The sequence below is a fragment of the Paenibacillus sp. HGH0039 genome, assembly GCF_000411255.1.
Taxonomy (GTDB): domain Bacteria; phylum Bacillota; class Bacilli; order Paenibacillales; family NBRC-103111; genus Paenibacillus_F.
Genome location: NZ_KE150413.1, coordinates 1868744 through 1984086, shown reverse-complemented (window position 1 = coordinate 1984086; position 115343 = coordinate 1868744). Strand labels below are relative to the sequence as shown.

Below are 115343 nucleotides of genomic sequence, written 5' to 3'. Positions count from 1 at the left end.
AAACCATACAAAAGAAGCGGAGGATTTATATGAGTTTGATATCCGAAATTCTCAATTACAATGAATCGTTTGTGGAATCCAAAGAGTACGAACAGTATTTGACAACCAAGTTTCCCGACAAACGGATGGTTATCCTGACCTGTATGGACACCCGTCTGGTGGAACTGCTTCCCAAGGCGATGAACCTGCGCAACGGCGATTCCAAGATTATTAAAAACGCCGGCGCTCTTGTCTCCCACCCTTTCGGAAGTATTATGCGGAGCATTATCGTGGCCGTATATGAACTGGACGCCGATGAAGTACTCGTAATCGGACACCGCGACTGCGGCATGACCGGCTTGAACTCGGAGAAGGTTCTGAGCAAGGCGCGGGAACGCGGCGTGCAAACCGAAGTGCTGGACACCCTGCATAACTCCGGCATCAACCTCGACAAGTGGCTGACGGGTTTCGAGCATATCGACGAAGCGGTCATCGGAAGCGTGAACATTATCCGCAATCACCCGCTCCTGCCGAAAAACCTTCCGGTACACGGCCTGGTCATGAACCCGCAGACGGGTAAACTCGACCTGCTTACGGAAGGATACGACGCCACCCCCGTAAAAACGAATCCGGAAGAGTATCCGTTCATTTAATTGCCCGGAACGTCACTCGTCCCACCTGTCTACATACAAAAAAACCGCCTTTTGGCGGCAGGCGCTGCAAACGCATCGCGCCCGCCCGAAGGCGGTTTTTTTATTGAAATACCCGTGGTCGTTAGCGGCCGGACCCGCTGCTTTAGGAAGCTGGCGAGGAAGGGTCCGATCTCCGCGTTTTTTTGTAGACCGCCTCGATGACAGCAAGACCGAGCAGATAGAAAACGGCGAAGCCGACCGTCATCCAGAGCGCCCGGGAAGTGCCCGCCTGATCCATGACATATCCGATCAACGCCGGGAAAACGGCTCCCCCGAGACCCGCCAGTCCGGTAATCAGACTTGTCACAAGCCGGGCAAGACCCGGAAACGTATGATTGGCATACACCATCGTAATCGAATACACGCCGGACAGCAGCAATCCGAGCGCAACAATCAGCACATACCCGGTCCAAATGTTTTGCAGCACGATGAAAGCGGCCAGCACAATCAGGCTGCTTGCCATACTGATAAACAGAAACCGGCTGTAAGTGATTTTGCGGATAATCCAGCCCGTGGCGAGACGTCCCAGTACCATCGCGCCCCAGAACAGACCGACGCTGAGTGCCGCAAGGAAAGGCGCCGCATCCAGGTACGAGATAAAGATGGAAGACAGGAAATTGTTCATGCTTCCTTCGATGCCGCAGTACATAAAAATCATAAACCCGAAGAAAACGAGCAGCAGCCATTTCAGACGGGCCGAAATGTTTTCGGGCGGCGCCATGTTGCTCGCATCCTTCGCGGCGTTGTCGTCGAGATCCGTTTTGGAGTAGGTAATAAAGACCCACACTCCCGTCATCGCAAGGGCCATGACTCCCGTAACCACGAACGAGTATCTCCACAGATCCATCGAGATCAGCAGGCTGGAGATGACGGGCATCAGCAGAGCCCCCAGGCCGAACGAGACTTCCAGGTAGCTCATCACAACCGCCCGGCGCCCCACAAAAACCTCCATCATGAGCGTCGCCACAATCGTTTCGACGGCAGCCGTTCCGAGACAATTCATAAAATTGATAACCAGCATGGCCGAAAACGGCGGCAGCGACCACATCATAAACTGGGAACCGGCAATAATCAGACACGCCAGCGCCAAAATCTGCTTTTCGCTAAAACGGTTTAACAAAAGAGTCGCCACCGGCACCCCCACCAGAAATCCGATGGAGCCCCAGAAAACAAGCTGGCCTCCCATTGTGTAAGTAACTTCGTAATGCCGTAAAATTTGCGGCAGCACGGAACCGATCGTGGTGATAACCAGTCCCGCCAGAAAATACATGACATAGGATGCCTGCGCAAAACGTTTCAACTCCGACTCACTCCTCTATCGACAGGGCTGTTCTATCCCCTAAGCGCCCGATCGCATTCTGTATAAGCGCCCTCATCCCTACTTCCGGATTAATGCGTCCTCTCTATGCTAGTAAAGGAAGCGGAATTTTACAACGAAATATTTTTCCCAAAATTATACAATAGGAGAAAACCTTTATTATATCACTGTGTGAAGTTTTTTTCCTTGAAAAAAACGCCGCTTGTCGGCGGCGTTTTGTCGTGATTTCAGTTATAACGGTCAGCCCTGAATCGTTTTGATCAGGCGTCTAACGGGACCGTTCGGAGTTTCAATCACTTCGTAGATATTAAAATGGGCGCCGGAGCTGAACTGCTCCGATTTGACATCATTGAAGAAAAACGTCTGCTTGCCGGATACGAGTCGGCCGGTGCCCAGGAACGGAACCGTCTGGCTGGCCAGAGAGCGGTTGTCGGGATCAAGCAGTTCGATCTCCATTTTGGAGAAGTTCGAATCCACGATCACCTGCTCTTTGCGCGTAATCGTCATGTCCAGAATCAGCTTATACGTGTACTGGGCATCGGTCTTCGTGCTGTAAGTCCAGCCGACCGTGGAATCGTTAAACGCAACCTCGAACGGATAGAACGACACCGGTCCGCTCCCCGCCTCCGCCTGGAAGGCGACCTTGTAGGAACCGAGCGACATTTTGTTGGCATCCGTGATCGTCATGGCAAGCGTTTCGGTCTTGTCCGACGGCGGGATCATGTAGGAGTAGCTGACCACCGCGGCGGTGCCCGGAAGAATGCTTGCGGCTGCCGACGACTGGCGTGTGCCCGCATAGACGAGCCCGTCCGGCGTGGTCAGTTCCATGCCGAGCTGCGGCAGATCCAGCGTTTTGCCGGACGTGTTGGTGAACTTGTATTTGGCGACGGCTGTCTGATAGCCGATCTCTTCGTTCTCGTGCTTGTGGAATTCCACAAGCGAAACGCCGAGCCCCGCTTCCAATGCTCCGTTCGGAAGCGGGAGCTTCTCGCCAAGGGTATACGGCTGGGCGGCCGCATAATCGCCGCCTTTGCCGGAATCCGCCTTAGCGAGGGACAGCGCAGCCGCCGGCACGTAGCCGGTTGAGCCGGCGGCCGTGCTCTTGCCGGAGCCGGACGACGCTGCGGCTGCGGAGGAAGAACCCCCCGAGGCGGTCGCTTTGGCCGCGGAAGAGGCCCCGCTGCCTGCGGTCGTCCCGGCGGACGAAGCGGACGCCTTCGCGCCCGAGGCGGTCGCGCCGGAGGCACCGGCCGCATCGGCCGAGCCGTTTGATCCGCCGCCGCTCTCGGCCGTAGTCTCCGCCGCCGATTCCTTCGCGAGCAGAAGAAGCTCGATCGCGTCTTTGGAGACGCCCGTCGGCAGAGACGCGGTATAGCGGTACGACGCGGATTCGCCCGGGGCGAGAAAAGCCGAGGACGGCTTCGCGTCGATCACGCCGTCGACGGTTGCGCGGCTGCCGAACTGGTACACCGCGGACAAATCCGGCAGCCGGACGTGTTCCTTGGCCGTATTGCGGAATTCGACTACGGTCTGCACGGTCGTCCCGTCAGTTTTGGCGTTGACCACCGCGCTGCGGTACGTCAGTTCAAGCCCGTCCCCGTAAACGTATGGGATGGCTTCTCCCACGCTCACGGCAGTCGTTTCATCGGGAACCGGCACAGTCCCGATCGTGAAGGTGCCTCCGCTGTTTTTCGCGCTGAGTACGAGCTTCAAGGCCGTTCCGGGCGATGCGCTGCCCGCCGCGGATGTTTTCACCGTCAGGACGGCCGGCTCCTGCGGTTCCAGGAGGGTATCCGCTCCGCTTACGACCGCAGCCGTGTAGGTGCGGCCCTTGGCGTCCTGCACGGACAGCAGGACGTTGTCATTCCACTTGAGGGCTGTCGATCCCTCATTGACAACCGTCAAGTGGGTGTACAGCTCCTGCCCGCTGTCGCGGTTCCAGCGGATGGAGTCCTGCGCCCGAATCGTCAGCACAGCGTCCTCGGGCAGCGACGCATCCGCTTCGCTCAGCTGAACCCGGACCGGCTTATCCGGAGCGGGAGCCGCGTCGGCCGCAAGCGGCAGGCTGCCGATGCCCGCACCCTTCGAGACTCCGTCCGAAGCCCAGCGGTTCAGCGAAAGCTTCAAGGTATCGAGCGAAGCCTGCGAGGAAACCTCGGCCGTGTATATGTAGCGTCCCGTCGAATCCGGCCACACCCGGGCGGAGGAAGTTCCGCTGAGCTTAGGGGTGTATCTGCTTCCGTCCGGCGCGTTCACGCTGACCGCAAACGCGTTCAGATCGACGGTTCCGCTTCCTTCATTGTGAAGCAGCAGTGTGAAGTGCAGAGAGCTTTTGCCGGTCCCTTTGGCCAAAGATACGTCTTCGACGGTAAAGTAAACTTTCGGCGATACGAAAATCCCTGCCGCTCCGGCGGAAGCCTTGCCGGTGAAAGGGCCGGACCAGCCCGCGGAAGAGATGGCGACAGCGGCTGTGAGTGTGACGAGCAGTTTAGGGAGCTTGTTGCGTTTGTCTTTTTCCACTTCATTACCTCCTGAGATGAATTCGGGCGGGTTTAATCGGAACGCAGCGCGTCGATCGGATGCAGCTTGGAAGCTTTGTTCGCCGGATAAAGGCCGAATACGACGCCGACCAGCACCGAGAACGCGAACGCGTACAGACAAACGTCCAGCGACAGGCGCAAGGTCTGCTCTTTGGAAAAGAGCGGCCAGCCGTACACGATGCCGATGCCGAGCAGCAGACCGAACAGGCCGCCCAGCCCGCTGATGACGGTTGCCTCCACGAGAAACTGCAGCAGAATGCTCCGGCGCTTGGCTCCGATCGACTTGCGGATTCCGATTTCGCGGGTCCTTTCGCTTACGGTGACCAGCATGATGTTCATAATGCCGATGCCCCCTACAAGCAGAGAAATCGCGGCCACGCTGACAAGCTGTTTGGTAAGCGTATCGGTCGCTTTCGTGCTCGCGGCCAGCAGCTCATCCTGATTGATCAGGGTAAATCCTGTATCGGATTTGAATTTGTAAGTGAGATACGACTTCATCGTGTTTTGCGCTTTGTAAATATCGTCACGCGTCGGGGCTTCGATATAGGTCGTCCGGATCGTTCCGAGCTGGAACTGGCGGCGCGCCGTCTCCAGCGGCACGAGAATGGAGCTGTCCACGGAGGTGCCGCCGATATTCGAGCCTTTTTCTTTCAACTGCCCGATGACCGTAAAAGGAATGCCTTCAATGCGGATCGTCTCTCCTACCGGATCGAGCGTCCCGAAATACGTTTTGGCAACCTCGCTGCCGATTACCGCCACTTTGCTCCGGAACTCCAGATCCGACGGGCTTAAGAACCGGCCCGAAGCCACATCGGCTTTGACGATGCTCTGGTAACGGTCGTTCGTCCCGATCACATTGGACGTATCCTGCGTGCGGTCCGCTTTGATATGGGCTCCGTTCTTGGTCATCGTGGGCGCGATCGCGCTAATTTCGGGGAAGCCCTCGAACTGCATCAGCTCGTTGTAATCCAGTTGAGTGGCGCGGCCCATGCCGTTTACGTTCACGACGAGCAGATTCGTGCCCAGGTTCTCATACTGGGCCTTGATCTTGTCGGTCGTTCCGTTGCCCAGCGCCACGAGCGCGATGACGGAACAGACGCCGATGATCACGCCCAGCATCGTAAGAAACGTGCGGAGCGGGCTTCCGGTCACCGTCTTCATCGCCATCCGGATCAGCTCGGTGAATTTCATGAGGGCACCCCCTGTGCCGCCTGCGCCAGGCTGAGCCGGTCTCCCACGATTTCCCCGTCCCGGATCGACACGATACGTTTCGCGCAGTCCGCGATATGCAGATCGTGCGTGATCAGCGCGATGGTATGCCCCTGCCCGTTCAGCTCGAGAATGAGCTCCAGCACTTCCTGCCCGGTCCGCGTGTCCAGCGCGCCCGTCGGTTCGTCGGCCAGCAGCAGAGGCGGCGATAAGGTAAGCGAGCGGGCAATGGCCACACGCTGCTGCTGGCCTCCCGACAGCTCGCTGGGCTTGTGGTGCTCCCGCCCCTTCATGCCGAGCTTCTCCAGCACGGCTCGCGCTTTCTCCGCCCGCTGCTTGGCGGGTATGCCCGCGTAGATCATCGGCAGCTCCACATTCTCGAAAGCCGACAAGCGGGGAAGCAGGTTAAACTGCTGAAAAATAAATCCGATCTTGCGGTTGCGCAGTTCCGACAACTGATTGTCCGATAAGCGCTCGGTCTGGACACCGTCGAGAAAGTAGCTGCCGGTCGTCGGAACGTCCAGGAGACCCAGCGTATTCATCAACGTGGATTTTCCGGAACCGCTCGGACCTACGATGGCCACAAATTCACCGGCGGCGACCGATAAATCCAGCTTCTTCAGAATCGTCAGCTCCTGGGCGCCTTGGCGGTACACTTTCGTAATGCCCTGAAGTTCAATCATATTCATGCCAATCACCTCCTTGACCGACCTGCCTTATCTCGTCTGGTTCGCACGCTGGCCTCCGCCGCCTTGACCGCTCTGGCCTCCCTGGGTTCCGCCCGGGAATCCGCCTCCGCCTTGGAAGCCTCCTCCGCCCTGACCGCCTTGGCCTCCTTGATACTGCTGCCTGAGCCGGTCGATCTCCTGCTGGGTCATTTTCGTCTGCTGGGTTTTCTGAGGCACCACGACCTTGTCGCCTTCCTTCAGCCCTTCCGTGATTTCCACCTGGGTCGTACTGCGGATGCCGATCTTCACCTCGTGCTGCGCCTCCGTCGTACCGTCCGCTTTCTTGAGGGTGACGTACCGCTTGCCCTGGCGTGACTGAAGGGCTTCTGGAGACAGGTACAGGACACCCGTTTTGTTTTCGATCAGAATATTCGCGGTCGCCGTCATGCCGTATTTCAGCTCGTTTGTATTTTTGACGGCCAAAATCACGTCGTAGAACGTCACCCCGTTAGTCGTCGTGCCCATGCTGGAGATTTGCGTCACTTCGCCTTCGAACTTTTTCCCCTGCAAGGAGTCGACCGATACTTCGGCTTTCATGCCGGTTTTAATCGCATTCAGGTCGAGTTCATCCACCTGGATCGGCAGCTGCATCAGATCCATATTCGCCACGGCGCCGAATTCGAACGCGTTTTTGACTTTGGCTCCGGGCGTCAGACTCGCGAGAATGTTTTCTTTCGTATTAACAAAATCAGTCGAGAACACGCCGTCAAAAGGAGCCTTTACAACCAGATCGGCCACTTTGTCCCGGGCCTCCTGCACGGCCAGCTTTTGCTGCTCCAGCGCCGCTTCCTTATCGGAAATGTCGCTCTGGATCGTATCGTTCTCCAGCACCGCCACGCTGGCCCCCGCCTTGACCAGAGTTCCCGACTTGTTCGGAAGTGAAGAAACGGTGCCCTGCACACCCGCTACGACCGGCGCCGATTTGGCATATTCCAGCGAGCTCTCGGCCACCGCATCCACAGAAACGCTCCCGATCCTTGCGGATGCCTTCACTTTCAGGCCGGCATCGAGCGTGCCGTCGTTTTGGATACGGATCTGCACTTCAAGCGCTTTTCCGCCTTTCCCGTCGGACTTGGCTGTCTTGTTCACAGCGTCCACCCTGCCTGTTTTGGTTAGCGAAAACCCGTCGACGGTCAGGTCGATTTCTTCTCCGCTGCGGAGCTGCAAAGCTTCCTCGTACGGAAAAAGCGCCGAAGCCAGCAGATTGGTCGTATCGTTGACCGTCGCGATCTTTGTATTTTTATTGACGTTTGAGCCGACTTCAATATTGGGAGCGAGCACAAGCTGTCCGCCAATTGGAGCGGAAGTTCCCATGTTGGCCTGCTGCTGCCGCAGCTCGGCGATCTGTTTCTCGATGTCCGCCTGGGTCATCAGCGCTTTTTGTAAATTATTTTCCAGTGTCGGACTGCCCAGCTCTACAAGCACGTCCCCCGCTTTAACGGGCATATTCCGCGTAAGATGCATCACTTTAATCGTGGCGTCCGCAGGAGAGACGATCGTCTGTTTTTCTTTCGGCTCGAATTGGGCCGTCCCCGAAACCGTGGAGCGGATATCCCCTTTCTTGACGGCAACCACGACCTCTTGAGCGGCGGCGCCCGCCATCGGCTTTTTAACGGCTCCGAAAGCAAAATAGCCTCCGGCTCCGACCAGCAGAACGCCGGCCAAGCTCATTCCGATTACTTTACCTGACCATTTCATCGTCTATTTGTTCCTCCCTGTGATGGCCGCCGATTTTTGGCGGTTCAACATATGCAGTGTCTGCTGCTCCAGATTTAGTTCCGGCTCGTCCTTAAGCGGCCCGCATTCCGCAGGCCGGAAAGCCGAAGATTCCTGGGCCGGATCTGTTCCTCCGTGAGGAACGCTGTCGTAAAAATAGGGAGCCGTATCGCCGCAGTGTTCCCGGTTTCCTCCTGTTTCGCGGGCGCGCCCCTGTAAACTTCGTTTGGCATCATCCGCAAAGACCTTCTCAAACATATCCCTCTGCTTCCCCGTAAGCAGGCGCTTGGCTTCCTCACTCTCCTCCTGCGTCATTTCACCGCGGCCGATGCTGCGCTGAAGGATCCCGGCAAGCTGTTCCGCCTGCGCGGGGGTAAGTGAAAAGCCCGGTTCTTTCCCGACCTCGAGCAGCGTTGCGCAAAACAAGACCAGAAGGCGTTCCCTGCTCGTCTGTATGGCAGGTTCCGTATTCTCCGGGCGGTTCCCGGTTTGAAAGGCGGCAGCCCCGTTTGCTTCATAAGCGGGCTGTGAAGCGGATAATGCTGCCGCCGGTTCAAGCGTACCCGTATGAGGAGACCGGCTGCCCCCAAACGCAAACGTGAACGTAAACGCAAGAGGCAGCAGGCAGGCCGCTCCTATCCAGCGCGAATAAAGCTTCCGGCGAAAATTCATGGCCCCTCCCCCAACGCAAAAAATCCTGCCCCGAAGGGCAGGATTGGTCTAACGACGGTCTGGCACTTGCTTTGCCTTGCCGCCATCTCAACCTGTCCCTATGAACAGGATAAGAAACGGCTTTGATGAAAAGATGCTCGATTTGTAAAAGAAATGTGAAAATCATCCAGCGGAGGAATCCGAATCGCCCGGTTTTGCGCCCGGATGCCCGCCGTTTCCGCTTACATGCGCAAACTCCACGTAAAAAGCGGTTCCTTCACCGGGTCGGCTCTGTACGGTAATCCGGCCGTTCATGGCCTCGACCAGATGCTTCACAATTGTCAGGCCGAGTCCGACGCCTTCTGTCGTCCCCCCGCGGGTCCGGTCGACTTTGTGGAACTTCTCCCAGATCCGCTGGGTTTCCTCCGCCGTCATCCCGATCCCCGTATCGCTCACGGTGAGAACCGCTTTGTCCGCTTTCCGCTCCAGCCGGACCTTAACCGTCCCGCCTTCGGGCGTGAATTGTACCGCGTTGTACAGCAAATTGTGCACAATTTGCGCATAGCGGTCGGCGTCGAGGCGGGCGAACAGTCCTTCCCCGGCGGGCACGTCGACCCGCTCGGCCAGCTCCAGCCGCTTGCGGGCGAAAATCTCCCGCATCACGTCCAGCACTTCCCCGGTCTGGGCCACCATGTCCACCGGCTTCAGCTCGCGCAGTCCGGCTCCGTTCTGGATGCGGGCCAGATCGAGCAGTTCCTGGACGAGCCGCTCCAGACGGCGGACCTCCGACTCGCAGATCCGGAAGTAGTGGCCGTACTTGTCCGGCTCGATTATCCCGTCCCGCATGGCGGAGATCAGCCCTCTGAGCGAGGTCAGCGGGGAGCGCAGCTCGTGGGAGACCTGGGCCAGGAACTCCTGGCGCGTGCCTTCCCACTCCTGGAGCCGGTCGACCACGCGGTTGAAGCTCTCCGCCAGCTCGCCTACCTCGTCCTTCGAGGTGACAGGCACACGCAGGGACAAGTCTCCCTGCTCGATGGCCGAGGCGAGCTCGTTCATCTGCTTGAGCGGGGCCGTCATCCGGCGCGAAATGAAATAAAGCAGCAGTCCGACGGCCAGCAGCGAGAACAGGAGCGGCAGCAGGATGATCAGCCGGATGACCGAGATCGTCTGCCGTATTTCCGCCACCGGCACCTGCAGGAAGACGACGATCGTTTCGCCGCCGATCTGGGCCGGCGCATAGTACGTCAGCAGCGTGTCCATCGGGCGCTTGTCGCCCGGCCGCCTCTCGCTAGGCGGCTCGTCGAAGAAGAAGCCCGACTTACCTTCCAGGCCGCTGCCCAGCGATTTTTCCAGGGTCGGCGGCAGCTTGAACGTCTCGTATTCGGTGGACCCGTTCAGAATAACTCCTTTGCCGTCCACGAGAAAAATCCGCCCGTTCACTCCGCGTGCGACGATGCGTGTCGCCATCCGCAGCTCCCGGGTGGATAGGGTTCCTTCCTGGAATGGAGCCAGCAGCTTGGTTACCTCCACGTAGCCCTTCTTCAGAAATTCCTGCTTGTCTTTGTAAAAGAAATTTTGGAAATACATGTTCCAGAACAAGGCCAGTCCCACGAAAAACAGTACGCACACGGCAAGGAACAACAGAAAGACCCGCAGGTACAAACTGCCGAACCGCCCCCGCCAAAACTCCAGAAGGCGCTCAGCCCTTCTCATGCGCCGTCACCTCGAACGAATAGCCGATTCCCCAAAGCGTTTCGATCCGCCATTCGGGCTGGCTGCCCAGCTTTTTACGCAAATTTTTGACGTGGGCATCCACCGTTCTCGTGCCGCCCGGAAAATCGAACGCCCAGACGCCGGCGAGCAGATCGTCCCGTGAAAACACCCTCCCCGCCCTGCTGGCGAGGAAATAGAGAAGCTCCGTCTCCTTCGGCGTCAAATCGATCCGGCTCCCCTCCAGCTCGACCCGGTAACGGGCGAAGTCGATGGTCAGGGTGCCGATGCGGATCGGCTGGGGCAGCGACGGATCGGCGGGCGCGGCGGCCGTTTCTTCCGGTTTGCTGCGCCGGAGAACCGCTTTGACCCGCGCGATCAGCTCGCTGGGATCGAAGGGCTTCACGAGATAGTCGTCCGCTCCGACATTGAAGCCCTCCAGCTTGTCGAACGCTTCGCCGCGCGCGGTCAGCATAATGACCGGGACGTCGCAGAGCGGCTTGCTCATGGAGCGGATCGAGCGGCACACGTCGAAGCCGGAGCCGTCCGGCAGCATCACGTCGAGGATCACGAGCGACGGATTGTGCTCGCGCAGCAGAGGGAGCACCTCCGCCGCGTGATCCACGATCAGCGGCTGGTACCCGGCATGCTCCAGATAGAGGCGGGCCACTTCGGCAATGTACGGCTCGTCGTCGACGACCGCGATTTTGTCCTTCATCGGTCCTCGACTCCCTTCCGGCGCAGCTTCCTGGCTTCCAGTTGGCGCGCTCTTTCCTCCACGACATCGCTGCGGTCCCGCAGCTTGTGGCGGTCGATCAGCATGAGATTGCCCGCGTCGCTCGCCGCTCCCCAACCGAATCCGCGCAGAGCGCACTCACGCTTGCACGCTTCCAGCAAGGAAGGATCTTCTACGGGAAGGTCCAGATCTGCGTACGGCACCGCATCAAGCTCCGCTTCCCGCACTCTTTGCCGCACCCGGGCAACCAGGTCTTCCCCCGCCATGCCGAGACCTTTCAAATCTTCCACTTTCAGATAAGCAAGAGAACTGCCCAGCATTTTAACGGCCCCCGCCTTGTTCCCTCTCCGTTGATGGTAGAGGCCGACGGCCACCTGGATCAAACCGACCAAAGTTTCCGCATACGGATGGCCCGGATTTTCCTTCCAGTATTCTTCCAAAATCTCGTGACATTCAAAAAAATCACGGTCCCCGTGAAAATGAACCAAATAATCCAGTACCTCTTTCGGATAACGCTCCATAGTCCGTTTCCCCTCATCCCAAGTAATCGCCGACATCATGCCTTCAATTCCATGTTAACCAAAATACGCGGCATCGTCCAACGTCGCTTTAGACGGATATCCTCAGAGACCGGAACATCGCTTAAAAAACTTGCCGGATGCCCGCAAAATTTAAAATTTTCTTGGCCAGGCACGTATAAAACCATGCCGAATACGCCCACCCTAATAAAGCTGGAAAAGGGAGGTGAATCAACATGGCTAAAGATGTACTGTGTGAAGTGAATTCCTGCAGACACTGGTCCAACGGAAACAAGTGCGCTGCCGAATCGATTTATGTCGTGAGCCACCACGACGGTAACCAGGCCCGTCATTCCGAAGAAACCGACTGCAAAACCTTCGAATCGAAACTGTCCTGATGCTTTCCGGAAAAGAGAGGCCATTCACGGGCCTCTTTTTTTGTTTTCCTAAAGCCATTGTAACCAATAATGATAATTATTATCAGTGATTGTCGAAATTTCGAGCCTTCCTATAAAATTTTTATAAAAAAGTGAAACCGTCTACCGCTCCGGCACGTATAGCATGTTTGCAGACGAACATCGTTCGCATAATTATTTAAGGGGGACATATATTTTGAAGAAATGGTTGCTTTTAGTTATGGCCTGCATGCTTACGTTTTCGGTGACTATGCCTGGAACCGTCGAGGCCAAGAAGTCGTACAGCTCCACCAAAAAATCGTATACACCGTCCACAACCAATAAATCTAACGATTCAAGCGTGAACAAATCGACACCAAGTAATTCGTCCAAAACGACGTCTACCGCTCCGACTCAAAAACGCGGATTTTTCAGCGGTGGTCTGATGAAGGGCCTTCTGATCGGCGGTCTGGCCGGCATGCTCTTCGGAGGATTGTTCGGCGGCATGGGAATGCTCGGCAACGTACTCGGCTTCATGGTCAACATGCTTGCGATCCTGCTCATCGTAATGGTGATCCGCCGCATTGTCGTCTACTTCATGGACAAGCGTAAAGCCGATAAGCTGAAGGAGAAGCACAACCTGACATGAAACTGACCGAACAGGAAATCACGAACGCGTTATGCGTCAACATGGCGCAGCGCAAACAGCTCCACCCTTCCCAAGTCGAGGTTGTCCTCATGTGGGACGAGGATCTCGGATTCTCGGCGGAAGTATTCGCGGAAGGCCGCAATCAGATTCTGATCGAGGCTAACATTTATGAGGCCATCATGCAGTATCTGAGCCAGCAGCAAATCCGCGTTTTCCGCGATCAGATCCAGCTCGATCTCGAAGACGAAATCGTCGCTTATATCCACGAATAGACGAAGAGATTGGAAAAAGCCTTTTCCGGCAGAAGCCGGGGAGGCTTTTTCTTTTTTTATCCCGAAAAACGCAACTAAACGGCCCGGCCGAACGTCAAATAGTAGGAAGATTGATAGAAAGAGGCGTGATAAATGAAAGCAGTGCATTGGATACTAACAGGAGCCGTCGTCGTCAGTCTTTGCTCCCCCCTGCAGGCTCAGGCGGCGGACAAAACCACGAAATACCGGGTTTACCAGAACAACAAAATCGTAACGGAGCTCTCCGACTACAGTCAAGCCGAGGCCTATGCCAAGCAGTTCAAAAATTCCCACGTCGAAGAAATCTCCACACGCAAGTGGGTTTGGAACAACTTTCCCCGTTATCAGGTGTTTCAATATGATTTTACACAGCCTCAGTGGACGTTTCCTACCCTGGACGCGGCCGTTGCCGAAGCTAAGCGCTGGGGGCATGCAAGCGTAAGAGATTTGCAGAGCGGCGGCTGGGTTTGGAACAACTATCCCAGATACCGTGTTTATCAAGGGGACAGCACGCAGACATCGTGGGAATTCACGACGCTGGCCGACGCGACCGCCGAAGCCCGTAAGTGGAGGCACGCCCACATCATCGACCTGGGCACGAACAAGTGGGTCTGGGACAACATCAGTGCCGCCGACAAAAGCTCGCTCCGTTCCGGAACGCCAGTCTACCGGGTCTATCAGGATGCATATTCGGCACCTGCCTGGAGCTTCGCTTATTTGGAAGACGCGGTCAACGAATCTCTCAAATGGGGAGGTTCCAAAGTCGTCAGAACGACCGACAATGCGGTTGTGCATACGAACGAGGCTTCCTACAAAGTGTATCAGAGCGACAATTTTCTGAGTGAATTCCAATCGCTGGACGCGGCTGCGGCATACGCTTCCCGCTGGGCACACAGCGAAATCTCTTACAACGGCAAAATTATCTGGAGCAATTATCCGTATTATCAGGTTTTGCAGAACAATACGTTGATCGGAGATTTTAACACCATTCCCCAGGCGTTGGAGTACGCATCCAAATATTCGAACAGCACGATCCGAACTCTGGACCGCAACGTCATCTGGGATAATCTCCGCAAAATGCAGTACTGGGGCTGGACGGGCTCTTCCGCGGCCTCGACCATTCAAGCGCAAGCATCCGGCACCGTCGGCCTTGATGTGGTATCGCCTACCTACTTCCAGCTCGCGGACGCGAGCGGCAAAGTCGACGACAAATCCGAAGCGGCTACGGTCGACTGGCTCAAAAAGCAGGGATTTACCGTGTATCCCCTGATCAACAATCAATTTAATGCGGAAATGACCTCGGCTTTCCTGGCGAATCCCGCTGCGCAGACCGCCTTCATCCGCCAGATCGTCGACAAAGCCGCCGCTTTGAAAGTGGACGGGCTCAATCTCGACTTTGAAAGCCTGAGCGCCAAAGACCGGGCGAGCTACACTGCCTTTGTCAAGCAGTTTACAGATGCCGCCCACGCGAAAAAATTAAGCGTTTCGATCGATCTGCCGCGCGGAAGCATCAAGTGGAACGACAAAACCGCGTATGACCATGAGAAGCTCGCTTCATACGTGGATTACATTGCCATCATGGCCTACGACCAATACTGGAAAGGCAGCACGGAGCCGGGCTCCGTATCCGGTCTTCCTTGGGCCGAGCAGGGCGTGATCGAATTCCTGAGCTACGGGATTCCGCGCGACAAGCTGATCATGGGCATCCCCTACTATGTCCGTGACTGGACCCTGGATGCCGCAGGCAAGCCAGTAGAAAACAAGGCGATCCTGCTCAAGGACATCCCCGCGCTCATCACGGCCAAGAAAGCCGTTAAAACGTGGGACAACGAGTTCAAGCAGTACCGGGTCGACTATACCGAAGACGGCAAAAAGCACGTGTTCTGGCTGGAAGACAACGACACGGTCAAGCAGCGCCTGGCAATCGCGCGCAAGTACGACCTGGCCGGCGTCGCCGCCTGGCGTCTCGGCTACGACACCCCGCAGCTGTGGGAAATGATGCTGCAGGAGAAATAGAAAAAGCTGGCACCGTTGGGTGCCAGCTTTTTTTCGTGAAATCTATGAATTCTAGGTAGAATATCATTCATCATTCAGTTAGTTACGAAAACTACCGTCAAACATATTTTGAGCCTAAACTATAATTACACAAACATCTTACCAATAACAGGTACGTGTGAATCAACAACTAACTATACCCATTAGATAAGAAGACACCCTTTGTTATCGCGTTTAGCGATTCAATAACTTCTTCGGACCAAGGGAACCAGTTCACTGGGTTAAGTGAATACCCAATAGCTTACCTGATTGCTTTGTAGAATCACATTGTAGCCTCTGGTAGATATTAACCGCATCCTTTTCCTCTGTCACATCCAGCAACATGTTGTTTGTGCTGCGAAACTTTCCAATGTAACTTTTTATCGCTATCAAATTGCCCCCAGAAACTTTTTTACTATTATATAAAAAAGTAATAGAAATCGCTTGCCGTAACTTCCCCTTACAAAATAATCACTGTACCCGTCGCAGGGTCTCATTTCACACAAGCACCAAGACTCTCCGCAACAAAACGAACTGGCACCGAGGTGCTACCTTTGATGATTGTAGCCGGAGCATCCAAATTAACCGTTTTGCCGTTTATGTAATCTCGCTTTTGATTAATGGTTAATTTAACCGTAGTTTCCCTTTTTAAGCCAGTAACGGTCTGTGTCTCCCCATCCCATTAATCTCTGCACCAAGCGCTTAAAAGATTTCTCAGGAGCCTTCAGATAACGAGCTTGTATCTACGAACCAGAGCGGCTTGAAGCAACGTGACCAGGTCGGACGGACTTAGCCTCGCAGGGTTGTGAGCTGAGTTCACTTCTCTGCCTACCTCATCTGGCGAACCAAAGGCCGAACGGTCCGCAGCGTAGATACGATGTTAATATGAATGAACTGGCAATACTGATATACTGTACGGATTATATTACTTTAATTGTTTTAAATATTTTATTAATTCCTTCAAAGTGAAAAATTTAACATCATCTTCTATATCTGAAATTCTAAAATCTATGGGTTTGTTACTTACTATAATTAATTCGTCAGCCATTAATCTCTGTTTTGCTAATACAAACTTACTAACCATTCTCTTTACCATAGGAATATTAGGCTTAATTAACCAGTACTTAACTTCAATAATTATCTTTTTTGATGGATGATTAATAATTAAATCCACGTCTTTATTTGAGTCACTGTAATCCAACTTGTTGTCAGGGATAACTTTCCTAATGTTCTTAATCACTTCATCCTCAAATTGTAGTCCCAATAATGCAGGATGACTTTCTCGTTCAATTGGAGTATCTTTAAGTTTAAAAACTGTAAATATACCAGCAATTATAACTAAGCTAATAATAAACACAACAATTGCTGGGAAATAAGAATTAAACTTAGAAATTAACCCATCTACATTACCTAATCCTGGAAAAACAGCTACTATTACACCGGAAATTGAAGCAGTTAAAGCAATAACGATCTGAATTAAAGAACTAACGCCAATTGCTGATTTCTTACTATCTGTCTCGATTTGAGTAGTTACTGAATCTTCTTCTATAGTATCGGACAATTTTTCCAACTTACGTAAAATATTACTCCTATGCTCCGCTGTTATAAAGTCATTCTCCATAATCCTTGTAAAGAGAGAATTAATAATTTGGATTTCTGAAAATAACTGATTTGTTCTAACCTGATTACTTATTGCTATACCCTCTATAACTTTGTTTAAATTCAATGCGTTTATGTCAAAATTTTTAAAGTAAAACTCGTTTTAAAAGTAAAGATTCAATTTCTTTATTAGCATTGCGTTGTCTTTCTTTTGCGGCACCAATTGTCTGTCTGTAACCAATAACTGATAGCAAAACAGAAACAGCAATTCCGATAAATGTTTGAATGTATGCTTCCAAATAAAATCATCTCCTTAAATCATTCCGGTTCTTTCATATAACGTAATATTCACGAAGTTCGGCAATCTACAGAATACAATTAAATAATCGGACTACCGAGACTCAAATTGTACCTATAGACTATGCTCTATTATACAATAAAATGGAAAAATATAACGAACGATATTCTTTACTTCAAAAGAAAAAAGCCTCCGCCAAATCCAACGGCAAAAGCATTTTAAAATTGATTTACACGAACATTTCATCAATGACGGGTAAGTGAGAATCACCTATCCTTTAACCATATTGTCCCTTTAAAAGGTTAATAATAACTTCGTACAATTAAAAATATTTTTCTATCAATTATATTTATCAAGAAAGTAAACAGATCCCTTTAAGTTCTTTGGTATTTTATGAATAACCTTTTCTTTAGCATTTTCAGTAAACAAGCCGCTAATTACAACATAAACAGCTAATGTATTGATCTTCAGCAGACCCGGAATTCTGTATGGTATCATAAATGAATCCAATAGATAGGAATACGGACCTGTTATCGCGCTTTTGTGATTTCAAAGCCCACTACGACCAAGGTAACCAATTTACGAGTCTATCAAGAAAATATGTTAAACAAGTTCTTATAGCATGGATTCTGCTCCAAAATAAGGTTCAGCTTCTAAGTTCAATTTTGAAAGTTTTTTGTGGAGCATCTTTATCAACTCCACTTCTTTTGTTAAAGCTACCCTTAAATCATAGCCGCTCATCAATAAGATGGACTTATCGGGATTCTGTTTTATTAGGTCTATAACATGAGACGACCAACCATTTATCGAAATAAATACTCCCATTGTCTGTTTTCCAGAACGAGATACCTTACCATACAATGAATCTAGTTCTCTAATGCCAGAAACTTGACTTGTCCATTTCATTTCAACAATATAATGCCAGCCATCAAGTTTAAATGCCCCATCAATTTGTTCTCCATTAGCATTGCGTCTAAAAGCTTGTACCACTGTTAACTGTTCCATTAAATCATACGCGTTAAACAGCCTATTTACGATGTCTTCAAGTGTGGTGCCTCTCAATTGAGGATTTTCACTCTTTCCTGAGATACTATCGTACGTTAAAAGGAGAAGTTGAAGCTGCTTAATTAAATCTTTTTCTTTTTGTGCTTTCTTCTCCTTTTCAGCTTTTTTCCTCTCGTGTTCCCTCTCCTTTGCTTCTTTCTCTCCCCAAAGATCCAGTACCCCCAGCACCTCTCTTGCTTTTTGAACGGTAGCACGTGCTACGTACTCATCATCTGCTAAATGAAACTGATTCCACTCAGAAGCTGTTTTGATAATGGAACGCATTATCTTTTTATAGTTCGCATGATTTTCAATTGCAGTAATTATTTTAGATGCTATTTCTCTCTTAGTGAGCCATTTCCCAGAACCGTTCTTTTGCTTTGTTAGCGACTGAAAGTAGTTCTTGTTAATACCCGCAGGTTTAAGGATTAGTTCATACATAGTGCTTTTTATATGAACAAGCGTTGCAATTATTTCAGTCACAAGTTTTTTTGTATCGGTTGACTGATACATTATAAGTTTCACCCACGTCCCACATTAAAAATAATAGTGACCCCGTAAAATGAGTCACTACAGAAGCAATTATGAAATAAAACTTAATAATTCATTTATCTCATGGGAAACTTCTTCAAAGTCTTCTTCTTGAAGAAAATGATACTTTTCATTTAACTCTATTATTTCCCCTTCGAATTGTCGGTCCCCAAACTCTACTGTACCTAAGATAAGTTGAGAATTCAACGGCTGCTTTGTAATAATAAAATCCTTAATCATATCCCAATGTGACCTATCTTGCTCTTGTTGATTTGGTGAGTCTAGAATGATTGGACAGAACGTAGAAGTTGAGTATTTATTAATAACACCCAACAGACTATAATAATACGCAAGATAAGCTCTAGGCGCACCACTTCCAGTGTCAGTAACTTTTGAAATTATCGTTTTATATGATTTTTCTGGAACGGTTTCCACACCCAAATCATCTAAATAATCACTCATTAATTCACGATAATACTTTTCAATTTTAGTTTTATGCTTTCTATCCTCATATGATTTCATTTCCTTTTTAAGTTCATTAATGCTTACTTCATTCATTGCGATCTGACTACGAAGTTCATCAAGCTCTTCCTGAACAATAGATTTCAAATTTTTCTTACCTTCATTCTGTATTATGTCTTTTAAATGCACTTCTCCTTGTTTATTTTCCATGAGGCTAAGAATGCGTTCAGACTCGACTGCGTGTTCTTCATACAATTCATACTCAATTTTAATCTTGGACTCTAGTTCACGTAATCCCATTTTCAATTCCTCTAACAAATCATGGCACCGGTCTTCATCTTTTGCAATAGAGAATCGTTCTACAAATGAATTGGAATACACAGCACCACATGTCGGACAATCAATTTTTTCATCTGGAATGGAAAGAGCAAACTTATAGTCATCATTCAGTTCATGTATTGATTTCTCTAACAGCTTAATATGTTTTTGAAAATGTATTTTCTCATTATTGAGGTCAACGATATTTCGTTTCAATACTTCTCCCTTTACTTTTAATTGCTCATACTGTTCCAATAACTCGTCAACTTCTTTTTTAAAATTATTCAAGTCAGCATCCAATATCATTTGTCCCATCTGTTCATTTAATTTGCTCATAACGTTTATGGATACCTTCATTTGTGATTCTAATTGACGATTGCTATCCTTAATGATTTCAATTTGCCCTTTTGCATGATAGTATTCATTGGGCTTGATACCTGTATGAAAATGTAACATGCTTGCTTTCCATTGCCCTTTTAGCTGTGTTAGACGAGCAAAAGAGGAAAGTGGATTATACCAACTATCCTGGTCCAAGTAGAACGGTAAAAAGAAATAAGCTGGTGGAGGCGTAATAAGTCTATTCTCTTTATTTGCCAGCTCAATATTATATTTCAATAAATTGGATAGGAATGGACCCAAACCGTCAGTAATTTTATCAAATGTCCCAATACATTCTTTTACACTGTTGTATACTGCAAAAAAGGTCTTTCTACGTAATATGAAATATTCAATATCATCAACAGAAAAAGTCAATAAACAAATTGGCTCAGCCCCCATCCATTTAGGATGCATCACATTGGGTGTAGCGCCTAATGTATAATAAATACTTTTGATCAACGATGATTTACCGACATGGTTCTCACCCTTGATGAGATTCATTTTGGGATGAAATTTTATTATTCTTGCTCTTTGCTCGTTTCTTGAGAGTATTTTGATTTCCTTGAAGATTAATCTTTGCATAGTTCTGTTCCCTCAAATTCCGAATTAGTTTTTTATACTCTTTCATGAGCGGCAATACTCCAGTAATGTTATGGCTTTAATTAGATATTCATCTAACATACTTTTTGGTTCTCGCTGTTTATACTCGGCATACACAGACTCCACTAAATCTTGATATAATTGTATTGTAGGTAGTTCTTCTTTTACTTTTAGGACCTCTCGTATGACAAGCTGTTGAGATTGAAAGTATTCATTGGTTACATCCATCTGAACGATTTCAAGTTCTTTCCATGCAGCTTTCAATTTCATTATCTTTTTAAAATCAACTTTATCAGCGTTTAGCCGTTTCGAAATTTCTTCCCACGTTTGTTCAAGTTCATCATCAATGTCGAAATAGTTCAACATTTCTTGAAATTGAGAACGACTAATCCCTTTATGCTTCTTTACTTCATCGAAGTCTGAAACGCTCCACTCATAATCATTTTTTCGTTTTACTTCCCCAAAAATTGTATTATAAATTAAACTCAATCGAAACTTACCGTTCTTGGGATTCATAGACTCTAAGAATTCGTGAAGTTTACCTTTCATGTAAGTTTCTCGGTCTTTAATATTTAAATCAGTAACTTCTAGAAATGTGATTTCCACGAAATCAGGTTCTTCTTGCAAAGAGTGTTCCGTTTTAATTGCCGTAATGATTTTGTTCAAGTCTTTCTGCTCAATGTCCGTAAAACATATTGATTTTTTGTCTGTGCTTTTTCCAACATGATTCTGCAAGCTTATCTCGAAACAAGCATTAGAAACCAAAGTGAGTGACAAAGTATGATTGGGGAAGGTCAATTTACAGTCATATAATTTACCTATAATCGATGGTAATAGGCCTTTCTTCCCTTTTTTCGTCTTTACGATATCATTTAGCTTCCAAACCCCGTTATCTTTCGTTTTTAATTGAAAGAAAGCTGCTGATTGGGGATCACGCTCTGAATCCAAAACCATTACATCGTCATGATAGTCTAGAACAAGAAGATAATCGTCCTTACATTGATGCAATTCGAAAAGCTTTAATATTGCCCAATCCTTCTGAAAATCAAAGCGGTTAGCAGAACGTGAACCACTCGTTTCTCTTGGCTTCTTCTGTACGACTAAATCTCTTAGCAACAATGCATCATCCTCTTCAGATTCTATATAAAATGAGTTCTCATTATTTGAGTATTGATTAAACTTAATAAAATTATATACAAACCCCAAATTATTGAATGCTTCTTAAGCTCTTTCGTACCAGTTCAATAGGATTATGTATTAAATCCTTCCTTATTATTTTATATGATGAAAGTCAATAACCATATATGGGACTCCAGCATCAATAGTATGATCATATGTATACAAATGGTCACTGTTATTTACACACTTCCCGAGCTTTCTTTTAAACTTCTCGTCATTATAAATATAAACTCTACCATCACAGATGGGAAAAATTCCATATTTTCTCACTTTGTAGACTTCGCCCCTTTATACTTCAAACAAAATCGGTTTTTTGTCTCTATATACGATCCCATTTTTCCTTAGTTCTTTAAACTTTTCTCGGGAGTCAAAAGCATATGCAAATAATCCTAGCGTACTCATTAATAAAAGTACTGTATAGTTTGACTTAGTAAGCAGATAGTCTGTAATTGTTACAACCGCTGATACAACTGACAAAATTCCACAAATTTCAAATTTTTGTTTGAATCCATTAACCCCTCCAATAACCTTTCTATCCAATTGTTCAGTACATTCAACAATTAATTCGTCAGTTGATCTATTAACATTAAAATTATCAATATAAATTTGTTGTTTGCTATTGTTTCCTAAACCAATATTAATATTGTTTTTTCCGGCGTTAATTGAATTGTTTTCAAAACTTCGATTATTATTAGGCTCAGCGCAAAATGGGCAGTAAAGATGCTCTTGTTCAACATTTTGATTACATTTAACACATTTCATAAAATCACCTCAAAGTAAATATCTGAATCTACATTCCTAATTCAAAGTTGCATGTACTATACGGATTGCATTAATACAGACACATTACTCATTTATCTTCGTTAAAGGCAATCCTTCAAGGAAATCATACCACATAGCTATTGATAATTTGTAGAATATTGTAAAATTCAAGTTTGTAATCTGTTCTTATAAAAACCATCCCCGAAGCGAGACATTCATTACTGAAACAAGATAAATACTTTTATTTACTACTGCCATATTGCTTAAATCCTTCAATGCTTTTTCCAATTTCTGAATCTACCTTGAATGTAATGATTTCCTCCCCAAACACTTGTTTCGTGATCATATCCTCTCATTCGATTCATGTAATTTGTCCAGTGCCCGCTGTCCTTGATGATCGCTTGAGTATCATTTGTGCCTACTACCATGCAACTCAATCTCATGTAAAATGTTTGGGTCTCATAGTTAATCAGATCCAGAACATTGAAAAAATCAACGTCTATTGCTTTGTCACATTTTCTCCATCTTTACCCATTTTTTAATGGTAATAACATAATGCACTCTAATACTATATGAACCCCTAACCTCCTTTTCATAAAAACCAAAAAAGAACGCAAACCTCGGAAATACATCCGAAAATTCACGTTCTTCAAAAAAAAATCATCTCAGTTCAATCATCATTAACTTTCACCACTAATCAGTCAACGTCGCCTGATATTGGCTCCAAAGCGTGTTCACGTCTGTTCCGGTAATCACTTTAAATTGGCGTTCTTTCCACAACTGAATTTCATTGGCATTCCCGATGATGTTGTAAGGGATCGGAGCCGCGTTCAGTTCGCGGATGAAGCCGCGTTTCTTCGTGTCTTCAATCCAGCGAAGGAAGTTCGCCGTGCCTTTCGTCTGCCAGGTTCCACCCTTGGTGGCGCTATACCGGTCATGGTAGCCTGCTTCAAAGCGCAAGCTGTCGGCTATCGCTTCCACATCAAAGTTGCTGTACTGATAAACATGACCTATCTCATGATAAAGGATGCCGATGATTTCTTCGCGAAGCGATTTGGAAGGGCTGGCTACGAATTTTTTCAGATACTGGGAACTGAAACCGACCGTTTTCTGCGTAGAGTCTCCCGATGTCCAAGCCACTCCGGGAACATCTTCAATGGTCACTAAGATTTTTTTGACGTCAACAGGGGCATCTGCGGGATTACTGTATAACAGTTCGTGTACCTTACGTGCGACCGCTAATATTTCTTTCTCGGCATTAGGAAGGGCTTTGGTGAATAAGCTGCCGTTGCCTGATGAATCCAGGTTGTTTACTTCGATGACCGGGTTGACGGCATGCCCGATATCATTGGTACGCGAAAAATCTACCTCACCCAATTGTATGGAGTTTCCGCTGTGATTTTTTATATTGTTGAGCCTATAATATTGAAAGGCCTTGGTATTGTTCGTTAGAAGGTAATGCTTGCGCTGATGCCGAACGTTGAAGTTCTCATCGCTTTTCGTGTCTATACCGGTCCAGGTCTTGTCATCGTTGGAGCCTTGAAGAACCCAGCTTTTGGGATCGCGTTCGGGTCTGTCATTAGCTGCCGTAAGCGCATAGCCATCAAGCGTCACCTGTTCGCCGAAGTCGAACTTAAGCCATGCGGTATCGTCTTTAATCAGCCACTTGGTCACGCTTGTTCCATCCACCAGGTGCTCTTTGATGTTGGTAGGCGTATGTTCTCCGCTGGCCGTAACGGTGGGTTTGGTCGTACTCCATGTCTTTGCGCAGCCGTCGAATAATTTGATTTCAGACAGCTGCAGAATACCGCTTCCGTTCTGATTATTAAAGTCATCGAATTTCACGAATTTATAAGCGGTCTGATTGGTAAATGAGTAAGTTTTGGTTTGGTGCCGGGAGGTAAAGTTTTGATTCTGCCGTGTGTCCAGTTGAGTCCAGTTAGATCCGTCATTAGAGCCTTTTAACACCCAGCTTTTCGGGTCTCTGTAAGGTTCGTCCTCCGCGGAAGTAATGGTGTATGAGGTCACGACTTTTGCAGCGGGAAATTCATATTGCAGCCAGGCCGGACTGCTGAATGTCAACCATTTTGAAAAAACATCCTGGTCGAACGCTTTATCTTTCCCTTGGTGCGGCGCATATTCTCCGCTGGCCGTTACTTTGCCGCCTAAAGCCAAATTGGTCGGTATAGCGATCGAAGTCGGTTGTGCTGCTGCCGCAGATGGAAGGTGTACACTGCTGCTGAAGGCTATCCCTACGGCGGCCGCGAAAATAAGAGCTTTAAATTTCCTCACGTTTCGTCCTCTCCTCTATCCTTTTATTTGGTATTTACTAACAAAATATACTATAAAAGGATATACTTCTCACATAGCAAGAATTAAGGAAAGTTTTAAGAGGATATAAAAAAGTTCCTATTATCACTCTTCAGGCGGCTTATTATATCCCCTGTCCCCATAAGGCTCCAGCTTCTCCAGCCACCGCTTTTTCAGTTGCTTCCGCTCCCAGCGTATATCTGTAATTTCTGAAGCCTCTTTCTGCTCCAGCACCTCGAAAGCGAAGTTTTCCGCCCCCAGTTCCTTCCAGTCCTTCTGAAGCTGCAAATTGGCAAACCTGCCCATGTCCAGCTGGGCCTGCAGCGTGATCCATTTGTTTTTCAGATTGGGATAGGTGTCTACGTATATTTTACCGTTGGTCTTGTTGAGAATTTGAATAGCGCCCATGTAGGTCTTCACCTGCTTATACTCTTCCAAAAGCTCCTTGCGCTTGGTTTTATCCATGTCTTGCTCTCCTTTCGCCTCTATCTAATCAATACACCTTTACAAATACCGGGCGATAATCCGGACTAGCTTAGCCGGCAAATCTGGCAGATTCGTGATATCCAAAAATCTCTCGCTGCCATAGATCTGATGAATGACATCCTTGTCCTGGCCTATCGCGGCTGCTAGGAAGGTGATTCCTTTACGTTCATATTCGGCCATGGTCTGCTGCATGTCCCGGATGGCGTAGGTTCCGGTATAATTCTCCATGGCTTTGGGCTGCCCGTCGCTTATGCTGATGAGCAATTTGGTCTGCTGCGGGGAGGCGGCTAACCGGTCTGCCATTATACGAAGAGCCATCCCATCGCGGTTGTTGCTTCTGGCGCGAATTCCCGTCAGTCTGTACCGGTCGTTGGGATCGGTTTTGTCCAAATCGGTATAGGCGTAAATCGACATTTGTTCCAGCCTGGAAGCATCCGCCGTATCCCCGTAGATCAAGACGGGTATCCGGCAGATTTGGCAGAACTCATAGACGGCTATCACCGCACGCTTTGCGGCTTCCAGCCTCCCGAAAGCGGACATGGATGCCGATTCGTCCACCCTTAGACCGACCACAAGAGAAGGAGAATCGGTTGGAGGAAGTTTTTTGGCAAAATTCCTGAAATCCCGGTACGCAATGCTGTCCGCCTGAAATTTGCTGCCGTAATATTGATGCCTCGCAAATTCCGAAGAAGTCTCATGTTCCAGCAGCGGAAGTGTTTTTCTGGCAATCTCCCGGACGACAGGCATAAGTTCCTCACTTAAACGGGCATATTCCCGTTCGGAATCGTTATCGTAATCCGGACGGTGAACGATAAGCTTCACTTTGTTATGAATGGAACCGGACACGACCTCCCGGGCGTCGCGATTCAGCTTTTTGCGGTAATCCCGTTCCTTTTGCCTGGCTTCCTTAGACTTTGTTTCAAGATTGGCCTGATGATACTTCGGAGCCCCATCCTCTTCCCTGTCTGAAAATTCCGTGGTGGTGGAGTCATCTGAAACCTCGGACGTATTTTCGTCACTATCGGCAGATTTTTTTAAAACGATCCCTGGTTCTTCAAGCTCATCGTCCCGTTCAAATTCCGTGCTGCCAATCGTTCCCTCTGTTTTTAGCTCCGCTTCGTCCGTTATTCTTTTTTTTTTGCTTCGGCATCGACTTGGTCCAGCCCGTTCAGCAGCCCCCGGCTTTTCAACGCTTCTTCCAATAGGTGGATCTCTTCGGAATCGGTGGTTATCTTGTAGATGACTTTGTGGTATAGGGATTCTTTAGCCGAAGCGCCGTCGGCCACAGCATCCGCCCAGTAGAAGAAGGAACGCATGCCCGCCACACCTTTAATCGCGTTGACCCGGGCCGTTTTGTCCAGTAGGATAATGATCTCCGCTAAAATATCCAGTACCTTCTCATTCTTGTAACCGGTCTTAGACATGGCCCGTTCTACCATGATTTCTTTGGTCGGCAGGTCCATCTTTTCCGAATGCTGCACTCTGTCGCGCAGGGCTTCGTTTAACGGTCTTGTTCCCGCATAACTACGGTTGGTTGTGATGACCGCGACGAAATCCGGGTGTCTGCGAATGATTTCCGTAGGAAGGTTAATGCTGCCATCCAGCTCTAAGGCGGAGTTGAGCGCCATGAGCACCGCGGCGTCCCGGATAACGGTCGGTTCCTGAATTTCGAGAAGATAGCCGCTTCGATAGGCTCTGACGATTTCGGAAGGGTAAAACCGGTACTCCACCACATCGTTAGGGGAGTTTTGCTCCATCTTGTTCAGCAACTGCTTCATCGTTACGGCAGCCTGTTCCCGGGTAACTCCCAGCACGTTCATTACGAGTTCAGCCGCGCTTTGAAAACCGTCGCTGTCATATAAGGCCTTCAAAACGGTTTGCTCCGCCGGCTCCATGTTCTCAACTCGATCCGGTGTAATAACCGGCAATATGGCCCCGATAATATCGGATTTATCCATATCGGCAAAACAGGTCACTTTCGTATAAGGCAGCCCCAAATCAGCCGACAAGGCTTTGGCAAGCTGGGTTTTGCCGGAACCTGCGTCTCCCTCAAGCAGAACATTCGCGATTTTCATTTCCCCGCGATTCCAGTTGCGCTTGATTTCTTTGCAAATACGAATTTCCTCTTCGCTGACCTTGTGAGAGGCCGGCTTTTTCCAAACCAGTGCTTGTTCCGCATCCGTCAGCTGCCTGTCGGGAGACACGTAATAATCCTGGTTGACGTTCATCGCTTTTCACCTCTTTAAAGGGGGTCAATACCCCATTTCCTCCAACAGCCGGGATAACACGCGAAGCCGTTCCCCGATCATTTCGCCATCCTCGCTGAGAGCCTGGGCAAACAGCTTAATATCTTGATCCAGCATGGGGTTGTCTTCGCAAACGGACACACTCATCGCATCCCCCTGCAGCCCGATACGGTCGATCATGGGGTTCTCGGGATCGTACAATTTCGGAAACCGGTAGGCATCCTGAAAATATAAGCTGCTTCTGCAAATCATAATGGCAAGGTCAAGAACACGGTGCATAGGAAGCTCCTCTGACTGTCTGGACCACTTCTCCCCCGTGTGTCTCCATACTTTGGCCGATATATCGACTTTTCCTCTATCGTTCCATTGGGCCAGCCCCAGGGACAATCCTTTGGCGTCCGTGTTCCGGGCGAGGCGTCCGTCGACCTGCTCGTAATTTTCCGATACGATGACCGGCTTATGTTTTAACGTTGTCGGGATTTTCATGGTTAACACGCTCCAATTAAGTTTCGTTAAATTGTGGATTTACTGATTTACTAATTTACTGATTTACTAATTTACTGATTTACTAATTTACTAAATATAAAGTCATCATACTCCTCTTTCCAAGGTCTGTCAATCGGGGCTAATTGTTCACAAACAAAGGACCACTAAACCTGTCGGTTCAGCGGTCCTATAGGATTTGGATTAAAGTGAGCAATCTTTCCTTACAAAAACGCCCCGAAATAAAACTCCAACGCTTCCCGCGAATAACGGTCATCCCCCTGCCAGCCCGCCACGGAATTAAAGTCATGATCTCCGCCGCGACGCCTGCGCGGTGTGTCCCCTTGCACCAGCAATCCGGCATATCCCCATATTTCCATCGCCACATCCCGTTCATTTTTGCTCGAAGGGAGTACATCCTTCCAACGCTTCTCCAGCTTTCGGGCACTATCGTGATCCTCACATTCCTGAATCGCTTCGGTCATTTTGTGAAGGATAGCCCTATCCTCCGGGGTTACGTCGAAGGCTTCCTCTTTGCTGAACAATTCGAGGTCCAGCCAGCAGTAAAGAAGCCAGTTCAAACGAATCCCTCCCCATTTGATCCGCTCGAAATTCAGCACGTTCAGATCCGCATTTGCATATTCGCGGTCCGACATTAGCCCGTGGTGGTTGCAGTCCCCGCAGCTGCTGTAATTAGCCCGCACTGCCCTGCGCTCTCCATACGTATGGAGGGGCAGCTTAGCTGTCAACGCCCAACTGGAAAGGGCGCTTCGCAAATGAACTTTTTTTGTGGAAAGACTGTGCAGAAAAGCGGCGGCTACTTGTTCCTTCGTTATGGTTTGATGAAGATCGTGAAGGCGCTTGATCAGCTCATCATGCTTAACGCTAAGGGGATCGAACATGAGCCCTTTGCTTTTGGCATATTCGAAATCTTCACCGGCAAAGTCTTCCGGCCTGTATTTCCAACCGGTGGCAGACCAAAAAGTGGTGGTCAATATTTTTTTCGCTTTTTTATCTATCGGATTCACGTCCTTTTCCGTTTCTCCATTGCCCCATTCATTTCCTTACATCATACCATGACCTTAAACTACCAGGAAGAAAGAGACACAAAAACCAAGCTGACTCCGCTCTATTAAACGAAGTCAGCTTGGTTCTCTGTTCAACTACATGTGAGAATATAAGCGAACGGATACCTTCTTGTCCGGGCTTCCTTCTCTACTACTTGTCAAATTCGGCTTTGACAATTTTAATAAAAGTTTCATGTTCGATCGCAGCCCCTAAATAGTTGGTACTGACGGCTAACGTATGTTTGCCTCCAAGCGTACCGCCCCCAAAGGTTGCAAATCCGGGGATACCTCCGGTATGTCCCCACACCGTATCCCCGTTTTTCAGGGTGAACGCGTAGATTCCGAGACCGTATCCCGCGAAATCTTTGCGGCCTGTTTCCACGGGGGTGAGCATTTGTTTCAGCTGTTCTTCTTTCAGGAGTTGACCGCCAAGCAGGGCGGAAAAGAACTTGTTCAAGTCTTCGGCGGAAGAAATAATATCCCCGGCCGAGCTGGCGACGCTTGGATTATAGTACGTGACCTCTATCGGCTCTTTTCCAAGCTCGGGCTGGAAATACCCGCGCGCATGTTTGCTGCCCGGGATAACCGTCGAATTGCCCGGAAGGAACGTATCGGTCAGTTCAAGCGGTTCGATGATCCGCTTCTCGATCTCCTCCGCATAGCTTGTACCGGTTACTTTTTCAATAAGCATGCCCAGCAGCACGTACCCCGTATTGGAATACGACCAGCCCTTTCCGGGAGCGAAGTCCGCAGGCATAGCCAGGCCGATTTTGACGATTTCTTCAGGGGTGTAAGACTTTCTGGTTTCCATTAAGTTGATTTTGTCGGATTTCAAGTAATCGGCGATCCCGCTCGTATGGTTCAGGAGCTGCCGCACCGTGATCTGCTTGCCGTCGTAGCCATTTCCCTGGATAACGCCGGGCAGCCATTTGTCAATGGAGTCGTCCAGATTCAGGCGGTTCTCTCCGGCCAGTTGAAGGACGGCCGCAGCGGTGAACGTCTTCGTTACACTGCCGATGCGAAAGCGGTAATTGGTTTCCATCTGCTGCTCGGTTGCCAAATCGGCGATTCCGGCCGAATAGGCCCACCTTTTCCCGTTCTCGTTAGTTTTGACGAGTATACCCGGCAATCCGGTCTTCAGCGCCTCCCGCAAGGCTTTCTTAACGGCACTATGGTTCCCTTTTGCCTGTGCTTCCATAGAAGAAGTTACAGACGCGGCGGCTTCCGCTTTTACGGTTGAGCCCGGCGCAGCGTACATTAGGGAAGTTCCCGTCACGAAGAGAGCCAAGCTGGCGGACACAATCTTATAAGGCATTTTCATACATAAATCAGCTCCCGGATAAGTAATGTCAGGTTTTTCCTGCCCCTTCATCCTATCCGCAGCGCTGTCACACCGGCCACTTACAAGTTGTCATGATTTAGGAGATGACATGGTAAACAGTAGTCTTTTTGTCATGATGATTTCCATAGGTTCGTTTTCCAGCAGCAGACATCCCGCGTCCCGGTACCCCAGCTTTCGGTAAAAATGCTGTGCTTCTTCATTGGCCAAGGTAGATGTCATAACCAGCTTGAACCCGCGTTTTGTCATTTCTTTTTCCCAGAAAAGAACGACTTCCTTTCCGAAACCTCCGCCCCGATACGGTTCGTCGATCCAGAGCATGTTCATAAACGGAGTGTTATCCCAAAAGTATCCGTATCTCATCCAACCGATGTTAACGTTCTCTTCATTCCGCAAGATATAAATTTCCTTGTTTCTAATTTTAGGCAGAATCAGATCCTCTTCAATATGAGGATCGCGATCAAGCAGGTAATCAAAATCCGTTATGGCTGCCGAAACAATTTGCATGGTGTTCTCCTTTGTTATTAATAAGGTATACTTTACCTATCATATAACATACGAGTGTGAAAGAAAGAGGTGCCCAGCCTATGAAAAACAATACTTTGAAAAAAATCGAGCAGCACTATGAAATCGTCTTCCCATCCGATTATTTGAGCTTTCTGCAAAACGCGGAGAAGCAGGGATATAACTTCGTTGAAAACGGCGACGTTACCGATTGGGAAGTCCGATTTTCCGAGCTGGATGAACGCTTTATCGAAACAAACCGGAATCTTGTGGATGATGTGAATCCCGATCCCAAACGGCTTATTCCTTTTGCATGGAGCGTAAGCAGCGGCAACAATTACTTGTTTGATTACCGCACGAACCCTTCCTCCCCTTCCGTTGTTCTAATGGATCACGAGGAAGCGATGGTGCGGGAGGACGCGGAAAGCGAGTCGGAAACGCCCGAAGAGGCGCAGGAGCTGATGGAGCAGAATGTCAGGGAGGCAGCCGGCAGTTTTGCCGAATTCGCTTCCCGCCTGCAAGCTTATACAGCCGAGTAACGCTATTTGTATATCTTTCATGGATTCATTTGATCAATTTTTTAAAATCAAACAACCGCTTCCGGGTGGATACCGGAAACGGCTGCGGCTTAAACTATTAAATAAAGGGTTCTTTATTTAATACGCCAGATCAATACTCATCGACATTGAAGGTCAATATCTTATCGAAAATAATATACTCCGTCCGATTTTTAAAAGGTCCTTTATTCCATGTTTTGACGAATTTATACTTAGCTGGGCCAACTCCTAAATCCTTTCCATCGTACCAGCTTATAAATGCATTGACTTCTAGCATGGATAAGTCATATTCTTTCTCTGTTCCGTTGGTAAGGTATATGGTAAGTATTGCTCTTTCGCCTGATGGGTTTGGATTTGGTTTTTCGTCGGCTTGAGGCGTAGCGGAAGCTTCATTCGAATAACTAGACTCAACGCCATTTAACGTGGCCGTTACTACAAAGTAATAGGTAGTTCCATTTACTAAGTTCGGGATAACATAATGCCCATAAACATCTTTAGTCACGATAACGGTTTGTGTATAATTTCCAGAATTAGTTCCATATCGTATCGTGTATGAATCTGAGTTTCCAACGGCATTCCAACTTAATGTTACCTGACTGTCTCCACCTGTCGCATTTAAATGTAAGGGAGCATTGATATCAACTAACTTGCCGCTGCCATACAAATCAATAGCATCAACTTCTAGTTCTTTTCCTGCGTCATTGTTAATAATTTCGATGTCATGTTTTCCATCTTCCAAAGCAGATTCGTAAACGATAGCTTGATGGACTAATTTCGTCGCAGAATAAGTAGAATATTTGTCAACTACTACGCCGTCAACTTTTACAGTAATGTCAGACGACTGTAATTTATATATGGGGGCAATAAGCCGAAACTTAGTGCCGGTAAATGAAAATGAAATTTTGGCACCTTGGTCCCTACTATAATAATAACCCCCCTGATAAGTTTGCGTTGGTTCCATCGAAGGGACAAATCCCCACGTACCATTGCTTCTTTTTACTAATGGATCTTTATCATCAAACCTAATCCAACCTGTTTCAGGCGTTATCAACTTATCACCCACAGCAGCTGCATAAACACTACTTTGAAAACCAAAAAATAATATCACCGCGCTGAATAATAAAAACCACTTGCCGATTAAAGTGCTCCATCTCATCGTTAAACTCACTCCTTGAAATTGATTCTTTGATTATAATTGTTAAATTTTAGAATTGGCAGTCTTATTATTTATATTTTTCTGTATTATTGTTAAGGATTAAGGGAAAATATTTTTCTATTATATGTATTTTTATTTAATTATTGGTCTTTATCCAACAATTACTTGTTCGATTACCGCACGAACCCTTCCACCCCTTCCGTTGTTCTAATGGATCACGAGGAAGCGATGATGCGCGAGGACGCGGAAAGCGAGTCGGAAACGCCCGAAGAGGCGCAGGAGCTGATGGAGCAGAATGTCAGGGAGGCAGCCGGCAGTTTTGCCGAATTCGCTTCCCGCCTGCAAGCTTATACAGCCGAGTAACTCTATTCCGGGGATAGCCGGCGCATTTCTGTCGCAAAACTCGGCACATTCAGTATTCCGATCAGGTATTGCCGCAATAGGCCACGGAACTTTCCTGGCCTTTTTGGGTTTCCCTGCAACTCCCTCTAAACGCGGGTCCCATCAGCTGATAGACTAGTATTGAACGGTTCTAATTCACATGCCGTCAGGCTGTTCCTTTCAAGCGTAAAGGACACCTGACCGGACGTTCTTTCATTACCAACACAACTTACAGTGACAGGGGGCGAGAACATGTCTCTCCTTATCGGTTCGCATGTCTCCATGAGCGGGACAACGATGCTGCTGCGGGCAAGCGAAGAAGCGGCATCCTACGGCGCAACGACTTTTCTGATTTATACGGGTGCCCCGCAAAATACACGCCGTAAACCTATTGAAGCGTTCAACCTTGAAGCGGGGAAAGCGCATATGAAAGCCCATGGCATTTCGAATATCGTGGTTCACGCCCCTTTTCTCATTAATTTGGGAAATACCGTGAATACGCGGACTTTCGAGCACAGCATCGAGTTTCTGCGTTCTGAGATTCAGCGGACGGAAGCGTTGGGATCGAATCAAATCGTCCTTCACCCGGGTGCACATAGGGGAGCCGGAGCCAAAGCCGGGATTCGGAGAATAATCGAGGGGTTGAATGAGGTTCTGACGGAAAAAAGGGACGTCCAAGTTTCACTCGAAACGATGGCGGGCAAAGGAACGGAATGCGGCCGAACGTTCGAAGAGCTTGCTGAGATCATCGACGGAGTCACCCATAATGAGCGGCTATCCGTCTGCCTCGATACGTGTCATATCCACGATGCCGGATACAATATCGCCGAGGATTTCGACGGAGTTCTGCATGAATTCGATCAAATCGTCGGGCTGGACCGCATTCAGGTCATTCATGTCAATGATTCCAAAAATGAACGGGGCTCCCGCAAGGACCGGCATGAGAACATCGGACACGGTTTCATCGGGCTTAAAGCCCTTGATTATATCGTCCATCACCCCCAGTTCGATCAAGTGCCTAAACTGTTGGAGACACCCTCCATCGGTCCCGTTAAATATAAAAACGCTCCGTACAAACATGAGATCGCTCTGCTGCGCAGAGAGGTTACGGAGCCGATCGTCAAGTAATCAAGACATACGGAAAAGGCGGTACTCTAAAAACGACTTTGTTTCCCTATAGGAAATACCACAGCCTGTACGGGCTGTGGTTTTCTTGTCTGTAAGCAAGATCGGCAAATCCTAATCGCGGACCGTTTGCGTATTCAGTTTACCTGCTTTTCCCCCTTCGCCAGCAGGTTTTCCATAACAAAATCCAACTGCTTGTCCAGCGAATAAATGTCGTTGTAGTACGACAAACCGAAACTCATCTCGGTTAGCCGCCCTTCCTTCACCGCGGGAATTTGATTCCAGACAGGATTTTGGGACAAATCCTCCATCCCTTCGTACGACGAACGGAACACATAATCGCCCGAATATTGATTGAGCACTTCCAACGAAACGTTCTTCGAGCTCGCCGCTTTGCTCACGGCATCGATTTCTTTTTGAAGGACAGCAGGTGCTTTCATGCCTAAATATTCATAGATGACCTGGGAACCGCGGCCGTAGTTTCGTGATGAAATGACGGTCATGCTGCTTTTCCCGCCTTCCATGATGGTAACGGTTTTATCATAAATCCCCGCCTGTTTCAGCTTTTGTTTGCTTTGTTCCACCTTCTTATGGAAGTTGTCCAGCAGTTTGGCGGATTCCTTCTCCTTACCCAGCGCTTCCGCAAGCTTATTCAACCGTTCCTCCATCGTCATCTGTTCATAAGGGAGGTAGACGGTAGGCGCAATTTTGTTCAACATTCCGTAGGTCTCTTCCGAAGGGGCGATAATCAGATCGGGTTCCAGGGCAAGCACGGCTTCCGGACTTGGTTTGAACCATTCGCCGAGCGACCGGACTCCCGACAGTTCCTTTTCAAACGCCGCTCCTTTGTAAACGTCCGATATCCCCACGGGCATCACATCGAAAGCCAGTACATCGCCCAATAAATACAAAACGACGACCCGTTTGGGATTCACGGGAATTTCGACATCGCCTTTGGCGGTGGAAATCATCTTAGTCGCAGGCTTGCTTGGCACAGTCTGACTGCTGTCGGTATTGGCGGCAACAGGAGGCGGACTTGGCGAAGGAAGCGAGTTGCTGTTCGCGGATCCGCTCGTCTTTCCAGTCGAACAGGCACTGAGCAGGATCATCAAGCAAAGCAGCAAAGTGATTGCCGCGGAAGGTCTTCTGCTGTATAACATGGGGAAGTTTAGCTCCTTTTTATATTGAGAATGATTATCATATTCAATATAATTCAGCCTATCTTTTCCCGCAATGTCAAATACGGCCGTATCCGATGGCAAATCGGGACAACTTCTCCTGTTTCTTTTTTCCGTCCGGTAGCGGATCGGCGCAATTCCTACCTGTTTTTTGAACATTTTAGCCAACGAATAACTGTCGGGATACCCGATGCTTTCGGCAATTTCCTGCAATGTCATATCCGTCGCCAGCAGCATTTCCTTCGCTTTGTCCAAGCGGAGCCGGATCATATAATCAATCGGGCTTGTGCCGGTTTTGCGTTTGAACAATCTGGTTAAATGCCGGGGGCTGCTGTCCAGCAGTTCCGCTAATTTCTCTAGGGTAATAGGCTCCGTGTAATTTTCCTGCAGATAGCGGCGGGCTTGCTCCGCGACATCCGCTTTTGCTGCCGGAATGTTGCGTGCGTGAACCTGGGCCAACAATTCATGCACGAACTGGTAAAACAGCGCTTTTACATGAAGCCGCTCCAGATTTCCCTGCGTCACCCATTCCTGATGCATAAGCCGGATTTTGCTCATCAGAGAAAGAGGATGATGCGGCGTAAGGCCATACTGCAGCTGAAACGGATTACAGCCGTCCGCCATCTCAGCCGCTTCTTTTCGTAAAGGGACAGGAAAATACGCTTTGTAATAGAGCAGATAATAGCTGAACGGTTCTTCAACCGCATAAATATCTACGCGGCTGCCTTTGCCCCCATGCAGAACATGAAAACCGCTTATCTGAAAAAGCTCGCCATCCATTCGTACACACGCTCTCCCGCTCACCGTGTACATAAAACAACAGGCCGGCATTATCCATGACCGAAAATCCCCGTCCGAAATCAACGCTATGCAGCGGACGTCCAAGATTTTAACGGAAGCCTGATTCCAAAGGAATAAATGGTTGTCTGCCCGCATCGATTTCACCAACTCCTCGGAACAATGCTGGTTTCATTTTCCGTTTATTATAATTGATAACGGTTCTCATTATCAATTATAAATTTTCCATAAGGCTCGGTCTTCCGGAAGCTTTTGTTGGTATTTCGCAAATGAGGAGGCTTTTTGCCCGGTTTGGCTTTCTGTCGGACAAATGTAAAGCACACTCATTCCTTTACAGGAATTTGCGTGCTTTGTTGTTTGCTCGTCAAGTAGGTGGCTATTCCAACCGCGAATGAGATTATTTTATTTACCTTTACTGCTTACGATGACGTGTACGCCAAATATGCAGCCGCTTCGTCGTAAACGGCGTACTTTCCGCCGCGAGTCACAATAACCCCGCTTTTGCGCGTGGATGCTATCATTCTGGCATCTATCGTCTCGTGTCTCGTCCACTTCTTTTCCCTGGCCGCAATCAGCCAGGACGGAGCATCGATCACCACGATATAGTCGGGACCGTCGGCACTCGTCGAGAGCAGAGAGTCGATCTTTTGGAATGCAGGGTCCTTATAATCCGCGAATAAAATCCTCGTCACGCTTCGCTGCCTGCTCGAAAGTCGTTTGATTTCTCCGATCAATGCGGTTACTTCGTCACGCTCTTTTCGCTTTTGAATGAACAAGAGCAGCACACAAGCCAGAAACCATACCAGATTACATAGGAACAGCAGATTGCTCACGGCGCTTCCTCCTCTTCCTATGGTTCCATGCGGATTGAAGCAGCCCGATTGAAATCGACAGAGCCATTACAAAAAGAAGCGAATTGATCCTGGCGTATCCATCCTGTTCGGGAGCAGGCAGCAGCAAACCCGCCGCCAGCAATCCGATTAGAACGGCATTGCGGTAAACCGGGGATCGATTCAGAAATGCGATCTCTCCGTAACAGGCACAAGTATCGACGCCCGTAAGTTTTGTTTTCCGCCATGAAAAGAAGGCAAACGCGGCAAGCAGAACGATTGCGGCAAGCTCCCTCCACCCTCCGAACAATCCTATGGCAAACGAAAGAAACAGGACGAACTCCACTGACAACACGACCAAAGCCGCTATCGAAACGAGAGAACGGGGAAGTATGCCGTAGGAGTACAACTCGATTCGGAAATTGCGGAACCGGATGGCTTTTATGTAAAACGGCATGAAAAACAGAACCGACATAGTCATATCCAGAACATAGCCTAACCACTGAACCAATGTATGATCACCCATTTCTCTATAGCGCGGCAACTGTAACCGGCATTCAAGAGACTTTTTGTTCTTGCAGACGAATCGTTAACGGGTACCAGGCCGCTTCTTCTCCGTTTATGATACACCGGATGTAAATAATCCCCGGTTCCGTCACGATCAAGTGGAGGGATACATCCTGATCGACTCCGGGAACCTGATCTTCCCCTCTGTAATTACGCAGAACGGTAGCCGGAGTACGATCAATCATTTCGCCCGACGAGTTTGTAATGATTAAAGCGGTATCGACAAATTCATCACGCGGCAAATCAAACAATTTGATCAGGACATGCATTTCTATCACATAGGGCAGCGCCGGAATAGACACTTGATTCAATACCGTGCCTAAGACATGGCCTCCCAGTAAAGTATTGTTCGTAATCTGATCGCAGACGAGTATTTGAGCGTTCAATACACGCAACCCCTTTGAAATGGAATAAAAGAGAAGGGACAATCGCCCTTCTCCTTTGTAGTGCTTAGTAGCAGCAGCCAGCATTGAACGTGCAAACTACTGTTTCCCAGGTGCCGCTAGTGCAGCCAATCGTTTTGGTAGAAGTCAAAATTTTAGGGTATTGAGTACCGTTAGCCGTGCAGTAACCAGTCAAGCAAGCTCTGGACTCAGCCAGAACTTCTCCATCCGGACATTTACAAGCCATTGTATTCACCTCCTTTCATAGGTGGATTGTATCGTCAAGGTGACAGGCACCGTGATACCGCTTTTAAGTCAAATGAATTCCGCTGGTTCGCAGGATCTGTTCAAAATCATCGGCATTGTAGATGACACCTTTGGCCGCTATAATGTCCGACTTGTCGATAAGCATCATAAAAGGCAGCGCAGTAACTTGGAAATAAGCTTCCATATCGCTTTGATCCATCGTGCTCACAGGAAAATCCCAGCCGAAATACTCCTTCATGCTGCGATGGTCCTCTTCGTCTCCGGTAGTGAAGAGACCGAAAGAAAAAGTGGGATGATTCTCCGCGATCGTTTGGAGATGAGGCAGCAGATCTATGCAATGCGTGCAATAAACGGAGGCGAACAGCAGGACTCGAATAGTGCACGATTGATTCCGGGCAGCCCCCATGCCTTCCTTCAAGTAGTCCGGAAGTTCGGGCAGCGAGGCGCCTAAAGGCAGACCGGTATCCGACAAGCGGGACGGTTTGGCAGATGACGTCATGGATATTTCCCTCCTTGTAAGTTCGTTACACATACCACTGTTTCTGCTGATTCCATATCTCGCTGTAGAGACCTTGACGTTCCAGCAGTTCTTCGTGATTTCCGGTCTCGGCAATTCGTCCGCGCTCCATCACGATAATGCGGTCCGCATTACGTGCGACTCCGACCCGATGGGAAATGAGGAGAACGGTTTTGCCTTTAAAGTGGCTCAGAAGTTCATTCATCAAGCGGACTTCGCTAAGCGGGTCCAAGGCGGCGGTCGGTTCATCGAACACGACAAGGTCATCGTCGTCCCGTACGAAAACGCGGGATAAAGCGAGTCTTTGCCATTGTCCTCCCGACAGATTGACGGCACCGTCATCCAGAAACCCCAACCGGCTGTTCAGACCGTGTTTGAAGGCATCGGCCAAACCGACTCTGGCAAGCATCTGTTCGAGTTTCTCCGAATCTTGGATTTCGCCTATATTGCCGGCAGCCACATTTTCTCTTACGTCCGTCATGTACCGGATAAAGTCCTGGAATACAGCACTGCTTTTTTGCCACATCTGAAATCGGTCCAACTTCTTCAAACTGACATCGTCGTAAAAGATCGAGTCTTCTTCCGTTTGATACAGCCCGAGAAGCAGCTTAATGAGCGTCGATTTGCCGGAGCCGTTCTCGCCCAGAATGGCGACAACTTCTCCTTTCTTGATTTCAGCGCTGATCCCGTTTAGAGCGGGCTGATCCTGGTTCGGATACCGGAAAGATAAGTCTTGAATCCGGATGTCCTTTTCGAAAACAAACGGTTTGCTCCGGACGTTTTTCTCGGCACCGACGGCCACCTCGTTGTTCTCTTCAATCACCTTCAGCTTCTCGATGTGCGTGCAGTATTCTTTTAATCTCGAGTAAGAAGTGAACAAGGAACTGATATTGTTTTCCGTCATGCTGAGCGCCATCGTTATGGCCACGTAATCACCGATGCTCAAAGAACCTTTATAAATCAAGTAAGCGGTTATGACCGTAACTGCCGCAGTGTTTAAGATCGAGAGAAGTTCGCCGCGAAAAGTCCGTTGATGATTCAGCTTCTCAAGCTTGATTTGCAGCTCCGCTGACTCCATTTTCTTTTCCAGCCAGCGCTTTCTAAAGTAAGGGAACAACCGGAACAGCATCATTTCTTTCTGGGTCTCGGAATTTGTAAGGAGATCGTAATAATAATGATGGCTCCGCGTGTTCCTCATAAGCTGCTCATCGATTTCAACCCGCCGGCGTACGGCCAGCAGATCGTAAATCCCTCTCCACGTACCGACCAGTAGAGCGAGAATTCCCGTAAGCCAATAAGAATGAAGAAGAAAGAACAAGCTCAAGGATGCGAGTATGATTTGTTTGATCAGGCCGATAGCGATTAGGTATGTATCGTAATATTTATTGTTGCTGTAAGACCAGTAAGAAAAATCGCCTTTGAATCGCGGGTGCTCTTTCTCGATCAAGTCCGTCTTCTCTACAAGGTCGATGAGCTTGCCCTCGCACTGGATGGCAAACATCAGGCTCATCTTACGGCTCTTCAGCTGAGCGTACGCATCCAAAGCCACCCGCGTCAGTTGAAATAAGATTAAAAGCACAATACCGCCCATCAGCAGATAGAAGTTTTTAATCGTCAGCTGATCTACGATTAACTTGCTGAGATAAACGCTTACATTCGCTTGAACAGCCGAGAAGACGTAAGCGAACAAGGAGAAAAGAACGATGATTTTGTTAAACGCGTACACCCTGGAAAAAGCGCTCCATGTCGTCCGAATCGTCATTGCAAGCGATTTCATTTGTCCGGATTCAGATTGTTATAGACCCGGATCAAGGGGGCAGCCGCGCGGTTCAAGTTTGCCATCTTGTCAAAAATATCCGCCCCGACAGCCTGTCCGACTTTGTTGAGCACAATCGCGTAAGGGACCGCATTTACCTGGAGCTGGGTTTGCAGTTTAGCCGTTTCGCACCGGTGAATCCGTACCTCCGGATCGAGCTCCTTGCGCAGATCCTCCACCGACTCCTGGTTTCCTTCGAAAAGGATGCAGTAGTTAAATCCGGGGTGACTGCTCATAAAGGAAATCACGAGATCCATGTTGCAGGCAGAACAGGAGGCGCTCATCAAGAAAACGATCGTCCCGTGTTCGGTATGCCTCATCCAATCAAAGCTTACAGGATTAGATTTGGCCATAAGAATCAGCTTTTCTGGAAAATATTTCCCTAGTTTGTAATGCTCGATCGTTTGTTTTAAGAATCTTCTATGATCTTTTTCCTCTTGTATCGAATGCACTTTCTTCCCTCCCGGTAGAACGGAATGTGGATTCAACTTTTTAGTTCTTTTTACTTTATTTGCTTTACTTGTTTAAATCTTACCTTTTACCCAATTTGAATGTAAGTAGGTTTTGATTGCTTTTTATGGTAATATGATTACTTTTTAATCCTATTCTATATAAATAATCAATTTTATAGGAGATTTCACATAAAAAAGACACTGAACAAATTCAGTGTCTTTTTACTGCCAACTTTCTTCACTCCGTTTAGTTGACTCTCGCGTTATAAACTTCCTGCCCCGCAGCAATCTCCTTACCTTCGAGCATCCGCGGATTGAAGTATTCCAGCAGATGCAAACCCGGCGTATTGAACTCTTCAAAAGTGATGGTGTATTGTTTATACGGAACGGCCGGGTTGTCCGCAAAGGTAACGGAATAAGGATTTCCGGTCAGATCGGTCGTATGCTCCGGCTTTCTCCATCCGAAGTCCAGAATGGTTCGGGTGTTGCGGATGTTCAAATCCCGCATGATTTTGCCGATACCTTCCTTTTTTTGCGCAAGCTTTAAATTGATCGGCAGAGGGATAAAATCGGGATACATCACCGCGATGTTCTGGGAAACGACAAGGCCGCTTTTTTCCGTGCGAAGAAGCGATTCTCTAAGTACCGCATCCCGCGTCCCTTCTTTCACCGCCAATAAGGGTGCCTGAGTGGCCGTTGACTGCTTCAGAACCGAAGGAATCATGGTCTCTCCCGTAATCAGTTCGAGAAAATCCGTCGTCCGGTTCTCCGTCGTTAATAAGAGTTGAAAAACGAGCCGTTTCAACCGTTCCAGTTCCGCTTCCATTCCCATCGTTCCTTCCCTCGCGCTTATTTGTACAAGGAGCCGGTCCGGGTGATTTCAATCTCAAAGGAAGTGCGTCCTGACCGGTTCGGTAAACTGTTCTAAGCTGTACCGTTTGCGGCTCATCGTAAACTAAAAAGCCTGCTATCGTCATTATAAGAAGGAATCCATGATTATTAAAGGGATTTCATTAAAATATTAGATTGTTTTTATATTTTTTCCTTTTTTTGATCTACTTTTGTCATCGTGTTATTGAATAGAAAAAAAAGGCATCCTCCTAGGAGGATACCTTCTACGGTTGGTTAAAACGAGCCGTCCCGTACAGCCGCATCGGCTGAGGACCTGGCCAAAGCTGCACGGAGCGGAGAACCGCCCTACAACGCCTTTCGCATGACGGCGAATTGTTTCACGGTTTTGAAGCCCGCCTTCTCGTAAATTCGGATGGCCGGGTTGGTGCTTCCCGTATACAGGGACATGTACTCCGTCCCTATGCCCTTAAAGGCTTCGCACAGCCTGAAGAAAAGAAGGCTGCCCAGCCCGTGCCCTTCATGATCGGGATGAACGCCGATGCCGGCAAAATAGCCGCGGCCGCTTGCCTGCCGGATAACGGGGCCGGCGAAGCCGATCGCTTGTCCCCGGTGGGCCGCGATAACGACGGGCACGCCGTTTGCCGTGCCGGCGGCAATTTCTTTCTGCCACAGCGGGTTGTCGAAGCCCTGCAGCATGGCCTCTATGCCCTCATGCCGGGCGGGATCGAAAAGTCCGACCGTATATCCGTCGGCGGCGGTCCGCTCTTCCTTGGCCCGGATCTCGTCCGGAATAGAAAATCCCGACAGATTCAGGTACATGGCGCATTCCCTGGCACGTTCGATATACCCCTCACCGAGCAGAAATCCGTACAAACGGCTGTCCGCCGGAACCCCCGGAGCATTGTTGTGTTCGTGCCCCGGCGTATCCGGGATGTACCACGGCAGCATCATCGGATTGAAGAAAAGAACGTCGGCCTGCTTTTTGCCGAGCTGCCGGAACCGCCCTTCAAGCGCTTCCAGCAGCAGGCGGTAATTCGCATCTGTCTGACGGTCCTCAGACAACACGATGCAGGTGATATAGCCGGCGACGGCGCCCAAAGGCAGGTCGTCGCCTGTGCAGCCGCAGGCGAAACCCGTGACGGTTCCGTCCTCTTCGCGCATAACGAACGTATTGTCTTTGTCAAAGTATGGACTGGACAGGAAAATCTCGTTAAAGCTCCGGCCGGTCAGTTCTTTGTAGCCGTCCTTAACGGCTTCCGTGTTCCACAGCCGGATCACCGCGTCCGAATAGGATTCATTCCATGTTTCGATCATGTCGCTACTCCCTCCTTATGCCTCATAAACCTGTTATGTCCGCCGCTGCAAACTCATCCGGCTTGAAAATACCGCAAGTCCCGATCTCCGCCTATAAAAAACGGGCCCCTGTAATCCGCCGAGATTCTCGGACAAAGCACCCGCACCGGCATCGAAGGAAGGTTCGGATGCCTGCATGCGGGCCGCTTTTCGGAACAAAAGCCCGTCTTGGTTTAGTACGCTGTGATTCGGCCCGCCCGCTATTTACGTTACGATTAACGGAGATAGCCGAATCGGCGCGCTTGTGTTATCCCTTCACCGCACCGACAGTGACACCTTCCAGGAAGTATCTCTGCAGGCTGAAGAAGAGAACGAACATCGGCAGGGCGGAGATGGTGGCACCCGCCATCATCGGAGCAAAATAAGTCGTGTTCGCAAACCGGAAGTTTTTAAGTCCGACTTGAATGGTCTGCATATCCATCGTATTGGTTACGAGGAACGGCCAGAAGAACGTGTTCCAGCTGTCCATGAACGTCAGGATAGCCATAACGGCCAATACCGTTTTGGACAACGGAAGAATGACCCGGAAATAAATCTGGAACTGATTACAGCCTTCAATCTTGGCGCTTTCGATAATCTCGGTCGGAATGCTGCTCATGAACTGCTTGGCAAGGAAGATGTTATACACCGTCACCAGACCCGGCAGAATAAGCGCGCTATACGTATTTTGAATATGAAAGATGTTTACGATCAGGATATAAAGCGGAACTTGTGTAACCTGATACGGAATCATCATCGCGATCAATAGGATGGTAAACAGCATCGCTCTGCCTTTGAATTTGATTTTCGAGAAGGCATACCCGGCCATACTGGCGAAAATCACATTGGACACCATCACGGTCGTGGCTACGATCAGAGAGTTGAGCAGCCAGCGGATGGAATACTCGCTATAATCGAAGAAAAACTTGTAGGATTCCAGTGTAAATTTGGTTGGAAGCAGGGAATAGCTCACCGCGCCAGCCTCGATCGGATCTCCAAAGGAAGAAATAAGCATAAAGTAAATCGGGAAAATCGTAGCCAGAGCAAACAGGGTAAGAATTACGATAATGACCGTATTCCGGCTGTATCTAGCCGCGCGATTTCCTGCGTGATTGTTATAGAGCGCCATATCTCGCCCCCCCTTTCCTCAATATTCCACTTCTTTGCCGAGGAATTTGAACTGAACCAATGAGATCCCCGCGATAATGAAGGCCAAAATCAGGGACTGTGCGGCCGCTTTGCCGAAGTCGAAGTATTTGAATGCATTGTTGAATACGAGCAGGCCGACCATCGTCGTCGCATTGTCCGGACCGCCGCCCGTCATAAGATACGCGTTCTGGAAAACCTGGAACGAGCCGATAACGCCCGTTACGAGCAGGAACAAAGTAGTCGGTTTCAAGCATGGAATAACGATATACCAGAGCTTTTTAATAAAGGACGCTCCGTCAAGCTCGGCTGCCTCGTAATAACTCTCATCAATACCCAGCAGCGCGGCCAAGTAAATAATAATGCTTGTGCCGTGACTGGAAAGCCAGGCCATGAGTACCAATGAGAACATTGCGGTAGCGCTTGATCCAAGCCAGTTCTGGTTGCTGATCCCGATATAGCTGATCAGTTTGTTCAGAATACCCGACGGCATCGGGTCGAAAATCCACAGCCATACGACCGACAAGGCAACGCCGGAAGCTACGGCAGGCAAATAGTAAATCGCTTTGAATGTCGTCTGCAGCTTTTTCTTGAGCGGAAGAATCAGGATCGCAACCGCAAAAGAAAGGAACAAGGCGACAGGCACCGTCAAAACCGTATACACGATCGTATTTACGACGGATTTCCAGAACAGCGGGTCTTTAAAGGTCGCCGTATAATTGTCGAACCCGATAAAGGTGGACCCCAGCGGTCTGTATTTCTGAAAGCTAATGATAAAGGCACTAATAACCGGATAAGCCGTAAACAGCGCATAGACGAGAAGCGCAACCGCGATAAAGGCATAGCCCCAGGCGCCGTCTCCTCTGATTTTCCGTCTTTTCACCGGTTTAGCTGGTTGAGTCATCTCTCGCACCCCTCTCCATCCTCTAATTCATTCTACATATTCAGATAGCCGCATGTTGAGGCACACGGCTATCCGAATCAAACTCTCTATTCTTTTACGACACCGTCCGCGCCGAACGTTTGCACGGCTGCCGCTTTAACCGCTTCGTACATCGCTTCCGGAGTCATTTCTCCCGAAATTAACGCCTGCAGCTTAGGAATGATGACTTCTTCTTCCAGCTTGATCGCTTTGGCGCCCAGGTCGGCCGGGATATCCGGACGGGCAGGAGCCGCGTTTTTCAGCATCGTTTCAACCGCCGCTTTGTTATCGGCATCGCGGTTAACGGTCATGCTTTCGGCTTCTTTCTTGCCGCTCTTCGTAATGTGAGCGACAAACAGGTCGTTGTTCGTCGTTGCCGCTACTTTACCGCTTGCAAGGAAGTAGGCCGCTTTTACGACGTTGGCTTTATGCTCGGCCGTCGGTTCTTTCGAGCCGCGGAAAGTCACGTAACCGTCGACCGCTACGCTGGACTGCGGTTTTTGTCCGGCGAAGGTCGGAACCGGCAGGACCGTGTATTCAACCGGGACGCTTCCTTTGACAGCGCTGCCGTCATTGGCTTTCAGCTTCTCGTTGTTTTTCTTGGCGGAGTTCTCGAACGTCGCCAGGCCTTTACCCGTAATCATGGTTTGACCGGTCAGGAACATGTTCCAGCGTTTACCGGCGTCGATGGAGCTGAGCTCTTTCGGCATGGAGCCGTCATCGATCATCGTACGGATATCTTTTAACACTTCGAGATAGTTTTTGCTGGTGTAAGCGTATTTCAGATCTTTGGTGAACGGTGCAGGCATGCCCGCATTTTTGATCAGGATGTTCAGATAGTCTTTAGACGCTACGCCCGCAGTCGCAAACACGAAACCGTAACGGGATGTTTTGCCGCCTTCGGAAACGACGCCTTTCTTGATCGCTTCGCGGAACTCGTCAAACGTCCAGCCGTCTTTCTGGACTTTCTTCCAGTCGATGCCCGCTTTCTCGAGGTATTCGCGGTTGCCGCCGATCGCGTGAACTTCCATATAGCCCGGGAAGCCGTAAAGGCCGTCGCCTTTCTTCATATACTCAAGCGGAGCCTGATCGAAATCTTCCACCATTTCTTTGGTGGCCACATCCTTGATGTCCATCATCATTTCCTGCTGCATATACTTGGAAATGCCGTCGGAACCCATGAACGCGATATCAGGAGGGCTGCCCGCATTCACCTGCGTATCGAGCTTCTGTGTAATGTCTTCCCAGCTTGCCGGTTCGATTTTCAGCGTCAGGTTCGGATACAGCGCATTGAAATCTTTCGACATCTGGGCAAAATTGTTCTGGTAGGTCGCGGAAACCGGCGGAAGCAGGGCCGTGATGGTGTCCTTGGCGTTCGGATCGCCCGCCGCGCCGCCTTCTTTTTTACCGGAATCTCCGCAAGCCGCCAGTGTGGACATTGCCATGGTTAACGCCAATACCGATGCTGCTGCACGCAATTTTCTTTTCATAAATAACAAGCCTCCCCCAAGGATATGAAAATTTATACCACGTTGGTCGTGGTTCGTATTGCCGCTTTTAAACTGCCTTCGCACTGATCCAGCACCCGCTGCGCCGAAGCCGCGTCCAAGCCGCTTTTGATCATCATGATCGCCAGCTTACAACTCATGGAAGCGCTTTCCAAAACCGCAGCAGCCGTCTTGTCATCCACGCCCGTGGCCGCTTTTATGATGCGTACGGAGCGGTCTTTCAGCTTGATGTTGCTGGCTTTCAGGTCCACCATCAGATTGTTGTAGGTTTTGCCGAGCTTCACCATCGTACAGGTCGTCAGCATATTCAGGACCAGCTTCTGTGCCGTACCCGCTTTCAACCGGGTCGATCCCATAATGACTTCCGGCCCGACAACCGGGGCAATGCACACGTCGCAAACGGATTCGAGTTTGGAATGTTTGTTGTTCACCAGACCGATGGTCGCCGCTCCGATTTCCCTTGCCTTGTTCAAACCGGCAATGACAAATTGCGCGCTTCCGCTGGCCGTGATTCCGATTACCGCGTCTTTGTCCGTTACGCCGCACCGTTCGATAAGGGCGATTCCCTCATCTTTATTGTCCTCAAAACCTTCAACAGCTATTCTTAGTGCCCCATCTCCTCCGGCGATATGCCCCTGCACCCGCAGAGGATCGATACCGAAAGTTGGAGGACATTCAGATGCGTCGAGTACACCGAGCCTGCCCGAAGATCCCGCTCCGATATAGAACATTCTGCCGCCGTTTTTAAGCACTTCATGCAAAATATCAACCGCTTTCACAATTTGCGGTATTTCAGCCGCAACCGCAGCCGGAACCGTCGCATCCTGTTCGTTCATCAGACGCAGCATCTGTTCCGTCGTATATTCGTCTATCCTTTGTGTTTTCTCGTTGATCTCTTCGGTCGTTAGTCTCGCCAGATACTCATCCACAGCTTTCTCCCCCCCATCTGTTTAGTTCAACTTCTTGATTTCATCTTAACGAGAAATTTCAGTTTGGTCAACAGTTTTTGAAATAATATTTTATGATGAAATGTTTTATTGTTGTTTTATTTTCTTTTTCTCCTTGCCCTGCGGCATTTCCCTCTTCTTTTCGCGCAAAATAAAAAGGACCTATTCGGTCCTTGATTTGACTTATTCGATTCGACGGCGGTTTATGCCAGGGTTGCAGTCGGCAGGACGGGAGGTCAGCAGCCGTTGTCGTCAATCCGGCCGAACTCGACTACCGAAGGCAGGTCCGTGTCCTTCATCACGATCTGCAATTCCTCCTGGAAGCGCGGGGCCGCCTCTTTCGATTCAATAACGCCGCTGCTTCCCCGCCACAATATTGTGCGTTTTGGTTAAATATTTTTTCACGTGTTTGTATTCCGCGCTTGCTACCCCCGCGAAAAGAATATCCACGACGGTCAGCATGGCTATCCGGGAACCCATCGCGCCGCTGCGGATCGTTATTTCCGGCGTGGAAATGCTGAGCAAGATGTTCGCCTGATCGGCCAGCCGGCTTTTCGTATACTTCGTTACGGCGATCAGACAGGCGCCGTTCTTTTTGGCGATTTCCAGCGCGTCGAGAATCTCGACGGTCTCTCCCGAATTGGAGATGAAGATGGCCACATCGCCTTTCTCCAGAAGCGTTGCCGCCGTCAGCATACTGTGCCCGTCCGTATAGGTGTGACACATCTTGTTGATCCGCGAAAATTTCTGCTCAGCATCGATTCCGACCAGACCGGAGGCTCCGATTCCGAAGAAGGCAATCCGCCTGCACGAGCGCAGCACCTCTACGGCCCGCGCAATCTCGCTCTTGTTGATCACCTGCAAAGTATCTTCAATGGACTGGCTGTTGGTGCGGGAAATATTCAGAATAATCGTGGACAGGTCATCTCCCGGCTGGATATCCCGGTACGGATTCGTATCCTCTTCATGCATAGAGCCGAGGGAAGCCGAAATGCTGACGATAAAGCTGCGGTAGCCCGAATATCCTATCGTTTTGCAGAACCGCAGCACGGAGGCGTCGCTGGTCTTCGTCAGCCGGGCCAGATTTTTGATCGAGAGATGCGGGATTTCCTCCACGTTCTCCAGGATGTACTCGCCCACCGCTTTCTCGACGGGAGTCAGGCTCGTTTTCATTTGGCGGATTTTAATTAAAACGTTATCATTTATGGCCATATTTTTCCCTACTCGCTATAAATTCTTGAAGCTGAACCGGTGTAAACATGGTTGACCTCTAAAACAATTTCATCATAAGCGCAATTATTATAAAATACAAGATTAATAGCTAAAAATGAAAAATAATAGAAATAGAGAGGGAAAGGCCTCTGCCGGAGAGATTAAATGCCAATGAATAGCAAAAAAAGCCCGCAGAACCCGTCCGGTTGGACTTGACTGCAGGTTTCCGGGGAATTCCGGGGCGGATGCCAGCCATAGAGAAATAACCCGTTGAACCTGGCCGAGCTTTCGCCGGATAAGCCATGAGCGCAGCCCACACGATCCGCCCGGGCCAGTACCCTCCCTCCGCCGCAGCGAAAACAGACGTACCCTCTCGGAGAATGGAAAAGGAACAGAAAGGCCCGGGTCCGGGCCCGAGCTTACCCGCTTCCGCTTCGTCTCTACTTGTTCTCGCTCTCATAAATTCTCATCTGCTCGAAAGCAGCCTCGACCATAAAAGCTCCGGCCGGTTCCACTTTTCCCGTCGCAATAAACATCCGGACCAGAGAACTGCTCGTCTGCATATTCGGCGTATACGGCGATAAATAGACGGTATCGGCTTTCGTGGTATTCCGGATATACTGTTCCAGCTGCATCTCGTACTCGAAATCCGTCGCGTTGCGGATGCCGCGGACAATCGCCTTGGCTCCCGTTTCATTGACATAATCCGCTACGATCCCTTCGAAAGCGACGATTTTGATCCTTTTGCCCGGCGGAATGGAAAGCCTCACCAGTTCGGTCCTCTGCCCGATCGTAAAATGATGCTTCTTGGCGCGGTTGTTGGCAACCAGAATGTGAAGCTCGTCGAACAGATTGGTAGCTCTATCAATGACCGACGTATGTCCGAGGGTAATGGGATCGAAGCTTCCCGCATATACGGCTATCATGCCTGCTCCTCGCTGACGACGACCGCATCCCGGATCTGTTCGAAGGTCAGCGGAGTATAGTCCCAGTGCTCCACGCACACGTTGAAATAGTTCTTGCCCTCATACTTCTGTCCATGGATATGACCGTGCACATTGACGTACGGCATGTGTTTGTTCATATAAACCGGTTCGTGCGACAGCAGGAAGAAGTCTTTGTACAGAACCGGGTATTCGCTCACTTCGTCAAATCCGGCGTCCAGCCACCAGGACCGGGACCTGCCTCTGTCGTGATTGCCCAGAACAAGAAATTTATAGCCGTTCAGCTTTCCGACGATTTCTTGTGTCCTTTCCTGATTCAGAAACGAAAAATCCCCCAGATGAAACACCTTGTCTTCGCTTCCGACTACGGCATTCCATTTTTGAATCATGACGTCCGTCATTTCGTCCGCATCCGCAAAAGGCCGGGACTCGAAATCGATAATAAGTTTATGCCCGAAATGATGGTCCGAAATAAAAAAATCGTTAGGCATGTCTTACTCCTCCTTACATAAAATTCCGGAATGTTATTCCAATCAGCCGCTTCATACCTGTTAGTTTACCAACTTCGCCGCAAAAAGGCACTAACGTTCAGTTAGTATCCGAACGCCCGGCACGAAGCTGTACCGCTTCTCCGTCCCCCCTGCTAAACGGAACAGACCCGCTCCGGACCCTATCGTTTCATTCAAAATAAAATCAAGTTTTTTAGGGCGAACAAGGTTCCCCCTTTTTGCTTTCACATAAAATGTGGCTAACTAATTAGGACATTCGTTTACGGGCGGCCATCCCCGCTTTATTCCTTCCACTAAAAATCTTTCCCTTGAGAAACTTTTTGTTGACAGTCAAAAACTGTTTGCCTATACTAACATCATAAAGCAACGTTAACGGAAGGTGTATTTTCATAACTAAAATTTTGCGCTCGGCAAACAGTTTGTCCGAAGGGAAAAAGGAAGGTGAGCCCTATGTCTTTATCGGAATTGTCATTGGACCAGGTCAAGGTAGGAAGCGTTGTCCGGTTAAGCCGGATCGAGGTACAGGGAGGAATGCGAAGACGGCTCCTTGATCTCGGATTCGTCCCGGGTAACCGCGTGGAAGTGATCCAGCGAAGCCCGCTCGGCGATCCGACCGCTTTCCGTGTCAGCAATACAACCATCGCGCTCCGGAAAGAAGAAAGTTCGCTCATTTACACGGAGCCGGAAGGAGGCGACAGTCTGTGAGAACCTATACCGTAGCACTGGCCGGCAACCCGAACACCGGCAAAAGCACGCTGTTTAACCGGCTGACGGGACTCCGGCAGCATACGGGGAACTGGGCCGGTAAAACCGTGCTGACCGCCGAAGGCGAATTTGAGCGGAACGGAATTTTATACAAGCTCATTGATCTGCCCGGCACGTATTCCCTGTATTCGAATTCGGCGGATGAGGAAGCCGCCAGGGATTACATCATTTTCGAGCAGCCGGACGTCACGCTGGTCGTGCTCGACGCGACTTCGCTGGAGCGGAATTTGAATCTTGCGCTGCAGGTCTTAGAAATGACCAGCCGAGCCGTTGTCTGCATCAATCTGATGGACGAAGCCGAGAAGCTCGGGATCAAGATTGATCTGGATCAGATCCGCGAGAGGCTCGGCGTGCCCGTGGCCGCTATTTCCGCACGCAACAACAAAGGCATCGGCCCCATGCTCGATCTCGTCGAAAAGGTGGCGGAAGGCGTCATTCATCCCGAGCCTCCGCCTATCCCCTACAGCGAAGAAATCGAGCGCCAGGTCCGGGAACTGGAGCCTTTCGTCCGCGAGACGCTCGGAGCCCGTTATCCGGCCCGCTGGGTCGCGCTTCGACTGCTTGACGGAGACGAGAACCTCATCGCCTCGCTGAAACAGAGGCTAAACGGCGCGGCGGCGGCACAAGGACAGGGGGTGATGAGCTATGGCCACACCGCATGCAACTAACCGGCCCGATCCGATCGATTCCCTGTTATCCATGGCGCAGACCATCACGAGCGGCAGTTCCATCCGGGACGAAATTGTAAGCGACATTTATAAAACAAGCTGCGACATCTGCAACGCGGCCGTCCGCTATGAAGACAGGAAAAAGCTTGCGAGCACACATAAGCTCGACAAAATTCTGACTTCCAAGCTGTGGGGCTACCCCATCATGTTTGCGGTGCTCGGCGCGATCTTCTGGATCACGATTGCCGGGGCCAACGTTCCTTCCGGCTGGATCGCGGATTTCTTCGGTGTAATCGAAGGCTATCTGACGGCAGGTTTCCAAGCCGTCCATGCGCCCGCATGGCTTCACGGCATACTCGTTCTCGGCTTTTTCCGGGGTACCGCCTGGGTAATCTCCGTTATGCTTCCGCCCATGGCGATCTTCTTCCCGATTTTCGCGCTGCTTGAAAATTTCGGCTATCTCCCCCGGGTCGCGTTCAACATGGACCGCCTGTTCAAGAAGTCCGGCGGACACGGCAAACAAGCCCTGACGATGTCGATGGGCTTCGGCTGCAATGCGGCGGCCATCTTGTCCACGCGGATCATCGAATCCCCGCGCGAAAGAATGCTGGCCATCCTGACGAACAACTTCGTCCCGTGCAACGGCCGCTGGCCTACACTGATCCTGCTGTCCTCTCTTTTCATGGCGGCTGGCGCCTCAGGGGGCTGGCAGACTTTAGGAACCGCTCTGTTCGTCATGGGGCTGGTGCTATTCGGCATCGTAATTACCTTGTCCGTGTCGTGGGCGCTGTCCAAAACGGCTCTGCGCGGTGTGCCGACGCACTACACGCTGGAGCTTCCCCCGTACCGGAAACCCCAGATGTGGAAAACGATCCTGCTCGCCTCGCGCGACAAATCGTGGGCCGTGCTCAAACGCGCGGTAATCGTGGCGGCTCCCGCCGGAATCATCACCTGGATTCTGGGCAACATCATGATTGGCGGAACGAGCATCCTTGCCCATACGGCGGCTTTCTTCGATCCTTTCGCCCATCTGATCGGTCTGGACGGCTATATCATCATGGCATTTATACTCGGCCTGCCGGCCAATGAAATCGTTCTGCCGATTCTGCTCATGGGCTACATGTCCTCGGGCGCCATGGTCGATGCGGACGGGCTGGACAACATCAAAGATCTCTTCCTGCAGCATGGCTGGACCTGGCTGACGGCGCTTAATATGATGCTGTTTTCGCTGCTTCACTACCCGTGCGGCACGACCCTGTACAACATTTATAAAGAAACCAAGAGCACGAAATGGACGATCCTTTCCGCCCTTATCCCCCTGGCTATCGCCCTCCTGGTTACATTCGCCACCGCCCAAGCGGCCAGAGCGTTCGGATGGGTGTAAGCAATCTTTTAAAAAAGAGAACGGACTGGACTATACCGGTACCCATACACTGGACACTTTGAAAAAAGATGCACAGCGTTGGGTACTTTTTTGTACACTAGAGTTAGTGATGGAGGCGAGAACATAAGCCAAAAATATGTATTGAAGAAGAATGCTAAGGGTCATCCGAAAGCCTTCATGTCGTACGTGTGGGTGAAAATAGCCCCTGCAAACCCACTTCCTATAAACGTATAGCCGAGGATACACAAGAGCATCGGACCTTCCTCAATGAAACCGAAAAAAGATGACCCCCGTCTAGTACAGGAATCATCTTCTAGTGGTTTATTTTTTGTTATTTACAGGAATCGAAATTTTCTTATTATAGGCTTTAATATATTGGAGTTCGTCCAGCAGCAGGAATTCCGGTTTGTCCGTGGTGTTAAAAGAATACGTCTGCTCCCACATAATGTTACCGTTCTTCAGATCCCAAGGGCGTGAGGAGGAAATCTCGGATACGGGAACAACGCTGCCGCCAGCTTGTATGGATATATTGTCCTTTTCAAAGAAAACAAATTCGTTTCCGGCGATAACGATATCATAGCCTGTATCGGTTTTTGTCACGCTTCGAATCCATACCTTTTCTTGACCTACGTTGATCGAATGATCTGATGGCGAGGCAAGGGAGATGGGTTTTTCTATTTTCTGTATTCCTGTGAAATCTTCCAGCACAAGTTCAATGGACTGAATCTTGTCTGTTGGAAGCACATCGAATTTAAGTTCAAATTCAGGACTAGTCGCCTTCATACCTAAGCTTTTCACTTCTGTTCCATTCACATAGAGCTTTGTTTCGCCCGAAAATCTCGGGGATCCCTCTAATTCATAATGCCCTTTCACGATGGTTGAAGATGGCGAAGCTGTAATGGAGTCATAGTGAATCTTCCCCTGATCAACAGGAATGGTTTCAGAAAGGTCCTCTTTGATTATACTCTTCATCGCTTTATTCGCATCAAAGTCGAAGGAGATGGGATAGGATACTCGTTCCCCATTATCCAGCCGCTCATTGAAAGTCAAGGTTAATGTTCTGGAGAATGGACTAACGGGCTCGAACTGGTGTACTCCGACAAACTGAGATTTGTCTTTGCCAGGATTGCCGCCTCCTCCTCGCGAATTGGAATCAGTCAAGAACCCTTTCAAATTACTGAAGTGGTAGCGGATGAAATCTTCGTCGGTATATTCGGTTCCTGCAGGTCGATCGATGGTGTAATACAAGGTAAATACATTATCGTCGGCGATAACGCCATTAATGGTAAAGACCGTGCCGTCTTTAAACGTTGTGCTTTTGTTTACCTGCTGCCCGTATCCTTGCTCTGTTAATTCAGAAAAACTAAGAGAGTTCAAACTGGCTCCATTAAACAGCTTACTTCCGTAATAAGCGAAGGCAGGATATTCATATAAACCAACCATCATAATGAGCGCTGCAACAGCTGATGCAACCCATGCCACCGCTTTATTCATGTTTCTTTTTTTCGCGGGAATACGCTGAAGTGCATCCCGAAGCCTTCCCTCAAGTTCTGACGGAGCCTGCACCCTTTTATACTCCTGTAATTTCTCCTCGATCGTTTTCATAACGATTACCTCCGATCATGGCTTTTAGTTTGTGTAGTCCTTGCGAGATTCTTGATTTGACGGTTCCTAGAGGCACACCGGTCATGTCCGCAATCGTCTGATACGGAAGATCATGAACATAGCGAAGTTCGATCGCTTCCCGCTGCGGGGCATTCAGATGGGATAGCAGCGTATGCATATCCAGTTCCGACTCTGTATGGTGATACGGATTATCGTCAGTGAATGCAGCAAGGGCTTCTTCTTGCTCGTCTTCCAGCGGGGAAAATCGCCCCTTTTTACGAAGTAATGTTTTGCACCGATTGACGAGAATGGTTTTGCTCCAGCTGTAGAATGCTTCGCCTTTTTGCAATTGATCAATCTTTTCGTACAGCGTGACAATCATGTCTTCCATGGCATCCATCGCATCATGCTCGTTTCCCATGTAGGCATAGGCAAGACGATAATAAGCGTCCTGATCGGCCATGATTAGTTGCAATAAAGCTTCTTTGTTATCTTTTTTTGCTTGTTTGACAAGATGGCTTACTTTCATGTTCTCTCCCCTTTTCATAAATAAGAGATGCCAGAGGTTGCAAAAGTTCATTTTGTGCGAAAAAAACTTTATCCCCCTATCATAGGGAAGAAGATAAAGTTCCGGTAACTGATTCATTTCAAGATTACATTTCCCTCCGAAATTGGCCACATACCCTTCTGACCCAAAATCAGCAACACCGACCCTACCTACCAAAGCTGCTGAAGCAGAAAAAGCCAGGCCAGTCCAAGTCTAGGCGAGAAACTGCCGGGACAACGCTTCTCAGAAGTCCTTCTTGGGCCATATGAAAGACCATGTTAAGAGCGATGGTTTCTCCTCGTTGCACGAGGTACAGAACGAAATTAATCGTGACATTTTTCATGTGTGAAACTAACTCACAATGTCCTCGTAAAGGGTTAAAAGAAAATTATTCCCTGGAGAGGTGTGCTTATGAAATTTCTGGTCTGGCTTCTTAAAGCGATTTTCGTCCTGCCGGCCGTCCTTTTAATGGAGATCGTTTTTGGGCATCAGGGTACGCTTTTCCTCAAAGAAACAGCCCAAAAAGAGGATACGGGCGGGGAAATGTACAGCAAAATCGAAAAACGGTGAGCACGGAAGCCGGCCCCCCCCACTTTAAAAGCACAAAAAAGAGACCGTCCAACCGGCGGTCTCTTTGCGCTGTTTGGCGGGAGTTCATGGTCTCCGGAGCAACTTAGTATAGAATACGCTCTAAACGGTGAATGATCTGCTTGGCGGATGAGGATGTCCTCATGCGGCAAGCACAAAGAGACACCGCCATAATCGGCTGTGCCTCCACCCGTCTTAAGAAGCCTTTTTAACAATCGTCTACGGCTAACAACCGTCTCCGGTTCGCTTTCTTACAACTCTGCTTGGGTGAACCGCCTGGTTTGCCCAAGCAAAAACAGCGGGATTTTTACGGAAGCGCAAGCTTCCCCATCACGGTCGGACGCGCCGCCCCCGTTGCGGAGGGCAGATTGTTGGGGATGCCGCGCAGGAAGTCATTGCCGAGCAGCGCGAAAATGACGGCTTCCTTGGCGTCGTCATGCACACCGAACGCGCCCGAGGTCGTTACATGCTGGTCCGGCAGCAGCTCCGCGAGCATCGACAGCAGCGTCCGGTTGTGAGCGCCCCCGCCGGAAACGATGACCTCGTCCACGCGGCAGCGCGGAAACACGAACCGCCGGCAGCCTTCGGCAATCGTGCGGGCCGTGAACGCCGTGGCCGTCGCCACGATGTCCGCGTCCGCCAGTCCGAGGGCTTTCGCCCGCGCGATAAAATCGGCCGCGTACGCTTTGCCGAACACTTCGCGGCCGGTTGATTTGGGCGGCTTCACCCGGAAGTACGGATGCGTCATGGCGTCTGCGACAAGCCCTTCATCCGTACGTCCCTGCGCCGCCCACGAGCCGCTTTCGTCATAGGAATGCCGGCCGCCCGACAGCTGATAGACCACCTGATCGATCACCATGTTGCCCGGCCCCGTGTCGAAAGCGAACACATCGGACGGCCCCGCCTGAGGGGGCAGGACCGTGCAGTTGCCGATGCCGCCTATATTCTGAAGCAGGCGGCCTTTCGTTTCATGGCGGAACAGGATGAGATCGCCATAAGGGACCAGCGGCGCGCCCTGTCCGCCGACCGCCATGTCGGCCGGACGGAAGTCGCCGACGACGGGGACGCCCGTCCGCTTGGCGAGGACGGACAGGTCGCCGAGCTGGAGCGTCGAGCGGACGAGGTACGGATCGGCAGCATCACCCTCGGGGATGTGCCAGACCGTCTGTCCGTGAGAGGCGATGAAGCCGATGCGGTCCATGGTCAAGCCCGCTTCGCGCACCGCCTCCAGCGCGGCTTCCGCCATCCGCTCGGCAAGGAAAACGTTCATTCCGCAGACGAGCGCAACGTCCGAGCGGGCGACGGAGCAAAGATCTTTCAGCTTTTCCCGCAGCGCGTCGTCGTAGGGCCTGCTGTGGAAATGCAGCAGCTCCAGCCGGGTATCCAGCCCGCTTCCGTTTATCCGCACAACCGCGGCATCGATCCCGTCCAGCGAGGTCCCGGACATCAGCCCGATTGCGATTACTTCCTCTTCCTTTATGCCGAGTATCATGTTTACCCCTCCCAAGTGTCGTCTCCGTGCATCCGAACAGCTAGGTGGAACCGGCGCACGGGTTCCAGTTGGCTTCATTATAGAGGGATGGAAATATTTTTTCAATGAAATTATATTTTGTAAACTTTTATTTCATCATCTCCGCTCTCATCACTTGTCCAGCTTCTTACTATAAATCGGCTGCTGAGAATGTTTCGTTTGTCCGCTTTCTTTCTCTCATCTTGACTTTTTTCGAAAAAACACATCCGTCTTCTCACGCATCGAAAGGGCGGGCGTAAACACCCATTCCTCTTCGCCGTCCGGATCCGCTTGTTCCTGCCGCCCCGAATTGTCCCCGGCTTTGTTCCACTGACGGATCCTCAGCCAGGTAACCAATCCGATAACGCCGATAAAACCCAAACTGACATAAAAGCCCGGGCGGCTGCCGTGGTGCGCCAGCGTCCCGCTGACGGCAAGCAAAATAAGGGCGATGCCCGTGATCCGTTTCGCTTGTCCCAGCGCCTTCAGACGAAGCAGTTTTCCCGCCGTGATCAGAATAAACAGCCAGTTATAGAGGAGCAGCAGTCCTGCGGCGGTTGTGATGTGTTCGTACACGCCCTCGGGCATAAGCAGCGCCAGAAGGATCGAAGCCGCCATCCCGCAGGCCGTTAGACCGAGCGCCGGGAGCGGGAGATTTTTTTTCCAGCGGCGGGCGAAAAGTTTGGGGGCATCCTTATCTTCCGCTAACGTTACGAGCATGGTGGTCACGGCGAAAAGCGACGCCGTCATCGTGGAAAAACCGGCAATAATAAGCACCCCGTTGAAAACGTGCGGAATAAACGGCAGCCGGTAATGGCTCAGCGCCAGCACAAACGGGCTTTCTTTCGTATGGAAAACGCTCCAGGGCAGAAGCGTAACCGCCAGTCCGATCGACAGGACATACACGACGGCGAGCAGCAGCAGCATGATTTTCCCCGCCTTCGGCGCTTCTTCCGGCTTCTGCAGCCTGAGGGCCATCAGCCCCATAATTTCGATGCCGCCAAATGCGTAGAATGCGAAAATAAGCGAAGACCAAAGGCCTGTCGCCCCCGCGGGAAACAGCGTCGAAGCTTCTGCCGGAAAACTCGGCGACCGGCTTCCGCGAATAATGCCGAACAGGGCCAGCGCCGCAATGACGAGAAACATCACGATGGCGGAAATTTTTATCACGGCAAACAAATTTTCCATCCGTTCGAATCCTTTTGTGCCCAGCATAATAATCCCAAGCCCGAGCATGCCGTATCCCGCCGCAAATCCCCACATGGGAACCGCCGGAAACCAGAAACGGGAAAACAGGGACAAAGCCGTCAGCTGACTTCCCATGATGAGCAGCTCCGAGCTCCAGTACACCCACCCGCTGCTGAAACCGGCCCAGCGGCCGTAAGCTTTTTTGGCGTAAGAACGGAAAGAGCCTTTGACGGGGTCCGCAGCGGTCATTCTCGCCAGCACGTCGAATACCAGATAGGTTCCGAATGCGGCCAGCACGAACGAGATCAGCACGGCGGGACCGCCGATCGTAATCGCCAGACTGGAGCCGAGGAAATAGCCGGTTCCGATCGTAAACGCCACTCCCAGCAGGGAGAGCTGCCACCATTTCAGCTTCTTTTCGTCTTCTCCGGCCGTCTCCTTCTTTTCCACGGGAAGTCTCTCCTTTGTAGTTAAGCCATGAAGTTCTTTTAAAAAGAGTTCCCCCCGGGCAACTTTTGTATGCCGATAGGAGATTTCCGGTTGGACCGTCATGCGGCGCTACGACGTTGGGTGCTGCGCCCGGTATAGAGAGGTGGAAGATCTGGCTGAGGCGTAACGAAGGTGTAGCTAAGGCGTAGCGAAAGCCGGGACAAAGCCGATCGAAGACGCATGCGGATGCCTCGTTTCATCTTCAACCCGTGTGAATCCCTCATAAGCGCCTAATCCATAGAGAACTGCCGGTTCCTTCGGCCTTATACCGATGCTGCATGGCGATTGACTGGCAAGGGCCGCAGCCAAAAACAACCGCCTGCATGTTCGCAGACGGCTGTTGAAAATTTTTGTAGGTTCCAGGTGTTGCATAGGTTCCGTTGTGCATGTTCGTTTGTAGGTTTTGTTGGGCACGTTCGTAGGTCAGATTCCGTTAGTTTGGCAGGTTCATTGTGATTATGATTGGTAGTTTGGCCTTATTCGTAAAGGGATTAGGGTCATAGCGGCTCGTCGTTTACCGGGTGATGGGGTTAACCGGTTTGCCTTTCGCCAAGTAAACGGTTACCCAGCAGGATACGGCCGCAGTCAGGGAAATAACGACGCCCATCAGGAGCCCGACAAACTGCATGAAAGGATCTTGTTCCGGAGCGGAAGGCGGCAGCAGGAAGATTTGCAGGAGAAGATAGACGGTGAGCACCCAGTAAAAAGCGCTTCCGATCCCGCCGATGATCCTCTTCTCTTTCTTCGTGCCCTCGCGCGAAATGCTCATCTGGATCCAGATCATAAAGCTGATAAACACGCCGGCGCCCGCAAACAAAAACAGGGAAAACGCGACATTCATCATGATGGTGAGCACTACAAGCGCCGTCATGACAAGGAAAATAATCATGTTCACGATAAATAAAAAGCCTCCGTACGCGTAGGGGGATTCCAGTCTGGCCGAAGCGGCCATTCTGGTAAACCACGGAATCGGACGGAACGTAATCCTTCTAACAAGGATAATTTGGATAAGGACAAGAACCAGACCGAACATTAAAAGAACAGTCACTTCCAAGCACTCTCCCTTTCAACTCTGCATGTTTTCCTGATTATAGCAAAGGCGGATACGGTGCAACAAGACTAGGCTGCTTTTGTCGGCTTTAGGCGGCTTGTTTTCCATTGACAACAATAGTTGTTTAACATATAGTTGTTAAGACAATCATTTTAGCGCGGAGGGATCAGATGACAACGGAACCCATCTTATACAAGAACGGATTGAACGATTCCTTGGGCTTTTTGCTGGGCGTGGCTTACCGGAAGATGTCCAATTTCCTGTCGCAGCGGCTGAAAGAGTACGACATCACGCCCGAACAATGGTCGGTGCTCTACCGGATCTACGAGCAGGATGGTCTCATCCAGAAGGACATCGCCGCCAGGGCGTGCAAAGACAAGCCGACGACGACACGCATTTTGGATTCGCTGGAGGCGAAGCAATTTATAAGGAAGCAGGTCGGGCAGGGCGACCGGCGTTCTTTTCATATTTATATAACGGACAAAGGCCGCTCCCTGATCGAGGAAACGATTTCCATTGAGCAGCAGACCAACCGGGATGCCGCCGCGGGCTTGTCTCAGGAGCAGTACGACCAGCTCATTACTTTTTTGCACGGGATTATCGACAACCTTACTTTGACATCAGAAAGCGAATAGGAGTGTCTGCATCATGTCTAAACATCCAGAACAGCTGGAACTGCTTCACCATCCGGATGCGGGGAAAAGTGAACCGCTCTGGACGAAATCGTTTATTATGCTTACGTTTTGCTATTTTCTTCTGTTTCTCTGCCTGCAAATGCTGCTGTCGCCCTTCCCCACCTACGCGAAGGACCGGTTTCATTCGGGCGATTTCACATTGAGCCTCTTAACCAGTCTCTTCGCCATTTCGGCGATTATCACCCGGTTCGTAACGGCTGCCTTGATGCGCCGTGTACACCGTAACACGCTGCTGTTCTGCGGTGTGGCATTCGCCGCCGTATCGACGGCGGCTTATTCGTTTGCCGGCTCCATGAGCGCGCTGCTGGCGCTGCGCGTCTGCTTCGGCATCGGCTTCGGGATGGCCAGCACGGTCATGCCTACGCTGGTATCCCAGATCATCCCCCGCCGCAGAATCGGCGAAGGGGTCGGGTACTTCGGGCTGTCGAGCAGCCTGGCGATGTCCGTCGGGCCGACCATCGGCCTCGCGATGATCGGCAGCTACGGCTTCGGCCCGCTGACCGCCATGGGCACGGCGGCGGCCGCCCTGATCGTGCCTCTGCTGCTCGGATCGCGGAGCATTCCGCCTCAGCCGGCGGCAGCGGCGGTTTCGCCAGCCGGTAAAGCGGCAAGCGGTCAGGAGGCAGGCTCCTCCGGCGGAGCCGCGAAGCGCAGCGGCTTCAATAAGAAGCTGCTGCTGCCGGCCCTGCTCAACGCGCTGCTGTCGGTGACGTACGGCGGCCTGCTCAGCTTCATCGCCTTGTACGGCAAGGAAGTGCATCTGGAACAGATCGGGCTGTTCTTCCTGTTCAACGCGATCACCGTTCTCGTTGTCCGCCCGATCTCCGGCCGCCTGTTCGACAGCAAGGGCCACGCCGCGATTCTCATTCCAGGCGCCCTCATTCTGATCGCGAGCCTGCTCGTTCTGTCCGTGGCGACAACGATGCCGGTGCTGATCGTCTCGGCCCTGCTCTACGGTCTCGGCTTCGGTGCTCTTCAGCCGACGACCCAGGCCTGGATGCTCCGCGAAACTCCGCCGGAGCAGCACGGGACGACGAACAGCCTGTTCTACAACTCCATCGATTTCGGAGTGGCTGTCGGCTCCATGCTGCTCGGCCTCGTCGCCTCCGGCACCAGCTATGCGGTGATGTACCGCTATGCCGCCGGAGTGATGGTGCTGTTCCTGCTTGTGTACGGCGTCTATCTGTTGACGCGCCGCCGGAATTCCGGCTCTTCCGCCGTTCCGGCTGTGTCGGAGATGGAAATTTCCTCTTAATAAAAAACAAGGTCGGATAGGTCCTCCGGCCTTGTTTTTTTGTATATCCAGCTCCAGCTTAAAAATTCACAAAATGACATCAAGCCCCCACAATTCCCCTGAACCAAACGGCATCCCCTTGGTGAGCTCCCCCATTAAATTATACCTGCACAGGATCGCCCGCCCAGCCGAAGCTCTCGAACCAGAGGCTCTCCTGCCGGTTCAAAAGCGCCTCGCGCACATAGGGCACCATCTCGGCGGGAAGCGCGTCTTCCGGGAACCAGCGGAGCTCTTCGCACTTATGGGGCTCCATGTTGCCGATCTCGCCCTGCCAGCTGCGCGCTCTCAGGAAAAAGTCGATCCACTCCGAATTCGTGTTTTTGCGGTGCATAATACCGGTGATTTCCAGATCCCCGGGCCGGATGTCAATCCCCGCCTCTTCCTTCGCTTCCCGTACGGCGGCGGCTTTCACTTCTTCTCCGCCGTCGATTCTTCCGGCTACGACACTCCACTTCCCGTCCGCGAACCCCGTATTTTTTCTCTTTAATAGAAGCGTTTCCCCATTGCGGGACAGAAAAACATGGACGGAACCGTAAAATATAGGTGTTCTCATTTTAAAACCTCCACGGAATTGAACATTAAGCAAAACTTTTCTGAAACATATTTCGTTTCATATTATGAAAAACGGTTTAGTAGTAAGTGGATCTTTGCGGATTGACCTGCAAACTCCTAATTTTTGACTTTAAATTTATGAAAACAAACGCTTTTCCCCTTAAATTTCAAACATTCTGTGGCGGAGGTCGATCGTTTCCAAAAAAAAATTGAAAAATCTATCGTTTTTTTAAGTTTCCTTTAATATTCGTAATTTATACTATTTTCAAAGATTGATCTATCTTACAGGAGGTAGAAATCACATGAAAACCATTATCGTATTTAACAATCAAAAAATACCCGTCTTTTATACAGAAGCGAGCAAAAAAGCATTAAGCTTATTGAAAATTGCCCTGGAAGCGAAGTGGAACAACGGAAAACGCGCTGTAAAGACGTGTCTGGAGAACCTTATCTCCATCGAAATCGAGGGAACGGAAGCGATTCTGCACTCCCGCCGCGAAAGCGATACGCTTGCCTTGTCTCTTTATTAAAAACTCAATCACGAATAGTTGAGCCGGCCTCTTACATACGGCCCCGCGAAAAAGATCCCGTCCGGGATCTTTTTTGTTGTTTCCCTACTCGGAAATTTTCACCCGCTTAACGCTTTTCGTTAATCGCTTCATTGCGGAGCGCCTGTTCGAAATCGGCGATGGTCTTTTTAAGCAGCGGCCCTTTATGGCCCGAAAGCACCCGTTTATTTTCCTTCTTCAACACCGCCAAAATAAGCTCTTTCTGATCCCGGCTGAGCAGCATGATCCCAACCTCCCTTTCCCGGCAAATCTTTTGTACGCCCGCCGTCAGGCTTGCTGCCTTCTCTTGCCTTCTGACCTGGGTTCCATTATTTTATCATGTTCGCTGCTCGGCGGGATAGACCCGGAAACTTTGCAAGACTTCTGTCATATTTTCCGCGCTAGTTTGATATAGATACAATATCACGGATGACAAGCTATGCGAGCTGAGCCGAGCATGATACCTTTCCTAAGGAGGCAGTGTGAAATGAACGAACTGACCCTGACAGTCCGACCCAAAATTCAGCGGTTCCTGAACGGAACGAAGCGGCTTTTCATCGACGGAGAATTCGTCGATTCCGTTTACGGGAGCACCTTCACGACCCCGAACCCGGCAACGGGCGATATTTTGGCGGTCGTGAGCGAAGCGACCGAAGAAGATATCGACCTGGCCGTTAAAGCCGCCAGACGCGCTTTCGACGAAGGCCCCTGGCCCGGGTTAAGCGCCGCGGAACGGAGCCGGCTTATTTACCGGCTGGCCGATCTCGTCGAAGACAACCTGGAGGAGCTCGCCCAGCTCGAAACGCTCGACAACGGCAAGCCCATCGCGGAGACGCGCGCCGCCGATCTGCCGCTGGCCGTCGAGCATCTCCGCTACTTCGCCGGCTGGTCCACGAAAATCGTCGGCCAGACGATCCCCGTCAGCGGCGGGTACTTCAACTACACGCGGCATGAGCCGGTCGGAGTGGTCGGGCAGATTATCCCGTGGAACTTCCCCCTGCTCATGGCGATGTGGAAGCTCGGCGCCGCGCTGGCTTCCGGCTGCACCGTCGTGCTCAAGCCGGCCGAGCAGACGCCGCTCTCGGCCCTCTATCTCGCCGGGCTGATCCAGGAAGCGGGCTTCCCGCCGGGCGTGGTCAACATCGTGCCGGGCTACGGCGAAACGGCGGGCCAGGCGCTCGTCAACCACCCGCAGGTCGACAAGATCGCCTTCACCGGCTCCACGGAAGTCGGCCGCTCGATCATGCGCCAGGCCGCCGACCGTCTGAAGCGGGTAACGCTGGAGCTGGGCGGGAAATCCCCGAACATCATCCTCCCCGACGCCGATTTGTCCCGGGCCATTCCGGGGGCGCTTTCGGGGATTATGTTCAACCAGGGGCAGGTCTGCTGCGCGGGCTCCCGCCTGTTCATCCAGAAGAAGATGTTCGACAACGTCGTCGCCGACCTGGTGCTGTATTCCCGCAAGCTCAAGCAGGGCGCGGGCCTCAGCCCCGACACCCAGATCGGGCCGCTTGTGTCCGAGGAGCAGCAGAATCGGGTGCTCGGCTATATCGAGCGCGGCCTGGAGGAAGGCGCCGAGCTGCTGACGGGAGGGACGAATCCGTTCGAGGAAGGCTACTTCGTGGCGCCGACGGTTTTTGCCGGCGTTCAGGACAGCATGACTATCGCCAAAGAAGAAATATTCGGGCCCGTCGTCACGGCCCTGCCTTTCGAGGATCTGGACGATGTGATCGCCCGCGCCAACGATACGGATTACGGACTGGCCGCCGGGCTGTGGACGGAAAACGTCAAAAATGCCCACTACATAGCGGGCAAGCTCCGAGCGGGCACCGTCTGGGTCAACTGCTACAACGTGTTCGACGCGGCTTCTCCGTTCGGCGGCTACAAGCAGTCCGGCATCGGACGCGAGATGGGGTCTTATGCGCTGAACAATTACTGTGAAGTCAAAAGCGTCTGGATCAATATGAACTGAACCGGATTTTACGGCTCAACCGAGTCAAGCTCTGTCCCCGTGCGGGATAGAGCTTTTTTTCAAATAAGAGCGGCATTGTTAATGATCGAAATATACGATTGATTCTATCAAAACTTTCGAATTTCCCGATTTCATCTTTCCTTGTATGCTGGAGTAAGAAATCAGTCCAAACGACGGAGGTATTCCCATGAAAGAAATTGCCGTAAGAATTCACGACAGGACGTATGAGATTGCGTCCCTTTTGGAACCGGTAAATGAAACGCTTCTCGCGAGGCGGCCCGGAGCGGACAAATGGTCCGTTAACGAAATTCTCGGTCATCTTTGCGACTCGGCTCTGAACAATCTGCCGCGTTTTATCGTCACCCGGTATGCCGAGCAGCCGGCCGTGTTCCAGCCCTACAAACAAAACGAATGGGTAGCTGTTCAGGATTACCGCCATACTCCTTCCAAGGAAATTATCGTCTTGTGGGGGAGCCTGAACCGCCAGGTTGCACGGGTTATCGCGTCCGTTACCCCCGAACAAGGAGATCTGCTCTGCAAAATCGGGGAGCACGAGCCCGTTACTCTCCGCTGGCTCATTGAAGATTATGAAGAACATATGGAGCATCACCTGGGACAGATTCTCCGGTTGAAAGAGCGCCTCGAAGGAGAAATTTGAGACCTGCCGCTTCAGGAAATACCTCCGTCGTTTTTTTGTACCGCGCAGTTCCCGGCGCGCTGTGATTCGCCCTGTGACGGCAGTCGGTCGATCAAACTGCGGTTTTTCCGCACCGCGCGGGGCTCTCGGCGTGAGGTGCTTGCTGCGTGACGTGGTCGTCGGCCGAGAGCAACCACGGTCAAATGCCGCCGCTCCGTTCGCCTTACGGCGCGGCGCGGAGTGTGAATCCCCGCGCATCCGTCCTCTCGAAGCCGCACCCCGCATGGGCAAAGCTCCTTCGCCGGTTCGTCAGATCGTCCCCGGCGTCGAAAAAGCCTGTTGATTATTTCAACAGGTTTTTCTCTCTGCCTCCCGGGAGGTTTCAGTCTTCCAACCTCAGCACGATTTTACCGCGGCCGTGGCCGATCTCCATCTCCCTGTGCGCTTCGGCGGCCTGGCTCAAAGGGAACGTTCTCCGGATGTGAATCCGGAGTTGTCCCCGGGTATACAGCTCAACCAGCTCGGCCAGCCGCTGCGCCGACCGTCTGCTGCGGATCCAGCGGACGCCGAGTTCGCCGGCAAGCTCGAAGGCGACCGTCGTCGCGATCCGGTTCCGGTCGGGGACGAGTTCCACCGCCGCAAGCAGCCCGTCCGCTCCCCCCGCGTCCAGAGCGGCGTTCACTCCGCCCGGCGCGAGTGCCCGGACTCGCTCGGCAAGTCCCGGTCCGTACGTGACCGGAATGGCCCCTATCGAGCGCAAATAGTCGTGGTTGGCGGGGCTGGCCGTTCCGATCACGGCGGCTCCCTTCGCGCGGGCGGCCTGGACCGCAACGGTCCCCACTCCGCCTGCGGCCCCGTTGATCAGCAGCGTATCCCCCGGTCCGACGGCCAACTCTTCAAGCGCCGTGAGGGCCGTCTGCCCCGCTCCCGACAGGCCGCCCGCCGCGTCCCACGGCATCGTGTCCGGCTTCCGGACGAGCTGATCCTGAGGGACGACGACATATTCGGCATACGCGTACTGCATGCGGAAGCCGAGCACCTCGTCCCCGGGCGCGAACGCGGGAACGCCGCTCCCCGTCTGATCCACGATGCCTGCGAATTCCCCGCCCGTCACGTGAGGCAGAGCGACGGGAACGCCCTGGGGCCGGAACCCCGTACGGATCGCACAATCTACCGGCTGGACGCCCGCCGCCTTGACCCGCACTCTCACTTCCCCTTCGCCTGCCTGCGGCGCTGCGATCTCCATCGGCTCCAGAACCTCCGGAGGGCCGAACTTGGTAAACCCCATTGCTTTCATCCTTGTTTCCTCCTCTTTCTACGGCTGCACGTACTGCACTTATAGGCCGCCCGGCGCTCAGTTTCTCAGTTGTTGCCTGCTCCCTTACCTGCATTTTATAATGGAGATCTCCTAATAAAAAATACATCTTACCGCATATCATTCATTCCACCCAGTATATAAGAGGAGGGGCGTATGGAAATTTTGCAGCTCCAGTACTTCCGCACAGTCGCCAGGCTCGAGCACATGACCAAAGCCGCCGAAGAGCTTCACATCGCCCAGCCCGCGCTGAGCAAAACGATCGCCCGCCTCGAGGACGATCTGGGTGTGCCTTTATTCGACCGCCAAGGGCGGAAAATCACCCTCAACGCGTTCGGGAGAGCCTTCCTGAAAAAAACGGAGATCGCCCTCACCGCGCTGGAAGAAGGCCGTAAAGAAGTCACGGATCTGGCCGGTATGGAGCAGGGAAGCATCTCCGTCGCTTCGCCGATCCTTAACCGGCTGTCAGGCCCTTTGGGCGAATTCCTCGCGCTGTATCCTCATGTCCGGCTCCGTCTCACGCAGGCACCGACGGAGGAGTTGGCCGGGATGCTTGAAAGCGGGGAAGCGGATTTCTGCTTCACCGCTTATCCGGTCGGCCGGCCCGGTATCGTCGAGGAGCCGGTCCTCAGCGAGGAAATTTTTCTGGCCGTACCGCCCGGGCACCGGTTGGCGGACCGTACGGGCATCGCATTGAGCGAAGCGGCCGGGGAGCCTTTTATCGGGTACAAAAAAGAGCACGTCTTCCGTAAAAGGGACGACGCGCTGTTCCGGCAGGCGGGCATGACGCCCGATTTCGCATGCGAAGTCAACGAACCGTCGGCCAAAGCGGCGCTCGTCCACGCAGGACTTGGCGTCGCCTTCGTAGGCGCCTGCAACCGCAGCGAAGAGCCGCCGACGGCGCTGATGGTGCGGATTCCGATTACGGACCCCGTCTGTTTAAGCTCTTACCAGCTGGCCTGGCACGAGAAGCGCTATTTGTCCAAAGCCGCGCAAAAATTCCGGGACTACATCCGTCATTACTTCTCGGCCGGCACGGAAACGGAAATTTGATCCGGGGCTGCGACGGGGCTTTTTGTCATCGTCTTACACAGTTTCCCGGTTAAGGACGATCCCGATGAGGCTGTGATGGAGTTCGGCCGCCATAAGGGAGCTTGTCCGCCCTGCGATACTTTGGGGAGAAAGCTGCCATACTAACACAATAACGGTAGCTTCCTTGGGTGTTTCTGGTTATAATGATTCAAGCGAAACGGATACGGATTTACATACCCGGCGTTTCGAGGGTGGGCCGAGGGATACTTCAGAAAGAAGGATGAATGTTGGTACGTTTTCTCGATCGCCGTTTCGGGCTCAAAACCCACGGAACGACCGTGCGCCGCGAGCTCATGGCCGGATTGGTATCATTCGTGACCAGCGTCTATATTATTATTGTCAATTCCGCGATTCTCGCGGATGCCGGAATTCCCGTTCAGGCGGGGATGATCGCCACCATCGCCACTTCATTCGTCGGCTGCTGGCTGATCGGCTGGTGGAGCAACACGCCGCTCGTTATCGTGCCGGGCATGGGAATCAACGCCCTGTTCACGTACACCGTCGTGCATACGATGGGACTGTCGTGGCAGGAAGCGCTTGCGGCCGTCTTCGTCTCGGGGCTTCTCTTCTGCCTGGTCGCCTTCACGGGGCTGGCCGGGCGGATCTCGCAATCGGTCCCGCATACGCTGAAAGAAGCCATCGGGGTCGGGATCGGGCTGTTCCTGACGTTTATCGGCCTGCAAAAAAGCGGGATCGTCGTGCCGAGCGCCTCGACGTTTATCGCGCTGGGAGATCTCGGCAGTCCCGAAGCGGTCGTCACCCTGCTGACGCTCGCCCTCATGGCCGTGCTTTACGTCCGCGGGGTGAACGGCAGCTTCCTCATCGCCATCGTGTTCGGAACCGCCGTCGCCTGGCTGCTCGGCCTGGTCAACCCGGCTGCGGAGGGCCCCGGGTTCGGGCTTCGCGATGCCGCCGCCGTCTTCGGCGCGCTTTCATTCGGGGGCCTATGGTCGCTTCCGTTCTGGATCGCGGCCTTCTCGATGGCGATGGTCATCGTCTTCGAGAATCTGGGCCTGATCCACAGCCAGACGGCCAGCTTCGGGCGCCCGGATACCTACCGCCGCGCGTTTCAGGCCGCGGCGGTGTCGAACGCGGCCGCCGGACTGCTCGGCTCGAGTCCGGCCGTATCCGCGGTCGAAGGCTCGGCCGGCATCGCTTCCGGCGGACGCACGGGTCTGACCGCCGTGTTCACCGGCGTGCTGTTTCTCGGCTCCTACTTTGCGGTGCCGCTGCTTCAGGCCATTCCGGACAGCGCGATCGCGCCCGTGCTGATTATCCTCGGCTCGCTTATGCTCGGCAGCATTAAAGCGATCCCTTTCGAGGATTTCAGCGAAGCGTTTCCCGCTTTTCTCGTGATCGCGCTGATCCCGCTGACTTACAGCATCGTCGACGGAATCGCGTTTGGCTTTATCGCTTACCCGGTCGTGAAGCTTGCGGCCGGTAAAGGCCGCCAGGTTTCCGCGACCCTGTACGTCATTGCCCTGCTCTTTCTCCTGTATGAAATTTTGCAGGTTATGAACAAGTAACGGATTCCGCGGGCTAATCCGGTTTACCCGGGTTTACCGGCTGTGCGCACTTCTTTTGTACGGCACAAAAAAACGCCTGTCCGCGCTTCCTTCTCGGGAAGACGGGCAGGCGAATTTTTTAACCGGAGCCGTACGGTTACGAACTCCAGCCCGAAGCCATGACGATGAACGTAACGAGAGCCGCCAGGCCGACTACGAGGTAGACGGTCCCCTGGACTTTCTTTTTCTGAAAAAACCGCATGATGCTCATGCTGACCATCGACCCGATAAAAAGGATCAGCAGCAGGCTCGTTACGAACATGCCGGTTGTTAACGCGTCCAAAGAAGTTGTTGCCACGACGTTTTCCACCTCGATAAAATTGGTTTTCCGGTATCCTGTAAAGATCCTTCCTCGATTATAACCGGAAACAAGGCGAAAACGGTACATTCTTTCTACATTTCTATGAACAAAAAGAAAGGCGGGTGCCCGGATGATTTTGCATAAAGGCGAGGTGTTGTTCCGGCAGGGGGAACAAGGCCCCTTGTTCCGCATCCGAAGCGGTCTATTTAAAGTCGTTCGCCTTCAGGAGAACGGGGAACAGTTTCTGTTCAACATTTTGAACCCCGGCGAGCTGATTCCGCACCATTCCCTGCTCACGCCCAAAGAATACCACGGGACCGCGATTGCCCTGATTACAAGCGAAGTCGAGGTCATTCCGGCCGCGGAGTGGTACGCCGGGCTTGAAGAGAATCCTCTCCGCTACCGGGATGCCGCTCTTGTGCTGCAGGACAAGCTGAGGGCGATGCAGCAGCGCATCGATCAGCTTACCGCGCTCACCCCCGCCCGCAAAATCGAGCTGCTCGGGCAGTGGTTCGCCCGCTATGTCGGGGACATTCCGCTTGGCGATGTGCTGACCCAGGAAGAGATCGGGCAGCTCGTCGGCCTGCGGCGCGAAACGGTCAACCGGCTTCTCCGGAAGCAGCGATAAGCGCCAAGAAAACGGGTCCACCATGGCGGACCCGTTTTTTTATTGCAGGTTAAGGGATGGCCCGAAAAATTCATAGTGGACGGATGCCGCCGGAACGCCCGACTCCTGCAAGTAACCGATCATGTCACGCATAAACGATACGGGGCCGCAAATATAATAGTCGGCATGCTCGCCGGATTCCGCCATTATTTCTTTCAGCTTCTCCGCCGTCAGCCGGCCCTCCGAATGGAAGGCGCCCGCGGCTTTGTCTTCTTCCGTCGGCTGCGTGTAGCAAATATGCGTGCGCAGACAGGTTTCGGCCGCCGAGGCAGTCCCCTCGTCCTTCACCGCATCCTTCATGGCGTGCAGCCTGCCGTCGGCAGCGCTGTGGATGAAAGCAACGGACCGCGCCGGCTGCTCGGCCCGAATCGTTCTCAGCATGCTCATCAGCGGAGTTAAGCCTACACCTGCGGACAGGAGCACGACCGGCGTATCCACGGAACGGTTCAGCGTAAAGTCGCCGGCGGGAGCGGAGAGCAGAAGCGTGTCGCCTTCCCGCACGGCTTCATGCAAATAGGTCGAAGCCACTCCCTCCACGCGGGTGTCCGTGCCCGCTTCCTTCTTCACCGAGATCCGGTAATACGGCTGTCCGGGACGGTCCGACAAGCTGTACTGCCGGTTCACGAGATGTTCCCGTCCGGGGATACTCATCTGCACCGTCACATACTGTCCCGGCTCGAAAGCCGCCAGCGGCCCCCCGTCCTCCGGAACCAGATAAAACGACGTGATGTTCCCGCTTTCCGCCGTTTTTCTCCGCACCGTGAACTTGCGGAATCCCGCCCAGCTTCCGGGCTGATGGAGCGCCTCATCCGCCATTTCCGTCTCCACGCCGATAAAAGCCGCGGCGATCACGGAGTACGCCTCTTCCCAGGCGCCGAGAATCTCCGGCGTCGCCGCATCGCCCAGCACCTCGGAGATCGCGCCGAGCAAATTCTCGCCGACGATCGGATACTGCTCCGGCGTCACTCCGAGACTCCGATGCTTATGAGCGATCCCCTTGACGGCCGGCATGATTTCATGAAGCCGGTCGATATGAACGGCGGCCGCATACACCGCGTTGGCCAGAGCCGTCTGCTGCCGCCCCTGTTTCTGGTTGCCGTGGTTGAACAGATTCAGCAGCTCCGGGTGGCTTTCGAACAGCTTTTCGTAAAAACGGGTCGTAATGGCTTTTCCGTGCACTTCCAGAACCGGTACGGTGGACTTGATGATCTCAATCGTTTCGGGTTTCAGCATAATTAATCTCCCCTTCGTGTTCGTTCTTGTTCTCAGTATAAAAAATCACACCCCTTCCCCTGGTGATTCCAATCACACCGCTTATTGCAGCTTTGTGAACACTCTAGCATCTCTCCCGTCGGCTTTTTTCGTCATAGAGTCGGTTTTCTCCTCATAGAATGGGGTATCACCTGCAAGGAGGATGTCTTCGCTCATGAACAAAAAGCACATCGCCGCACTGATCGCATTAGCCTTTACAGCAGCCTTGCTCGTGCTTCTGATCGGCTCCCTGGGGGGCCGGAAATCGCTTCTTGCCGAAACGCTGAGCGCCGCGGGCTCCAAGGCAGATTCGATTACACAGGCGGGAAATCAGGCTTTATCCGCCCCCCGGCAGCTCCGGGCCGTCTGGATCGCCACGGCCTGGAACATCGACTGGCCGTCGAGCCAGGGGCTGTCCGCCGCCAAACAACAGCAGGAGTTCATCGCCATGCTGGATGAAGCCAAGAATGTGGGGATGAACGCCGTCATCGTACAGGTCAAGCCCAACGCCGACTCTCTTTATCCGTCCGAGTACGGCCCCTGGTCGGATATCCTGACGGGCAGGCAGGGCCAGTCCCCCGGTTACGATCCGCTCGCCTTTATGGTGGAGGAGGCGCATAAGCGCAACCTGGAATTCCACGCCTGGTTCAACCCCTACCGCATCGGCAAAACCAAAGACGCCGGCAAGCTGGCCGCCGATCACCCGGCTCTGAGGCACCCCGACTGGGTGGCGGCTTACGCGGGAACCCAGTATTACAACCCCGGTATACCAGAGGTCAGGGATTTTGTCGTGGCCGGCATTACCGAAGTCGTCCGGAAGTACGATATCGACGCCGTTCATCTCGACGATTATTTTTATCCGTATCCCGAGAAAGGCAAAGATTTTCCCGACGATTCCGCTTACCAGAAATATGGTAAATCGAAACTCGGCTCCAAGCCCAATTGGCGCAGGGATAACGTTAACCGGCTCGTTGAAGCCATTCATGCCGCCATCAAAAAGGAAAAGCCCTACGTCAAATTCGGCATTTCTCCGTTCGGCGTATGGCGCAACCAGAATGCGGACCCGACCGGATCGGAAACGACGGCGGGCACCACGAATTACGACACGCTTTTTGCGGATACGAGAGCGTGGATCAACGCCGGCTGGGTCGACTATATCGCCCCGCAGCTGTATTGGAACTTCGGCTTCAAGCCGGCGGCCTACGATAAGCTCGCCGACTGGTGGATCAAAGAAACCGAGGGCAAGCCAGTCCAGCTGTACATCGGGCACGCGCCCTTCAAAATCGGCCAGCAGGACCCGCCGGGCTGGCAAAACCCCGACGAGCTGCCGGATCAGCTCAAGTTCAACGCCCGCAGCGCCGGCAAAATCAGCGGCAGCATCCTGTTCAGCCTCAAGGATATCCGCCGCAATCCGCTCGGATTCCGCGACCGGCTGAACACGGAGCTGTACGCCAGCCCGGCGCTGGTGCCGCCCATGCCTTGGCTGGGGAGCGCGGCGCCTCAGCCGCCGAAGGCACTCTCCGCCGAGAGCACGGCGGACGGCGTTCGGCTGGACTGGCACGACGGCGGCGGGAACCCGGCCTACTACGCCGTCTACCGCACCGAAGGAAGCGGCTCCGAGGCCGCACGCCTGATCGGCACCGTCCGCAGCGGCGGAAGCGGGCCCCAGACGTTCACCGACCGCGCCGCCCCGGCCGGGAAACCCCTGCGTTACGTCGTGACCGCGCTGGACCGGCTGCATAACGAGAGCACGACGAGCCGGACCGCCTCCACCGACGTGCCGGGCAGGTTCGCGAAGGCGAAGTAACACGAATACCCTCCATCCGCTTATCCGGGATGGAGGGTATTTTTATGGACGGAACATGGCGGGAACGGCAAGCGGGGCTTATTCGTTCCAACGCCCGGCCTGTTCACGCGTCCGGTAAATCGTCTACGTGCCGGTTGATCCCAGCACCCGCCCGGCGGGAACGTGGTACCGGCAAATGCCGTCGATGTTGTCCTGCAGAACGCCCCCGCAGCTTTCGATCACTCGGCGCGACGGCGCGTTATCTTCGTTGCAGGTCAGCAGCGCTTCATGTATGCCCTTGCCGGCCGCTTCCCGAAGAAGGAGCTGCAGCAGCAGCTTCGCATAGCCTTTCCCCCGCTCCGAAGGGCGGATGACATAGCCGATATGGCCGCCCCGTTTCTTGAGCTGGCCGTTCAGCGCGTGCCGCATTTTCCCGTAGCCGACAGGCCTGCCGTCCGCATAAAGCCAATAAACCGTTTGAGGGACGAGCCCTTCCGGCAGCTGTTTGGCCCGCGCCATGTTATAATTTTTGACAAGCAGATTATGAAACTCGTCCCGGGTTTCGCTGTAAAAGCTGTTCACAAACCCATTCGCTCCCAGACCGATCTCACGCGTCATTTCAAAGATGTCCGAGCCTTCCTCCAAATTCAGTTCGCGCAGTTCTTCATTCATACGGGCAGCTCCTTTACTCCTTTTGAAAAATATACGGGATTTCGAGAAAGAAAAAAAGACCCTTTTTCAAAAAAAGGATCAAGCTGCGCACCAAAAAAACACCGCAGCCCAGGAGGAGCAAGGCAGGTCAATCAAACTAAGAACAGGAGATGTTTATGCTGGGACCAAGCAATCATAAGAAGAAATGGTACTTAAGAAACGGTTTTGTACTCGCTTTATGTGCGATAACACCGCCTATAGGGTACATTCATGTTCTAGTAAACCGGAAACATTGGGAACGCAAAGAAATGTTAAGCTACTTAGTCTGGGCAACCGTGTTTACATCCTTCTGGCTCTTAAAATTTATCTCTAAAGAATTGCAGCTTGTCGCCTTGATCCTAGTCTTGGTTTTCTTGTATTCAGGAAAAAAAAGGTAAGGACCGGCCCTATTTCTTAACACCTTACATATTTACGTTTGAAACCAAGTTGGCCTTTATTTGCTGCCTTTTGAATATTTTCGGAAGCATCTAGAAACTTACTTTTTGTCTTGTCCCGTTTGACTTCTACCGGGCCTACTGCCTTTGCGGTCTCGACCGCCTTATCATGAAGAGGCAAATAGGAGACTCCCACTGTGTAAATAAAATTATTCATAGCGTATGTAGCTCTTTCGGGAGAATCATGAATCGTATTTTCCACAATTTCAAGCATATCGGCAAGTTTGTTTTCGGAAAATTCCCTGTCATGCCGACTCCCCAAAAGCCAGCAGTAACAACTCCAGCCCGCTGACATTCTCAACTCTTGACCGCTTGCGATCCATTTATCCGCAACTTCTTGTGCAATATCTGTTTCTGCCAAGGTTACGGCCACCACATAATCGGACAGCATATAAAAATACGCGGCATCTATCCAACGCTCAAAATCCGCGGCAGTCATGGCTTTCGGGTCCGCTATTACGCCGGCAAAATACATGGCGTCATAATTCCCCGAGTTGTAAAGCTCCTCGGCCAGAGGCTGATTCTTTTTAATTTTCTTAGCTATGGGTTTCATTGCGCCTGTAGCCACGCCAAAGAGCGGTTCGTGCGCGCCATTGGAAACGTAAATTTTCTTGGTTCGTTCCTTGCCGAGACTTTCAAGTTCCTGCATGACCATTTCGAAATTCATTGTCTATCACTTCCTTATTTTCGAAGGATTTCATCAAGCTTAGTATAGCCAATACGGGATAAAGATTATCTGCTGTATGGCCCCATTTAGAAACTTCACTGCTTATTATACAGACATTTTCCTGTTGCAAAAACTTATTGACGGATATTCTGTCCTAAATCTGGGATAAAAACATACGTCAACAAGTTAATAAGGCTAATCACATTTTTTAATTTCCCCACGGTAATTTTCCATTCTGAAACTAGCTCCACATCCACATGAAGCTTTTGCATTAGGGTTATTCAAGGTGAAACCGCCTATCATCCCTCTTTCTTCATAATCAATTTGAAGACCTTCCATATATGGCATACTATTCGTATGAACCAATAGACTAAATCCCCCTTTATTTAATAAGATATCATCTTCTGTTTTCTGCTCATCCGCTATAAGAGTATAGGATAAACCACTGCATCCCCCCTCATCGACGCCTATTCTAAGGAAAGAATTTCGGGCATTAGCACTTGATAAGATTTCGACGATTTTTTCTGTTGCTGCTTCACTGACCTGTATCATCGTTGTATTTCTCCTTTGAACGTCATTTTGGGTTTGCCGGTCTGATCCGGGTGCTGGCAAATAAACTCGTGACGATTAACAAGAGATGAAAGCCCATCGTTACAATTAATCCGGATTGCAGCGACATCCCTGCAGCTTGACAAACAACAAGAATAGAACCGCCTATCCCGATAACCACGCCAGGTGTAAAAGAATCCGCGAATTGCAGATTTGCGGAAGTTTCTCCAACATCTCCATTCCCTGTTTGGGAAAATGCCACAACGCCGCTAATAGGATGCGCCAATCCAATTCCGATTCCAGCTATGATTTGTCCGATAACCGCAACGGCAACTGTCACAACAGGTATCCAGAAAACCAAGGCAATTCCAATTGCAAGCAGTACCACACCCAGGATAATTCTTGTATGACGCCCGCGGCCTTGGTCTGCCGAATCCCAACGTCCTTGCAAATAAGCAATGAGGCACCAGCTTAGCGCAGCGCTCGCTACAATTAATCCGGCCTGAGAAGGAGTGATACCTTTCACATCTATTAAAGCCAATACCAAGAAATTCTGTGTGCTGGCATAGGCGGCGAAGAACAACCCGCGTGTTGCTAGAATAGCCGGCATGCCTCTTCGGAAAGCAAGCGTTCCCTTAGGCAGCAATTTGCACAGCGGATATCCCATTAGCGCTAAGCCGATCATGACTAAAACAAACCCTGTAAGAATCGGCAGCATGCTTAGACCAACTAAGAAGATTCCCGTACCTATCGTTAACAGCAAGGCCAGCCATGTGGCTGAAGCCCCGTTGTTCCCTTGCGTCCTCTGTGTTTTTAATTTCCTGAATGCAGGTAAGCTAAGCAGTGCTGAAACAACCAGGATCGGTAAGATCCCCCAAAAAACAAACCGCCAGGACCATTGATCAGCGATAAGACCCGCAACGTATGGACCCAGCATGGACGGAAGAACGTAGGCAGTACCGAATGCTCCGAGGATTTTGGCACGTAATTCATCCGGGTAACTTAAGGATATGGCCGTGTACACGCAAGTCATCATAGCTCCGGCACCTAAACCCTGCATAGCCCGCGCCCCTATCATGGTATACATATCGCCTGCTGTTGCGGCAGCGATCAGCCCGACGACAAACAAAATAAGCGCGAAAGTGAACGGTGCCGCAGGTCCTTGTCTATCAATGATTCGACCGACGACCAAGGTGCCGATAATCTGCGCAAGCAGATACGTACTGAATATCCAACCGAATAGGTCAAGGCCGTTCAAGTCACCGGCAATGGAAGGGGCAATCGTCGTGACCGATAAGCCTTCGAATCCGACTGCCATCACCGACAGTATGATTCCTATGGACAATGCAAAATAACGCGGGCTGAAAATGCTTTGAGAACTAGACGACATGAAAGGTGACCTCCAAGAAAATTTTTATGTATACATCGTATCCGGATACTTAGTAAACATTTATGTTGATAAAGTTTAAATTACAGTCCGATTTTGACTTTGTCAACATTTTTGTTTAAAATGTAGACAGTGAACTAGATCCGGTTCCTTAATAAGGAGGTTCATCATGAGCCCAAATCGAACGAATAAGGATGCCTCGACCAGTACCCGGAGAGCGATCATTGATCTGCTAAAACAGCAGGGAGGGATGGATGTTGTGGCACTATCCTCCAACTTTTCGCTATCCGGAATGGCTATTCGTCAACATTTAAATGCGCTGAAAGAAGAAGGTTTCGTTACTTATGAAGAAGAAGCCCGCCCCATGGGCCGGCCAACAAAGCTATGGAGATTAACTCAGGAGGCTGATCGTTTTTTTCCTAGCGGATATTCTGAGTTATCCGTCAGTCTGATCCATTCGATGAAAGAAGCTTTCGGAAACGAGGGGCTGGACAAGCTGCTGGCTGTCCGGAATAAAAAGTTGCAAGAGCAGTATCTCCAGTACATCGGAGGCGCATCCGGCGTAAGAGAGAAACTGGACAAACTGGCCGAAATTCGAACCCGCGAAGGCTATATGGCCGAGGTCAAGGACCAAGGCGACGGCAGTTTCTTGTTTATTGAAAAGCATTGTCCGATCTGTGAAGCTGCTGTTGCATGTACCGGGTTATGTAAGAATGAGCTGCATTTATTTCATACAATTCTTGGGAAACATGTTCTTGTTGAACGCGTAGAGTATATTTTGGCCGGGGGAAGAAACTGTGTATACAGGGTTAGGGAAAACAATCTGTGACCAAGAGAACAAGGTACACACACAATTGAACCGAATAAATTGAAGCTGCGCACAAAAAAACACCGCAGTCCAGAAGGACTGCTGTGTTCGTGTATGCCGATGAAAGTTAAAGCTCCACTACCTTGGTCGCAATATTGCTGCAAAATTCTCGGTCATGCTCCACAAAAAGAAGGGTTGGCTTGTGTTCGAGCAGCAACTCTTCAATTTGCATTCGCGATATCACGTCGATAAAATTAAGCGGCTCATCCCAGATATGCAGATGAACGTGCTCGCACAGACTTTTGGCGATCAGCACCTTCTTCTTCTGCCCGCCGCTATATGACGAAATGTCCTTCTCGAATTGGACCCGCGCGAAATCCAGTTTTCTCAAGATCGATTTAAACAGGCTTTCGTCTACTCCGTTTTCCCGGGCGTAGTCGGATAAGCTGCCCCTCAGATGGGCGGTATCCTGCGATACATAGGATATTTTCAGCTGGCTCCCCTTCCGGAAAGTGCCGGTATAGTCGATATCTTCGCCGAGAATCAGCTTCAGAATACTTGATTTTCCGGAGCCGTTTTTACCCGAAAGCGCAATCCGATCTCCCTGTTCCACCGTAAAGCCGATATCGCCGCACACCGTCTTATCCCCGTATTGAATCGACACGTGGTCGAGCTCGGCCAGCTGGCTTTTGTGATACACAAGCTGGGAAATCTTCAAGCTTTCGGAGCTTTCGATATTTTTCAGGAGATGTGAACGATCTTCAATCGCGGATTGCTGTCTTTGCTCGATGTTTTTGGATCGTTTCATCATTTTGGCGGCTTTGTGGCCGACGTATCCTTTATCTACCTTGGAGCCGGAATTTCTTGTGCCGTTTTTCGTCTTCTCCACTTCGTGCGACCAGCCGCTTGTCCGTTTGGCCGCTTCCGACAGCCGCTTGATGTCTTTTTTCAGCTTTTCGTTCTCCGCAAGCTCAAATTCGTCCTGCATTTCTTTGTTTCTCCACCAGTCCGAGAAGTTGCCTTTCCGGATTTCGATGTTGGTTTTGTTGATGGACAAAATGTGATCGACGCAGTGATCGAGAAAAGCTCTGTCGTGAGAAACCAGAATATATCCGCTTTTGTTCCTCAGATAGCTGCTGACCAGTTTGCGCGCTTCCATGTCGAGATGGTTGGTCGGTTCGTCAATGAGCAGAAAGCTGTTCTCCTTAAGAAACAAAGCGGCCAGCATCACTTTCGTCTGCTCCCCGTTCGACAACGAGTCAAAGGGCCGGTCCAGCACATCCTCCGATACCTTCAGCAGGGAAAGCTCCCGCAACAGTTCCCAATCCACATAATCCGGAAAAATGTCGCGGATCACATCCAACGTCAGATTTTCCTTGTTGTCCACGGGATAAGGAAAATAGTCAAACTGGACCTGAGCGGAAATCGTTCCGCTGTATTCATATTTGCCCTGCAGCAGGTTCAGAAACGTGGTTTTCCCCCGGCCGTTCCTCCCTGTAAAACCCAATTTCCAATCGGTATCGATCTGAAAGCTTACCTCTTCGAATATGTTATCGTAACTGCCGTCATAAGCGAAAGTCAGGTTAGAGACTCTAATCAATGACATGATTGAATCCTCCTCCTTTGAATAAAAAAATGAGCTGCAAGAAAGTTATACCTTTCCCGCAGCTCAAATATTAAATCAAATCCAGCCCGCGACGGGGCCAGACCTGAATATCCGATTTGAGTGAAAAGGAGATGTAACTTTCTTGCAGATAATAAATAAAACAAGCGAAAAACTTCGCTCTTTGTTTTATCATTACGCGCGCAAGAAAGTGTACATTATCCTCTTCAACTCCCTTAGTAAATTATTGACATCGTAGCATACTCACTCTATATTTGCAACCCGCCGCCGTTAGCGCGAATCCCCTTGCCTGATTGCCGCTCCCCTTCCAAAAAAGGCCGAAGTCAAGTTACACCGACCGGGCCAGGCGAAATCCGAGATCGTCTATGCCAAAGGTCGGATGGCTCCGGCGGCGGCACGTTGCCCCGCAGCCCCTGGCCTCTTCCGCCCAGCTGCCTCCACGAAAAATCCGGTAGGAGCCGTACACTTTTTCATCGTATACATCCCAGCACCACTCCCAGACATTCCCCAGCATATCGTAGAGTCCCCATACGTTCGGTTCCTTGGTCCCTACTTCTTGAGCCCCGCCTCCCGAATTTTCGTTGTACCAGGCTATCTCATCCAGATCTCCGTATCTGTAACCGGCAGTCCCCGCTTTGCATGCGTGCTGCCACTCCGCTTCCGTCGGAAGCCGGTAGCCGTCCGCCTCCCAATCGCATCGGATCGTTTGGCCGTCGCCGCTTATCGAATAACATTCTTTCAGCCCGGCCTGCCGTGAAAATAGATTACAGAAAGAAACGGCTTCCTCCCAGGAAATATTCACGGCCGGCTTCAAATTTTCGTCCGGTGAATAGGGTGAATTCGTCGTAACTGCCTTGTAAAGCCCCTCGGTTACAGCATAACGGGCAAGCAGAAACGGTCTTATTTCAGCTTTCCATTTGGTTTGGACCCGGTCGTCTCTTAATTCGATTTCTCCGCCCGGAATGTTGACCATCGGATGGTCTATGTATGCTGTTCGTTCATCAGACAAACGGCCTTCCTCCCAACGACTCTGATTTTACAAATCTTACCGTGCTTGGAACCGTTAATCAATATAAAATTACCCGTGCACGACGATCTGCAAAATGCGGCTTGCCGGCCGCATACCAAACGGCACGATAAATCGATCCCCGTCCAAAGAAAGGAGCACGTTATCCGCATCGCTATGATTACAGGTTAACGCCATGGCGACCGTATTAAAAAAAACCGCGATAATCGCGGTTTTCCCAGGCATTTTAGGGTGCTTTCGATAGGAGAACCTTTGGTTCCCTGCCGTTTGACCGGGGTGACGCAAGACCGGAATTCCTAAGAGGACAAGGAGCTCTCCTCCGGAGCGTTGTCCGCCCGGAACCGGGCGGCGATGAGCTTTTCCAGCAGGAGATGCCCCGCATACAGCCCTCCCATAATAAGCAGCATCCCAAGCGGCCCTTTCTGCAAGGCCGTCTGCCAGCCTTCGTAATATGCGAAGACACCGGTTAACATACTTAGACCGAGCACGTACACGAACATTTTCTTTTTACGGGATTCTTTTGGGGGAACATACAGAAGTTTTTCACGAAGCCGGATATTCATCGACATCAGAGAGATCAGGACAAAATAGATCGCTTGACCGGGGTGAGGCGAGTCGAAGAAAATGAACTGGTACACGAAATATAAAGGGACTCCGAACGTACCCAGAAAGATGGCGTTATAAGCCAGCCTGATTTTCAGCGGAACCATTCAGCTCTCCTTCGTTTCCGGCGGAAGCACCGCCGTATTCGGTTTGGATGCCATGTACGTATCGAGAGCTTTGTTCGCTTTGAGGGCGAGCCTGATTAACACGATCAGAAGAACGATCCCTAGTACAAGCAGGACCGCGTACCCCGCCATCATCAGCATTTGAATCAGTACGAACGGATTTACCGCCGCAGCAGTTGCAGATGCACCACTATCCATTTTCATCTTCCTTCCTGTAACTAAAGCTTAGATCCATCTGACGAAGCTTTTGCGGGTAAAAGCGATGCTCCGGGCCTCTGCCCAGCTGCTTAGAGCCTCCATGCCTTCTTCATCCCGGAAACGGAACGTTAAATGAGCGGGGACGTCGAAACGGCCTTGGAGTTTAATGCCGATCACGTCTCTGCCGAACTTCCCCCACCTGCGGATTTCTTCGATTTCATGGGTGTTCACTCTCCGGCCTTCGGCGACGAGCGATTGAGGTTCCAACAGAATCGGAGATCTTGGCCGAAGAGCCCGACTCGCCTGAATTGCGAACAAAACAGCTAAGGCCAGCGTAATGCCGCCGAAAACATAAGCCTGCTGTATATTTCCTCCGTAAAGCGTCGCTATAAAACTTGTGAGCGAAATACAGACAAGTATAAGCCGCATGAATAACAGGCCGGGACCATCCACCGGTTTGACGAAAACGGAAACAGGCACTTTCATGTCCGGTTTCACTCCTTCAACGGTTTCTCTACTCACTTGTTATATTTTACCACCCCTTAAATCTTCTTCACAGCTCTTTATTCGCTTTATTGTCGTAAAGCTCCAATATCCCTCTCGTTACCGCGACTAACCCCGAACGAAGTTCCTCCGGCGCGAGAACATAAACGCTGCTGCCGTAACCGAGCAGGATGCCTATAGCCGATTCCAACGTATTGAATTCGGTGTCCGCTTCCACCCAGCCGTTATCGGCTTCGCTTGGATGCCGTACTTTTGCAAACCGTTCTCTGGAAAAGCGGTGAAGCTCCGTCTCCCTGATCTTAATTTTTGCGGGATAGCGCGGAAGCTTTGCCGCAAACTCTTTCAGGGACTGTTCCCAATACTCGGCAAGATCGAATGACGTCGGCCTAGTAAAATGTTCATCCGAGAGCTCCGCGTCAAGCAGCCGGGAGATTCTGTAGGTTCTCATCTCTCCCTCTGTCTCGGCAACCGCATACCAGATGCTGCCTTTGGCGACGAGGCCGAGCGGATGGATGATCCGCTCCGCGATCCGGTCGTCGCGCCGATAGCGGATGCGCAGCTTCCTCTCTTCCCACACCGCTTGCTGTGCGAGCGGAAGATGGGGAAGCTGCTCGGCCGAGCGGTGCCAGCCTGCGCCGTCGATGTGGATGCGCTGCCGGACGCGTTCCGTTTCCTGCCGCAGGGATGCGGGCGAAGCGGCCAGCAGCTTCTGGAAAGCACTGTCGTATTCGCTGCTCATGCCGAGATCCGACAGCAGCGCGGAAGTGTTCGCGATCAGAAGCGTCGCGATTTCCTCCGCTTTCATGCCGGTCAGCCGGGTGCGGTATCCTTCCGTCAGGGACCATCCGCCGCCCGAACCTCGCTCGGCATAAACCGGAATGCCCGCTGCGCTCAACGCCTCCATGTCCCGGAAAATGGTCCGTTCCGACACCTCAAGCTTCTCGGCGAGTTCGCGGGACGACATTTTTCCGTGGTTTTGCAGCAATAATAAAAGAGACAGCAATCGGTCGGCTCTCATCGTCATTCCTCTTTTCTTCCCTGTTCGGCATCCCCGGCCATTCTCTTCCCTCAGCGGTTTTTCCCTATCGGCAGTTCTGAACGGTGCGGGACTTTTCGTTTAATTTACTATAGCAATTATGACAGGGGTTGTCATATATCCCCTCTTATACTGAGTACAGGATGCAGGTGGCTAATCGATCCGCTGCCTGCATAGACACAGCAATCCGCTATTAGTTGAGACCAAAAAGGAGAGATCGCGATGAAATCGAAATCACTGGAAGGAACGATCGCCGTAGTGGCAGGAGCGACGCGCGGCGTCGGACGAGGCATTGCAGCCATGCTCGGGGAGGCGGGAGCGACCGTGTACTGCACGGGCCGCAGTGTCCGGGGGAACCTCTCCAACATGGGGCGCAGCGAAACGATCGAGGAAACGGCCGAACTTGTGACCGCTAAAGGAGGGCGGGGAATCGTCGTCCGCGCGGACCACACGGCAGAAGAAGATGTGAAGGCGCTCTTCGAGCAGGTCAAACTGGAGCAGAACGGCAGGCTTGACCTCCTAGTGAACGATGTGTGGGGCGGAGATCCTTTGACCGAGTGGGGGAAAACGTTCTGGGAGCACTCGCTGCCGGACGGACTTCTCATTCAGGAGCGTGCGGTTCGTTCGCATATGCTCACCAGCTATTACGGAGCCCCTTTGCTGGCGTCCCGCAAGCAGGGCATGATTCTCGAAATCACCGACGGTTTCGATTACCGCTACCGGGGGAACCTGTATTACAGTCTGGCCAAAATTTCCGCCATTCATCTGGCCGAGGCGATGGCCGCGGATCTGCGGCCGCACGGAGTAACGGCGGCAGCCGTCACACCGGGTTTTCTCCGCTCGGAAGCGATGCTTGATCATTTCGGCGTAAAGGAAGAAAACTGGAGAGACGCCATCGCGCAGGAGCCTCATTACAGCGAGTCCGAAACGCCGTTCTATATCGGACGGGGAATCGCCGCACTCGCGGCCGATCCGGACAAATTCGCGAAGTCGGGCAAGGTGCTGACGAGCTGGGGATTGTCCGACGAGTACGGCTTCAGCGATGTCGACGGCAGAAGACCCCATTGGGGCCGGCATGCGGCGGAGCACGGCTTGTACGACGAGCGGCAGGACGCTTAAGACGCCAAATAAGGCAGCCACGATTTCGGTGGCTGCCTTAAAGTGTTTTATGCGGTTTGTTTGAGAGAGGAACCCCGCGCTACTCTTCCTGGAACAAATCGGTAGACAAGTAGCGTTCCCCGGTATCGGGCAGCAGGACGACAATCGTCTTGCCCTTGTTCTCCGGGCGCTCCGCCAGCACGGAAGCCGCATGAACGGCCGCTCCGGAAGAAATTCCGACGAGAAGACCTTCGTTTCTCGCAAGCAGACGGGCCGCCGTAAGTGCTTCCTCGTTTTTCACGGTCAGAATCTCGTCTACCACGGAGGAATCGAAGTTCCCCGGCACGAAGCCCGCGCCGATTCCCTGGATTTTGTGCATGCCTCTTTTCCCCCCGGACAGGACAGGCGAATCCGCCGGCTCCACGGCGACGATGTTCACCGCGGGATTTTTAGCTTTCAGCGCCTGCCCGACCCCGGAAACCGTTCCGCCCGTACCGACTCCGGCGACAAAAATATCGACGGCCCCGTCCGTATCCCGCCAGATTTCTTCGGCGGTCGTCCGGCGGTGTACGTCCGGATTCGCCGGATTCTCGAACTGCTGAGGAACGAAAGCGCCCGGGAGTTCGGCCGCAAGCTCCTCCGCCCTGCGGATCGCGCCTGACATCCCCTCTTCCGCCGGTGTCAGAACAAGCTCCGCGCCAAGCGCCGCAAGCAGTTTCCTGCGCTCGATGCTGAAGCTCTCCGGCAGTGTGATGATGAGCTTGTAGCCAAGGGCCGCGGCCGCGAAAGCAAGGCCGACGCCTGTATTGCCGCTCGTCGGCTCGATAATGACGGAATCCGGCCGGAGCAGCCCCTTCTCTTCCGCGTCTTTGATCATCGCGTATCCGATGCGGTCCTTTACGCTGCCCGCCGGATTAAAATATTCCAGCTTGGCCAGCAGCCGCGCCTCGACCTGCTGTTTTTTGGCGTAATTCACCAACTCCAGCAGCGGCGTGTTGCCGATCAACTGCGTCAAATTCGTTGCAATGTTTGCCATGGTCCTATCCCCCGTTTGAGATGCTTTATCCCTATCATGTTAGTCGGTTATCATTCTACGATACCACCAACGGAGGAAGATGACAAATGGGCGCAGCCTGCCTTTTACCGGCCTCCGGCCGCTTCCAGCATCGCGGCGATTGCCGTGAAATTCCGGGAAACGGCATGCCGGTATGCCGTGACACCGTCTCCGTCCGGCAGGTTGACATCCGCCCCATGCTCCAGCAGCAGACGGATAATCGACTGGTGAACTTCTCCTCCGTCACCGAGGATGACGGCTTCCAGAAGCGCCGTCCAGCCCAGGCGGTTCACATGATTCACGTCCACTTGGGTCCGGGTGAGCAGCTCCCGCACAATATCCGCATGCCCCCGTTCCGAAGCGGGAATGAGCGCCGTCCCCCCGTACCGGTTGGTGAGGGCGGGATCGGCACCGGCGGATATGGCCAGCCGCAGCAGCTCCATATCCCCTTCGGCGCCGGCATACAGGAACAGGTTATCCGAGCGGTCATTGCGGATATTCACATCCGCCCCTGCTTCGAGCAGAACGCGGACGGCATCCGGGTGCCGGTTGATCGCGGCCGCCATGACCGGAGTATTCCCATTGCTGTCCTGCGCATTTACACCGGCCCCTTCTCCGATCAGAGTCCGGACCTTCTCCGCATCACCTTTCGCAGCCGCCTCCAGCAGCTGCGTGTTTTTTTCACCGGGCATTTTCATTTTTCCAATCCCCTCCGTTTCTAGACCTTGCGATTCTTGATAAACCGGCGTTTGCGCCGTTCCCGGGTCCGGGCTGCCGGCCGTCCGGCATCCGGTCAGCGCCGCGGAGATCAGGACCGGGACGATCAGAACCGGGATGAAGCTATTGACCTGTTTGAACATCAGCAGCCGCCTCCTTAAACTCTATAGGCAAAAGACCTCCGCAGAGGTCTTTCGAAGCTTGCGTTTAACTGCTTTTCAAAGCATCGGTATTCAAACTGATCTTGCCCTGCTGGGTTGCCCACGCGCCGGACGCCGTGACAGTGTAAGCCTTGCCGGGACTCAGCTGCGAGCCCGCTGCCAGTTCGAACGTGCCGACCGCTCCTTTGCGGCTCGTCACCTTGTAGACGGCCGTCAGCTTCTTGCCGTCCTCGTCCGTCAGCTCTACGCTGCGGCCCGAGAACAGTTCGTCACGCGGGTCGGCCGCAAGCGTAATGTCGACAGAGGACGGGCTGACGGCTTTGGCGGACGCGATTACAAGCGGCGCCGCGGCACGGGCGGTGAAAGACGCTTCCGTCACGGTCGCCCAGTCGGCCGTAACGGTGTATTTTACGCCGGGAGTCAGCGTCTGTCCGGCCGGAAGGCGGAATTTGGGCGCCTGTCTGTCATCCGTGGCCTGCGTATACGGAACATATGCGGCGCGGATCGGCTGTCCGCCCTCCGGCGTGAGGGTAACGGACATATCGCGGAGAGAGGAAATGATGTCGTACGACTTTCCGCCGCTTGCGTTGCGGTCGTTCAGGTACATTTCCAGTCCGCCGCGCGTACCGAAGTACGACTCGACCACATAGCCGTAATCGACGATTCCGTCCTTGCGCAGCGATTCCAGCTCGAACGTATCTGCCGTCACCTGCCGAGCTGCCGCCAGTTTTACCGTATGGGCGGAGCCCGTAAACTTGCCTGCGGCTTTGCCTTTGTACGTCAGACTGTAAGTTTTGCCCGGCTGCTGAACGGTGACGGGAACCACATACGTGGAGCGGGCTCCGTTCTTAAGCTGCGGAACGTTGCGGATCGTCATCCCGTTGTCGAATTGAAAATTCGCTTTCGCTTTGTCCAAATTCACGTCGGCCGCCGTCAAGGGGGAGTCAAACGTGATTTCAAGCGTTGCGGCAGACAGCACCTTGATGTCCGTCACGGCCGCGTGCTCCGAAGGAATATGGGCGATCGCCTTAAATCCGAGACGCGCCGCCTCCCCGTTGCGGACACGCGCATCGGGCTCGTAGTTTTTCAGCCACTGCTGAATGACCAGCGGTTTCTTCTCCGTGAGCTGGGCGATCCGGCTGACGAGCTCCTGCTGGGTCAGCATCAGTCTTCCGCGGTCCGAAACGTGCCCCGCAGCGAAATCGTTACCGTTCATCCCCGGCGCCGGCGCAAGGTTCGTGATCCGCGAATCGGCCGGAGACTTGGCGGATTGAGCGGCAGCGGGAGCGGCATTCAAGGGAAGCAGGACCGAAGCGGCTACAGCCGAAACCGTCAGCAGTTGAAGTAAAGTTTTTTTCATAAAAGGTCCTCCTATAGGGTGAGTGATAAGTTCTTGATTTCATCCTACAGAACGAAACTAAACGGCCCGGAAACAAATTCGAAACTTTTTCTAAACAGCTCTTCCCGTCAGCCCGAAAACCGGTAGCCGACTCCCCAAATCGTCTCGATATATTCCGGCGCGGAAGGATCGGCCTCGATTTTCTCGCGGATACGCCTCACATGTACGGTTACCGTCGCGATGTCCCCCATCGAATCCATGCCCCATATTTTTTCGAAAATTTCCTCCTTGCGGAAAACCCGGTTGGGGTGCCGGGCGAGAAATAGCAGGAGATCGAACTCCCTGGCGGGAAGCGGCACTTCTTTCCCCCGGATATAAACCCGGCGCGATTCCGGCTCAATGGCCAGTTCACGGATGCGGATTTCTCCCGGCGCCGTCTCCTTCAGCCCCACCAGTCGTTCATAACGCGTCAAGTGCGCCTTCACGCGCGCAACCAGCTCGCCCGGACTGAACGGCTTCGTCATGTAATCGTCGGCGCCCATGCCCAGTCCGCGTATTTTATCGAACTCGTCTTTCCGGGCGGATACGATGAGAATAGGAACTTCCATGGCCGTACGGATTTGACGGCATACTTCGAAGCCGTCTTTTCCGGGAAGCATCAGATCCAGGACGATCAGATCGAAACCTTCCGTAAGCGCCTTGTGCAGCCCGTCGTCCCCCCGGGTTGAAATCTCGACCTGAAATCCGTGCAAATTCAAATAATCCCGGTGCAATTGGGCGATCGTCGCCTCGTCTTCAATGATCAGAATTTTTTTCATCGGTGTGATTTCCTTTCAGCAGCGGGAGCCGGATTACAATGCGTGTGCCTGTCTGCGGATGTCGCGTAGACGCGCCCTCCGAGGCATTCTCCGCGCAGATGCTTCCCCCGTGGTTGTCGACAATCTGTTTGGCGATGGCGAGTCCCAGTCCCTGGCCGCCCGACTCCCGGTTGCGGGACGTCTCGGCCCGGTAAAACCGGTCAAATACATGAGGCAGCGCCGCGGGATCGATCCCGGGACCGGTGTCGGTTATTTCAAGCACGGCCGCTGCCCCGTCCCGCCGGAGAACGAAAGCGATCGTTTTTTGCGGCCGCTCCATGAACTTCAGGCTGTTTCCGACTACGTTGTTCACGACCCTCTTCATGTGCATGGGGTCTATCCGGACGTGCAAAGGACCCGGAGAGTGTCCGCCCGTTTCCAGTCCGACGCCCTCTTTTTCCAGCTCGAAACGCAGTTCATACACCACGTCCGCGACAAAACGCGTCAGATCCACTTCCTGCAGGGCAAACGGAACTTTATTGAGATCCAGCCGGGAATAAAGAAACAGCTCCTCAATGAGATGATCCATCTCCTCCGCTTTGCTGTAAATGATATCCACATAGCTTTCCAGTTTGTCGGGCGTATCCGCCACCCCGTCCCGGATTCCTTCCACATAGCCGCGTATGGCGGACAAGGGCGTTTTCAAGTCGTGCGAGATGTTGGCGATCAGCTCCTTGCGGTTGCTTTCGTACTGCTTCTGCAGCTCCTCGGATTCCTGAAGCTTCCCCCTCATTTCCTCGAAAGCCGCCGAAACCTGCCCAATCTCGTCGTCGCCCGGTTGAATCCGGAACCGCAAGTCTCCCCGCTGGATACGCGCTGCCGAAGCGCGCAGCAGGTTGAGCGGCCGGATCATCCGCCTGGTGAGGAACAGATAGATGTAGATGTTCGAGCCGACGAGCAGCAGAAACAAAACCGACACGAACAAAGGCAGCAGCTTGCTCATCAGAACGGCGAACGGGCTGACCTCCCGGAACACGAACAGCCTTCCCTGTTCGCCATCCGCAAACCGGAAGTCGTATTTGGCGTAGCCGAAAAAGTTTTTCCCCGTCTGCAAAGTGCTTCTCATGTGCACGTTTTCCGCTTCGTACGGAGGCAGGACGGCTTCGGGTTGTATTTCCGCCAGAGCCGGTGAAATAAACGCGCTGCCGGACCCTTTGCGAATCAGAAGGGAAGCCTTGGCGACCTTCAGCTGAAAATCGTATTCTTTGTAGATGTCCGGTACAAGCAGTTCCTCCGGCTTCGTTTTGGCAAGATGCTTAAGATCGAGAAAAAGCGTCTCCTGTTCGGGCGTAAGCGGCTTCAACCGGAGATGGACGTTGTAAAAAGAAGATATGCCCCTCACATCCCCCGTTACGGCTGTCGTCACGATAAAAGCGGCCGCCGTGAAAAGCAGCACCGTGGCGACGAGCAGCAAAGTGAAAGAAGCAAGCAGGCGGGCACGGATGGACATGATTGTTTTTGCCTCCAGATGATTTAAATCGTGAAGATTTCCTACAGTCTACCAAGGAATTTTGCGGGGATCAAAATAAAATTTCTGTTCCAAGAGATCAAGTACTTCTTGATGTAATCAAGTTTCTTTTGATGAAAACGGTTTATTTTCTCGAAAAATTTCTAATTTTATGCTTTTTTATGTAAGGATTAGTCGAAAAATAAGCGATTTCAGGTAGACTTCCCACCCTTGCATCCTTTACTATGGGAGGTACAGGAATACTAGTTATAGGAGACATGCGAATGCAACATGAAGCTGGGAATTATGATGCGCTGCTGGTCATTCTCTCGATCCTGATGTCCATGACGACCTCCTGTACCGCGCTGGATATGGCGGACCGCCTGCTGCGCGGCGACCGCTCGTTCCGTAAAATGCTGCTGACCGCTGTCGTAACGGGCCTGGGCGTCTGGTCCATGCACTTCTTGGGCATGCTGGCCTTGAAGCTCCCTTTCGAAGTCCATTATCATCTGCCTTTGCTCACCGTCTCTTTAATGCTGCCCATTCTTGCGGTTTTCCTGTCGCTGCTAATCCTGGCTCCGGACCGGAAACTCGGAAAGCGATTTTTCACAGCCGTCGGCCTGCTGGCCGGGCTCGCCTTCGTTTCCATGCACTTCTCCGGCATTCTCGCCATGAAAATACCGGCCGTGTATCACCAGACGCCGGGCAGTCTGATCGTTTCGATCGCGCTGGCCCTGCTCGCCTCGTATCTTATGCTCGCTCTGGCGATCTATGCACGCGAGCTGCCTGCTTACAACCTGCTTTCGCCCTGGAAAACCGGGGGCGGCCTGCTGGTTGGGGGCCTCATTGCCGGCATGCATTACACCGCGATGGCAGGGGCTTCTTTTACGCCGTCCGACCACGAGCTTTCTCTTACAAGCAGCTCGATTATAGGCAATACGCTGCTGACCGTTCTTGTCGGTTGTACGGTCTTCTGCGTGCTTTTCTGGGTTGTGCTCATCCTGTACCGCGACCGGCAGAACGTGCTTACCGCCTCACGGTTCAACGAGCAGAGATATACCGCTCTGTTCGAGCATAGTCCCGATCTTGTCGTCTGCATGGATCCCGTCAAAAAGATGATCGTCAGCGCGAATCCGTCCGTGTTGGCCAACACGGGCTACACGCAAGCGGAGCTTATGGTTCTCTCCCTGCACGATCTTCTTTACTCCCGGGACGAGAAACTGAAAGTCATGACCGCCCTCGCGGAGGCGGCTCAAGGAAAGCCTTCGAAAATCGAATTGTCCATCCGCACGAAGCAGGGAGCGCGAAAATATCACCGCACCTCGGTTTTTCCGCTCGAACACAACCGGCAGTTGCTCGTTTATTTCGTATCCAAAGATATAACCGACAGGATCGTGGTCGAGCAAGAACTTCGGAAAGCTAAAGATTTGGCTGAAAGCGCTGTCAAAACGAAAAGCGAGTTCCTCGACACGATGAGCCACGAGATCCGGACGCCGCTGACCGGCATTATCGGGATTAACCAGCTGCTGGCGGAGTCCGCGGAGTCCGCTGACGATCAGGAGCTGCTGGCGCTTCAGGCCAAAAGCTCGCAAGCGCTCCTGAGGGTCATCAACGACATTCTGGAGCTGTCCAAAATGGAAGCCGGACGCATTTCGCTTCATCAGGAGCCGTTTCAGCTTCGCGAGCTTATCCAAGAATGCCTCGATTTCTTTGCGATTATTATCCGCAACAAGGAGCTCGCCATGGACACGTCCATAGACCCCGGCGTGCCGGAAACTCTCGTCGGCGATTACGGCCGTGTTCGCCAGATTCTCGTAAACTTGATCGGCAACGCCGTTAAATTTACGGATCAGGGCCTTATCTCTCTCGAAGTCCGGCTCTCGGAACGCGGCGATGAAGGATGCCTCCTCGAATTCGCCGTCAGCGATACCGGTATCGGTATCGACTGCAGCAAGCTGGACCGGCTGTTTCAGCCTTTCACCCAACTGGACGGGGCATCGAACCGTAAATATGAGGGGACGGGCCTGGGGCTCGCCATCTGCCGCAAGCTCGTTACGCTCATGCAGGGCCGGATTTGGGCTGTTCCGGGCCGGAGTGTGGGGACGGAATTCCGGTTTACGATCCGGCTGCGGGAGCTCCGCCATTTTATGGACGAAGGAGACGGCCAGGAAGCCGGGTAATCCCTATCCGGGACACTCGCCCGCTTAAAAAAGAAACCTCCAATCCTGACGGGTTGGAGGTTTCTTTTTTATTCCATCAGGCCGAGCTTCTCATAGACGCTCACGGACACGACGCCATCCGCTCTCAGCCCGTGGTCCCGCTGGAACCTCCGCACCGCTTCGGCCGTCGAGGCAAGAAACTTCCCGTTGCAGACTCCGCTGTAATAGCCGGCGCTTGTCAGCCGATTCTGGATGAGCTGGACATCCGCTCCTATCGCCCCTTGGGCAAGCTTCCTCGGCTCATGGCCGGGATCGCCCAGAACGTGCCCCGCGATGGTCACCTTCGTCCCCACCGGAATCAGGTCGTAGAGCTCCTCCACGTCTCGGTTTCTCATCCGGATGCAGCCGTGGCTTAAATGCCTGCCGATGGAATACGGCTTGTTCGTTCCATGGATGCCGTACGCTCCCCACGGAACATTCAGGCCCAGCCAGCGCGGTCCGAAAGAAGGCCCCCAGTCTTTTCCTTTATAAATCACCTGATATTCGCCGACCGGCGTAGGCGTTGACAAGTTTCCGACCGCAACCGGGTATGTCTTGAAATGTTTCTTGTCTTTGAATACGACAAGCTTGTGACGGAGAGGGTACACCTCGATCGAATAAGGCCCCTGGTCCGCAACGATAGGAATAGAGGGTTCCGTCCCGCCTCCCGGAACCGGTGCGCCTTCCGCCGCGGCATTTCCCGGCAGCAGAACATTCAGCAGGCATACAGCGGTCAGAGCGATTCCCTTTAACTTCAAAAACGTTTGTCTTTTGTTCATGTTGATCCCCGCGCCCGCATTCATTTTTTTACCGGCTTTTCCTTCCGTCTTCGGTACGTTTCCCCGGACGGCCGGGCTCCGGATACTCGAACTGTGTCAGTTCCCATGGATCGTACAATGAAGCTCGGGTGAAAGCGAAGCGGCAAATCGCTTTGCGCGGACGTTTCCCCGCTTCTTCGAAAGCAAGTTCAACCGGAAGTTCAAAACCATACTCCTGTTCCGCTTTACGCGCTTCTTCCGGCTTCCATTCCGTCAATCTGCGTACGGATACGAAAAACCGGCTGTCTTTCTTCAGCTCTTCCAGCCGTTCCCGGTTATGCGGACGGCCGAGAAGCTCCAGCATCGCGTCATCGTGCTGGTCAAAAGCCGTGACAACCAGATCGGCCAGCTCCTGAGGCGAAGCCTTCCCGACAAAACCGCTCGCCTTGCCTGCGGCTCTGTGAGCCATAAACTGGTGAGCGGTGTCTTTGGACCGGGATTTATGGGTCGTGCTGCCCGCAAAATGGATGCAGGAATGCCCGCTGAACCCGTTCTCCGGGATGCCGTCTCCCCCATGCGGCATTCCGTTCATGGAAGCGGCATAGCTGTGCCCGTCGTAACGGACGAGAACGGCCCTGCGGTTCCAGCTCCATTTGCCCCCGTAGATCGACTTCATGACCGCCGTATCCTTCTTCGTAAGCGGTTGAACGTCCGCATGCTGCCGTCCGGCTCTGCGCTGAACCCGGAACGAACGTCCGGTTTCCAGATCGAGCACCTCGAATTTGGCCTGACGGGGGACGGCTTTCTGAGCGTCGTTCCAGGAAATAAGCTCTCCGTAATGCTTGCGGTGGAGAACCTTGATTTGCTTCACAAGTTCCCTTCTAAGCGGCTCGCCCGGCCGGATCACTTCGTGCCCCAATGAATCGTAGAACTCCCCCATGGCGCTGACCGGGTAGATGCGTTCTCCCCCTGCTTCCCTCACCTTCATAAACGTATCCGTATACGGGAAAGATTCCGCCTTTCTGCGTACGCTTTGGCCGAAAAGTTTGCGCACGCTCAGCGTAACCCCGGTTTCGCTCCGGTAAACCGCATCCGGCGTCGTCTGTACGGAAAGTACAACGCTCCCGCGGTCTCCGGCCTCTACAGCTTGCTGCATGTATGCCGCTTCGGGACGAAGTAAGATTCCCCAGACGGCAAGGAGCAAAAAGACACGCCGTTTCCCTTTTCCCATTCCGGTTTTTCACCCCGCTTGACTTTTTCGGTCTTTTTTAATCCCTTCAGTTCCTGGCCTTCCTTCCTTGTTAGTTTTCGCCGAAGTTCCAAAAACATGTGAGGCACCTGTAAATTTTGTTCCGGGTTACCGGGACCTGCTTGATAAAAACCGAAAACTTACGGGGGAACGGAAATTGGTTTGGCTTGTAAAAATGCCGCCGAGCCGCATCACGATCTAACGATCTGGAAGAGACCGGGAAAACGATGAAAAAAGGCGTTTCTCCTTGGGAGAAGCGCCTTTTCCGTGTATGTTGCGCGGTTTGTCCGGCAGCGTTCAAAGCCGGATCTCCACAACCGCATGAGCTTTGTGTTCGATGTCCATCACATAGAGTCCGCAAGGCTCGGAAAAACCGCTTTTTCCCGCCGCTTTCTTGCCATCCAGGCAAGTGGTAAACGGCAGCTTATACCCGATACGCAAGGTTCCGGCGACCGAGGCGGTAACACGTCCTGCGGTCAACAGGCCCCGTTCCCATTCCAAACCCGCCTCATACCCTCCTCGGGCGCGCAGCCCTTTGACGCGGCCGCTCGGCCAGGCCGATGGCAGAGCGGGAAGCAGATCCAGCATCCCTTCCTGAGACTGGAGCAGCATTTCGGCTGCCGCGGACGTTCCTCCCAGGTTCCCGTCGATCTGAAACGGAGGATGCTCCGTAAACAAGTTGGGATCGGCCGCGTGCCGAAGCAGAGCTGTCAGGTGCCGATGAGCTTCATCGCCTTCCCTCAGCCTTGCCCAGTAATGGGCGATCCACACGCGGCTCCAGCCGGTATGGCCGCTGCCGCCCGCCAGCCGCCGCTCCAGCGTTACTCTGGCCGCTTCGGCCAGGGCCGGCGTGCGGACCGGCGAAATAAGCTCGCCCGGGAACAGGCCGAACAGGTGCGAGATATGCCGGTGGCCCGGGTCCGCCTCCTCTTCGTCGCCGAGCCATTCGAGCAGCTGCCCGTGCCTGCCCGCCGCCGGCTGCGGCAGACGGGACTCGGCCGCCGTCAGCCGCTCCAGCCACTCGGCTTCGGCGGGCAGAGCGGCGTACCCGCGGACGGCCGCAGGTCCGCCGGAGGGGGCTTTGGCGCCGATGACTCCGGCCTCCGCGGAGCCCGCAGGGCCTTCGGCGCTGCCCGAAGGGGGCGGCTCCGGCTGGGCGGCGCCCGGCGCTTCGCGTTCACCCGCGTAAGGCGCCGTGCCCGCCGATGGTCCCGGGAAGGCTGCCGGGCCGCAAGCGCCGCCGTCGATGCGGCCCGGTTCCGGCTGATCCGCGCCCCCTGCTCCCCGCTCGCACGCCAGCACGGCCGCCGCTTCGCGGACGGCCCCGAAAAGCGTGCGCGCGAGCTGGATATCCATGGCCGGAGCCATGCACAGATAGCCGCTTTTGCCGCCGGGAAGCACATATTTGTTCTCCGGCGATACGGAAGGACCCGTGAGCAGTCCGCCCTTGCCGTCCTCCGTCATATAATCGAGCAGAAACAACGCGGCTTCCTTCATGACGGGATACGCCCTGCGGTCAAGAAAGTGTCTATCCCCGCCGAACCGGTAATGCTCCCACAAATGTAGCGCAAGCCACACCCCGCCCATCGGCCAGACAGCCGCCCTCGGAAGCATCCCGTTGATGCCGCTTTCCGCCCACAAGTTCGAATTATGGTGCGCCACAAACCCCCTGCACCCGTAAAGCTTCCGGGCGGTCTCCCTTCCGTTTGCGACCAGCCTGTCGATAAAATCGAACAGCGGTTCATGACATTCGCGCAAATTGCACACTTCCGCCGGCCAATAATTCATCTGCAGGTTAATGTTCAGCGTATAATTGCACTCCCACGGAGGCTGGTAATCCGCATTCCAGATTCCCTGAAGGTTGGCCGGAAGCGTGCCGGGCCGTGAACTGGCCAGAAGCAGATAGCGTCCGTATTGAAAAAACAGCGCAAGAAGCTCCGGGTCTTCCCCTCCTTCGCGGACGCGATCAAGCCGCTCGTCCGTGGGAAGAAGCCGGATATCTGCGCCCGGCGTACCCAGCTCCAGGCTCATCCGCGCAAACAGGGGCATATAGTCGGCCCCGTGCTCCGCTTTGACCGCTTCGTAGCCCTTTCGCCGGGCCTCCTCGACCTGCCGCCGGCAAGCGGCCGCGGGATCCTCGTGGCGGAAGCTCGTCTGCGCGGCGACATAGATCGTCGCCTCGGCGGCTCCCGCCACATGGACGAAGTCGCCGATCGTGCGGACCGTGCCGCCTTCGGGGCTCACGCTCGCAAGCGCGGCATACCGGACGCCGTCCGGTCCGCAGCGGCCCTGCATCAGCACCGCGTGCGGGCCGTCGGGCGCCGCTCCTTCGTCGAAGGGACGCCGCCCCAGGTGAAACCGGAAGGTCAGTCCTTCCGGGTGAGCGGTTGTGAGGCGGCAGGCCAATACCCCCGCCGGGGCGCTTGCGAACAGCTCCCGGGTGCAGCTTGCGCCTTGCCATGCGTACTCGACGCGGCACAGGCCCGTCGCCAGATCCAGCTCCCGGCGGTAAGTCCCCGCATCCGGTTCATGCTCCGCGAACCAGATGCGCAGGTCTCCCAGCGGCTGATACGGACCGGCATATTTCGGAATCGGGGTCAGCCCCATATGCGCCAGCTCCTGCGCCTCGGTCACGCGGCCCTCCAGGAGCAGCCTTCTGATCTCGAGCAGAGCAGCGGCGGCCTCCGGATTCGTACGGTCTTTGGGACCGCCGTACCATAAGCTCTCCTCGTTAAGCGAGATCAATTCTTCCTCCACGCGGCCGAAAATCATGGCGCCCAGCCTGCCGTTTCCGACCGGCAGCGCTTCGGTCCATGCTTGGGCCGGCTTGATGTACCAGAGTTTGTTAGCGGACATGGCCTGCCTCCTTTACAGGTTCGCCGGGTCGCAACAAAATTACGAGACGCCCGCCTGTTTGTTATTTGCCCATCCATGTGACGTGCACGTGTTCCTTTCACGCGGTGTCACGCTATGTTCTCTTGTTTCGCTCTTCATGTTTCGTACTTCATGTTTTTGTACTTTATGTTCCGTACTGTTTCGCACTTTATGTTTCGTACTGTTTCGCTCTTCATGTTTCGTACTGTTTCGCACTGTTTCATACTTCATGTTTCTTCATGTTCCGTCCTGCATCTTTCGTTCTACACGATCCGATCCTGCCGTTTACTCCGTTCTTCCGGTTCCTTCTTTCTCCCTCGGTTCGTAGCGCCCGCCGCTCCGGGGTTCCGGCAATTCACAACGGCTTTCGTCCGGGCTTTCGTTGGCAGGCTTCGAGACCGGCATGATCATCGTCATCTTCGTCCCGATGCCCGCCTCGCTTTCGACACGAAGACCGAATTCCGCTCCGAATACAAGCTGTATCCGCCGGTGCACGTTCAACACACCGATCCCGCCCCGTCCGCTTTCTTCCAGAGCAGCCGGATCGCGTTCGTCCGTCAATCGCTGCGTTTGCAGCGTGGCTTGAAGATTCTCCAGCGTCTCCCAGGTCATCCCGGTCCCGTTGTCCTCCACCGAGATCCAGAATCTCCCGCTTTCTTCACCGGCATCGATCCGGATCCAGTGATGATCCTCCAGACCGTCCGGAAAAGCATGCTGGAACACATTCTCGATCAGCGGCTGCAGGGTGAGCCGGACCATTTTCTTGAGCAGAAACTGCGGCGGAACCGCAACATCCAGCTCGAATTCCCGGTCGTGCCGGTGCTTCAAAATAAGCATGTAGTTCAGCACATGATTCAGCTCGTTGGCGACGGTAATTTCCTCCAGGTTCGTCTGAACCGAATAGCGCAGCATATAGGCCATCGATTTGACGATTTCCGAAATTTCCTCGGAATCCTGCACGACGGCATAGCACACAATCGTTTCCAGCGTGTTGTACAGGAAATGGGGATTGATCTGCAGCTGAAGCGCCTGAAATTCGGCCTGCTGGCGTTCAAGCTGGGTTTTCTGCTGCTTGAGTTCGCCTTCATAGACCTGCTCCACCAGCTCCGACAAGCGCCCTACCATCAGGTTGTAGCGCTGCATAAGTTCCGTGATCTCGTCCCGCCGGTTTGGCAGCGGCACCGTGGACCATTTGCCCTGCTCCGTCTGCCGCATGCCCTGAATGAGCACAAGAATCGGCCGGGTGATCGAGCGGCCGAACCGGTACGCGAGCGCGACCGCGATAGCCAGCGTAAACAAGCCGATGAGAATCGTCGTCGTACGGATGGCCGTCACCGGCTTTTTCAGCTCGCTCAGCGGCATCGAAACGACGAGATTCCAACCGGAGTACGACGATTTGCGGCTCATGTAAAGCCGTGCCTCCCCGTCCGGCCCTTCATGCTCGAAGGAACCCGTCTCTCCGGAACGGACAATGCGGGGCAGCAGCTCCGGCAGCGCCTGCGGACCGATTCCGTCCTTCGACGGCTGATAAATCATCTCGCCTTTGTCATTGACGATGAAGAAATAGCCGCCTTCGCCCAGATCGATCCCTTTCCAAAGCATGGAAAGATCGTTCGAACGGATCTCGACGGCCAGAATTCCTTTGTAGTCCGCCGACTGCAGCCCTTTAATCTGCCGGGACAGCCGGATTACGCTGCCGTTCATGGCCGGAAGAATGCTGTCCGTCGTAATGCTCAGCGTTCCGTCCGGTTCCGTGACGCTCTTCAGCCGCTCCATCTGGCTGAGCGTTTGTTCCCGGGGATAGGTTCCCTCCGCCTGATCGTTGCTGTAGCCGTAGATGCCGTTGCCCGCAAAGCTTATCGCGTACATGGACACAATCTCCGGGTTACGGATAAAGATCGGCTGCAGCGCCGTTTCCCGGATCGTGCTCCAGAACTTGTAATAGTCGTAGGGCTCCGGGACCGGAGGAAGATCGACGAATTTTTTGATGTCCCGGTTCGTCAGCAGCGAAATCGTCAGCCGGTCGTAGCTCTTCACATACACATCCGTATGATGGAGCGCATTGGTTAAAATCTGATTCATATGAAGCCGGTTTTGTTTATCCAGCTCATCGGACGCCTTTTTATACGTAAAGATCCCGACAGAAGTCAAGGTGATCAAAATTATCGCGAGCAAGTAGAGAAAAATTTTGCGGGAAAGATTCCATTTAATCATTTAATCATTTAATCCCCAGCTGCTGCCGGTACTCCGAAGGGGAATAGCCGGTCGTTTTCTTGAACATTTTCGTAAAATGCGGATAGTCTTCGTACCCGACTTTGGCGGCCACATCGACGATGCGGATATGCGGGATCGCCAGAAGCTGCTGCGCCTTCTCCATGCGCTTCTTGATCCGGTATTTCACAAACGTTTCATTGGTCATTTTCTTGAACATGGAGCTGAAATAGGTCGGAGTGAAGCCGGCCATCTCGGCCACCTCGTCGAGCGTAATCTCCTCCGCCAGATGCGTGTCTATATAAGTCTTCACTTCGTCGAGCAGATTTTTGTAGGTGCCGCTGCGTTGTTGAAGCAGCTTCTCCATGATGTCCTCCAGCCGGGCTTGCATCTGCTCGAAGATCTGTTCCTTGGATACGCACCGCTTGTCTTCCCATTCGTTCTTGACCGGAAGGCCCCGGGCCTGAAGCCTCTTGAGAAGCAGTGCCATGCATTCCTTGATCAGCTGCCGGAGCTGGAGCATGTTCATTCCGCTGGACAGACAGTTCTGCCTCCACTCCCCGATCAGCGTTCGCAGCCTGTCCTCTTCAAGATTCCAGACCAGTTGTTCCATCTGTTCGATCACATCCACGCAATCCGACAACGCCACGAACCCTTTGACCCGGTTTTTCATAAAATCGGCCAGGACCTCATGAAGATCCGGCGCCGTCACCGGCTTCAGCAAATAATGCTTCACCCCGTAGAACAAGCATTTCTGGGCGTAGGAGAAATCGCCGAAACCTGAAATCACGATACACGGAATGTGGCTGTACTGCTCGTGAATAATCCGGCACAGCTCCAGCCCGTCCATCTTCGGCATCCGGATATCGGTAAACACCAGGTCGATTTCGTGCTCCCGGATGATTTCGAGTGCGGCGACGCCGCTCGCGGCCGTGTGAATGCCGGCGAATTCGAACGGATAAAGCTCCGCCATTTTTACGAGGCCTTTGCGAATAATCGGCTCATCGTCGACGATCAACAAATGCATGGTAACAGCTCCCCCGTCCCGAAGTATGTGCTTTTGCAAAAAAAGGGGGCCTCCCCGACAACGTCTGCAAGGGAGGCGAACCTTTTGGGCAGCCAAAATTAAAACGCTTTCATTTCAGCTTTAGTTTAGCTTTGTTTAACGGGCGCGGTCAACCACGCCTTCTTTTTTGTTGTACCGTTCCGTAGCTTCCTTAATGATTTCTTTGCCTCCCTTGGCTTTGTACTCTTCAATCACTTTGGGCCAGTCGGAGATCGGACGTTTGCCGTAAATCATCTGAATCATCTGGTCCAGAATGAATTTGGGACCCGTATCCCCGCCGGAAGCCAGATCCGGGTATTTCGTAAAGGAAGCCAGACTCGTCGTAAACGTAATGCCGCCTACGCCTTCCTTGGACAGCACGTTATCGAACGCTTCTACCATATCCTTGCCGTCCTCCGTCAATTCGGAGAGCTTCTTGTTGTAGGTCAGGTCGTGAACCATCCATAACGTCGTCTGGCGGTAGTTCGCCTCGTCGATTTCTTCCTTCGTCTTCGGCTGCTTGTAGTTGATTTTGCCGTTCTCCTTCGTATACGTTTCGCCTTCGATCCCGAAGGTGAAGAACTCTTCCGCTTCTTCGGTACTCATCCAGTCGAAGAATTGGATAATCTTCTTGGCTTTTTCCTTGTCCACCTTGCTGTTGATATACTTTGCCGTAGAAATATACCCGTACACCCCGTGTCCGCCCTTGCCTTCGGGACCTTTGGGGGAGGGGACGATATCCACTTTGCCGTCCTTCACCGCATCCTTGATCTTGCCCCGGAAATTCAGCAGAGCCTCGCCGTTCGCCGACCAGATGCCGGATTTGCCGGCCGCGATATTTTTGTTATAGTCGGTTTGGGAAACGGTTGCAAAATCTTTCGGAATGAGTCCTTCCTCATACATCGTTTTGTACGTTTGGAGGGCTTTCGTCATATTGTCCACATCGAAAAACTTCGGCACGACTTCGCCGTTCATCAGCTCGAACTGATACGGCATGACATCGTAAGCGCCCAGGAACGTGTCCGCATATTTGAACTGCTCGCGGATCTGGTACGGGTTTTCGACGCCCATCTTCTTGAACGCCCGCAGAACGTCCAGATATTCTTCGACTGTGACAGGCTGTTTCAAGCTCGCTTTCTCCAGCAGATCCGTCCGGATAAAGGTCGCCCGTCTCGACGGGTTGGTCAGCCAGCCGGGGATGCCGTAAATTTTGCCGTCGTACGACGTTTCTTCCCAGGCTTCCTTCGGAACCAGCTTCATCAGATTCGGCGCGTTTTCCTTAAGCAGATCGTCCAGCGGCATGAATACGCCGGCTTCCACCGACCCGGACATAGAGGAGGTTGTCGGGCCTCCGCGCAAATTGCTGACGACGTCCGGGATGTCGTTGCCCGCGAACATCAGGCTCATTTTTTGATCGAATTCTTTGTGAGAAAGCGGTTTCAAATCCAGGTCTGTGTTAGTGCGTTTTTCCAGTTCCAGCACCCATTTGTCTTTGTTGATATCGGATGCGGATTCCAGATAGGCATTGCCTCCCGTAGAGAAGGAAACGGAGAATTTAACGGGACCCGCGCCCGCCGCGCCTTCTTTTGCCGGTTCCTTGGAATTGCAGCCTGCAAGCGTCCCCGTAGTGAGAACTGCCGCGAGAAGTACACCCAAGCCTTTTTTCATCGAGAATCCTTCCTTTCATTCTCTTCCTCGTTATGCGACCCCTGGTACACTTTCATGATAAGGGCTGAAGATTTTTACGGGTATTGGGATTCTTATTTTGGCATTGTGTTCTTTTATGATTTAATCGACCCGATAAGCATACCTTTAATGAAGTATTTCTGCAAAAAAGGATAGATCAACAGGATCGGAACTGTCGCCACGACGATCACGGCCATTTTGATGCCTTCGGGCGAAATGTTAAGCGTATTTTCGAAGGTGGACGTCATCTCGCCGAAATTGTCCGTAATGACGATTTCTCTAAGCCTGACCTGCAGCGGAAACAGATTCCGGTTGTTGATATAATACAAGGCATTGGAGTACGAATTCCAGTGAGCCACCGCGTAGAACAAGCCCATCGTCGCCATAACCGGCTTCGACAGAGGCAGCACGATGCTCCAGATCAGCCGCATTTCGCCGCAGCCGTCAATCCTCCCGGAATCGACAAGCTCACCGGGCAGCCCGGAGAAGAACGAGCGCATGATAAACAAATTGTAGGCGCTGATCATGCCGGGAATAATGAGCGACCAGACCGTGTCCAGCAGCCCCAGATTTTTAATCAGCAGGTAGTTCGGAATAAGCGGCGCGCTGAAAATAAACGTCACGAGCACCATGAGCAGCAAATACCGGCGCCCGATGTATTCCGGACGGGACAGCGGGTAAGCCAGCGAGGTCGTTGCGATTAAGTTAATAAACGTGCCGACGACCGTCACGAACACCGAAACGAGAAAGCCCTGCCACACGGAACTGTCGCTGAGCACGAACGCGAAGTTGGAGAGGGTAAACTCCACCGGGAAAACGGACACCCTGCCCTGATTCAGCGCCAGCTCGCTGCTGAACGACTTCGCCAGCACGTGGACGATCGGAAGGATCATGCAAAGCCCCACCATGGTCAGCAGCACATAGTTGAATCCCTGGAAAGAGCGCTCTCCCCTGCTTTCTTTGATCATAAAACGTCACCTGCCCCTAGTATAAAGATTCGCCTGTCGCTTTTTTGCTGAGACGGTTTCCGATCATGATAAGCACAAGGCCGATCAGCGATTTAAACAGCCCGATGGCGGTCGTATAGCTGTACTGTTTGCCCAGGAGCCCGACCCGGTAAATGTACGTGTCGAGAATTTCGCCGCTGTTCGAGTTCAGCGAATTCAGGAAGACATAAACCCGTTCGAATCCGAAATCGAGAAAATGCCCGATATGAAGCAGGAACATAATGGCGATCGTCGGCATAATGGTCGGAATCGTAATCGACGTGGTCTGTTTCCAGCGGCTCGCTCCGTCGATTTTGGCCGCTTCGTAAAGCTCCGGGTTGACCCCGGCGAGCGCCGCCAAATATATGATCGTTCCCCAGCCCGCGTCCTTCCAGACGCCCGAACCGATCAGAATACTGCGGATATAGGAATCCTCCCCGAGAAAATACACCGGCTCCATGCCGAACCAGCCGAGCATCGTATTGACGATTCCCGTCGTCGGAGAAAGAATGCCTACCGCGATCCCCCCGATAATGACCCAGGACAAAAAATGCGGCATATACACGACGGTTTGAAGAATCCGTTTGTAGACCATTTTGCGCACTTCGTTCAGCAGCAGCGCCAGAATAATCGGCACCGGAAACGCGATCACGATGTCGTACAGCCCGATCAGGAGCGTATTCGTGAAAATATTCAAAAACTCGTCGTATTCGAACATCCGGATAAAATTGTCCAGGCCGACCCAGGGACTGCCCGTAATTCCTTTAAACAGGTTGTAGTTCTGAAAAGCCATGACGCTCCCCATGAGCGGCACGTACTTGAACACGATAAAATATAGAATGCCGGGAATCGAGAGCAGATAGAGCGCTTTGTATTTGCGCAGATTCGATCCGACTTCATGCCTCTGCACGTACCTGACTTTGTCGGACGGCTGAATTTTGCTGGCCATAAGTACCTCCTAGGCGGTCGGAATTGGCTTGATGATAGGTTTGATATTCTGTACGGGGTTAAAAAAGACCGCGTGACACGCCGGCCGCTCTCAGCCACGCATCCGCGATGAGCGCATGTCCGGCCGGAGACGGGTGCACCCCGTCCGGGGCCCAGTACGGGCACGGCGCCTACGCCGAAGCCTGCGCGAACAAGCCGTCCAGCGGCACGTAAGCCGCCCCGTATTCCCGCGCCAAATCCCGGACTCCGTGAATTTTCGGGTCGAGGTCTTCTCGCCAGTGCCGCCTGTCTTCGGGAACCGGCAGGAGAAACGGCTCGACCAGCATCAGCTTCACGCCGGGAAGACTCTCCGCCGTCCGGTCCAGAATGTCCCGGTAGCCGGCGGCGAACGCTTCCGCGGTCGTCGGATCGCTGCGGTCATATCTTCTCCACGTGTCGTTGATGCCGATATAGATCGAGATCACGCCGGGTTTCAGCTCCAGGCAGTCCGCCTCCCAGCGGGCCTGCAGGTCCCCGACCCGGTTGCCGCTGATTCCCCTGTTGAGGAACGTAACGCCCAGTTCCGGGTACATCCGGCCGAACTGGGCCGCCGCCATCCAGGCATACCCCCTGCCGAGCTCGTGGCCCGGCTCCCGTTTGGCGTCGGTAATGCTGTCTCCCTGAAACAGCACGACATCGTTTTTTCGGATCAGCATGACGGGGGACCCTCCTTGAGCGGAATCACCAGGTTCCACGTTTTCGTGCAATCGTGAAAGCCTCTTGTCCCGTCGGAAGCCGCGGCGAACAGATGGGTAGGCACACCGCCTTCTATGAGCAGGAACGGCCGCTCGAGATTGCCTGCCTGCCTGATGGCACCGTCATCCCACAGGAAGGTACGGGAATAAGCTTTCGGCGGATCGCATAGCGACCACGTCACCCCGTCCGGCGAAAAGGCGTGGATGCCTCCGTATTTTTCTCCGCAGAGGCGGCCGGTCATGTCTTTGGCGATCATCGAAAATCCGTGCTCCGTTTTCCACACAAACGGGTCTTCGATGTTGAAATCCGGCGGAAAAAGCGGCCCCTCGGCCAGACGCGTATACGGCCCTTCGAAGTGAGGAGCCTTCGCGGCCCCGATCGTCATCTCCCCGTGACGGAAGCCTTCGTACTTCCTAGCCTTGTAGACAAGAAGCACGGAGCCGTCTTCCAGGACGCAGGGAGCCGGATTCGACGTCAGGAAGCTGTCGAACCTGCCCGGACGTACGGTCAGCACCGGCTCGTCACGGCGCAGCCAGGGGCCTTCCGGGCGGGTTGCCGTGGCGATGCCGATCCGCTTGTTGGAACGGGCCACAATCGTGACGGGATCTTCCAGACCGAGCGGTTCGCCCGGCTCCGGGTCCGCAAAGGGATGGGTCGATCCCATGTAATACAGCACGTACGTATCGCCGATCCGTACGAGTTGCGGATTGTGCGTGCTCCGGCCGTCCCAGTATTCCGCTCCCCGGGCGGGAAGCACCGTTTCCGCGTACGTGTACGGCCCTTCGGGCGTATCGGACACGGCGCGCACCACTTCGGACATGACGAGCCAGCCGGGATGCATCGGCAGACTGTCCGGCCAGCGGGAAGCGAACAGATGGTAGCGTCCGTCCTCGCCCTTCACGGCCGAACCGCACCAGACCCAGTACCCTTCCATGCGGAATCCGCCGCCGACCGGAGCCGGCTTAAAGCTGAACATCGGGCTTCTCCTCCTCCGTTAACGCTTTCATAACCACCTGCCGCAAATTCATCAAATAACCGCCTCGTATGTTTTCGGCTTGTACGGTCAAGGTGAACGTGCCCGGCCCCGGAATCGCGAGTTCGCCGATCTCACGGACCGCAAAATCATACGGTCCTTCCGTGGGAACGACTTCCCTCCGGAGTACCTGATCGGCGCACGAGACGGCGTACGCGCCTCCCGATACGCCGGGCTCCGCCGCATACGACAGGCAGACCCGGTACCTGCCGGGCTCCGCAGCCCGGAACGTCCACGAGAGGCTGTCGCCCGCCAGGCTCCAGTCCGTGACGTTGTCCCGGCCCTTCTTGCCGGTGTCGTAGCGCAACCGCTCTCCCGCGGCTTCCCCGTCGAAAGCCGGGAAAGTCGTCGCGCCTTCCTCCATCAGCCGCTTGTGCGGATCGGCTGCAAGCTCGCCTTCGTATTGGAGCACCAATACGGAAGACGCGTTGTCCGGCAGCTGGCCGGGAAGCTCCACCAGCAGGTCGAGCCCGTTCAGCCACCGGAAACGGAGCGCGGCCGCTTCCGGATCGTGCAGCCAGCGGATCGCGCTGACCGGGCTTGCGATGCCCGGCACGATCAGCCTGCTGCCGGGCGGCCGCCGCAGGATGTGCAGGAACAGCTTCCGTTCCTGCCGGTTAGCCGTGCAGCAGCCCCACTCGGGACGGCCGATGGGGCTGCCCTCCGTGCCGCGGATGCTCGCGTGGTGGACGGCCATCCAGCGCCCCGCTTCCTCCAGCAGCCTGCGCGAAGGCTCGTCGATGCGCCCGCTGCCTTCGGGGCCGACATTGAAGACGGTGTTGCCGCCCCGGCTCGCCGTTTCAACCAGAATCCGGATCAGCTCCTCCGGCGTTTTCCAGTTCCGGTCCGCATGCCGGAAGCCCCACGAATCGTTCAGCGTGACAATCGATTCCCAATCCGGCCGCGTGACGCGGACACTGAGCTGGTTGTCCCCCGGATTGCCGTAATCCGCGAACTCGTCGGACCGGATTCTTTTGTTGATCAGGCAGCCGGGCTGAATCGAACGGACCAGTTCGGCGAATTCGCGTCCCTGCTCATCCGTGATCTTGTGGCCGCAGTCGAACCAGAGAATGCCAACAGGCCCGTAATTCGTGAGCAGCTCGCGAATTTGGGGAAACGCCTTCTCCCGCAAATACCGGTCATACCTGCGGCTCTTCGCTTCATCTCCGGTCCAGCTTTCGAGCGAATCCCAGGCACCTATATTATCCGTGTAATCCAATGTATTTCCTTGGGAATCGGGGTGATGCCAGTCCATGGCATGCGAGTAGTAGAGGCAGAACGTAATTCCGCCTCTTCCGCATGCCTCGCTTAATTCGCGGATCGGGTCCCGGCCGCTCGGACCGAGCCGCACGATGTTGTATCCGCTCGCCCGCGAGTCGTACATGGCATAACCGTCATGATGCTTCGCCGTGACGATCATGTATTTCATGCCGGCTTGTTTGGCGGCCGCCACCCATTCGTCCGCGTGAAATCCGCTCAGATCCATGGCGGCGGCCACCTTCTCGTACTCCCGGACGGGAATGCGTCCTCTGAGCTGGATATGCTCGGCGTAAGCGGCCTGAACCTCTTCGCCCTTCCACCTTCCTCCGAGCAGCGAGTACGGACCCCAATGGACAAACATCCCGAAACGCGCTTCCCGCCACCAGGCCAGTCTGGCATCGGAGCGTTCGTCTCCGGAAGCCCACATTTCCCCGGCCGGATTTCCCGGCGGGCGGCTGCGTCTCGCTTCCGCTTCGGCTCCGTCCATCAGCGGATCATTCTCCCGCACGATGCATCCCTCTCTTCCGTTTCGGATTTTGGAACAGGTATCAACGTTTCACAAGATCTTCCCGGACCGGCGTAAAGCAGTCCAGCAGAATACTCGCCTCCAGCGCTTTGGCGCCGTGTTTGGCGTGAGGGGGAATGCAGATCGATTCTCCCGCTTCGATCACTTTTTTTACACCGTCGATCGTGAACTCCATCCGTCCCTTCATGCAGTAAGACAACTGCTCGTGCGGGTGAGCGTGCTCGTACCCTTCCGCGTCCGGCTCGAAATGGACTTCCATCAGCATCAGCGACTCTCCCGGCTGCATGATTTTGCGTTTGACGCCGGGTTCCGCGTCTTCCCATACGTTAATGTTGCTCATCGTGTAATTCCTCCTTGTGTACGTTTCAATTCCGGCTCCTGCTTACGCTCCACCGGATAATACCGGCAGCCTTCTCGCATCCGGCGTGACGGCGTTCTAGAAAGCTTTCTGCACGTCGATTTTGCGCGTCTTTCCGTTATCCGTAAAATAAAGCGAAAACACGAAGCCCTGGTCGTCCATAAAATACGAAACGTAGCGGTCTTCTTCACCCGGCTTTTTCGGCACGAGAAGCGTGACGAGACGGTGGGAAGCCGCCGGAAACGATTCGGCCTTAAGATGCCACTGCCGGGAGAGGCCCTCGATCTCCTTCTCGTCCACGCCGGAGAATTCATTGCTCTGGGAAAGCGTCAGCTCGCCCGACGAGCAGAATACGAAGCGTCCCTCCAGCGAAGCTGTTTTCCCGGTCACCCGGAAAGACTGCTCCTGCAAATCCATCTCGTACAGGGCATGATACAGCCACTCGATTCGGCCCGGGCAGTTCAGATCGACGGAATCCACCACAACGAAATAGCTGTTGTCCACGAAATAAATTTCCCGCTCCACCCGCTTCGCGTAAGGCACCTGCTCCAGATAAGCGGCGGTCACATCCATCTTCACATAACTTGCGTTCTTGTCCCGCTTCGCTTCCGCGACCGTGCCGGAGGCCGCCATATTAAGCGATTTGTCCGTGCCCGCGTATTGTCCGGCCCCGTCAATCAGCAGGCTGTTTTTGGAGACCGTCTGCCTCCGCCAATTGCGGTGCATCGTGCTGTTAAACGCGACATAATACCCGGTCTCCACCGCGAGCGCTTCTCCGAACGCATGGATATAAAAAGCGCCCTGGTCCGCATGGCTATGGCTGACGGAACCGTACTTGCTGGCCTTCGTCAGCAGCATGATTTGCTCGCCTTGATCGTCCATCCGGTGATGCATCGCCACCCAGCCGACATCGCGGAACCATTTCAGCTCCTCCGTATCCGAAGGCGCTTCCGCCTGAATCTGTGGGTACGCCTGCCGGTACACGAGCTCGTCGAAACGGAAATCCCACCAGCCGTGATTGTGGAACTGCTTAGCCGCTTCCGGGTCCATCTCTTTGATCCGCTCGTAGTACCACTGGTACCGGCCGTTGCCCGTTACACCCGCCAGATGGCGCATGTTGTAACCCGTCTTGACGCCGAATTTCCCGCCCAGGCTTGAATTATCCCCGAAGGTCGTGCGCGTGGAAGCGTTCGGATTGTAGACATACAGCGGAAAATCGCCGGTTTTGCGAAAAAAGGGCCGGTCGAACAAGTTGAGCCGCGTATAGCCGCGAATCCATTCGATCGCTTCCAGCAAAGCCGCCATTCCGGTCGTCCAGTAATGGGGACCTTCCGCCCATCCGCCGTCTTCGCCGCCCCACGGTGTGTACAAGGTCCAGAAATATTCCAGCGTGTAATGGAGCCACTCTTCCGCTTCCGGTTCTTCATGCAGAAGCGAAATGCAGCATGGCGTAAGCACGGACGACAACGACCGGACCGCATGGCTGTCGTAGGGCACTTGGTGAATCTTGGAGCGCCGGATCGCGTGCACCGCCACCTGGCGGGTCCGGGCGGCCAGGCTCCGCTTCACCCGCTCTCTCTCTTCGGCATCCAACTCGCCGTGCAGCCAGTCGTAGCCCCAGGCGAGAGCTCCCGCCATGCGGAAAGCGGCTTCGTCGTTGTAGTCGCGGCCCGTAGGCCCCTCAGGGTCCCAGGAAGCGGCGGCCAGCAGCCAGGCTTTCGCCCGGCCGAGCAGACGGGAATCGTCCAGCACCTTACCCGCTATGCTCAGGTGGCGGATCGCGTACAGCATTTCCTGACAGGCGATGTAAGATTGCCTCCAGAGCTCCACCGTCCGCTTGTTTCCCGGATACGGCTCGGGTTCCTCATGCGGCTCCCGCTCCGCCCAGGGCAGAACGGACAGCTCGTAAAACAGCTTCCAGCCGGTTCCTTCGGGATCGGCTGCGATTTTTTCACGGTAGCGGGCAATCCCCTCTTCGCCCTGCAGCCACAACCGAGGTCTCGCGCAACCGCTTTCTTTAAAGCGTTCGCCTTTGGCCAGCAGCGGAGTTTCGGGCAGATTTTCCGGTACCGAAAATGAACGTGCGACGCTCCATTCGGACGTACGTTTATCGTTCTCATACAGCGCATACCGCCAATAATACGTGCCGGGCGCGAAAGTTTTTTCCGGCGTAAAAAAATTATAGGGAACCGGAGCGTACGTCCGGGAAAGCCCGGACGGGAAATCGTCCCGTTCGGATATTTCCAGCACATAACAATCTTTCTCGAGCCTGGCGGGAATCCATGTGAACCGGGGCGGATTCTCGATCACCTTCGTCTGCGCGTCAGGCTCGTACTGAATCGTCAGCACGCCGCTGCGGGGTTGGTACAAAGATTTGCTCATGTCATCGTTCCCTCCGGTGTTCAGCCATTATGATGCAGCCTGAAATCTTTACCTGCTTCCATCGTCCTCTGTATCCAGTATAAAAGTGTTTGCCCCCGGCCTGAATAGAGTCAATTAAGATCGAGTTGTGCTTTTTTACGATTGCGAGGGGCTGTTTCGTCCAAATAAGCTCGCATACAACCGTTAGAAAAGAAACCTCCGTTTTTGGGGCCGATAAAGCGCTATGACAATCGTTAGCCTAGCAATGTTCCAACCAGGTCGCTCGTTCGAGGCTAGCCTGTTGGTCAAGCACCGATTTCTAGGTTGAGCCGGAAATCCTCCAGCTGATCTCTTGTAATTCGCAAGCCGATGTTTTATATTGACATAACAGTAGGTCAAAAATAAAAGAGGTGAACGGACGAGATGACTCCACGCACGAAGGAACAAAACGAAGAGATCCGGCTGCGGCGTCTGGCGCAAATCCGGAAAGCCGCGGCCGATGTGTTTTTGAATAAAGGGCCTTTACTGGAAATCCGCGATGTGGCCGTGCAGGCGGGACTCGGCTATGGCACGGTGTACCATTATTACAGCAATAAGGGCGATTTGCTCCACGATCTGCTATGGGACGCGTTGGAACGGGCCGGGGGTTGGCTGGAGGCCCCGTTGGAAGCTCCGCTTGAGGCCCCACTGGCGCTGCTGAAGGTTCCGCCGGAGGTCCCGCGCGCTTCGGCTTCGGCGGAGGCGCCGGTGGGCGGGCACTTCGGCTTGGCTGCTGCGGCGGACACCGGGAACCCGGCTGCCGCGGATTCCCGAAGCGGAAGCCGCGAAACGGCCGCTGCCGCAGAGCTAGGCCCCGCCGCCGCCGGCGTCCGGCTGCTGCAGCTTTGGGCGGAGGACCACGCCCTCTACCTGCTGTATAAGCTGGCCGGTGAGGGCTTTGCCTCGCTGCCTGAAGCGCGCTCGGCCCCGCTCTCGGCCGCCTTTCGCCGGGAGGTGCTCGCGCCTTTTGCCGCGCTGCTGGAAACCGGGCGTGCGGCGGGCGGGGCTGCCGCTTCCGGCGCAAACGCGGCGGAGCCGCCGTATCGGCTGCTGCGCGCGGAAATGCTGCTGGCCGCCTTGGTCGGCTGCGCCTCGCTTTCGCTTCGCCGCGGAAAGCTGCACGAGGAGGCCAGGGATATCGCCCGGTTTTTAAACTTATAGAATGGATAAGGAGCGAATAAATAAAGATGATCATTTTAAAATCACCTAGGGAAATCGAAGAAATGAAACCGGCGAGTCAAATCATTGCGGACTGCTACCGCGAGGTGTCCAAACTGATCGAGCCTGGGATCACCACCCGGGAAATCAATGACTTTGTTGCCAGACACATCACCAAGCTGGGCGGCAAGCAGTTTACGAAAGGGTACAACGGTTTCCCCGCCGAAACCTGCACTTCGGTCAACGATGTGGTGGCCCACGGCATTCCTTCGAACCGGGCGCTTATGGACGGCGACTTGCTGAAGCTCGACATCGTCGTGGAATACGGCGGATGGTTCGGCGATTCGTGCCATTGCTATGCGGTGGGCAATATCCGGCCGGAGGCGCAAAAATTAATGAAGGTGACAAAGGAATGCTTGGATCTGGGGATCGCCCGGGCGATCCCCGGGGGCCGGCTCGGAGACATAACGTCGGCGATTCAACGGCATGCGGAAGCGAACGGATTTTCGGTCGTACGCGATCTGCTGGCGCACGGGATCGGGCGGAGCCTGCACGAGGAACCGAGCTACGAGCATATCGGCGTAGCCGGCAAAGGCATTCGGTTAAAGGAAGGCATGGTGTTTACGATTGAACCGATGCTCAACGAAGGTACGTTCCGTATCACGATCGACGACGATCAGTGGACGGCGAGAACGGCCGACGGCAAGTTGTCGGCGCAATATGAGCATACGATCGCAATCACGCCGGACGGACCGCTGGTTTTAACGGCCCAGTAAGAATAGAGGCGAACGAACGGGAATGCGTCATTTTAGGAAATAAATCGCCCACCCGGCCTGGGACCAGGGAAGCTTTTTTTATATGGTTTGTAACTTTACCGATTTACGAAAAACCGCGTTGTTATGCGGTTGGCCCGGAAGTAAAACACTTCCAATAGCCTAGTAGAACGATCCTGAAATAACGTAAAAGACATTCAACCTAACCCATGCTTCCAACGAAAAGGAACAGGATTGGCGTTGACTTCTTGATGATACAATTCAATATGTCGTTTCAATTCTTCCTTGAACTTCACTCGTAGGTGACGAAGCACTTGTTTCGTCATCTTTGGACTTCTGCCCGTTTTGCATTAAAAGACCCCTCGCAAGAGGGGTCTTTGGCCTATCAAATCATGCCATATTATTGGAAGTGTCGCATTTGCGGGTTAAAACGGGATTCGTTTTGTACTTATGACGTAGCCATGTGTGGAGGCCCACTTCACAAGCCCATTCCAGAAATTTTCACAAGCTGCAACGATCTTTGAAGGTTCTGCTAACTCTCCAGACATAACCATTCGCACAACATTGTCGAATCCTTCTGGACGACTAGGCCGTTCCAATGCCTCCGGTAGAACCATTGAACCAGTCGAGAAAAGTTTTTGGTTGTGTAATCCGACCAACATAGCTCCGTATTGGGCAAACTCCACTGCCAGGTATGGCAAGTAGGTGTGGGAGCCATTTAGACTGACATTTCTTAGTTTCCCAACAAACTCGTACATTTCCCCTACAAGGACTTCATTTATTGCATGCCTGAAATCTTCCTTTGTCGGTGTTTCGGCAGCTTCCTTTAATTTTGGGAAAAAGCCTTTAGGATCATACAGACTGAGTGGAGAAAAGAACGGGCCATGCGTCAACGGCCATTCCCCCTAAACAGTAGAGGCGGTTTCAAGTAGAACGTCCGCACTACAGACGTTCACTTCAGCTTTCCAGGGCCCCGCCGACCATTCATAGCTAAAATCCACGGATTCGCTTGATTCACCTAGTTACGCAAAACATCTCAATGTCCGAGAAAGGGCTGTTTAATCAAGAGCAGTTATGATTTTAAAGTTTGTTTATGGTTGGGATCATTATGGAATATCCCCCGCCCATTTTTTTAAGGAATCAATTTATCCTGTTTTATTGGAGATGAAAGTACAATTAATGTAGTGGAGTCCCCAAATACTCCCATCTCATTTATTTTTTCTTCTAGCGTTTTTAGTGTTTCCGTAACAACTTTTACCAAGAAATTATATTGACCACTAATTCTGTGTAATTCCACTACGTCATTTGATTGCTCGCAATGTTCCACAAAACTTTGACACCCCTTTGTATGAAATAACACAAAGGCAGTAATCTGTTTGTTTATCTTTTCTGGTGTCAGGACTGCCCGATAATGGTCAATAATTCCTCGCTCTTCCATTCTCCGCACTCTTTCCGTAACAGCTGGCTGGGATAAGGCAACTGCTTTCCCTAGCTCTGTCATAGAGATCCTTGCTTGCTCCTGAAGTACAAGCAATATCTGCTTATCCATTTCATCCAAAGTAATACCACCTTTAATTTATAATTCAACTACACGAATTAAGATTAATTTAAATGAAATTATACCATACAAACATGATTTCCTTATATATTTACTCTCTTTTCTTATATAAAATAATTCATGAAGCAAACTACCGCATCAAGGGATTCTATCCGAACACCATAAACTCAACATGCGAATACCAGGTAAAGGAAGGTTAATCATGAAACCAAATGAATTATTAAACCCTATTACAATTGGCAATTGGAGTCTTCGAAATAAGGTTGTGATGGCACCTATGACACGCAGTTTTGCAGATAACACAACGGGAACTGTAGGAGATGATGTAGTTTCCTACTATCAAAGACGAGCTGCAGATGGTGTAGGTCTTATTATTACGGAGGGGATCAGTCCAAGTCTTAGGGGAAAAGGAACCTTTGGTATCCCCGGTTTGTATACAGAGGATCAAGTAGTAGCATGGAGGAAAGTAACGGAAGCTGTGCATAAAGAAGGCGGAACAATAATTGCACAACTTTGGCATGTAGGTCGACTAACCCATCATGAACTAACAGGAGGATATCCTCCACAAGCCCCATCTGAAGTTAAAGCAAATGGTCTTGTGCATCGTTTGAGGAAACCATACGAGATACCCGAAGAAATGTCATTACAAGATATACAACAAGTCATTCACCAATATGCTTTAGCCGCCAGAAACGCAGCTGCAGCGGGGTTTGATGGGATAGAAATACATGGGGCGCATGGTTATTTAGTTGATCAGTTCAATTCAGAAGCAACGAATAAGAGGATTGATCAATATGGAGGGGAGTTATTGAATCGTTTATTATTCATGAAAGAAGTATTAACGGCCGTGGGGAAAGAAATTGGGATTGAAAACACAATCATTCGGTTCTCCGAGCAAAAAGATGACATGCCGGAATATAAATGGACACATCCGGAAAAGGAGATACAAGCTTTTCTACAAGTGTTCAAGGAAGTCGGTATACGAACTATTCATCCTTCGACGAACCAATTTTCGAAAATCATATCAAAAGGAATGACCTTCCATCAATTGGTAAGAAAACATTGGGATGGTTATATCATAGGAGTAGGTAACTTAGATACGGATATCGCTTCTTCTTCAATTGAAGAAGGCACCATTAACTTGGCTGCATTTGGGCGCCCTATACTTGCTAATGCGGACTTTGTTCAACGAATTAAGGAAGAAAGAGCAATGACTTCCTATGATCCCCATATTCATCTTAGCAGTTTGAACTAGGTTTTTTTTGAACAAAGGAAGCGGTCACGACTGGTCGGGCGGGCACGAACTACGTGACGTGGAACACGGAAGGCGCGCTTACTTCGCAGCAGCCTCCGACCTCGTAGAACTACGCCGTCGGCCACGTCGGGAGCGTAGAACCCGGACTCGTGGCAGCCGGCAGGAAGCCCCTGCGCGTACTACAAAAGCAGCCGTATGATTTACGGCTGCTTCTCCGTGTATAAAACATCCCCTGCCCGTTTCATAGGATTGAACCACCCCGCTTCCCGAATCCGGTCAAGTCCGCTCCCACCCTGATGCCGCTCCGCCGGTTTGGCCTTTTACAATGTTCCCGCAGGGACCTTAA

General features: G+C 52.5%; 106 protein-coding genes and 3 pseudogenes (1 of these 109 cut by a window edge). 27 read left to right on the top strand and 82 right to left on the bottom strand.

Features of this window, described 5'->3' with window-relative positions; genetic code table 11:
• Window positions 1-29: 29 nt before the first annotated feature.
• Window positions 30-632: a beta-class carbonic anhydrase gene (locus HMPREF1207_RS23490; RefSeq protein ID WP_009674331.1), complete on the top strand. Its 603-nt coding sequence runs from the start codon at window positions 30-32 to the stop codon at window positions 630-632.
• Between the two features lie 142 nt (window positions 633-774).
• Here the strand turns inward: HMPREF1207_RS23490 and HMPREF1207_RS23485 are convergent, their stop codons facing one another.
• The 9 genes from HMPREF1207_RS23485 to HMPREF1207_RS23445 all read right to left on the bottom strand — a co-directional run bounded on the left by HMPREF1207_RS23485 (window position 775) and on the right by HMPREF1207_RS23445 (window position 11800).
• Window positions 775-1971 (bottom strand): MFS transporter, encoded by a 1197-nt coding sequence (locus tag HMPREF1207_RS23485; RefSeq protein WP_009674336.1) that lies wholly within the window; start codon window positions 1969-1971, stop codon window positions 775-777.
• A 258-nt stretch (window positions 1972-2229) separates the two neighbouring features.
• Entirely contained in the window at window positions 2230-4509 is a 2280-nt protein-coding gene (locus tag HMPREF1207_RS23480; RefSeq protein WP_009674356.1) for a hypothetical protein, read from the bottom strand.
• Between the two features lie 32 nt (window positions 4510-4541).
• Window positions 4542-5720, bottom strand: coding sequence for an ABC transporter permease (locus HMPREF1207_RS23475; protein WP_009674345.1), 1179 nt, complete (start codon window positions 5718-5720; stop codon window positions 4542-4544).
• Window positions 5717-6427 (bottom strand): ABC transporter ATP-binding protein, encoded by a 711-nt coding sequence (locus tag HMPREF1207_RS23470; RefSeq protein ID WP_009674342.1) that lies wholly within the window; start codon window positions 6425-6427, stop codon window positions 5717-5719. Before HMPREF1207_RS23470 ends, HMPREF1207_RS23475 begins: the two co-directional genes overlap by 4 nt.
• A 27-nt stretch (window positions 6428-6454) precedes the next feature.
• Window positions 6455-8164: an HlyD family efflux transporter periplasmic adaptor subunit gene (locus tag HMPREF1207_RS23465; protein WP_009674329.1), complete on the bottom strand. Its 1710-nt coding sequence runs from the start codon at window positions 8162-8164 to the stop codon at window positions 6455-6457.
• A 3-nt stretch (window positions 8165-8167) separates the two neighbouring features.
• The gene (locus HMPREF1207_RS23460) at window positions 8168-8854 is read right to left on the bottom strand and encodes a hypothetical protein (protein WP_009674335.1); all 687 of its coding nucleotides are present in this window, start codon (window positions 8852-8854) and stop codon (window positions 8168-8170) included.
• A 162-nt stretch (window positions 8855-9016) separates the two neighbouring features.
• Window positions 9017-10546 carry a sensor histidine kinase gene (locus tag HMPREF1207_RS23455; protein ID WP_016424031.1) on the bottom strand — a complete coding sequence of 510 codons (1530 nt, stop codon included), beginning with the start codon at window positions 10544-10546 and terminating at the stop codon, window positions 9017-9019.
• Entirely contained in the window at window positions 10533-11261 is a 729-nt protein-coding gene (locus HMPREF1207_RS23450) for a response regulator transcription factor (RefSeq protein WP_009674365.1), read from the bottom strand. Before HMPREF1207_RS23450 ends, HMPREF1207_RS23455 begins: the two co-directional genes overlap by 14 nt.
• Complete coding sequence (locus HMPREF1207_RS23445; protein ID WP_009674377.1) at window positions 11258-11800, bottom strand: DUF309 domain-containing protein; 543 nt, start codon at window positions 11798-11800, stop codon at window positions 11258-11260. Before HMPREF1207_RS23445 ends, HMPREF1207_RS23450 begins: the two co-directional genes overlap by 4 nt.
• Window positions 11801-12033: 233 nt before the next feature.
• On the opposite strand from HMPREF1207_RS23445, the gene HMPREF1207_RS28930 reads away from it, so the two are divergent.
• The 4 genes from HMPREF1207_RS28930 (at window position 12034) to HMPREF1207_RS23425 (ending at window position 15147) form a co-directional block, all read left to right on the top strand.
• A complete protein-coding gene (locus HMPREF1207_RS28930; RefSeq protein ID WP_009674350.1) occupies window positions 12034-12195 on the top strand; it encodes a DUF1540 domain-containing protein in 162 nt (53 codons plus the stop codon).
• Window positions 12196-12409: 214 nt separating this feature from the next.
• A complete protein-coding gene (locus HMPREF1207_RS23435; protein ID WP_016424029.1) occupies window positions 12410-12841 on the top strand; it encodes a hypothetical protein in 432 nt (143 codons plus the stop codon).
• Complete coding sequence (locus HMPREF1207_RS23430) at window positions 12838-13113, top strand: DUF2653 family protein (RefSeq protein ID WP_009674362.1); 276 nt, start codon at window positions 12838-12840, stop codon at window positions 13111-13113. The genes HMPREF1207_RS23435 and HMPREF1207_RS23430 overlap by 4 nt, the downstream gene beginning before the upstream one ends.
• Before the next feature lie 132 nt (window positions 13114-13245).
• Window positions 13246-15147 carry a glycosyl hydrolase family 18 protein gene (locus HMPREF1207_RS23425; protein ID WP_009674343.1) on the top strand — a complete coding sequence of 634 codons (1902 nt, stop codon included), beginning with the start codon at window positions 13246-13248 and terminating at the stop codon, window positions 15145-15147.
• 511 nt (window positions 15148-15658) lie between these two features.
• On the opposite strand, the pseudogene HMPREF1207_RS29410 reads toward HMPREF1207_RS23425, so the two are convergent.
• The 15 genes and pseudogenes from HMPREF1207_RS29410 to HMPREF1207_RS23360 all read right to left on the bottom strand — a co-directional run.
• A pseudogene (locus tag HMPREF1207_RS29410) lies at window positions 15659-15835 on the bottom strand (copper amine oxidase N-terminal domain-containing protein); the annotation flags it as partial.
• Between the two features lie 255 nt (window positions 15836-16090).
• Window positions 16091-16891 (bottom strand): hypothetical protein, encoded by an 801-nt coding sequence (locus tag HMPREF1207_RS23420; RefSeq protein ID WP_009674376.1) that lies wholly within the window; start codon window positions 16889-16891, stop codon window positions 16091-16093.
• A 19-nt stretch (window positions 16892-16910) separates the two neighbouring features.
• Window positions 16911-17063 carry a hypothetical protein gene (locus HMPREF1207_RS29405; RefSeq protein ID WP_009674352.1) on the bottom strand — a complete coding sequence of 51 codons (153 nt, stop codon included), beginning with the start codon at window positions 17061-17063 and terminating at the stop codon, window positions 16911-16913.
• Between the two features lie 614 nt (window positions 17064-17677).
• Window positions 17678-18619 (bottom strand): hypothetical protein, encoded by a 942-nt coding sequence (locus HMPREF1207_RS23415; protein ID WP_009674325.1) that lies wholly within the window; start codon window positions 18617-18619, stop codon window positions 17678-17680.
• Window positions 18620-18688: 69 nt separating this feature from the next.
• On the bottom strand, window positions 18689-20377 hold the full coding sequence (locus HMPREF1207_RS23410; protein WP_016424026.1) for a hypothetical protein: 1689 nt from the start codon (window positions 20375-20377) through the stop codon (window positions 18689-18691).
• A 42-nt stretch (window positions 20378-20419) separates the two neighbouring features.
• Window positions 20420-21514, bottom strand: coding sequence for a DUF4297 domain-containing protein (locus HMPREF1207_RS23405; RefSeq protein WP_016424025.1), 1095 nt, complete (start codon window positions 21512-21514; stop codon window positions 20420-20422).
• Window positions 21515-21862: 348 nt separating this feature from the next.
• Entirely contained in the window at window positions 21863-22336 is a 474-nt protein-coding gene (locus tag HMPREF1207_RS23400) for a hypothetical protein (protein WP_016424024.1), read from the bottom strand.
• 693 nt (window positions 22337-23029) lie between these two features.
• Window positions 23030-24628, bottom strand: coding sequence for a basic secretory protein-like protein (locus tag HMPREF1207_RS23395; protein WP_009671956.1), 1599 nt, complete (start codon window positions 24626-24628; stop codon window positions 23030-23032).
• 123 nt (window positions 24629-24751) lie between these two features.
• The gene (locus HMPREF1207_RS23390; protein WP_009671949.1) at window positions 24752-25111 is read right to left on the bottom strand and encodes a GIY-YIG nuclease family protein; all 360 of its coding nucleotides are present in this window, start codon (window positions 25109-25111) and stop codon (window positions 24752-24754) included.
• 39 nt (window positions 25112-25150) lie between these two features.
• A complete protein-coding gene (locus HMPREF1207_RS23385) occupies window positions 25151-25978 on the bottom strand; it encodes a vWA domain-containing protein (RefSeq protein ID WP_016424023.1) in 828 nt (275 codons plus the stop codon).
• 278 nt (window positions 25979-26256) lie between these two features.
• A complete protein-coding gene (locus tag HMPREF1207_RS23380) occupies window positions 26257-27360 on the bottom strand; it encodes an AAA family ATPase (RefSeq protein WP_016424022.1) in 1104 nt (367 codons plus the stop codon).
• A 24-nt stretch (window positions 27361-27384) separates the two neighbouring features.
• Complete coding sequence (locus HMPREF1207_RS23375) at window positions 27385-27864, bottom strand: DUF6530 family protein (protein WP_009671971.1); 480 nt, start codon at window positions 27862-27864, stop codon at window positions 27385-27387.
• A gap of 221 nt (window positions 27865-28085) precedes the next feature.
• Window positions 28086-28880: a hypothetical protein gene (locus HMPREF1207_RS23370; RefSeq protein WP_036740536.1), complete on the bottom strand. Its 795-nt coding sequence runs from the start codon at window positions 28878-28880 to the stop codon at window positions 28086-28088.
• A 199-nt stretch (window positions 28881-29079) separates the two neighbouring features.
• Window positions 29080-30249, bottom strand: coding sequence for a serine hydrolase domain-containing protein (locus HMPREF1207_RS23365; RefSeq protein WP_009671962.1), 1170 nt, complete (start codon window positions 30247-30249; stop codon window positions 29080-29082).
• 90 nt (window positions 30250-30339) lie between these two features.
• Window positions 30340-30774: a GNAT family N-acetyltransferase gene (locus tag HMPREF1207_RS23360; RefSeq protein ID WP_009671959.1), complete on the bottom strand. Its 435-nt coding sequence runs from the start codon at window positions 30772-30774 to the stop codon at window positions 30340-30342.
• An 80-nt stretch (window positions 30775-30854) separates the two neighbouring features.
• Between HMPREF1207_RS23360 and HMPREF1207_RS23355 the strand changes: the two genes are divergently transcribed.
• A complete protein-coding gene (locus HMPREF1207_RS23355) occupies window positions 30855-31310 on the top strand; it encodes an SMI1/KNR4 family protein (protein WP_016424021.1) in 456 nt (151 codons plus the stop codon).
• A gap of 130 nt (window positions 31311-31440) precedes the next feature.
• On the opposite strand, the gene HMPREF1207_RS23350 is transcribed toward HMPREF1207_RS23355, so the two are convergent.
• On the bottom strand, window positions 31441-32484 hold the full coding sequence (locus HMPREF1207_RS23350; RefSeq protein WP_016424020.1) for a fibronectin type III domain-containing protein: 1044 nt from the start codon (window positions 32482-32484) through the stop codon (window positions 31441-31443).
• Window positions 32485-32712: 228 nt separating this feature from the next.
• On the opposite strand from HMPREF1207_RS23350, the gene HMPREF1207_RS30615 reads away from it, so the two are divergent.
• Both HMPREF1207_RS30615 and HMPREF1207_RS23340 read left to right on the top strand, forming a co-directional pair.
• Entirely contained in the window at window positions 32713-32847 is a 135-nt protein-coding gene (locus tag HMPREF1207_RS30615; RefSeq protein ID WP_016424019.1) for a hypothetical protein, read from the top strand.
• A 270-nt stretch (window positions 32848-33117) separates the two neighbouring features.
• Complete coding sequence (locus HMPREF1207_RS23340; protein WP_009671964.1) at window positions 33118-33993, top strand: deoxyribonuclease IV; 876 nt, start codon at window positions 33118-33120, stop codon at window positions 33991-33993.
• A 134-nt stretch (window positions 33994-34127) separates the two neighbouring features.
• Here the strand turns inward: HMPREF1207_RS23340 and HMPREF1207_RS23335 are convergent, their stop codons facing one another.
• The 16 genes from HMPREF1207_RS23335 to HMPREF1207_RS23260 form a co-directional block, all read right to left on the bottom strand.
• Window positions 34128-35948, bottom strand: coding sequence for an AraC family transcriptional regulator (locus HMPREF1207_RS23335; protein ID WP_009671951.1), 1821 nt, complete (start codon window positions 35946-35948; stop codon window positions 34128-34130).
• A 437-nt stretch (window positions 35949-36385) separates the two neighbouring features.
• Window positions 36386-36799, bottom strand: coding sequence for a hypothetical protein (locus tag HMPREF1207_RS23330; protein WP_009671948.1), 414 nt, complete (start codon window positions 36797-36799; stop codon window positions 36386-36388).
• Window positions 36774-37307, bottom strand: a complete 534-nt coding sequence (locus HMPREF1207_RS23325) for a MauE/DoxX family redox-associated membrane protein (RefSeq protein WP_138918128.1) — start codon at window positions 37305-37307, stop codon at window positions 36774-36776. The genes HMPREF1207_RS23330 and HMPREF1207_RS23325 overlap by 26 nt, the downstream gene beginning before the upstream one ends.
• A 46-nt stretch (window positions 37308-37353) precedes the next feature.
• On the bottom strand, window positions 37354-37749 hold the full coding sequence (locus HMPREF1207_RS23320; RefSeq protein WP_231392130.1) for a hypothetical protein: 396 nt from the start codon (window positions 37747-37749) through the stop codon (window positions 37354-37356).
• A gap of 307 nt (window positions 37750-38056) precedes the next feature.
• A complete protein-coding gene (locus HMPREF1207_RS23315; RefSeq protein WP_009671947.1) occupies window positions 38057-38512 on the bottom strand; it encodes a TlpA family protein disulfide reductase in 456 nt (151 codons plus the stop codon).
• A 25-nt stretch (window positions 38513-38537) separates the two neighbouring features.
• A complete protein-coding gene (locus tag HMPREF1207_RS23310) occupies window positions 38538-40292 on the bottom strand; it encodes an ATP-binding cassette domain-containing protein (RefSeq protein WP_231392129.1) in 1755 nt (584 codons plus the stop codon).
• Between the two features lie 11 nt (window positions 40293-40303).
• Window positions 40304-40798 carry a hypothetical protein gene (locus tag HMPREF1207_RS23305; RefSeq protein WP_016424015.1) on the bottom strand — a complete coding sequence of 165 codons (495 nt, stop codon included), beginning with the start codon at window positions 40796-40798 and terminating at the stop codon, window positions 40304-40306.
• Between the two features lie 247 nt (window positions 40799-41045).
• The gene (locus HMPREF1207_RS23300; RefSeq protein WP_009675516.1) at window positions 41046-41630 is read right to left on the bottom strand and encodes a hypothetical protein; all 585 of its coding nucleotides are present in this window, start codon (window positions 41628-41630) and stop codon (window positions 41046-41048) included.
• A 365-nt stretch (window positions 41631-41995) separates the two neighbouring features.
• Entirely contained in the window at window positions 41996-42964 is a 969-nt protein-coding gene (locus HMPREF1207_RS23295; RefSeq protein WP_009675504.1) for a GNAT family N-acetyltransferase, read from the bottom strand.
• Window positions 42965-43250: 286 nt separating this feature from the next.
• Window positions 43251-44111, bottom strand: coding sequence for a carbohydrate ABC transporter permease (locus HMPREF1207_RS23290; RefSeq protein ID WP_009675553.1), 861 nt, complete (start codon window positions 44109-44111; stop codon window positions 43251-43253).
• 18 nt (window positions 44112-44129) lie between these two features.
• Window positions 44130-45032 carry a carbohydrate ABC transporter permease gene (locus tag HMPREF1207_RS23285; RefSeq protein WP_016424014.1) on the bottom strand — a complete coding sequence of 301 codons (903 nt, stop codon included), beginning with the start codon at window positions 45030-45032 and terminating at the stop codon, window positions 44130-44132.
• Window positions 45033-45118: 86 nt separating this feature from the next.
• Complete coding sequence (locus tag HMPREF1207_RS23280) at window positions 45119-46540, bottom strand: ABC transporter substrate-binding protein (RefSeq protein WP_009675609.1); 1422 nt, start codon at window positions 46538-46540, stop codon at window positions 45119-45121.
• Between the two features lie 32 nt (window positions 46541-46572).
• A complete protein-coding gene (gene murQ / locus HMPREF1207_RS23275) occupies window positions 46573-47487 on the bottom strand; it encodes an N-acetylmuramic acid 6-phosphate etherase (protein ID WP_009675524.1) in 915 nt (304 codons plus the stop codon).
• 363 nt (window positions 47488-47850) lie between these two features.
• Window positions 47851-48717 carry a MurR/RpiR family transcriptional regulator gene (locus tag HMPREF1207_RS23270; RefSeq protein WP_009675485.1) on the bottom strand — a complete coding sequence of 289 codons (867 nt, stop codon included), beginning with the start codon at window positions 48715-48717 and terminating at the stop codon, window positions 47851-47853.
• Between the two features lie 440 nt (window positions 48718-49157).
• Window positions 49158-49643, bottom strand: coding sequence for a pantetheine-phosphate adenylyltransferase (coaD, locus tag HMPREF1207_RS23265; protein WP_009675589.1), 486 nt, complete (start codon window positions 49641-49643; stop codon window positions 49158-49160).
• Entirely contained in the window at window positions 49640-50152 is a 513-nt protein-coding gene (locus tag HMPREF1207_RS23260; protein WP_016424013.1) for a metallophosphoesterase, read from the bottom strand. Before HMPREF1207_RS23260 ends, coaD begins: the two co-directional genes overlap by 4 nt.
• A 468-nt stretch (window positions 50153-50620) precedes the next feature.
• Between HMPREF1207_RS23260 and HMPREF1207_RS23255 the strand changes: the two genes are divergently transcribed.
• Genes HMPREF1207_RS23255 through HMPREF1207_RS23245 form a run of 3 tightly spaced genes read left to right on the top strand, consistent with a single transcriptional unit; the run spans window position 50621 to window position 52987 of the window.
• Complete coding sequence (locus HMPREF1207_RS23255) at window positions 50621-50875, top strand: FeoA family protein (protein ID WP_009675529.1); 255 nt, start codon at window positions 50621-50623, stop codon at window positions 50873-50875.
• Window positions 50872-51603 carry a FeoB small GTPase domain-containing protein gene (locus tag HMPREF1207_RS23250; protein ID WP_009675588.1) on the top strand — a complete coding sequence of 244 codons (732 nt, stop codon included), beginning with the start codon at window positions 50872-50874 and terminating at the stop codon, window positions 51601-51603. The genes HMPREF1207_RS23255 and HMPREF1207_RS23250 overlap by 4 nt, the downstream gene beginning before the upstream one ends.
• Entirely contained in the window at window positions 51581-52987 is a 1407-nt protein-coding gene (locus HMPREF1207_RS23245; RefSeq protein ID WP_009675503.1) for a nucleoside recognition domain-containing protein, read from the top strand. Before HMPREF1207_RS23250 ends, HMPREF1207_RS23245 begins: the two co-directional genes overlap by 23 nt.
• 321 nt (window positions 52988-53308) lie before the next feature.
• Here the strand turns inward: HMPREF1207_RS23245 and HMPREF1207_RS23240 are convergent, their stop codons facing one another.
• Window positions 53309-54592, bottom strand: coding sequence for a DUF4179 domain-containing protein (locus HMPREF1207_RS23240; protein WP_016424012.1), 1284 nt, complete (start codon window positions 54590-54592; stop codon window positions 53309-53311).
• Entirely contained in the window at window positions 54558-55121 is a 564-nt protein-coding gene (locus HMPREF1207_RS23235) for an RNA polymerase sigma factor (RefSeq protein WP_009675631.1), read from the bottom strand. The genes HMPREF1207_RS23240 and HMPREF1207_RS23235 overlap by 35 nt, the downstream gene beginning before the upstream one ends.
• Window positions 55122-55550: 429 nt before the next feature.
• Between HMPREF1207_RS23235 and HMPREF1207_RS29975 the strand changes: the two genes are divergently transcribed.
• Window positions 55551-55709, top strand: coding sequence for a hypothetical protein (locus tag HMPREF1207_RS29975; protein WP_009675544.1), 159 nt, complete (start codon window positions 55551-55553; stop codon window positions 55707-55709).
• Between the two features lie 325 nt (window positions 55710-56034).
• On the opposite strand, the gene HMPREF1207_RS23230 is transcribed toward HMPREF1207_RS29975, so the two are convergent.
• From HMPREF1207_RS23230 to HMPREF1207_RS23220, 3 genes are all read right to left on the bottom strand, one after another.
• Window positions 56035-57219, bottom strand: coding sequence for an anhydro-N-acetylmuramic acid kinase (locus HMPREF1207_RS23230; RefSeq protein ID WP_009675578.1), 1185 nt, complete (start codon window positions 57217-57219; stop codon window positions 56035-56037).
• Between the two features lie 216 nt (window positions 57220-57435).
• Window positions 57436-58875, bottom strand: a complete 1440-nt coding sequence (locus HMPREF1207_RS23225) for an amino acid permease (protein ID WP_009675535.1) — start codon at window positions 58873-58875, stop codon at window positions 57436-57438.
• 553 nt (window positions 58876-59428) lie between these two features.
• Window positions 59429-59962 carry a hypothetical protein gene (locus tag HMPREF1207_RS23220; protein ID WP_231392128.1) on the bottom strand — a complete coding sequence of 178 codons (534 nt, stop codon included), beginning with the start codon at window positions 59960-59962 and terminating at the stop codon, window positions 59429-59431.
• A gap of 173 nt (window positions 59963-60135) precedes the next feature.
• Between HMPREF1207_RS23220 and HMPREF1207_RS23215 the strand changes: the two genes are divergently transcribed.
• Window positions 60136-60600 carry a MarR family winged helix-turn-helix transcriptional regulator gene (locus HMPREF1207_RS23215; RefSeq protein WP_009675591.1) on the top strand — a complete coding sequence of 155 codons (465 nt, stop codon included), beginning with the start codon at window positions 60136-60138 and terminating at the stop codon, window positions 60598-60600.
• Between the two features lie 13 nt (window positions 60601-60613).
• On the top strand, window positions 60614-61915 hold the full coding sequence (locus HMPREF1207_RS23210; protein WP_009675470.1) for an MFS transporter: 1302 nt from the start codon (window positions 60614-60616) through the stop codon (window positions 61913-61915).
• A 139-nt stretch (window positions 61916-62054) separates the two neighbouring features.
• Here the strand turns inward: HMPREF1207_RS23210 and HMPREF1207_RS23205 are convergent, their stop codons facing one another.
• Window positions 62055-62507 (bottom strand): NUDIX hydrolase, encoded by a 453-nt coding sequence (locus tag HMPREF1207_RS23205; protein WP_009675642.1) that lies wholly within the window; start codon window positions 62505-62507, stop codon window positions 62055-62057.
• Between the two features lie 301 nt (window positions 62508-62808).
• Here HMPREF1207_RS23205 and HMPREF1207_RS23200 point away from each other — a divergent pair, with 301 nt between their 5' ends.
• A complete protein-coding gene (locus HMPREF1207_RS23200; RefSeq protein ID WP_009675610.1) occupies window positions 62809-63036 on the top strand; it encodes a hypothetical protein in 228 nt (75 codons plus the stop codon).
• 106 nt (window positions 63037-63142) lie between these two features.
• Here the strand turns inward: HMPREF1207_RS23200 and HMPREF1207_RS29970 are convergent, their stop codons facing one another.
• Entirely contained in the window at window positions 63143-63298 is a 156-nt protein-coding gene (locus HMPREF1207_RS29970) for a hypothetical protein (RefSeq protein WP_009675510.1), read from the bottom strand.
• 243 nt (window positions 63299-63541) lie between these two features.
• Between HMPREF1207_RS29970 and HMPREF1207_RS23195 the strand changes: the two genes are divergently transcribed.
• Window positions 63542-65026, top strand: a complete 1485-nt coding sequence (locus tag HMPREF1207_RS23195) for an aldehyde dehydrogenase family protein (RefSeq protein WP_009675474.1) — start codon at window positions 63542-63544, stop codon at window positions 65024-65026.
• A gap of 187 nt (window positions 65027-65213) precedes the next feature.
• Window positions 65214-65684: a DinB family protein gene (locus HMPREF1207_RS23190; RefSeq protein ID WP_009675567.1), complete on the top strand. Its 471-nt coding sequence runs from the start codon at window positions 65214-65216 to the stop codon at window positions 65682-65684.
• 361 nt (window positions 65685-66045) lie between these two features.
• Here HMPREF1207_RS23190 and HMPREF1207_RS23185 read toward each other — a convergent pair whose 3' ends face one another.
• Entirely contained in the window at window positions 66046-66960 is a 915-nt protein-coding gene (locus HMPREF1207_RS23185; protein ID WP_009675473.1) for an NADP-dependent oxidoreductase, read from the bottom strand.
• A gap of 174 nt (window positions 66961-67134) precedes the next feature.
• Between HMPREF1207_RS23185 and HMPREF1207_RS23180 the strand changes: the two genes are divergently transcribed.
• A complete protein-coding gene (locus HMPREF1207_RS23180; protein WP_009675628.1) occupies window positions 67135-68031 on the top strand; it encodes a LysR family transcriptional regulator in 897 nt (298 codons plus the stop codon).
• Between the two features lie 266 nt (window positions 68032-68297).
• Entirely contained in the window at window positions 68298-69596 is a 1299-nt protein-coding gene (locus HMPREF1207_RS23175; protein WP_009675613.1) for an NCS2 family permease, read from the top strand.
• 136 nt (window positions 69597-69732) lie between these two features.
• Here HMPREF1207_RS23175 and HMPREF1207_RS23170 read toward each other — a convergent pair whose 3' ends face one another.
• Window positions 69733-69933: a hypothetical protein gene (locus tag HMPREF1207_RS23170; protein WP_009675561.1), complete on the bottom strand. Its 201-nt coding sequence runs from the start codon at window positions 69931-69933 to the stop codon at window positions 69733-69735.
• A 133-nt stretch (window positions 69934-70066) separates the two neighbouring features.
• On the opposite strand from HMPREF1207_RS23170, the gene HMPREF1207_RS23165 reads away from it, so the two are divergent.
• The gene (locus tag HMPREF1207_RS23165; protein ID WP_009675492.1) at window positions 70067-70564 is read left to right on the top strand and encodes a Crp/Fnr family transcriptional regulator; all 498 of its coding nucleotides are present in this window, start codon (window positions 70067-70069) and stop codon (window positions 70562-70564) included.
• 39 nt (window positions 70565-70603) lie between these two features.
• On the opposite strand, the gene hmpA is transcribed toward HMPREF1207_RS23165, so the two are convergent.
• Window positions 70604-71836: an NO-inducible flavohemoprotein gene (gene hmpA / locus HMPREF1207_RS23160; protein ID WP_009675564.1), complete on the bottom strand. Its 1233-nt coding sequence runs from the start codon at window positions 71834-71836 to the stop codon at window positions 70604-70606.
• A 193-nt stretch (window positions 71837-72029) separates the two neighbouring features.
• Between hmpA and HMPREF1207_RS23155 the strand changes: the two genes are divergently transcribed.
• Window positions 72030-73661, top strand: coding sequence for a glycoside hydrolase family 10 protein (locus HMPREF1207_RS23155; RefSeq protein ID WP_009675467.1), 1632 nt, complete (start codon window positions 72030-72032; stop codon window positions 73659-73661).
• Window positions 73662-73784: 123 nt separating this feature from the next.
• Here HMPREF1207_RS23155 and HMPREF1207_RS23150 read toward each other — a convergent pair whose 3' ends face one another.
• From HMPREF1207_RS23150 to HMPREF1207_RS23130, 4 genes are all read right to left on the bottom strand, one after another.
• Window positions 73785-74312 (bottom strand): GNAT family N-acetyltransferase, encoded by a 528-nt coding sequence (locus tag HMPREF1207_RS23150; RefSeq protein WP_009675573.1) that lies wholly within the window; start codon window positions 74310-74312, stop codon window positions 73785-73787.
• 432 nt (window positions 74313-74744) lie between these two features.
• On the bottom strand, window positions 74745-75452 hold the full coding sequence (locus HMPREF1207_RS23140) for a DNA alkylation repair protein (RefSeq protein WP_009675641.1): 708 nt from the start codon (window positions 75450-75452) through the stop codon (window positions 74745-74747).
• A 195-nt stretch (window positions 75453-75647) separates the two neighbouring features.
• Window positions 75648-76004, bottom strand: coding sequence for a HesB/IscA family protein (locus tag HMPREF1207_RS23135; protein ID WP_016424008.1), 357 nt, complete (start codon window positions 76002-76004; stop codon window positions 75648-75650).
• Window positions 76005-76026: 22 nt separating this feature from the next.
• Window positions 76027-77391, bottom strand: a complete 1365-nt coding sequence (locus tag HMPREF1207_RS23130; protein ID WP_009675579.1) for an MFS transporter — start codon at window positions 77389-77391, stop codon at window positions 76027-76029.
• A 166-nt stretch (window positions 77392-77557) separates the two neighbouring features.
• Here HMPREF1207_RS23130 and HMPREF1207_RS23125 point away from each other — a divergent pair, with 166 nt between their 5' ends.
• On the top strand, window positions 77558-78217 hold the full coding sequence (locus tag HMPREF1207_RS23125) for a helix-turn-helix transcriptional regulator (protein WP_009675638.1): 660 nt from the start codon (window positions 77558-77560) through the stop codon (window positions 78215-78217).
• Window positions 78218-78323: 106 nt separating this feature from the next.
• Here HMPREF1207_RS23125 and HMPREF1207_RS23120 read toward each other — a convergent pair whose 3' ends face one another.
• The 6 genes from HMPREF1207_RS23120 to HMPREF1207_RS23090 all read right to left on the bottom strand — a co-directional run bounded on the left by HMPREF1207_RS23120 (window position 78324) and on the right by HMPREF1207_RS23090 (window position 83295).
• On the bottom strand, window positions 78324-79802 hold the full coding sequence (locus HMPREF1207_RS23120; protein ID WP_009675582.1) for an Lsa family ABC-F type ribosomal protection protein: 1479 nt from the start codon (window positions 79800-79802) through the stop codon (window positions 78324-78326).
• Window positions 79803-80148: 346 nt separating this feature from the next.
• Entirely contained in the window at window positions 80149-80793 is a 645-nt protein-coding gene (locus HMPREF1207_RS23115) for a formylglycine-generating enzyme family protein (RefSeq protein WP_009675472.1), read from the bottom strand.
• 350 nt (window positions 80794-81143) lie between these two features.
• Window positions 81144-81557, bottom strand: a complete 414-nt coding sequence (locus HMPREF1207_RS23105) for a hypothetical protein (RefSeq protein WP_009675484.1) — start codon at window positions 81555-81557, stop codon at window positions 81144-81146.
• Window positions 81558-81773 carry a hypothetical protein gene (locus tag HMPREF1207_RS23100; RefSeq protein ID WP_009675574.1) on the bottom strand — a complete coding sequence of 72 codons (216 nt, stop codon included), beginning with the start codon at window positions 81771-81773 and terminating at the stop codon, window positions 81558-81560.
• 27 nt (window positions 81774-81800) lie between these two features.
• Entirely contained in the window at window positions 81801-82259 is a 459-nt protein-coding gene (locus HMPREF1207_RS23095; protein ID WP_009675632.1) for a hypothetical protein, read from the bottom strand.
• A 67-nt stretch (window positions 82260-82326) separates the two neighbouring features.
• A complete protein-coding gene (locus tag HMPREF1207_RS23090) occupies window positions 82327-83295 on the bottom strand; it encodes a helix-turn-helix transcriptional regulator (protein ID WP_009675538.1) in 969 nt (322 codons plus the stop codon).
• Between the two features lie 240 nt (window positions 83296-83535).
• Between HMPREF1207_RS23090 and HMPREF1207_RS23085 the strand changes: the two genes are divergently transcribed.
• Window positions 83536-84432 carry an SDR family oxidoreductase gene (locus tag HMPREF1207_RS23085; protein ID WP_009675615.1) on the top strand — a complete coding sequence of 299 codons (897 nt, stop codon included), beginning with the start codon at window positions 83536-83538 and terminating at the stop codon, window positions 84430-84432.
• A 79-nt stretch (window positions 84433-84511) separates the two neighbouring features.
• Here the strand turns inward: HMPREF1207_RS23085 and cysK are convergent, their stop codons facing one another.
• The 5 genes from cysK to HMPREF1207_RS23060 form a co-directional block, all read right to left on the bottom strand.
• Complete coding sequence (cysK, locus tag HMPREF1207_RS23080; RefSeq protein ID WP_009675545.1) at window positions 84512-85447, bottom strand: cysteine synthase A; 936 nt, start codon at window positions 85445-85447, stop codon at window positions 84512-84514.
• Between the two features lie 104 nt (window positions 85448-85551).
• On the bottom strand, window positions 85552-86325 hold the full coding sequence (locus HMPREF1207_RS23075) for an ankyrin repeat domain-containing protein (protein ID WP_016424005.1): 774 nt from the start codon (window positions 86323-86325) through the stop codon (window positions 85552-85554).
• Window positions 86326-86389: 64 nt separating this feature from the next.
• Window positions 86390-87703 carry a hypothetical protein gene (locus HMPREF1207_RS23070; protein WP_009675635.1) on the bottom strand — a complete coding sequence of 438 codons (1314 nt, stop codon included), beginning with the start codon at window positions 87701-87703 and terminating at the stop codon, window positions 86390-86392.
• A gap of 107 nt (window positions 87704-87810) precedes the next feature.
• Window positions 87811-88500 carry a response regulator transcription factor gene (locus HMPREF1207_RS23065; protein WP_009675548.1) on the bottom strand — a complete coding sequence of 230 codons (690 nt, stop codon included), beginning with the start codon at window positions 88498-88500 and terminating at the stop codon, window positions 87811-87813.
• Window positions 88478-89989 (bottom strand): sensor histidine kinase, encoded by a 1512-nt coding sequence (locus HMPREF1207_RS23060; protein WP_009675507.1) that lies wholly within the window; start codon window positions 89987-89989, stop codon window positions 88478-88480. The genes HMPREF1207_RS23065 and HMPREF1207_RS23060 overlap by 23 nt, the downstream gene beginning before the upstream one ends.
• 281 nt (window positions 89990-90270) lie before the next feature.
• Between HMPREF1207_RS23060 and HMPREF1207_RS23050 the strand changes: the two genes are divergently transcribed.
• Complete coding sequence (locus HMPREF1207_RS23050; protein ID WP_009675542.1) at window positions 90271-92166, top strand: sensor histidine kinase; 1896 nt, start codon at window positions 90271-90273, stop codon at window positions 92164-92166.
• Window positions 92167-92234: 68 nt separating this feature from the next.
• On the opposite strand, the gene HMPREF1207_RS23045 is transcribed toward HMPREF1207_RS23050, so the two are convergent.
• The 13 genes and pseudogenes from HMPREF1207_RS23045 to HMPREF1207_RS22985 all read right to left on the bottom strand — a co-directional run bounded on the left by HMPREF1207_RS23045 (window position 92235) and on the right by HMPREF1207_RS22985 (window position 110235).
• Window positions 92235-92987 (bottom strand): L,D-transpeptidase family protein, encoded by a 753-nt coding sequence (locus HMPREF1207_RS23045; RefSeq protein ID WP_009675617.1) that lies wholly within the window; start codon window positions 92985-92987, stop codon window positions 92235-92237.
• A gap of 4 nt (window positions 92988-92991) precedes the next feature.
• Window positions 92992-94173 (bottom strand): hypothetical protein, encoded by a 1182-nt coding sequence (locus HMPREF1207_RS23040; protein ID WP_016424004.1) that lies wholly within the window; start codon window positions 94171-94173, stop codon window positions 92992-92994.
• A 315-nt stretch (window positions 94174-94488) separates the two neighbouring features.
• Window positions 94489-97047 carry a glycoside hydrolase family 95 protein gene (locus tag HMPREF1207_RS23035; protein ID WP_009675568.1) on the bottom strand — a complete coding sequence of 853 codons (2559 nt, stop codon included), beginning with the start codon at window positions 97045-97047 and terminating at the stop codon, window positions 94489-94491.
• Between the two features lie 303 nt (window positions 97048-97350).
• Entirely contained in the window at window positions 97351-99279 is a 1929-nt protein-coding gene (locus HMPREF1207_RS23030; protein ID WP_009675505.1) for a cache domain-containing sensor histidine kinase, read from the bottom strand.
• Between the two features lie 4 nt (window positions 99280-99283).
• Complete coding sequence (locus HMPREF1207_RS23025; protein ID WP_009675622.1) at window positions 99284-100303, bottom strand: response regulator transcription factor; 1020 nt, start codon at window positions 100301-100303, stop codon at window positions 99284-99286.
• A gap of 135 nt (window positions 100304-100438) precedes the next feature.
• Complete coding sequence (locus tag HMPREF1207_RS23020) at window positions 100439-101989, bottom strand: extracellular solute-binding protein (RefSeq protein ID WP_009675499.1); 1551 nt, start codon at window positions 101987-101989, stop codon at window positions 100439-100441.
• Window positions 101990-102102: 113 nt separating this feature from the next.
• Window positions 102103-102975 (bottom strand): carbohydrate ABC transporter permease, encoded by an 873-nt coding sequence (locus HMPREF1207_RS23015; RefSeq protein WP_009675512.1) that lies wholly within the window; start codon window positions 102973-102975, stop codon window positions 102103-102105.
• 16 nt (window positions 102976-102991) lie between these two features.
• The gene (locus HMPREF1207_RS23010; RefSeq protein ID WP_009675581.1) at window positions 102992-103942 is read right to left on the bottom strand and encodes an ABC transporter permease; all 951 of its coding nucleotides are present in this window, start codon (window positions 103940-103942) and stop codon (window positions 102992-102994) included.
• Window positions 103943-104000: 58 nt separating this feature from the next.
• Window positions 104001-104636, bottom strand: a pseudogene (locus HMPREF1207_RS23005) (SGNH/GDSL hydrolase family protein).
• Window positions 104630-105652 (bottom strand): glycoside hydrolase family protein, encoded by a 1023-nt coding sequence (locus HMPREF1207_RS23000; protein ID WP_009675562.1) that lies wholly within the window; start codon window positions 105650-105652, stop codon window positions 104630-104632. Before HMPREF1207_RS23000 ends, HMPREF1207_RS23005 begins: the two are co-directional and overlap by 7 nt.
• Window positions 105639-107477: an alpha-L-fucosidase gene (locus HMPREF1207_RS22995; RefSeq protein WP_009675618.1), complete on the bottom strand. Its 1839-nt coding sequence runs from the start codon at window positions 107475-107477 to the stop codon at window positions 105639-105641. The genes HMPREF1207_RS23000 and HMPREF1207_RS22995 overlap by 14 nt, the downstream gene beginning before the upstream one ends.
• A gap of 40 nt (window positions 107478-107517) precedes the next feature.
• Complete coding sequence (locus tag HMPREF1207_RS22990) at window positions 107518-107835, bottom strand: cupin domain-containing protein (protein WP_009675549.1); 318 nt, start codon at window positions 107833-107835, stop codon at window positions 107518-107520.
• Window positions 107836-107931: 96 nt separating this feature from the next.
• Window positions 107932-110235 carry a DUF4962 domain-containing protein gene (locus HMPREF1207_RS22985; RefSeq protein WP_009675517.1) on the bottom strand — a complete coding sequence of 768 codons (2304 nt, stop codon included), beginning with the start codon at window positions 110233-110235 and terminating at the stop codon, window positions 107932-107934.
• A gap of 402 nt (window positions 110236-110637) precedes the next feature.
• Between HMPREF1207_RS22985 and HMPREF1207_RS22980 the strand changes: the two genes are divergently transcribed.
• On the top strand, window positions 110638-111414 hold the full coding sequence (locus HMPREF1207_RS22980; RefSeq protein WP_009675523.1) for a TetR/AcrR family transcriptional regulator: 777 nt from the start codon (window positions 110638-110640) through the stop codon (window positions 111412-111414).
• 26 nt (window positions 111415-111440) lie between these two features.
• Window positions 111441-112187 (top strand): type I methionyl aminopeptidase, encoded by a 747-nt coding sequence (gene map, locus HMPREF1207_RS22975; RefSeq protein WP_009675626.1) that lies wholly within the window; start codon window positions 111441-111443, stop codon window positions 112185-112187.
• A gap of 422 nt (window positions 112188-112609) precedes the next feature.
• Here map and HMPREF1207_RS22970 read toward each other — a convergent pair.
• Both HMPREF1207_RS22970 and HMPREF1207_RS22965 read right to left on the bottom strand, forming a co-directional pair.
• Window positions 112610-113243: pseudogene (locus HMPREF1207_RS22970) on the bottom strand (ANT(4')-I family aminoglycoside nucleotidyltransferase); the annotation flags it as partial.
• A gap of 73 nt (window positions 113244-113316) precedes the next feature.
• The gene (locus HMPREF1207_RS22965) at window positions 113317-113742 is read right to left on the bottom strand and encodes an Lrp/AsnC family transcriptional regulator (RefSeq protein ID WP_016424002.1); all 426 of its coding nucleotides are present in this window, start codon (window positions 113740-113742) and stop codon (window positions 113317-113319) included.
• Window positions 113743-113944: 202 nt separating this feature from the next.
• Between HMPREF1207_RS22965 and HMPREF1207_RS22960 the strand changes: the two genes are divergently transcribed.
• Window positions 113945-114997 carry an oxidoreductase gene (locus HMPREF1207_RS22960; RefSeq protein ID WP_009675597.1) on the top strand — a complete coding sequence of 351 codons (1053 nt, stop codon included), beginning with the start codon at window positions 113945-113947 and terminating at the stop codon, window positions 114995-114997.
• Between the two features lie 342 nt (window positions 114998-115339).
• On the opposite strand, the gene HMPREF1207_RS22955 is transcribed toward HMPREF1207_RS22960, so the two are convergent.
• Window positions 115340-115343, bottom strand: partial view of an NUDIX hydrolase gene (locus tag HMPREF1207_RS22955; protein ID WP_009675575.1) — the 3' portion only. It continues 614 nt past the right edge of the window; 4 of the gene's 618 nt are visible here — the last part of the coding sequence; its start codon lies off the right edge, out of view; the stop codon is at window positions 115340-115342.

Excerpts from the sequence above, each read along its gene's own strand:
- HMPREF1207_RS23310 (WP_231392129.1), bottom strand. The coding sequence starts at position 40,292 with ATGACGATTCGGACGACATGGAGCGCTTTTTCCAGGGTGTACGCGTTT.
- HMPREF1207_RS23045 (WP_009675617.1), bottom strand. The coding sequence starts at position 92,987 with ATGAATGCGGGCGCGGGGATCAACATGAACAAAAGACAAACGTTTTTG.
- HMPREF1207_RS23195 (WP_009675474.1), top strand. The coding sequence starts at position 63,542 with ATGAACGAACTGACCCTGACAGTCCGACCCAAAATTCAGCGGTTCCTG.
- HMPREF1207_RS23070 (WP_009675635.1), bottom strand. The coding sequence starts at position 87,703 with ATGAAAAAAACTTTACTTCAACTGCTGACGGTTTCGGCTGTAGCCGCT.
- map (WP_009675626.1), top strand. The coding sequence starts at position 111,441 with ATGATCATTTTAAAATCACCTAGGGAAATCGAAGAAATGAAACCGGCG.
- HMPREF1207_RS23375 (WP_009671971.1), bottom strand. The coding sequence starts at position 27,864 with ATGAAAATCCCGACAACGTTAAAACATAAGCCGGTCATCGTATCGGAA.
- HMPREF1207_RS23200 (WP_009675610.1), top strand. The coding sequence starts at position 62,809 with ATGAAAACCATTATCGTATTTAACAATCAAAAAATACCCGTCTTTTAT.
- HMPREF1207_RS23285 (WP_016424014.1), bottom strand. The coding sequence starts at position 45,032 with ATGACTCAACCAGCTAAACCGGTGAAAAGACGGAAAATCAGAGGAGAC.
- HMPREF1207_RS23025 (WP_009675622.1), bottom strand. The coding sequence starts at position 100,303 with ATGCATTTGTTGATCGTCGACGATGAGCCGATTATTCGCAAAGGCCTC.
- HMPREF1207_RS23295 (WP_009675504.1), bottom strand. The coding sequence starts at position 42,964 with ATGATCGAAACATGGAATGAATCCTATTCGGACGCGGTGATCCGGCTG.
- HMPREF1207_RS23430 (WP_009674362.1), top strand. The coding sequence starts at position 12,838 with ATGAAACTGACCGAACAGGAAATCACGAACGCGTTATGCGTCAACATG.
- HMPREF1207_RS23235 (WP_009675631.1), bottom strand. The coding sequence starts at position 55,121 with ATGAAAGTAAGCCATCTTGTCAAACAAGCAAAAAAAGATAACAAAGAA.
- HMPREF1207_RS23205 (WP_009675642.1), bottom strand. The coding sequence starts at position 62,507 with ATGAGAACACCTATATTTTACGGTTCCGTCCATGTTTTTCTGTCCCGC.
- HMPREF1207_RS23050 (WP_009675542.1), top strand. The coding sequence starts at position 90,271 with ATGCAACATGAAGCTGGGAATTATGATGCGCTGCTGGTCATTCTCTCG.
- HMPREF1207_RS23015 (WP_009675512.1), bottom strand. The coding sequence starts at position 102,975 with ATGATCAAAGAAAGCAGGGGAGAGCGCTCTTTCCAGGGATTCAACTAT.
- HMPREF1207_RS23400 (WP_016424024.1), bottom strand. The coding sequence starts at position 22,336 with ATGAAATGTGTTAAATGTAATCAAAATGTTGAACAAGAGCATCTTTAC.
- HMPREF1207_RS23020 (WP_009675499.1), bottom strand. The coding sequence starts at position 101,989 with ATGAAAAAAGGCTTGGGTGTACTTCTCGCGGCAGTTCTCACTACGGGG.
- HMPREF1207_RS23270 (WP_009675485.1), bottom strand. The coding sequence starts at position 48,717 with ATGGCCATAAATGATAACGTTTTAATTAAAATCCGCCAAATGAAAACG.
- HMPREF1207_RS22960 (WP_009675597.1), top strand. The coding sequence starts at position 113,945 with ATGAAACCAAATGAATTATTAAACCCTATTACAATTGGCAATTGGAGT.
- HMPREF1207_RS23010 (WP_009675581.1), bottom strand. The coding sequence starts at position 103,942 with ATGGCCAGCAAAATTCAGCCGTCCGACAAAGTCAGGTACGTGCAGAGG.
- HMPREF1207_RS23335 (WP_009671951.1), bottom strand. The coding sequence starts at position 35,948 with ATGGATGGCGAGCTTTTTCAGATAAGCGGTTTTCATGTTCTGCATGGG.
- HMPREF1207_RS23095 (WP_009675632.1), bottom strand. The coding sequence starts at position 82,259 with ATGAAAGTGCCTGTTTCCGTTTTCGTCAAACCGGTGGATGGTCCCGGC.
- HMPREF1207_RS23140 (WP_009675641.1), bottom strand. The coding sequence starts at position 75,452 with ATGAATTTCGAAATGGTCATGCAGGAACTTGAAAGTCTCGGCAAGGAA.
- HMPREF1207_RS23245 (WP_009675503.1), top strand. The coding sequence starts at position 51,581 with ATGGCCACACCGCATGCAACTAACCGGCCCGATCCGATCGATTCCCTG.
- HMPREF1207_RS23120 (WP_009675582.1), bottom strand. The coding sequence starts at position 79,802 with ATGTCATTGATTAGAGTCTCTAACCTGACTTTCGCTTATGACGGCAGT.
- HMPREF1207_RS23035 (WP_009675568.1), bottom strand. The coding sequence starts at position 97,047 with ATGTCCGCTAACAAACTCTGGTACATCAAGCCGGCCCAAGCATGGACC.
- HMPREF1207_RS23155 (WP_009675467.1), top strand. The coding sequence starts at position 72,030 with ATGAACAAAAAGCACATCGCCGCACTGATCGCATTAGCCTTTACAGCA.
- HMPREF1207_RS23180 (WP_009675628.1), top strand. The coding sequence starts at position 67,135 with ATGGAAATTTTGCAGCTCCAGTACTTCCGCACAGTCGCCAGGCTCGAG.
- HMPREF1207_RS23065 (WP_009675548.1), bottom strand. The coding sequence starts at position 88,500 with ATGAAAAAAATTCTGATCATTGAAGACGAGGCGACGATCGCCCAATTG.
- cysK (WP_009675545.1), bottom strand. The coding sequence starts at position 85,447 with ATGGCAAACATTGCAACGAATTTGACGCAGTTGATCGGCAACACGCCG.
- HMPREF1207_RS23465 (WP_009674329.1), bottom strand. The coding sequence starts at position 8,164 with ATGAAATGGTCAGGTAAAGTAATCGGAATGAGCTTGGCCGGCGTTCTG.
- HMPREF1207_RS23165 (WP_009675492.1), top strand. The coding sequence starts at position 70,067 with ATGATTTTGCATAAAGGCGAGGTGTTGTTCCGGCAGGGGGAACAAGGC.
- HMPREF1207_RS29975 (WP_009675544.1), top strand. The coding sequence starts at position 55,551 with ATGAAATTTCTGGTCTGGCTTCTTAAAGCGATTTTCGTCCTGCCGGCC.
- HMPREF1207_RS23260 (WP_016424013.1), bottom strand. The coding sequence starts at position 50,152 with ATGCCTAACGATTTTTTTATTTCGGACCATCATTTCGGGCATAAACTT.
- HMPREF1207_RS23000 (WP_009675562.1), bottom strand. The coding sequence starts at position 105,652 with ATGTTCAGCTTTAAGCCGGCTCCGGTCGGCGGCGGATTCCGCATGGAA.
- HMPREF1207_RS23340 (WP_009671964.1), top strand. The coding sequence starts at position 33,118 with ATGTCTCTCCTTATCGGTTCGCATGTCTCCATGAGCGGGACAACGATG.
- HMPREF1207_RS23100 (WP_009675574.1), bottom strand. The coding sequence starts at position 81,773 with ATGGATAGTGGTGCATCTGCAACTGCTGCGGCGGTAAATCCGTTCGTA.
- HMPREF1207_RS22980 (WP_009675523.1), top strand. The coding sequence starts at position 110,638 with ATGACTCCACGCACGAAGGAACAAAACGAAGAGATCCGGCTGCGGCGT.
- HMPREF1207_RS23115 (WP_009675472.1), bottom strand. The coding sequence starts at position 80,793 with ATGGTCAACATTCCGGGCGGAGAAATCGAATTAAGAGACGACCGGGTC.
- HMPREF1207_RS23280 (WP_009675609.1), bottom strand. The coding sequence starts at position 46,540 with ATGAAAAGAAAATTGCGTGCAGCAGCATCGGTATTGGCGTTAACCATG.
- HMPREF1207_RS23210 (WP_009675470.1), top strand. The coding sequence starts at position 60,614 with ATGTCTAAACATCCAGAACAGCTGGAACTGCTTCACCATCCGGATGCG.
- HMPREF1207_RS23490 (WP_009674331.1), top strand. The coding sequence starts at position 30 with ATGAGTTTGATATCCGAAATTCTCAATTACAATGAATCGTTTGTGGAA.
- HMPREF1207_RS23075 (WP_016424005.1), bottom strand. The coding sequence starts at position 86,325 with ATGTTCAAACAGGTCAATAGCTTCATCCCGGTTCTGATCGTCCCGGTC.
- HMPREF1207_RS23255 (WP_009675529.1), top strand. The coding sequence starts at position 50,621 with ATGTCTTTATCGGAATTGTCATTGGACCAGGTCAAGGTAGGAAGCGTT.
- hmpA (WP_009675564.1), bottom strand. The coding sequence starts at position 71,836 with ATGCTGAAACCCGAAACGATTGAGATCATCAAGTCCACCGTACCGGTT.
- HMPREF1207_RS23240 (WP_016424012.1), bottom strand. The coding sequence starts at position 54,592 with ATGAAAACGATCGAGGAGAAATTACAGGAGTATAAAAGGGTGCAGGCT.
- HMPREF1207_RS23390 (WP_009671949.1), bottom strand. The coding sequence starts at position 25,111 with ATGGATAAAACCAAGCGCAAGGAGCTTTTGGAAGAGTATAAGCAGGTG.
- HMPREF1207_RS23350 (WP_016424020.1), bottom strand. The coding sequence starts at position 32,484 with ATGAGATGGAGCACTTTAATCGGCAAGTGGTTTTTATTATTCAGCGCG.
- HMPREF1207_RS23230 (WP_009675578.1), bottom strand. The coding sequence starts at position 57,219 with ATGATACTCGGCATAAAGGAAGAGGAAGTAATCGCAATCGGGCTGATG.
- HMPREF1207_RS23085 (WP_009675615.1), top strand. The coding sequence starts at position 83,536 with ATGAAATCGAAATCACTGGAAGGAACGATCGCCGTAGTGGCAGGAGCG.
- HMPREF1207_RS22990 (WP_009675549.1), bottom strand. The coding sequence starts at position 107,835 with ATGAGCAACATTAACGTATGGGAAGACGCGGAACCCGGCGTCAAACGC.
- HMPREF1207_RS23125 (WP_009675638.1), top strand. The coding sequence starts at position 77,558 with ATGAGCCCAAATCGAACGAATAAGGATGCCTCGACCAGTACCCGGAGA.
- HMPREF1207_RS23130 (WP_009675579.1), bottom strand. The coding sequence starts at position 77,391 with ATGTCGTCTAGTTCTCAAAGCATTTTCAGCCCGCGTTATTTTGCATTG.
- HMPREF1207_RS23215 (WP_009675591.1), top strand. The coding sequence starts at position 60,136 with ATGACAACGGAACCCATCTTATACAAGAACGGATTGAACGATTCCTTG.
- HMPREF1207_RS23315 (WP_009671947.1), bottom strand. The coding sequence starts at position 38,512 with ATGACGTCATCTGCCAAACCGTCCCGCTTGTCGGATACCGGTCTGCCT.
- HMPREF1207_RS23445 (WP_009674377.1), bottom strand. The coding sequence starts at position 11,800 with ATGGAGCGTTATCCGAAAGAGGTACTGGATTATTTGGTTCATTTTCAC.
- HMPREF1207_RS23355 (WP_016424021.1), top strand. The coding sequence starts at position 30,855 with ATGAAAAACAATACTTTGAAAAAAATCGAGCAGCACTATGAAATCGTC.
- HMPREF1207_RS23150 (WP_009675573.1), bottom strand. The coding sequence starts at position 74,312 with ATGAATGAAGAACTGCGCGAACTGAATTTGGAGGAAGGCTCGGACATC.
- HMPREF1207_RS22985 (WP_009675517.1), bottom strand. The coding sequence starts at position 110,235 with ATGAGCAAATCTTTGTACCAACCCCGCAGCGGCGTGCTGACGATTCAG.
- HMPREF1207_RS23470 (WP_009674342.1), bottom strand. The coding sequence starts at position 6,427 with ATGAATATGATTGAACTTCAGGGCATTACGAAAGTGTACCGCCAAGGC.
- HMPREF1207_RS23300 (WP_009675516.1), bottom strand. The coding sequence starts at position 41,630 with ATGGGAATGGAAGCGGAACTGGAACGGTTGAAACGGCTCGTTTTTCAA.
- HMPREF1207_RS23030 (WP_009675505.1), bottom strand. The coding sequence starts at position 99,279 with ATGATTAAATGGAATCTTTCCCGCAAAATTTTTCTCTACTTGCTCGCG.
- HMPREF1207_RS23365 (WP_009671962.1), bottom strand. The coding sequence starts at position 30,249 with ATGAAAATGCCTTATAAGATTGTGTCCGCCAGCTTGGCTCTCTTCGTG.
- HMPREF1207_RS23190 (WP_009675567.1), top strand. The coding sequence starts at position 65,214 with ATGAAAGAAATTGCCGTAAGAATTCACGACAGGACGTATGAGATTGCG.
- HMPREF1207_RS23425 (WP_009674343.1), top strand. The coding sequence starts at position 13,246 with ATGAAAGCAGTGCATTGGATACTAACAGGAGCCGTCGTCGTCAGTCTT.
- HMPREF1207_RS23475 (WP_009674345.1), bottom strand. The coding sequence starts at position 5,720 with ATGAAATTCACCGAGCTGATCCGGATGGCGATGAAGACGGTGACCGGA.
- HMPREF1207_RS30615 (WP_016424019.1), top strand. The coding sequence starts at position 32,713 with ATGATGCGCGAGGACGCGGAAAGCGAGTCGGAAACGCCCGAAGAGGCG.
- HMPREF1207_RS23455 (WP_016424031.1), bottom strand. The coding sequence starts at position 10,546 with ATGAGAAGGGCTGAGCGCCTTCTGGAGTTTTGGCGGGGGCGGTTCGGC.
- HMPREF1207_RS23185 (WP_009675473.1), bottom strand. The coding sequence starts at position 66,960 with ATGAAAGCAATGGGGTTTACCAAGTTCGGCCCTCCGGAGGTTCTGGAG.
- HMPREF1207_RS23040 (WP_016424004.1), bottom strand. The coding sequence starts at position 94,173 with ATGGGAAAAGGGAAACGGCGTGTCTTTTTGCTCCTTGCCGTCTGGGGA.
- HMPREF1207_RS23460 (WP_009674335.1), bottom strand. The coding sequence starts at position 8,854 with ATGAATTTTCGCCGGAAGCTTTATTCGCGCTGGATAGGAGCGGCCTGC.
- HMPREF1207_RS23380 (WP_016424022.1), bottom strand. The coding sequence starts at position 27,360 with ATGAACGTCAACCAGGATTATTACGTGTCTCCCGACAGGCAGCTGACG.
- HMPREF1207_RS23135 (WP_016424008.1), bottom strand. The coding sequence starts at position 76,004 with ATGATACAGGTCAGTGAAGCAGCAACAGAAAAAATCGTCGAAATCTTA.
- HMPREF1207_RS23060 (WP_009675507.1), bottom strand. The coding sequence starts at position 89,989 with ATGTCCATCCGTGCCCGCCTGCTTGCTTCTTTCACTTTGCTGCTCGTC.
- HMPREF1207_RS29970 (WP_009675510.1), bottom strand. The coding sequence starts at position 63,298 with ATGCTGCTCAGCCGGGATCAGAAAGAGCTTATTTTGGCGGTGTTGAAG.
- HMPREF1207_RS23360 (WP_009671959.1), bottom strand. The coding sequence starts at position 30,774 with ATGCAAATTGTTTCGGCAGCCATAACGGATTTTGATTACCTGCTTGAT.
- HMPREF1207_RS23450 (WP_009674365.1), bottom strand. The coding sequence starts at position 11,261 with ATGAAGGACAAAATCGCGGTCGTCGACGACGAGCCGTACATTGCCGAA.
- HMPREF1207_RS23415 (WP_009674325.1), bottom strand. The coding sequence starts at position 18,619 with ATGTATCAGTCAACCGATACAAAAAAACTTGTGACTGAAATAATTGCA.
- HMPREF1207_RS23290 (WP_009675553.1), bottom strand. The coding sequence starts at position 44,111 with ATGGCGCTCTATAACAATCACGCAGGAAATCGCGCGGCTAGATACAGC.
- HMPREF1207_RS28930 (WP_009674350.1), top strand. The coding sequence starts at position 12,034 with ATGGCTAAAGATGTACTGTGTGAAGTGAATTCCTGCAGACACTGGTCC.
- HMPREF1207_RS23090 (WP_009675538.1), bottom strand. The coding sequence starts at position 83,295 with ATGAGAGCCGACCGATTGCTGTCTCTTTTATTATTGCTGCAAAACCAC.
- HMPREF1207_RS23105 (WP_009675484.1), bottom strand. The coding sequence starts at position 81,557 with ATGGTTCCGCTGAAAATCAGGCTGGCTTATAACGCCATCTTTCTGGGT.
- coaD (WP_009675589.1), bottom strand. The coding sequence starts at position 49,643 with ATGATAGCCGTATATGCGGGAAGCTTCGATCCCATTACCCTCGGACAT.
- HMPREF1207_RS23410 (WP_016424026.1), bottom strand. The coding sequence starts at position 20,377 with ATGCAAAGATTAATCTTCAAGGAAATCAAAATACTCTCAAGAAACGAG.